Consider the following 106,601-nt stretch of genomic DNA (forward strand, 5'->3'; position numbering starts at 1 on the left):
TGATTAATTGTGGATTTTAAATGGCAAAAAATTACTTATAAATAGATTAAAAAATAGTCATAAAATGATTATTCATATAATAAATGATCTAAAATGAGTCGTCTTTTTTTGAATTTTTAATAAAAAATTCAAAAAATAATTCTATCGCGTATTTTGTTTTAATTAAATTAAAACAGTATCTTATGTATAACATTAGGCTTTTTATTCTAACTTGTAATGTTCATATTTGAATCATTGGTGTATTAAATCTGTGCAACAGTTTATGTAAAGTGAATCTTTAAAAATGGCTACTAATTGGCAAAATGTATCTTGGTGTTTTTAGCGCAATTTTTATAACTAATTAATAAGCATGTATTTTTCCTGCAAAATGTTAAATTAGAATCATAAAAAAATGAGCGTGGCATGATATTCGCTTTATCGCTGTGGTGAATAGATGTCCATGGTTGTTTTTTATTTTTAAAAACTAAAATTTAATTTATAAAACATGGGCTTGTGTTTATTTTTTTTGTTGGTGTGATGTTGGGAGAAAGAACACTGACAAATTGACCATGCTTTGCATGAGATAACATGGCTTAAAAAATATGTGTATAGGTACGGACTTGAATTCAAAAAATTTTAAGGTTGCTGCTTTATCCCTTGTGATAGGTTTCGGTGTTTCCGCTTATGCAAAGTCACCTGCGGATCCAAATAAAATATTAAATATTGCCTATGAAGCCCCCGATGATGGTTTTGATACGGTTAAAACTTATAATTTCTATAGTGGTAGTATTGCCCAAGCCATTTTTGAACCGCTTTTAAAATACGATTATTTGGCGCGTCCTGCTCAATTGGTTCCAAATACCGCAGTGTCGATGCCAAAAATTGAGCAAGAGGGCAAAGTCTATACGTTTAGAATTCAGCCCAAGATTTATTTCAGTGATGACGCGGCATTCAAAGCAAAGCCCCGGGAATTGGTTGCGCAGGATTATATTTATTCCATGATGCGGATTATGGACCCGAAAAATCGCTCGCCGACTTATTCATTTATTGAAGGCAAGATTGTCGGTGGAGATGCTGCTGTTGCCCAAGCCAAGAAAACAGGTCAGTTTAATTATGATGCTACGATTTCTGGCCTAAAGGCGATTGATAAATACACATTGCAGATTACATTAACCCGTCCAGACTATAACTTTCCCTATATCTTGGCTTATGCCACATTTGGCGGAACAGCACGGGAAGTAGTGGAGTTTTATGGGGATCGAATTGCGCAGCATCCAGTGGGGACAGGACCTTATCAGTTGAGTAAATATGTACCGCGGAGTCGTATTGAGCTGGTGGCTAACCCGAAATACCGTGGTTTTATTTGGAACTTTAAACCTACAGGTTCGAGTTGGGACAAGCGTCTGGCCAAAGAGATGCAAGGCAAAAAAATGCCGCAAATTGGTAAAGTCAATGTCAGTATTATTGAAGAAGAGCAGTCACGTTGGCTTGCATTTAAATCGGGACAACTCGACTTTGATAAACTCACGTCCAATGCGGTGCCGCAAGCCTTGAATGGTAAGCAACTCAAACCTGAACTGGTCAAGCAGGGCATTCAGCATTTCCCCAATAAAGACGCTGAAATCACCTACACCATGTTTAATATGCAAGATCCTACAGTTGGTGGTTTTGGGCTTGAAAAAATTGCATTAAGACGCGCGATTAGTTTGGCCTATAACCAAGCAGAAGCCATTAAACAACTGTATAAAGGGCAGGCAGTGAAGTCTGAAATGTTGGTGCCTGAGGGGGTACAAGGTTTTAATCCCAACTATCGCAGCAGCGTGGCTTATAACCCGCTCTTGGCGAATAAATTACTGGATCGTTTCGGTTATAAAAAAGCGGCAGATGGTTATCGCAGCCTACCCAATGGTCAACCTCTAACGCTCAAGTTTATGACCGAAAATAGTTCCAGTTCCGTGATTCAGTCTGAACTGTGGAAGAAAAATTTAGATGCCATTGGTATCCGTGCTGATTTTATCGTGAGTAATTTTGCCGATAACTTAAAAGCTGCGATGCAATGTAAATATATGGTTTGGGGTGGGGCTTGGATTGCGGATTATCCTGAAGGGGAAAACTTTGCCCAACTGCTGTATGGACCCAATTCGGCGCAGGGCAATCTCAGTTGCTACCAATCCAAAGCCTATGATGCACTTTATACACAGGCGATGACCTTGCCACCATCTCAGCGACAACCATTTTATGAAAAACTCAGTCGCCAAATTGAAGCGGATAATCCATGGATTATTCATAACAGTCGCATTCGAAATTGGTTGTTACATCCACAAGTTCAGGGGTTTAAAGCCCATCCGATGATGAATACCAACTGGCAATATCTTGATATTCAGCCCATAAAAAATAATTGAGATATCGAACACAATGAAAAATCTAAATCAGAAATTTAAACGATGGGGGCTGAGCATTCTGGCAGGCAGCATTCTGCTGAGTAGTTCAGTTTCCAGTTTTGCACAAAGTCCTGCCGACCCGAAAAAAGTTTTACGTTATGTTTTTCCTGTAGCTGAAACAGGCTTTGACCCTGCGGGCGTGCATGACTTGTACTCTGCACATGTTAACGGTTCGATTTTTGAAACTTTATTTACTTACGATTATTTGGCCTCACCTGCGAAATTGGTACCACGAACAGCTATGGCTTTACCTGAGGTGAGTGCAGATGGATTGACCTATACCATTCGTTTGCAAAAGGGGATTTATTTTGCTGCTGACCCCGTGTTTAAAGGTAAAAAGCGTGAGCTGACTTCGGCTGATTATGTATATACCTTTAAGCGTTTACTGGATCCGAGCTTGCGTTCACCCAACAGTTGGTTGCTCGATGGGCGAATCTTGGGGATGGAGGCTTTGCTGAAACAAGCACAGAAAACAGGGAAATTCAATTACGACCAACCTATCGCAGGCTTACAAACACCAGACCGTTATAGCTTGGTCATTCGTCTGACCAGCCCTGATCAGAACTTTCCGATGCTGCTTGCGCATCAGCCTGCAGGTGCAGTTGCACGGGAAGTCATCGAAAAATATCGTGACAAAGCGGGTTTTGTGATGGGGCATCCAATAGGCACTGGGCCGTATATGCTCAGCCGTTGGACGCCAGGTTCGCGGATTATTTTAAAGGCGAATCCTGATTTCCGCAGTTTTGTTTGGAACTTTAAAGCCAGTACGCCTGAAGACCAAAAAATCGTCAAAGCTATGCAAGGCAAAAAGATGCCACAAATAGGGGTGATTGATATTCAAGTGATGGAAGAGGGCCAGTCGCGATGGTTGTCATTTATTAAAGATGAAGTAGATTTGTTTGCCCTTGATGGTGAGCTGACAGTTCAGGCCTTACAAGATGGGAAACTAAAACCTGAGTTGGTTAAGAAAGGCGTACAGTTGTCAAGGATCACGGACCCTTCGATTGACTATCATTATTGGAATATGCAAAACCCAGTGGTTGGCGGTTTAAGTAAAGATAAAATTGCCCTGCGCCGTGCTATGGCGATGGCTTTTTCAGCCGATAACTATATCAATATTTTACAAAAAGGTGATGCGCAAAAACTGCAAGCACCGATTCCAAGTGGTGTCATCGGTTACGATCCCAATTATCGAAGTAGCATTCCTTATTCAGTCAAAGCAGCAAATTTATTGTTAGATCGTTATCACTATAAAGTCGCTGTTGATGGTTGGCGTACTCAGCCGAATGGCAAACCTTTGGTGATTGAGATGACACTTTCGGGCAATAATTTACGCAGTCAACAACAGGCCGAGTTTTGGAAAAAAACTTTAGATAGCATCAAAATCAAAATGACCACCAAGTCTCTGCCTTTTGCTGAAGCTTTGAAATTAGAAAAACAGTGTAAAACCATGTTTAAGGCATCAGCATGGATTGCAGACTATCCTGATGCAGATAACTTTATGCAGTTGTTTTATGGCAAGAACATCAAAATCACCAACAATGGCTGCGCCAAAATTCCTGAATATGACCGCCTATATGAACAAGCTCAGAAGATGACACCGAGTCCAGAGCGCGATGCGATCTACGCCAAAATGTCACGCCTGCTGGAAGTGTATATGCCTGTACAGGTGATTGGCGCGCGTTACCGAAATATCTTGGCACAACCGCGTGTGATTGGTTTTAAAAAGCATCCCATACTGCCCGCAGAGTGGATGTATATCGATATTGATTTGAAGAAATAGAAATTAAACAAAACTGGAGTCATGATGAAAAAGCAAAATTTTAAATTCACCGCATTGTGCATGTTGGGCCTAGGGATGAGTCAGATGGCTTTGGCGGAAACAGCACAGCGCCAAACATTACCCAGCTTTCAAGCTAAAGACATCCCTGCACTGTGTAATGCCAAAATTGCGGATGTGAAAAAGCAACTTAAAACGTTTGAAAATAAGCCCCTTAAAAATGAAACGGCAGCAGCGCCTGTATTGGCTGAATGGGATCGTATTTTCGCATCATTTGAAGATTTTTACGGCCCGATTGGTCTGTATAGCAATGTTGACCCTGATGAAGCACTGCGTAAAGCAGCTGAAGATTGTGAAATTAAAATTAGCCAATTCCAAACTGATGTGTATCAGAATCCAAAGCTATATCAACAAATTAAAAAAGTTAAAATTGCTGATCCAATTGAAGCCAAGTTCCGTGAAGATATTTTGGAAGGTTTTGAAAAAACAGGGATACAGCTTTCAGCAGATAAACAAGCACGCTTAAAAGCGATTTTTGATGAACTGGCAAAAATTGAACAAGAGTATGCACGTAATGTACGTGATAATCCTGAAAAACTCGAATTTACCCCTGATGAGCTAAAAGGCCTGCCACAAAGTTATATCGACGGCTTAAAGAAAAATGACAAGGGTAATTATTTACTCGGGTTTGAGTATCCAGATTATCGTCCTTTTATGGAGTTGGCAGATAACGATGACGCACGTAAGCGTTATCAAATTGCATTTACCCGACGTGGCGGTGAGAAAAATCTAGCGCTGCTGAAGCAAGCCATGGACTTACGTTATGAGCTAGCACAACTGTTTGGTAAGTCCAGTTATGCCGAGTGGGTACTACAAAGTCGGATGGCGAAAAACCCTGAAACCGTGAATAAATTCTTGGCAGAGGTACATGCTACCGTGGCGCCCCTAGAGAAAAAGGAAGTTCAGACTTTACGTGAGTTTAAAGCACAAAGTCTAAATATCCCTGTTGAGCAAGCCAGTATTGAGCGTTGGAGCGAAGCATATTGGAGTGAAAAATTACGCAAAGCCAAGTATCAGGTCGACCAAGAGCAGCTACGTCAGTATTTCCCAACTCAAGCTTCTCAAGATTGGCTGTTTGCGATTTCTGAAAACTTGTATGGCATCAAGTTTAAGCCTGCCAAAGTTGAGGTTTGGCAAGATGAAGTGGAATATTACGATGTGACCGATGCCAAGACTGGGCAACTGCTCGGTGGCTTATATATGGATAAATTTCCACGTAAAGGTAAATATGGACATGCTGCTGTGTGGGGTGTTTATGGTGGTAGTAGCTTAACTGGACGCAAACCGATTTCAGCACTGGTCACTAATTTTAACCGCAATGGTTTAAATAGCGATGAGTTAGAAACTTTTGTACATGAGTTTGGTCATGCGTTGCATGGCATTTTATCCAACACACGTTTTTCATCTCAGTCAGGAACTTCGGTTGAGCGAGACTTTGTCGAAGCACCTTCACAAATGTATGAGGAATGGGCACGACGCAAAGAGACTTTGTCCAAGGTGGCAGATTATTGTAAACCTGACTGCCCACGCGTGGATGATGCATTGATTACTAAGCTCAATGCCGTGCATAGCTATGGACGCGGTTTACATTATGCACGTCAGACTTTGTATGCACAGTATGATATGGCATTACATGGTCGTGATGCGCTAGACGTTCAGCCCTTAAAGGTTTGGGAAAAAATGGAAGGCGAAACGGCTTTGGGTTATGTTCCGACCACTGAGTTTCCGGGGCAGTTTGGTCACATCATGGGCGGTTATCAAGTGGGGTACTACGGCTATATGTGGTCAGAGGTGATGGCGTTGGACATGCTTTCAGCCTTTGGTGATAACTTAAATAACCCTGAAGTGGGGCAGCACTATCGTCAAACGATTTTGTCACAAGGTGGTCAAAAACCTGCCAAAGCATTGGTCAAAGACTTTTTGGGTCGTGAGCCTGATAACAAAGCCTTTTTCGATGAAATTACCGGTCAACGGGTGAAATAAGGGGCATTTTTATGCTGGCATATATTATTCGCCGAATTTGGCAAATGATCCCGACCATGCTTGGGGTGGTGTTGCTGATTTTCTTCTTGTTTAACTGGGTCGGTGGTGACCCTGCCTATATTTTGGCAGGGAAAATGTCGAACCCTGAACAGATTGAAAATATCCGACAGCAGCTTGGGGTCGATCAGCCCTATTATGTGCAACTGTGGATTTTCATTAAGCAGATTTTGACTTTTGATTATGGGCTGAGTTGGAGTACAGGGGAGTCAGTATCGCAAATCATTACGACACGACTCGGGCCTTCGCTGACTTTGCTCATTCCACTGACGATTTTACAGACCATCATTTCTATTGTGTTGGCTTTGGCGGTAGCAGCGGTGCGCGGCAGTTTAACAGATCGTATGGTGATGATGCTGTGTACGATTGGCATGTCGATCAGTATCTTGGTGTATATCATTGTTTTCCAGTATGTCTTTGCCTATCAGTTGAGCTGGTTTCCAGTCCAAGGCTGGAGTGATAGCTTTGGCGAAAACCTGTTTAAATATGCTTTATTGCCTATTCTGATCATGTTGGTGGTCAGTATTGCCCCGACTTTAAGACTGTATCGTAGTTTTGTTTTGGATGAGGTTAATCAAGACTATGTTCGTACTGCACGTGCCAAAGGGATTGGTGAACGGCGCATTTTAGGTGTGCATGTGCTACGTAATGCCTCAATTCCAATTATTACAGACGTGATGGCAAGTTTGCCTGCTTTGCTGATTGGTGCATTTTTGATTGAGCGTTTCTTTGGTATTCCGGGCATTGGTCGTGAAGTCATTATTGCGGTAGAGCGTAGTGATTTTCCTGTGATTAAAGCCATTACTGTGTACGTTGCCCTCGCAACGATGTTTTTCAACTTGATTGCCGATTTGATTTATAAATGGGTCGATCCTCGCGTACAGTTGAAGTAGGTGAATTATGCTCAGTGTTCTCACTAAAAGAAAACCAGATACTGCTGAACCTGCAACAGCGTCTACAGGGCTATGGCAACTCGCTATGCGCCGATTAAAACGCGATCGCATCGCCATGTTTTCACTTCTGATCGTGTTGTTTTATTTGGTGCTTTTAATTTTGTCATCGACTGGCTTAATTGCAAAAGACTGGAATAAAGAAGTCGCTGTGAGTTATGCACCGCCTACATTTATCGGGGCGGTTGTAGTGCCACTCCCGCAAAGCGAAGTACAAAAAGTCGAAGCGGCTGTGCCTGAAAACCCTGTTGATCCTTTGAAAGATGTGATTCGTGAGCTCAATGCAGAAATTGCTGCTGAACAGGGTGTAGGTGGTGCTATTGATTACTATGGGGTTGTTGATCCTTTAGCCGAAGACATGAAAGCGATTGACCAAGCCTTAGATGGGCATTTGTTGGATCAGCAAGCGGAACTCAAGCCAAGCTTGGTTTTAGGTGCCGACAAATGGGGACAGAGTGTTTTATTGAAAACCATTAAAGGTGCAGAAACATCAATTATTGTTGGCTTGGTCGCCGCTTTTCTTGCTGTCGTGATTGGTACCGTTCTAGGTGCCATTTCGGGCTATTTTGGTGGCTGGGTCGATGATGTCTTGAACTGGTTTTATAACATTTTTACCTCGATTCCTTATTTGCTCTTGGTGCTAGCGATTGCCGCAGTACTACAACAAAAAGGCATTTTATCCATTGTTTTGATTTTGGGTTTAACGGGGTGGACGGGGGTATATCGTTTAATTCGTGCTGAATATATGAAGCATACTTCGCGGGAATATGTGCTGGCGGCAAAGGCAATTGGGGTGAGTCATAGCCGACGTATCTTTGTGCATATATTTCCCAATGTCAGTCATATTGCACTGGTTCAAATGTCAATTTTAGTGGTGGCCTTTATTAAGTCAGAAGTGATTTTGAGCTTCCTTGGTTTTGGTGTCCCAGTTGGTGTGGTGTCATGGGGCAGTATGTTGAATGAAGCGCAAAGTGAGCTGATTTTAGGCAAGTGGTGGCAGTTAGCGGCTGCTTCTGTAGCAATGGCGGTTCTGGTCACTGCATTTTCAATGTTTACCGATGCATTGCGTGATGCATTAGACCCAAAACTGAAATAGGAGCATGAGAATGTCTGAACTCAATGATATGACAGCGCCAGCCTTACTTCAGGTGGAAAACTTGCGTGTCAGCTTTAAAAATGAAGAAAAGCAGTACATTGAAACGGTCAAAGGCATCAGTTTTAGTATTCCAGTGAATACTACTGTGGCTTTGGTTGGGGAGTCAGGGAGTGGGAAGTCGGTGACATCGCTAGCCACCATGGGGCTGTTACCTACAGAAAGCAGTCAAATTGCTTTGGACAGTAAAATTCTGTTTGAGGGGCAAAACCTACTTGATTTACCACGCCGTGAAATGCGGAAAAAGTGTGGTAAAGATATTGCCATGATTTTTCAGGAACCGATGTCATCCTTAAATCCAGTGTTTACGGTGGGTTCACAAATAGCCGAAATTTTGCAGTTACATTTGGGCATGAGTCGTAAGCAAGCACGTGCACGTGCTTTAGAACTCTTGATAGAAGTTGGAATTCCATCTCCTGAAACCAAGATTGATGCTTATCCGGGACAGTTGTCAGGTGGACAGCAGCAGCGCGTCATGATTGCCATGGCGATTGCCTGTAAACCCAAACTCTTGATTGCCGATGAACCGACGACAGCGTTGGATGTCACTATTCAAAAGCAAATTTTGGAGTTGCTGGAGTCTTTACGGAAGAAGCACCACATGTCAATGCTGTTTATTACCCATGATTTGGCTTTGGTTGGGGAAATTGCAGATCAGGTAATCGTGATGCGGCATGGGCAAATTCGTGAACAAGGCTGGGTGAAAGATGTGCTTGAACACCCTCAAGATATCTATACTAAAGCGTTGTTGCACTGTCGCCCACAGCTATCTAAACGACCAATGCGTTTACCGATGATCAGTGACTTTATGCAGCAAAAGGGTGATGACTATATTGAAACGCATACTTTAGATGTTGATCAGTTACAACAAAGAACACGAGGTTTAACAGGCCAAGAAGAGATCATTTTAGATGTACGTGATCTTAAAAAGTCATTCTTTAGTCGAAAAGGATTGTTCGGTAAGGATGAATTTCAAGCGGTCAAAGGTGTTACTTTTCAGTTAGCAAAAGGCAAGACTTTAGGCTTAGTGGGGGAGTCTGGTTCGGGGAAAACCACGATTGGGCTGTTACTCATGCGGTTACAGGAGGCAACGGGTGGTAAAGCTTTGTTTCAAGGACGCGATTTGCTGTCGATGACAGAAAAAGAGTTTGCTCAGTATCAACGCAAGATTCAAATTATTTTCCAAAATCCCTATGCATCACTCAATCCACGCTTTACTGTTGGGCAGATTTTGATGGAACCAATGCAGGTACATGGGATCGGGGCGGATGATATTGAACGCAAACAGATGGCGTTGGATCTGTTGGAGCGCGTGAGCTTACCTGCACAGGCTTTTTATCGTTATCCGCATGAGTTTTCTGGTGGGCAACGTCAGCGTATTGCAATCGCGCGTTGCCTAACTTTAAAACCTGAAATTCTGATTTGTGATGAGTCAGTTTCTGCGTTGGATGTCTCGGTACAAGCCCAAGTATTGAATTTGCTGCAAGACTTACAGGATGAGTTTGGTCTAAGTTATATCTTTATTTCACATGACTTGTCTGTAGTGAAATATATTTCAGATCAAATCATGGTTTTGAATCATGGTGATTTGGTGGAAATAGCCAATTCGGATGATTTGTACCAGTCACCACAGCATGACTATACCAAGCGCTTGCTTAGTGCTATCCCGCAGGGAGTGTAGTGAAGAGGGAGTGGGATAATGAAACGCTCAATAAATTGGGCGTTTTTATGAGGGCTTACATCTTCTTCGCACATCGGAACACAAAGTGATTTTATTGCACCGTAAACACCTATAAAAAGAGCCACTCGAAAGTGGCTCAAATTTTGACTTTAGAAATTAAAATTTCTTAAAGCTTTTATTTCCAAAAGGTTTACGGGGTGCATTTTCATCACGTGTATCACGCTGACCATAGGTACCTTTGTTGCCAAAGTTGTCTGGGCGACTGTCGCGCTGTGCATAGCCTGAGTTTTGACGTGGTTCACGTTGACCATAAGCCGCTTGCGTATTGTCTTGACGGCGCTGGCTGTGGCCATTTGGATTTTCACGGCGATCACGGTTGAAGGCAGGCTTCGCTTGTTGTTGGCCTTCATCTTCATTGTCACGGCGCTGCTGACGTAAGAAACCACCACGACGTGCAGCCATTGGTTTTTCTTGCATACGTTCAGTACGACGTTTTGCCATGCCGTATAAGCCAGTGCCTTGACGTGGTTTTAACTCAACCGCTTTGGTTAAGTTGTCGATGTCGTTTTTGTCCAACTCCATCCAACGACCCGTACGTAATTCACGCGGTAAAATAACCGTGCCATAACGTGTACGGAGTAGACGGCTGACTTTTAAACCTTGCGATTCAAAAATACGACGTACTTCGCGGTTACGACCTTCTTTTACCACCACTTGATACCAACGGTTAATCCCTTCACCGCCAATTTCAGAAAATGACTCAAACTTCGCTGGACCATCATCTAACACCACGCCTTTGAGCATGTTGTTTTTAATTTGCGGAGTCACTTCACCCATAACACGTACAGCATACTCACGTTCAACTTCGTTTGATGGGTGCATCAAGCGGTTTGCCAGCTCGCCATCATTCGTGAACAATAGTAGACCTGTTGAGTTGATATCCAGACGACCTACCATCACCCAGCGATCATTCGCGATTGCAGGTAATTGATCAAATACTGTTGGACGTGACTCAGGGTCATTGCGTGAACAAATTTCGCCCTCTGGTTTATAGTAAATCAGAACACGACGACGAATCTCGTCTTCAATTTGGAACGATACTTTACGACCATCGATGCGAAGCTCATCACCTGGTTCAATACGTTCGCCTACTTGGGCAACTTGGCCGTTGACACTCACACGACCTGCGGCAATGACTTCTTCCATATAACGGCGAGAACCCAAACCGACTCGTGCGAGTACCTTTTGCAACTTTTCACTCATGACAGCATAACCTTAGAAATTATCATCAACAGTTCACCTATTTACGACTTCGGTGCATTCGCATCGAGCGCCATAAAAGCTTCCTTGGCATCCTGCAGGGGAGGCAACTGGCCTAAAGAACTTAAGCCAAATGCATTTAAAAATTGAGGCGTCGTAACTAACAACGCAGGTCTTCCTGGGAGTTCGCGAAAACCAGATTCTTTAATCCAGTTCCAATCAAATAACGTTCGTAACAGTTGACTGTTATTTGAGACTCCTCGAATTTGTTCTATATCCGCTCGAGTGACGGGTTGATGATAAGCAACCACGGCCAACATTTCGAGTAGCGATGGCGAGAGACGAGTTGGTCGCTCGGGCCACGTCTGTGCAACGATTTGACGGTATTTTGCTCGAACTTGAAAACGAAAACCTTGAGCAGTTTCAATTAGTTCGATTGACCGACCATGTTGTAGCATGGCAAGTTGTTGTAAAAACTGGCGTAAATCTTGTTTACTATATTGATTTTGGAACGATTCTTTTAAACGTGCAAGTGATACAGGTGCATCACTTGCAAAAATAATCGCTTCCAGTTGCATCACTACTTCATGTAAGTTGTCTTCATTGGATACAGGAGTCGTTGTGTCTTGCATTATTTTTTCACTCCTTGTATTGAAAGCGGGGCTTCAACGCCAGAACTTACAATTTGAATCCGCTGTTGACGAGTTAATTCTAAAATGGCCATAAACGTCACAACCATACCCATACGACCTTGAATGGGACGCAGTAAAGACTCAAAAACTAAAACTTCACCTGAAGCGACTTTGCTTTCAATAAACGCCATGCGCTCTTCAAGTAAAACAGGTTCTTGTGCAATTTGATGGGTGATGGGCTCAGGTCGGTTAAACACGCAGAATAAGGCATCACGCAGCTGTTGCACATCATGACCATCATTATGATCCAGAGTTTGGCCTAAGCTGACATTGGTTGAGAAGGTATCTCGTTCTAAAATAGGCATTTGCCCCAAGCGCTCAGCCGCCTGTTTAATCCGTAAATACGTTTCTAAGCGATCAATCAGTTCTTGTTTCGGATCTTTTTCGATTTGAATCGCATTTGGAGCTTTGGGTAAAAGCAGGCGTGACTTTAAATCTGCCAATAGTGCAGCCATCACCATATAGTCAGCAGTCAGCTCAATGTTCAGCGACTTCATGGCATCCATATAAGATAGGTATTGCGCGGCAATGGGGGCAATATCTAACTGTAATAAGTCAAAGCCGTTTTTTTGAATCAGGTAAATTAAAAAGTCGAGTGGTCCTTCAAAATGCTCAAGGAGAATTTCAAATGCAGCAGGAGGAATATATAAATCCTCAGGAATGGAGTCATGCCACTCATCCATCACACGGATTTGCGGAAGATCTTCCATAGCATTATGGACGGATTGATTCATTACAGTTATTGGCCACGCGAATTTTCAAAAGCATGTATAGGCTTATTTAACGATCTCGCATCGAATAAAAAGCATGGAAATTGATTCACATTAGTTTAAATGAAAATGACTATTAAATAAATTGCTCGGACGCCCGAAAACAGAAAAAACCATGAAAAATACTAGGGAATAAGTGTCTAAAGTAAAATAAAACGAATGTATTCAATACAATGTATAGATACTGATGGGTCAATTATTCCAACACATTTTGCATTTTATATCACTGCAACAGGCAAACTAAAGCTTATCTTGCCGGACAGCAGTTATATTTTGATCGAGTTGTTCGTATTGTTGTTGCGCAAATTCAATGGTTTTTTCCATACAGATCCGATGGCACAAGTTCTGATACTGAAACAGCTGCGCCAACCGCAATACGACTTTCATGTCCAGAAAAAGACGATAAGCGCTGTTAAATTGATTGGAGTTCTTGCTAGATAGTTGAATCAGAGCCTCAGACTCGGGTGTCCAAGGCCAAATAGCATAAATGAAAGCATTTGGGGCAATTGAGTGAGGATTTAGCACAACATCTGATAACGTCATTATAACTGCCCTCATTTTATAGCGTTCTACCAAGCTAGAAGATCAGACATTACTCAAAAGCACTCACATCGCCTACACCATGGCGAATCACTTCTGGGTGATCCCCTGATAAGTCGACAATACTGGTCGTGCTGAGTGTACCTAGTCCACTGTCTATGAACACATCAATACGCTTTGATAACTGCATTTCGATGTCATAAGGATCATCCATCGGCTCTTGCTGGTCGGGTAAAATTAAGGTGCTGGTGAGTAGCGGTTCGCCTAGTTCTTTGAGGAGCATTTGGCACACTGGGTTACTTGGAATACGCAAACCAATGGTCTTCTTTTTGGGGTGCATCAAACGTTTAGGGACTTCACTGGTCGCAGGCAAAATAAAAGTAGTCACCGCAGGCGTATTGTTTTTTAGTAAACGATACATGGCATTATCCACTTTGGCATAGGTTGCAATATCTGAAAGATCTGCGCAAATAATGGCATATTGGTGCTTTGACCCGAGCCCGCGAATTTGGGCGATACGCTCCATGGCATGTTTATTGCCGATTTGGCAGCCAATGGCATAAGCTGCATCGGTCGGGTAGACGACTACATCGCCTGCACGAATACGTTCAACCGCTTGGCTAATTAAGCGTGGCTGCGGGTTATCAGGATGGACTCTTAAATGCAGCATGTTTTTATCTCCTGATGGTTTTTCCCACATTATGGCGCTTTATTTAAGCCATGTTCAATGACCTAAATGTGAAACATCCCAAATTTAGTCGAGCATTTCTCTTTCAAATTCATTGCTCTGTAACGTTTTTCCAGCACGTGTACACAAACAAATACAGTCTATGAAGTATTTCGCATCACGCGGTAGTTGCGCATCCCCTGAAAAATAGGCCTGTACTTGCGCAAAAACATGATCTTTAAAATGACATCCATCACCGCCTTCACCTGTGAGGTTATCTAAAGACACTCGAAATCTACGACCAAATGCGACGGCAAATAACCACTCAATCGCTTGTGGTTTAATTTCCACTTGTTCAAACAATGCTTGCTGCTCTTGAGTGCGACCATCGGGCGCATACCAATAACCTAAATCGGATAATAGACGACGTTTGTCACCTGCAATGCTCCAGTGGCTAATTTCATGTAATGCACTATTAAAGAAACCATGGGCAAATTGAATACGAGCAGGGGAGCTTTGCTCTGCTGGAAAGTATTCAGGTTCAAAGTCACCTTTGACCAAGTTGACATTCAGGTGGGAAAACCAATGATTAAAGTGTAAAATGAGCCAATCAACTTGTTGTGCTTCTGTCGAAAAATTCTCCCACGTTGAGAGTTGCACTTGGCGGTCTGAAATGTCAGAATTGGCAGTTGAAATTGTGCTCATAAGTGATGAAATACTCACTTCTGTTTGCGGCTGCAACAGATGCATGACTTAAGTTACCCAAATGGTCTGTCTAAATAAGTACAAAATTGTATCTTAATCTTTGACAGAGTACTGATGAATTTGTAGAATTGCCGCCTTAATTATGTCAGCAAATACCTTTCCGGCACAGATTGAGCCGTTTAAATGGGCTGAACAAGGCTTTACATGGTCAGGTACCCTGCCATTGTCTCGCTTTGTTCGTATTGCTCGTGAAGCTGTTGGATCAATTGATGATCAATTGATTAACATAGACTGTAAGCTATCAATGGATGCGTATCATCGCATTGTATGGCTAGATGGTCACGTTGAAACACAAGTCCCAATGGAATGCCAGCGTTGTTTAGACGTGGTTAACATTGAACTGGTTTCAGATTTTCATCTAGCTCTAGTAGATGATGAGTCACTGATAGAGCGCTTGGATGAGGATGCTGATTTCATCGTCTTAGGTGAAAGTGAAGCGACAACCAAAGGTAGCTATGATGCGCCTGCGACTGCTGATTTACTTTCTCTCATAGAAGATGAATTGTTATTGTTGATGCCACTGTCTCCTAAGCATGATGCTTGTGAACATAAGCACCAACCTGCCATTGAAGAGCTTGTTGAAGAAAAGCGGGATAACCCGTTTGATGTTTTGGCAAGTTTGAAGGGTAAACTTAACTAATTTTTGTGTTATACTCTTCCGTATAAGACAACTGAATTTGTTCTGATCCATATTTTTCGATTTGTAAGGAGCCATCATGGCCGTTCAGCAAAACCGTAAAAGTCGCTCTCGCCGTGACATGCGCCGTTCACATGACGCTTTAACCGAGAATGCATTAACTGTAGACCAAGCTACTGGCGAGACTCACCGTCGTCACCACGTATCTAAAGATGGTATCTACCGTGGTCGTCAATTATTCGCTAAAGCATCTGCTGAATAATTGTCGAAGCATTAAGCTTAAAGCTTAGTCGAAAAAAGGGGAGCGTAAAGCTCCCTTTTTTTGTGGGTGAATGTTTACCAACTCTGTTTTTGTTGTATTTGGCAATTACATCGACCTAAATTAAGTGTTAAATTTTCGCTCCATAAACGAGAGCAAAGACAAGAAAGGACTTTTTTATGTCTGCGAAACAACTTGATCAAGTCGCTCAGGCAACAAAAACAGCTTTTGTATTTCCTGGTCAGGGTTCACAAAAGGTAGGTATGTTGGCTGAATTGGCAGAACAATTTGCCAGTGTTGAAGCAACATTTGCAGAAGCCTCTAAAGCAGTTGGATTCGATTTGTGGCACATTGCACAATCTGGTGAAGGTTTAGATCAAACTGAATTTACTCAGCCTGTGTTGTTAACCGCGAGCATTGCATTATGGCGTGTATGGTTAGAACTTGGCGGTGTTGTACCTAAGTATCTAGCAGGTCACTCATTGGGTGAATATAGCGCTTTGGTTGCTGCAGGCAGTTTAAGCCTAGGTGATGCTGTGAAGCTGGTAAACTTACGCGGTAAGCTCATGCAAAGTGCAGTACCTCAAGGTAAGGGTGCAATGGCGGCTATTTTAGGTTTAGACGACGCACAAGTTGTTGCTTTATGCCAACAGGTTTCAGACCAAGCTGAAGGTTCAGTTGAAGCTGCGAATTATAATGCACAAGGTCAAGTGGTCATTGCGGGTGAAAAAGCCGCAGTTGAAGCAGTCATGGCTTTAGCCAAAGAAAATAGTGGCAAAGCGATTGCATTGCCTGTTTCAGTGCCATCGCATTGTTCATTGATGAAGCCTGCTGCAGAGCAGTTCGCACAAGCTTTGGAACAAACTGCCATTGAGCTGCCTAGCATACCTGTAATACAAAATGTGAGCGCGGAAATTGCGATAGATGTCGCTCAAGTACGCCAAGCACTTACAGCTCAGTTATATGAGTCTGTACAGTGGACCAAAACCATGCAGTTTATTCAGGATCAAGGGATCCAATATGTTGCTGAGTGTGGTCCAGGTAATGTCTTGGCAAACTTGGCGAAACGTTTACCAAATATCGAAAAAGCTTTTCCACTTGATAGCAAATCACGTATGGAAGATGCACTCAATGCCATTTTAGTGGCTGAAGGAAAAATTGCATGACACAGGAACGCAAAGTTGCACTCGTGACAGGTGCAAGTCGAGGGATTGGCGCAGCCATCGCTCAGCAACTGATTCAAGACGGTTATTTTGTTGTGGGCACAGCGACATCTGAGGCTGGCGCAGAAAAATTATCTGCAAGCTTTGGTGAGCAGGGTGCGGGTAAAGTACTTGATGTTCGTGACGGTGCTGCGATAGATGCGCTGGTGACAGACATTGAACAAAATTATGGTCCAGTTCTTGCACTTGTCAATAATGCAGGGATTACCAAAGATAATTTGTTACTTCGTATGTCAGAAGATGACTGGGATGATATTTTAAATATTCATTTAAAAGCCGTTTATCGTTTATCTAAACGTGTGCTAAAAGGCATGACCAAAGCACGTTTTGGACGAATTATTAATATTAGTTCTGTGGTTGCGCATTTTGCCAACCCAGGTCAGGCCAACTATTCAGCAGCGAAAGCTGGTATTGAAGCATTTAGCCGTAGCCTTGCAAAAGAAATGGGTAGCCGTCAAATCACTGTAAACTCGGTGGCGCCTGGCTTTATTGCAACAGAAATGACTGATCAATTAAGTGAAGACATCCGTAAAAAAATGAGCGATCAAGTGGCCCTGAACCGTTTAGGTGATCCACAAGATATTGCCAATGCGGTGAGCTTTTTGGCATCAGACAAAGCAAGTTACATTACTGGTACGGTAATGCATGTAAATGGTGGTCTATACATGAGCTAATTGGCTGATGGATAAACTTTCAAAATTTTAAAGATTCAATTAAACTAACGGCATTAAAAACGCCACAAGCAATGAGGAGAATTCCTGTGAGCGATATCGAACAACGCATCAAGCAAGCAGTTGCAGAACAACTTGGTCTTAAGGCTGAAGAAATCAAAAACGAAGCATCTTTCATGGATGACTTAGGTGCTGACTCTTTAGACCTTGTTGAGCTTGTTATGTCTTTCGAAAACGACTTTGACATCACAATCCCAGATGAAGATTCTAACGAAATCACAACTGTACAATCTGCGATTGACTACGTTTCTAAGAAACTAGGTTAATCCATATTGTTTCAGCTTTGCTGAATGGAAAAGCCACCCTTATCGGGTGGCTTTTTTTATGCTATTTAAAAAGTGAAACATTGCATGCAAATAGTTTTGTTTATTTTGGAACTTACAAAGTTTTACTTTAAATGGACTATTCTCTACCAAAGTTGCTGTCTTTTTTCGGTATAAAAAAGAGTGTCTCATTTTTGAGCATTCAATATAACAACACTGATATAACAAGATGGAGCATACACATGGGTCTTTTTGATTTCGTTAAAGGCATTGGTAAAAAAAACACAGCAGCAGCCGAGCCTCAGGTCGCACCAACTACGCCGACAGAGCCATCCGCTCAAGAAATTGCCAACAAGTTATTGGGTCATATCAAAGCATTAGGCTTACCTGTGACGGGACTTTCAGTCAGCTATAATTCCACGACCGATTTGGCAACCATAAAAGGGCAGGTCCAGACCCAAGCCGATAAAGAAAAGATTGTTTTAGCTGTCGGTAATATTGACCATGTGGCTCAAGTGGATGATCAACTGACTGTGGCTAGCCCTGAACCTGAAAGTAAGTTTTACACAGTTAAATCAGGTGATAATCTATCGAAAATTTCCAAAGCATTTTATGGCGATGCCAACCAGTACAATAAAATTTTTGAAGCAAACCGTCCGTTATTGAAAGATGCTGATGATATTTTTCCTGGACAGGTACTACGTATTCCAGCTTAAATTTATTTTTAGCGAAAGAAGGCGCATTAAGCGCCTTTTTTTGTTTAAGAAGAGATGAGGGATTAAATGATTTAGGTTGCCTTTTTCAGCACAGCATGTTGACTCAGCATACCGAGGGTAATTTTTTTTACTTCGTCACGGCTTTGCTGAATATGCGCACTAATTTTTTCAATTGCCAAATCTGTTTGTTGCTGTGAAATATAATTCAGGATGGCTTGATGCTCTGCATAGGTGGCTTTAATTCGATCACTTTTTGAAAAATCGAGGCGACGAATGATACGGATTTTTTCACTAATTTCTTGGTGGATTTTACTCATTTCCGTATTGCCAATGGCACGAACCAATGCACAATGAAAATCTTCATCAATTTGAGCCATCGCTTTTAAACTCGAAAGATACTGTTCAGGTGCAACCATCCAAGTCTTGTGCAACTGTTTCATTTCTTTGAGTTGCTGAGATTCAATACTACATAATTTACGAATTGCATATTGTTCAATCATAATACGCAGCTCGTATAGTTCGTCATAGTATTGCAGGTTCAATGGACGTACAGTCCAGCCACTACGAAATGCAACTTCCACGTAGCCTTCTTGTTGTAGTCGATACAATGCTTGTCGTGCAGGTGTACGGCTGACCTGATAGTTCATGGCGATTTCGGATTCGGTAAAACGTTCACCTGGCATCAATTTAAAGTCAAAAATATCATTTTTAATTTGCTGGTAAACAAGTTCAGACAAATTGTCTGAACCTGAACCCGCACGTGTCATATTGGACATGTGTTATTCCATATAAACTAAAGGTTCGCCGCTATGAACGGTTTGTCCAGCCCGACAAATAATGGCTTTGACAATACCGTCATCTGCTGCATATACAGGTAATTCCATTTTCATAGCTTCAATAATAGCAATGGTTTCACCTTTTTTCACAATCTGACCTTGTTCCACTAATATTTTCCAAATATTGCCAGTCATAGATGCATTGAGAGCTGAATAGGCACTATAGTCTGTTTCATCAGGTGCTTCTGTGATTAGGTGGTCTTGTTGATCAAAGCTTTCCTTCCATAGGTTGACCTCAGTACTAAAGGCCTGTTGTTGCTGTGCTTTAAACGCCGTAATACTGTCCTTTTCATCTTCCAGTAGTTTTAAATAAGCGGCATAGTCAAATTCAGTGTCTTCAATTTGGATCTGTGCTTGACCATTTTCAAAGTCAGCACGCCATTGATCTAGCTCTAACTCTGAAACAGGGAAGTATTTAATTTGGTCGAAGAAATTTAAGAACCATTCTTTGTCGCCAAACTGTTTGTTCTTTTTAAATTTATTCCAAATGGGTAGAGTGCGTCCCACCAATTGGTAACCTCCGGGTGAATCCATACCGTAGATACACATATACATCCCGCCAATACCCACGGTGCCTTCGGCAGTAAATGTCCGTGCTGGATTGTATTTTGAACTTAAGAGGCGATGACGTGGGTCAATCGGCACAGCACATGGGGCGGTAAGGTACACATCACCGAGGCCTAAAATCAAATAATTGGCATTGAAAATAATCTCTTTGACTTGTTCACGACTATCTAAACCATTAATACGCTGAATAAAATCGACATTGTTCGGTAACCACGGTGCTTTAGCGCAAACACTTTCTTGATAGCGCTCAACAGCACCCAAAGTTGCACTGTCTTCAAATGCCATGGGTAGATGAATAATCCGTGAAGGAATCTTGAGTTGGCTTAAATCGCCCATTTGCTGTTCGAGTTGCAGTAAGAAAGCAATCAACTCATGCTGTGGAAGGGTGAGACCATCATATTTGATTTGTAGTGAGCGCACACCAGGAGACAGCTCCAATATTCCAGTCACATTCGCTGTTCGGATCAGTTGCATCAATTGGTGGACACGTAAACGCAGTGCCAAGTCTAAAACGTTATCACCATATTCTAATAAAATATAACTGTCACCCGCTTGGCGGTACACCGTGCGTGGAGACACATCAGTTGCATCTAGATGGGCGAGAATTGCAGATTGTGGAATATTATTGCTTGTTGGTTCAGTTGCTAGGACAGCATGAGTGAAATTTTGCACACGTTCAATTTGCTGTTGCTCTAGGGCATTGGCCTGCTCAACTGTTAGCGGATAGAAGCTGATTTTATCGTCAGCTTTAAGTTGACCGACTTTCCAAAGTTCAGCTTTAGCAATGGTTACAGGGCAAACGAAACCGCCGAGACTTGGGCCATCTTTGGCCAAAATGACAGGGAAGTCCCCTGTAAAGTTAATCGCACCAATGGCATATTCGCAGTCATGGACATTGGATGGGTGGAGTCCTGCTTCCCCCCCATTTTCACGTGCCCACGTTGGTGTTGGTCCTGATAGACGGACACCCAGTCGATTGGAGTTAAAGTGTACAGTCCATTCGGAAGCAAAAAATTCTTCTATATATTCGGGTTTAAAAAAATCAGGTGCTCCGTGTGGTCCATATAGCACGCCAATTTTCCATTCGGTGCCATAGTTTGGAATCAGTGCAGGAGATAATGCTTGAGGTTCTTGTGTTGCTAATGGGGCATTTTGATTAGGATGGGCTGTATTAATGAGTTTGATCATGTCACCTGCACGAAGCACCCGTCCTGCATGCCCGCCAAAGTTACCTAAAGCAAAAGTAGAGCGACTCCCCAAGTATAGGGGGACATCGAGTCCATGGCGAACTGCTAAATAGCTACGGCAACCAGACTCGACCTGTCCTAAGCTGAGAACCTGACCCGCCTGTACATGAATGGGTTGCCAAAAGGCAACAGTTTCATCATCTAATTGGGCAGGACAAGGTGCACCAGTGAGCGCAATCACACTATCTTGATGGAACTTCAGACTTGGCCCTTGTAAGGTAAATTCGAAACCAGCCGCACTAGCATCATTTCCTACAATTTGATTGGCCAATTGGAATGCATAGTCATCCATTGGACCTGAAGGTGGCACACCGATATCCCAGTAGCCGATACGTCCTGGAAAGTCTTGAATTGAGCTTTGCGTACCAGCCTGTAAAACTTCAATCACATTCGGCACGTAGTCAAAGTCATCCAACAGACGTGTCCAAATTTGCATTTGTGCGAAGCGTTCATCAGAGATCACGCTATGCGCATAGTCCAAGTTGGTGCTGATGCCATTTAAGCGTGTTTGGGTTAACACAGTTTTTAGTTGGTCAATAGCTTGTTCACGCGTATCCGCATGTACGATAATCTTGGCAATCATCGGGTCAAAATATTGCGAAATTTCTGTTCCTGTGGAGACCCAAGTATCGACGCGACAGTGTTCTGGAAATGAAACCTCGGTCAGGACACCAGGGCTGGGTTGGAAGTTCTTAACAGGATCTTCTGCATAAATCCGTACTTCAATTGCCGCACCTTGCGGTTGGATGTTGCTGAGCGCTGTCCAATCCAAGACATCACCTGCCGCCACTTTAAGCATGCATTCAATCAGGTCTAAGCCCGTCACCATTTCAGTAACAGGGTGCTCTACTTGTAGACGGGTATTGACTTCAAGGAAGTAAAACTCATCTCGTGCAGCATCATAAATAAACTCAACTGTACCTGCACTGCGGTAATTGACCGATTTGCCGAGTTCAACTGCCGCTTGGTGAAGTTTTTGGCGTGTAGCTTCAGGAAGGTGAGCCGCAGGGGTTTCCTCCACCACTTTTTGGTTACGACGTTGCAGTGAGCAATCTCGTTCACCCAGTGCAACCACTTGACCTTGACCATCACCAAAGATCTGAACTTCGACATGGCGCGCGCGGTCAACAAAACGCTCTAAAAACACGCCTGAATCTTTGAAAAATTGTGCGCCTAAGCGTTTGACACTTTCATAAGCTTCAACCAATGTCTGCTCATCATCACAGCGTGTGAGGCCAATCCCTCCGCCACCTGCGGTACTTTTTAACATGATGGGATAACCAATTTCTGTAGCTGCAGAAATTGCTTCATCTAAGCTTTCAAGTAAGCCTGTACCCGGTGTCATGGGAACCTGAGCTGCAGCGGCAAGCTCACGTGCACGGTGTTTCAGGCCAAACTCTAAAATTTGTGTCGCTGTGGGGCCCATAAAAGCAATATTATTTTTTTCACAAGCCTCTGCAAATTCAGCACTTTCTGATAAGAAGCCATAACCAGGGAAAATAGCTTCGGCGCCTGTTTTTTGTGCTGCTTGAATCAGCTTTTCAATACTCAAATAAGTATCTGCTGGTTTTAATCCTTCTAAGGCAATGGTGATGTCTGCATCTTTGACATGTTGTGCATAACGGTCACTGTCTGAATATACAGCAACACTGGTCACCCCCAGTTTTTTTAAAGTGCGAATTGCGCGTACGGCAATTTCGCCACGGTTTGCAATCAATACAGTTTTAAACATTTTAAAATTCCTAAATTTGACTAAGCTTGTTCTACTTTTGAATTGTTACGGTGCTGGATATAGGCGCGCCAACCACCAAAATGGCTGATATTTTCAGCATCGTTCAAACCATAAGGCTCACAAATAAAACCTTTAACCCAACGACCATCGACCAGTTCGACATTGCCCATGCCTAGCGGGGTTGGAATCTCAGCGACAAACTCTCCAAAACGCGCTGTTGGCACATCCCAAACCTCTACAATGATTTGTTGCCCGTGTTCTGAAACTCTTGCTAGACCTGGCTTTGGGGGAATTGTTCCGTTCAATGCAAATAGGGCGTAGTGCTCAGCGGTCAGTGTGGTTTCAACAAGTACTGCATCACGTGTAAGCAGTTGGAAATTCAGAGGCATTCCAGTCAGGTGTGCTCCAACGACTGCAACTCGAATGTGATGTGCAGAAGGACTGTGGCGCAACGTTGGAATTGCGGAGAATCGGTCGAGTGCACCTAGTTTTAAGTTCAAATGTGCCTGCCAAATTTGTCCAAACTCAATCAGGGCTTGGTCATACCATGCAGGTGCAATGAAGCTAATTCCGAAGGGTAAGCCGTCGGCGCGGAATCCAGCAGGCAATGCGAGTGCACTTAAGTCAGCGAGGTTGGTAAAGTTAGTGTAAGTTCCAAACTGAGAATTAAAGCCAATCGGAGATTGCGCCATTTCTGCAAGAGTGTGAATGGTTGGAGAAGTTGGAACGATCAATGCATCAAATTGAGCTAAAGTGTCTTGAATTTTTCGGCTTAAGTCTTGTTTTAAATACTCTGCGTTGTAGGCATCGACTGCACTAAAATCATAACCTTTTTGAATAATTTCACGGACTGTGGGGTCGAAAACCTCGGGTTGCTGCGCCAATAACTCAGCAACAGCCGCTGTGCGTTCTGCTACCCATGAGCCTTGATAGAGTTGGGCTGCCAATTGTTCAAATGTTGAAAAATCAATTTCAGTAATTTCAGCACCGAGAACTTTTAACTGTTCTAAAGCCAATTGAAAGGCATATTTAGCTTGATCATCTCCAAAGAACTCAAGTTTATTGGGAATAGCAAAATGTGGTTTTCCAGAAAGTTTAGCTGGTGCTGTTTTTGGATGCTGGCGGGAGTAGCTATCTAGTGCATCGTACTGTTCGAGGGTTTGAGCAATGATGTTTGCATCGGTTACTGTTAATGCGAAAATTGAAATACAGTCCAAGCTTTTACAAGCGGGTAATAAACCACGATTTGAAAAACGGCCTTTGGTGGGTTTTAAACCGACAATGTTATTAAATGCCGCAGGGACACGACCAGAGCCTGCGGTGTCGGTTCCCAGTGCAAAGGGGACTAAGCCTCGAGCAACCACACTTGCTGAACCAGAGCTAGAACCTCCACTGACATAGTCTGCGTTAAAGGTATTGCAAACTGCGCCAAATGGGGAGCGTGTACCGACAAGCCCTGTTGCGAATTGATCTAAATTGGTTTTTCCTATGACGACCGCCCCTGCATTTTTAAGCAGGCGAATTGTTTCAGCATCTTGGCTAGCAATTGCGGTCAAAACCTTACATGCCGCCGTAGTTGCAAAACCAGCAACATCAATGTTGTCTTTGACCGCAAAAGGAATACCATATAACGGCAGTTCTTTACTCAAATCTGAGGCATGTTGTGCTTTTTGTGCTAAGGTTTCGATTTGCTGAATAAGTAGTTCTTTGCTAGCAATAGAGATCCATGCATGATCAGGTTGTGGTAATTGCGCTACATAGTCGATTAAGTCTTCAAGATGAATGTCATGGTTCAGATAAGCTGTTTGCCATTCTTGAAGTGTCCAACCAATGCATTTGTTATGACTCATTTTTTTGCATTCCAACTTGTATACATGATGGAATACAAAAATGCAGAAACTATGCCAATTTGATAAATCTAATTTTTATTTAATTATAATTGTTTAATATCAATATCTTATTGTTTGTTTCTGAATTCTGATACGAATGTTTATTGGTGTTCGATTCTGCACCAAAACAAGATCAAACGGGATGTAATGGTGCTTTTATACCATGTTGCGATCTTAGATACTCACAGAACATGAGCAAAAAAAGCTCACAATTTGAATCAGCCTGATCAGTTAAGCATTTTCATATTTTGCATCTTAGCCTTCTCACTATTTACATTATATCTCAGCGCAAAACCTATTCACTTTTGCCCCTAGAGTAGCTTTTTTAAAAAGCAGCCAATTTTAAAGAAGTCTTTTGTCTTGCACCGTAAAAATGCCATGCTTATATTCTTATTTAGGCTAGGGATGACGTTGTCATGTATTAAATAAAGCCTAGAAGTAAAAAGTAATACCCGTCCATTTCTTAACGGACTGGTATTACTCAATCTGGGTTTTTGACACAAACAAGGGATTAATTTTTAGTTAAAGGTATAATATTTTCCAAGGTACTTTAGTTGGTTTGATTCTTTGAAGGGGATGGAGCTGAACGGCGGTTAACTCCTGAGTTGGGCCCGCAAGATTTTACCAATTGGAGATTTAGGCAATTCTGTACGAAACTCAATATGTTTAGGAATTTTATAGTTGGTCAGACTCTGTTTGCAAAAGCCTATGATTTCCGCAGTTGAAATGTCGTGATTATTGACGACGATGAATGCTTTAACGGCTTCGCCTGTGGTTTCGTCTGCTATGCCAATGACGGCTGCTTCAATAATTTCAGGATGTTGTGTTAACACATCTTCAATTTCGTTTGGATAAACATTAAAACCGGCAACAATAATCAAATCTTTCTTACGATCTACAATTTTTAAAAATCCATCTTCATCCATTGTGGCGATATCTCCCGTTTTAAACCAACCATTTTCTATACTATTTGCTGTTTCTATCGGGTTGTTGAGGTAGTGCTCAATCATATTTGCGCCTTTTACCCAAAGTTCGCCCGCTTGCCCAATGTCTATCGCTTGTCCTTGATCATTCACGATTTTTAGCTCTAAGCTGGGCAGTGGAAGACCGATAGATCCTAATTTTTTGTTGATACTTGGTGGATTGATAGAGACCATGCAACAACTTTCTGTCATACCATAACCTTCTACAATCGGTGAGACAACTTTTTCCCATTCAATGGCTGTAGAGGGGCGCAAACTGGTTCCACCTGAAATGGCGACTTTGAGTGGTGGCGGATTATTACGGAACCATGTTTGTTGTAATAAACCTGCATACAGGGTATCGACACCAGTTAGCCAAGAAATGCGAAATTGTTGGAAGGCTTTTTTAAGATTGTCCAAGGGGCGAGGGTTTGGGATGAGGATATTATGCCCACCTTTATGAAACATAAGTAAAAAATTGAAATTAAAAGCAAAAATATGGTACATCGGTAGTGCAGTGAGTATGTTGTCACCTTGTTGAATTTCCATTTTGCTTGAAAATGCTTGGATAAAATCTTCCGCCATTTTCATCACCACTAATAGGTTACGATGACTAATGACAGCACCTTTACTTCTGCCAGTGGTTCCCCCTGTATATTGATATAGGGCAATTGGGTGATCTTGGTAAATGAGCGGATCGACTGTTTTTTCACCCAGTTTTAAGGCCTGTTTAAAACTCTGGTAGGGGATATCTGGTGTGGTGATGTCTCTGGATATTTTCATTTTAATCATCAGACCAATAGGAAAATTAAAAAAGTCGCTTAAGCTCGCTACGACCAAATCAATTTTCAGTGTATTCAGGACAGGTTGTGCGGTTTTAAGAAATAAATCACAGGCTATCAGCAGTTTGGCGCCACTGTCTTGAAGCTGATGCTTGAGCTCAGTTGCGGTGTAGAGTGGGTTGATATTGGTGAGAATGAGCCCTGCTTTCCAGATGCCAAAGACTGCAATTGGATAGTGCAAGCTATTGGGCATTTGGATGGCAACAACATCACCTGTGTTCAACTTGAGAACATGTTTTAAATAGTTGGCAAAATGGTCTGAATAGTAGTGTATTTCTTTAAAACTTAGACTTTGGCTAAAACCATTGGGTAGAACCACGCTAAATGCTGGTTGGTCTTGATAATGTTGCGCGGCATAAAGGCAGAATTCACTGACCGAGCCTGACAGGAGTGATTCATTGAGCTGATAATTTTTTAATTGTTTTGGATAACTTTTTTCCCATAACTTATTGTTCATGCTTTATTCCTTTGTTTTGCATGTATTGAAAAATAAAAAGCTGAACTTTCTTAAAAAGTTCAGCGGAATGATTTAAAGCATTACTTCAATATCGCTGAGTGGAAATGCAACACAGCTATAAATCCAGCCAAATTGGCGGTCTGAGCGGCGTAAGTGCGCCTCGTCGGGATTAAAGACTTCACCTGAAATCAGTTTGATGCGACACAGACTGCATTCGCCTGAGCGACAGGCATTTTCGACAAAGAAACCATGTCGTTCTAGACTGTTCAGTAAAGGCTCACCAACCGTGGTAGTAAACTGTCCTTTGCCTCTTACTGTGACTGTTACCTCTTGATTTAATGCAATGTCCGACGTCCAAGTTGACTGTGTGTTTGGGGCTTTGGGGGCACCATTGGCTTCAACTCGAATACGTCGAGCAGGAACTTCTAACTCAGCCAAAAGTTGTTGGCAACTTTGGTTAAATGGCGTTGGGCCACAGATGTAGAACATCTTTTGTTTCGGCTCTGTACCTAATAATTCGCTCAAGCGCTCTGCACTTAATCGTCCTGTTTGACCTTGATAGTCTGCTGTCGGACGAGTGATATATTCGGTTAAAGTGAAATGAGCATACTGTTTGGCCAGTGCTCTGAGCTCTTCGGCATAAATCACATCATCTTCAAAGCTATTGACATAAATCAGGTGGAATCGCTGTTGAAGATTTTGTTCAAGTAGATTTAAAAGCATACTGCGCGCTGGCACACTACCAGAGCCACCTGCCAAAAACACCAGATCATCACCATGAAACAGCGGATTGTGGTGAAAGTTCCCCATTGGACCACTACTTTGCAAGGTTTGTCCTACCGATAGTTGATCGACCAAATAGTGTGAAACAAAGCCCGCATCTGCTTTTTTGATGGTGAGATCATAGTAGTCTGCTTGGGTTGGCGAAGATGCAATTGCATAGGGACGAGCTGTGTAAGTACCTGCCACAGTGACAAATAGATTGATGTATTGACCTGCTTGAAATGCTGGCAAGGTTTCACCATGCTGAGAGGCTAGGCGGATGGTTTTAGTCGTTGGCGTTTCTTCAATAATCGCCTGAACAATCAAATCAATACGCTTGGGATGCAGCGAGTGCATTATCCGTTGCACTTGGCCTTTATATTCAGAAAAGTCTGTACCATTTTGTTCTAGTTCAGATTTGGCTTGAATAATTTCCTGATAGCCTGTGACTGCATTTAAAATATGTAGATCAGACATTGCTTAGCTCCTGTTGTGCCATTTTGTCGAGTTGACGCACCACGGCTTTGGCTGTAGATATTCCCGCAGCATAAGTCGGTTGGAATCCGCCCATCGTGGTCCACGCACTGGCAAAATAAAGCCCTTGTAAATGGTTCAATCGGTCTCGGATAAAACTGGTGTCTTCGCGTGTTTGCTTATAGCCGTAAATTGCACCGCCTGGAGTATTCAAATAGCGCATCATGGTGAGTGGTGTCGCGACTTCAACTTCCTGAATGTGTTGACGTAGGTTCGGATAGACCTGTTCAATCAGATCAATTAATTCATCCGCAAAACGATATTTGGTTTTGGCATAGTCTTCGGCTTTCACATTTTTCCAGACATCAGCATATTGCAAGCACACCAACACCACCTGACTTTTGCCTTCTGGAGCCGCTTGTGGATCATCGTAGTTGTAGCAGGTCAACATTCCTGAAATAGGGCTATCAAAACTTTCCATATTGTCATGGGTTTTTTCCCAGTCCATGGTCGAGGAAATAAAGGTTGATGCTGCATTGATCTTTAAGTGTGCTGGGGTGCAATCTAGACCCAAATAAATGACAAAGGCAGATGTTCCCATACGTCGAGATTTGAAGTCTTGCTGAATTTTTGTAGGGAGGGGATCGTCTAATAATTCATTAAATGTGAGTAAAGGACTAGCATTGGAAATCACAGCTTTACAGTTGATCAAGCGCCCATCTTCAAGCCTAACCCCAGTGACGGCATGATCCTGAGTGATGATCTTTTCCACACCACAGTTGAATTGTGCTTCACCGCCTGACTCTAAGAACGATTCCAACAGCGCATTGGACATGGCTTGTGATCCTCCTTTGATATGCCATGGCTTAAACACCGCATAGGCATATAACATATTGGCGAGATCACTAAATAAGAGATTTTTGGGTGGAATACCTGAATAAAACCAATAGGTCGCCAAAATACTGATTAAGGTTTCATCGGTGAAAAACTCATGCAATACATCGTGGGCAGAACGTAGACCATAGCGTTTAAAGTATGGACAGAGTTGATCAACGAGCAGTGGATCATTGCTTTTTTGTGCTTTAGGTAGGGTTGTAAAACCTTCTAAAGTGACTTTTTCACAGGCCAACATAAATTTTTCAAGTTGATCGGCCTCAGCAGGATACTGTGCTTGTAGCAACTTACGAATCCCTGACCAGCTTGCGGGTAAGGTGATATCGACCTGATTGGGAACAGCGAGTCGATAAAGTTCATGCTCTTGTACAAATTCGACTTTATCCATCACACCGAGTTGATCGAATAACTGTCGCATGATAAATGGGCGCTCTTCTGTGCCTAAACCACTTAGTTGATGCAATGCCACTTCAAATTCAAAATCACCACGGACAAAAGAGGTGGCACAGCCACCGGGTATGTTATGACGTTCAACCAGTAAGGTTTTTTTGCCTGCCTTTTGTGCTGTGACGGCTGCAGTTAAGCCTGCGTTGCCAGAGCCAATGACTACGACATCATAGTTTTGCATTTTAAACTCCAATCTTAACACTGGTAAGATTTGATTAAAAAAATTAGAAAGGGTTGATTTTTTCTAGCGCTTTATTGAGTTTCAGCGAATTGAATCGGGTGTAAGTTTTCAAATTGCGGTGATGCTTCAGACATACGGCTTTGCACCATGGTTAAAATATCTTGTCCATTTAAAATAGCTGATTGCAACATCACAGTATGGTCTAGGGCTTGAGCCACATTATGATCTCGACTATAGAGTAGACTGCGTTTAATGCCTTGCATGGCTACAGGTGGCTTTACAGCAATATTTTTTGCAATGCTAAAAGAATGTTCCAATAGTGCTTCTGGTGTTTCTAAAATTTTAACCGCTAGTCCGAGACGGTACGCATCTTCAGCGAGCAATGTGTCTCCCGTGAAAGCAAGATAGCGGGCAAGATTGAAGGGAATTTGATGGGGTATGCGTTGTAATACGCCAATATCCGCCATCATCCCAATATTGGTTTCTTCAATACGAAACTTAGCCTGTGGAGTCACAAAACAAAAATCACATGCTGCAATCAAATCAAAACCTGCTCCGACACAACTACCATGTACTGCTGCAATTACAGGGAATCTAACTTTTTCAAGGCAAGTCAATGCGTCTTGCATCAGAGCTAAGCTTTGCATGATGTTTTCACGTGCTACAGCATTTTGTGCATGAAATTCGGCCTGATTACTAAACATGCTCAGATCAAGACCCCCACAAAATACTTTACCTTGAGCCGAGATAATCAACGCTCGGATCTGTCCAGATTTATGCAATTGTTGAATCACTTGAGGAAATTCACGCCAGAAAGACAACTTTAAGCTATTTGCTTTTTCAGGGCGGGAAAGTTGTATATGCGCAATCTGAGCCTGAATACTCAGTTGAAAGCACTCATAATTTTGATTCATCACTCTGTCCTTAAGATGTTTAAAAAATACTCTAAACCTTAATCTTTACAGTGTAAAGATTAATTTAAATGGTGCATTTAAATTTATGCTAGGATAAATGGCAGAAGAATATTGATTTTTACTCAGCACTTTATGAACAAATCCGTCAAAAGAAAAAATTACCATGTTGGTAATCTTGAACCCCAACTCATTGATCAAGCAAAGAAAATGCTTGAAGAAGTCGGACCAGATAAGTTGTCTATTCGGGCTATTTCTGAACAAGTGGGTGTGAGTGCAACGGCTGTTTATCATCACTTTGCCAATAAGGATGAACTATTGAGTCATCTTGCCGCACAAGGCTTTGCTCAGCTAGAAAGTGTTTTGGGACAATGTCAGCAAGGGATAGACAAGAAAAATAAGATGCAGGTGATTAGTCGGCAGTACATGTTATTTGCTTTTGAACATCCTGCCATGTATCAGTTAATGTTTGGTTCTCAATTGGCACATAGTGAAATGAATCCTACTCTTTCTACGGCACGAAAAAATGCTTATGCTGTGGTGGAGCAGTGTGTAGCGGATGTGCTTGAAAAAGATATTCAGTCCAAAGAAGTTCGTTCTGCCGCACTGGCCGCATGGTCTTTTGCACACGGACTCGCGTCATTGATGATTCATAATGTTTTTGAGTTACCAGAACATATTTCTAAAGATGCTGTAATTGAAAAAGCACTTTTAGGGTTTAATCAATTGGTGAAGGTGCATTTAGATTTTGAGTAAAAGGATGTATGGCATTTCTCTTGTGATTGAATAACGTAAATCTTCATGTTTGTGATTTAATTTTATGGCTAGATCGTGGAAACGCTTTTAGAGGCTTAAAATGCAGCATTCTGCTGAATGCATGAAACATTTTAAGCTCTAATCATTCGTTTATATAACCGTTAAATTTTTGATGCTGCCTCAATAATTACTTTTGCAACTTCAGCTGCTTGTGACAAATGTGGAACATGACTTGCCTTCAATGTGGTGATATTGGCTGACATTCTTTCAGCCATTTTCTTTTGTAGCTCAGGTTGCAACATATAGTCATCTTCACTAATGATATAAGTGGATGGTTTCACTTTCCACGCGGCAGCATTTACTTTTTCTTCAAAGTTTCTTGCCCGAATTGGGGTTTGTGTTGCATACATCAATTGGGTTTGAACAGAGTCATTAAGATCTTGTGCAAGATGTTGTTCAATACCTTCAAGGCTCAAAGTTAAAAAGCCGTCTTGGTCACTGACTAAATGAGCAAAGCCCGATGGTGCAGGAAGGCCTTGTCCTAAGTCGACGATCGACTCACCAACGGCGGGTGCAAAAGCGGCGACATAAACCAAAGATTTTACTGACTCATGTTGTCCTGCTTCAGTTATCACCATGCCTCCCCAAGAATGCCCCACAAGGACGACCGAACCTTCAACTCTATTTAATACACGTTGAGCTGCGATTACATCGTCATCTAAGGAGCTTAAAGGGTTTTGTACCGCGATGGTATTGAAGCCTTCAGCGTGTAAAAGTTTGAGAACTTGATTCCATGTTGAACCGTCTGCAAATGCACCGTGTACAAGTACAATTGTTGGTTTATGGTTAGAGGCTGCTTGAGTATCTGTGTGTTGATGGTTTTGCATGATGTATCTCTTGATTTGAATATTGTTGATGTGCTCACTATACATAGGAAATAATTTGAGATAAATTATCTAAAAATATCAACATTAGGTATAAAAAGATTCAAATGGATAGATTCTCTTGTATGCAAGTGTTTGTTAAGGCTGTGGAGCTAGGCTCTATTTCTGCCGCAGCAATTGAGTTGGATCTGTCTTCACAAGTGGCTGGAAAGCACATAAGATTTCTTGAACAAAGCTTAGAAATTAAGTTGTTGAATCGGACAACTCGCCAGCAAAGTCTGACTGATGCAGGACGGATTTATTATGAAAAAGCCAAGCATATTTTGGCTGAGATGCAAGAAGCAGAGGCTTTTTTAGCGGAGACACGTTCAACGCCTAGAGGCAAGTTACGTATCAGTGCACCCGTCACTTTTGGGAATCATGCCTTGGCACCCGCCATTACCGAATTTTTAAAGACCTACCCTGAAGTCTCTGTTGAATTGAATCTTAGCAATCGTAAAATCGACTTAGTTGAGGAAGGTTACGATATTATTTTTCGTTCGGGTGAATTGCAGGATAGTGGGCTATTGGTGCGGGGGTTGGCTCCTTATCAACTCGTATTATGTGCTTCTCCAGCATATATTCAGTCTAGTGCTCCACTGTCGATACCAGAAGATTTAAAAAACCATGAATGTTTGGTCTTTACACATTCTATTTTGCGCACAGAATGGTCATTTAAAGGGCCTAATGGGATAAGTTCGGTTTTAATTACAGGCAGATTTTGGACAAATAGTGGTGAAGCCTTACGTGCAGCTGCGATTGCGGGACATGGGTTACTTTTACAACCTTATGAGCTGGTGGCGGATGATTTGGAAAGAGGGCAATTAATACGGGTATTACCTGAGTATGAGCCAGTAATTGGTTCATTACATATTTTGTATTCACGTGATCGTAGAATGACGCCTAAATTAAAGAGTTTTATTGATTTTATTTTACTTAAATTTGGAATTTAAAAGGAGCAGTAGCCATAGCATTGAATATATTTTTAGCTCAATTTTACGCTTGCTATGACACTCAACTATTTAGTTTTTCTAAATTATTTTTGGCATTAGATTGATAATTTGAACGAGTCTTCAATGGAAGTATGTTGCGACTGAAGCAAAAATGCTGTTCTTTTTGATGAAACAAAGCCTTGATGTAAAACGACAATGCTGTATATAGTTCTCAGTATAGCGTCATTTATGAGCATAATTCGTTTAGTCCGCTAGTTGCCAAGTTGTGAAAATTAAGTTGTGATTCGAGCAAAAGTCATCAACTACAGGTCAGTCCATTTTAAATAGATTTTATTGAGTAAAATTAAAAAATAGTAAAGTTAGTATGGATTAGCAAAAAATAAAGATGAGAAAACCATGAGTGCAGAAGTTGATTCATTAGGATTGGTGGGTCCTGTCGTACTGTTAAGTGCTGCGGTGATTGCCGTTCCCCTTTTTAAACGTATTGGTCTAGGATCTATTTTAGGTTATTTAATTGCAGGGCTGATTATTGGGCCATTTGGTTTTGCTTTTTTTAATAATCCTACAGCCATTTTACATATCGCTGAGCTGGGCATCGTGATGTACCTCTTTATCATTGGATTGGAGATGCAGCCTTCACATCTGTGGAGTTTGAGGAAAGAAATTTTTGGATTGGGCAGTTTGCAAATCTTGATCGCGGTGGCTGCGTTGACAGGCATGGGCATGCTGTTTGGTTTTAGTTGGAAAATAGCTTTCATTGCTGCTGCGGGTTTTGTTTTGACCTCGACTGCCATCGTGATGCAATTGCTCAATGATCGAGGCGAATTACATCAACGGCGGGGGCAAAAGATCGTTGCAATACTGCTGTTTGAAGATCTATTGATTGTTCCATTATTAGCCTTGGTCGCATTTATGTCCCCCAATCATGCGACTGAAAGTTCATCAATTGATTTACAAGGGATTGGCATAGGGCTACTGGCAATTGCTGGCTTAATTGTTGCTGGGCATTGGCTACTCAATCCTTTATTTAGAGTTTTAGCCGCAGCGAAAGCACGTGAAGTCATGACTGCCGCTGCACTTTTGGTGGTTTTAGGTGCCGCGTTGCTGATGCAACTCAGTGGTTTATCCATGGCGCTAGGAGCATTTTTAGCAGGCGTTTTGCTCTCCGAATCAACTTTCCGCCATCAAATTGAAGCGGATATTGAACCGTTCCGAAGTCTACTTTTGGGGCTATTCTTTTTAGGGGTAGGCATGTCTTTAGACTTGTCTGTGGTCAAAGCAAATTGGCAACTCATCCTCAGTGGTGTGATTGCGCTGATGTTGACTAAAGCACTCATGATCTATGTGGTGGCACGTTTAACCAAGAGTAATCATATTGAAGCCTTGGATAGAGCTTTACTCATGGCGCAGGGCGGTGAGTTTGCATTTGTGCTCTTTAGTGCCGCAACGACCGCTCAAATTATTGATAATACTATTAAGTCAAATTTAACTGCAATTGTCGTGCTATCCATGGTGTTGACTCCAATTATTGGGGTGATATTTAAACGCTTTACTATTGCAACGGATGAGCATTCATTAGATCAGGTGCGAGTTGCTGAAGGCTTAACAGGCAAAGTACTAATGATTGGTTTCGGTCGTTTCGGTCAGGTGGCCAGTCAGTTGTTATTGGCTCGTAGCGTGGATGTGACCATTATTGATAACGATGTCAACATGATCCAAAACGCAGAAAAATTTGGTTTTGATGTCTACTATGGGGATGGATGTCGTTTAGACATTTTACATGCATCTGGTGCAGATACAGCCGAAGCCATTTTGGTTTGTGTTGATCACAAAGAAACCATTAATAAAATTGTAGAACTAGTCAATGCTGAGTTTCCTTTAGCCAAACTGATTGTACGTTGTTATGACCGTGAACATGCGTTGTATCTGTCGAAGAAAAATGTCAGTTTGATGGTACGGGAAACCTTTGAATCCGCATTGGTTCTAGGTCAAACTGCCTTGCAGCAACTGGGTGTTAGTCCAGAAGAAATACAGCAAGTGAGTGATGATATTCGTGCTTTAGATAGTCAGCGTTTTGAAACGGAGGTAGCGGCTGATGATGTTAATGCAGGTATTGGGATACAGTACACTCAGCGTAACCCTCGTCCTACTGCACCGTTGATTAAGCCACAGCATACAGGGCAAGTTTTAAATGATAACGAATTCATAAAGCCTCGTGATACGGATAGTTGAGTTTTCGTTTAACGCTTAAACTTGGAGATAAAAGAGGTCTGTTTCAGGCCTCTTTTTCTATATGAAGTAATTCCATGTGGCTTAAGGGTATGGTTGCTTAATTAAGTATTTAAATGTTCTAAGGTTGAAATAAAATCCGTAAATTTCTCACCTTGAATTACCACATGTGCTTTCAGCAAAGCCTCGGCTTCTTGTTCGTGACCTGCAAAAATAGCCTCTAAAATTGCGCTATGCTCTGAAAATGAATGATTCATTCGATGGTTGACGCGGAGTTGTAGGCGGCGGTATGGGTGCAAACGTTTGTGCAAGGTACAGGCTTGTTCAATTAAAAAGGCATTATGACTGGCTTGGTAAATAGCAAAGTGAAATAAACGGTTGGCCTCATAATAATTTTCTGAGTCGTTCTGATTTAAATAGTCCTGACATAACTGATGCAGGCGTTGTAATTCTTGCTTTTCTTCAGGTTGAATGCGCCGTGCTGCCAGTCGTCCACACATGGCTTCTAATTCAGCCATCACCTCGAACATTTCACAAAGAGTGAGTGAATTAATGGCTGGAATAATTGCGCCACGACGTGGGCGAATTTCAACCAAGCCTTCAGCGGCCAATAGCTTTAATGCCTCACGAATCGGGGTACGTGAAGCACCATAGCGTTCGCACAGTTCTTGTTCATCCAGCTTCGTCCCAGGCAGGAAAAAGCCATAAATAATATCATCCTCTAACTTTTTACTAATTTGAATAGAAAGAGGAAGTTCCGCAATTGAAGTCATACATCACCAAAAATTGTATACAATTTATGTTTATTTGAGTACAAAACATTGTACACTGGATACAGATAAGCTATAACTATAGCAAATTATAAGTCAGATTATTAGAAGCGCTGCATGATCCAGGGAGGATTCAGCAATGATTATTTACGGAACAGCCATATTGGCAGTCTGCCATTTACTTGGTGTTTATCTAGGCAATGCCCTTGGGATTGCACTTGGTGTACAAGCCAATGTAGGTGGTGTGGCCATCGCCATGATTTTATTAATTCTATCGAAGGAGCTATTAGCCAAACGTGGGCACTTACCTCAAGTGACTCAATTTGGTGTGTTGTACTGGTCAGGTATGTATATCCCGATTGTGGTTGCCATGTCGGCAGGTCAAAACGTAGTTGCGGCTATGTCGGGTGGGATGTTGGGTTTGATAGTTTCAGTTGCGTCTTTGATTGGCACTGTCTTGGTGATTCGTTGGTTGAATAAATCCAGTGGCGACTATGACAGCTATGAATGGGCTGTAGAACCAACTGAAAAAGCCGCTTAAGGACAAGGGTGTTGTCATAGCACGAAAGAACAATCAGTTGTACGGTTACAAGGAAGAAACGCAATGGAAGAAATAATTACGGTTTTTACCAAAAATGCCCTCGTCGCGGCGCTCGCAGTGACTGGTTTAATGATGTATGTGTCGCATCTTTTGTCGAAATATCTCACCAAAGGCAAGTTACAAAGCTCAGCCATCGCGATCACTCTGGGGCTGGTCTTGGCTTATTTTGCAGGGATTTATACTCAAGGTGAAAAGGGCATTTCAGATATCGCTATTTTCTCAGGTTTCGCTTTACTCGGTGGTGCCATGATTCGTGACTTGGCCATTGCATCAACGGCGTTTGAAGTCGACGTTAAAGAAGTGAAAAAAGCAGGAAAGGTGGGTCTGATCGCGCTTGCACTTGGTTGCGTGATTCCATTTTTGATCGGTGCAATGGTGGCGTGGTTGATGGGCTATAAAGATCCCGTTTCGATGACCACGATTGGCGCAGGTGCGATGACCTATATCGTTGGCCCAGTAACAGGTTCAGCCATCGGTGCAAGCTCAGAAGTGATTGCATTATCAATTGCAATTGGTCTGATTAAAGCGGTGTTTTTCATGGTGGGTACACCGTTATTCGCAAAATTTATGTATCTCAAAAGTCCACGTTCTGCCATGGTTTTTGGTGGAATGGCGGGGACGACCAGTGGCACAGCAGCAGGTTTAGCAGGAACGGATGTGCGTTTAGTACCCTATGGTGCATTGGTCGCAACCTTCTATACCGGTCTTGGTTGTTTACTTGGACCCTCTGTATTTTTTCTCACAATCAATGCCATCTTCGGCTAAGCACAGCATAAAGGTGACCCCATGAACCAAATGGTTAAGACGCGCTTATGGGATAAGCAGCGTACCCGCAGACTAGAAAAACTGAATCTTGCTAAAGAACAAGGCTTTGCAAAACAAGTTGAGCATGCTCGGGTGATTGAACTTTTGGAAACGGTAATTTCCAGTGGTGATCGCGTTTGTTTAGAAGGTAATAACCAAAAGCAGGCCGACTTTTTGTCAAAGAGTTTAAGTCAGTGTAATCCAGAGGTGGTTCATGACTTACATATCGTACAGTCGGTATTGGCTTTACCCAGTCATATTGATGTCTTTGAAAAAGGTATTGCTTCTAAGGTCGATTTTTCCTTTGCAGGCCCACAAAGTTTACGTCTAGCACAATTGGTTCAGCAGCAAAAAATCAGTATTGGTTCGATCCATACCTACCTAGAGCTGTATGGGCGTTACTTTATTGATTTGACGCCAAATGTCTGCCTGATTACGGCACATGCAGCCGACCGAGAGGGCAACCTTTATACAGGTGCGAATACCGAAGATACGCCTGCAATTATTGAAGCTACCGCATTTAAAAGCGGGATTGTGATTGTGCAGGTTAATGAAATTGTCGATAAGTTACCGCGTGTCGATGTACCTGCGGATTGGGTCGATTTTTATATCGAAAGTCCCAAGCACAACTATATAGAACCATTGTTTACCCGTGATCCTGCACAAATTACCGAAGTACAAATTTTAATGGCGATGATGGTCATTAAAGGCATCTATGCACCATATCAAATTCAACGTTTAAACCATGGTATTGGCTTTGATACTGCGGCAATTGAATTATTGCTGCCTACGTATGGGGCATCCTTAGGACTAAAGGGACAGATTTGTACCAATTGGGCCTTGAATCCGCATCCAACTTTAATTCCTGCGATTGAAAGTGGATTTGTCGATTCGATCCATAGCTTCGGTTCTGAAGTGGGGATGGAAGACTATATTAAAGAGCGTCCAGATGTGTTCTTTACAGGCAGTGACGGCAGCATGCGTTCCAATCGTGCCTTTAGTCAAACTGCGGGTTTATATGCCTGTGATCTCTTTATTGGTTCAACCTTGCAAATTGACTTACAGGGCAACAGTTCAACTGCAACCGTAGACCGGATTTCTGGTTTTGGTGGCGCGCCGAATATGGGCTCTGATCCGCATGGACGCCGTCATGCCAGTTATGCCTATACCAAAGCAGGCCGTGAGGCGGTCGACGGTAAACTGATTAAAGGGCGTAAGTTGGTGGTGCAATTGGTCGAAACATACCGTGAACATATGCATCCTGTCTTTGTTGAAGAGTTAGATGCGTGGCAGTTGCAGGACAAAATGGAGAGTGAACTCCCGCCCATCATGATTTATGGTGAAGACGTAACCCATATTGTGACGGAAGAAGGTATTGCCAACTTGCTGTTATGTCGTACTCCAGAAGAACGTGAACAAGCCATCCGTGGCGTGGCAGGTTATACCCCAGTGGGGATGCAGCGTGATGAGGCTAAAGTAGATGAGTTACGCCAGCGCGGTATTATTCAACGCCCAGAAGATTTAGGGATTGATCCAACACAGGTCAGTCGTGATTTGTTGGCGGCAAAATCGGTGAAAGATTTAGTTAAATGGTCGGGTGGTTTATATAGTCCCCCAAGTCGCTTTAGAAACTGGTGATCGACATGGAAAAGTTAAAATTTGAATTGCAATCAGCGCCACTGAGCGCCGAACAAGCGGCGGTCATTTGTGGTGTGGTCGGTTCTGGAAATTTAGAAGTCTTGGTTTCACAGCATGATCAGGCGGATATTTGTCAGATTGAAGTCACGACATCAGCCGTCGGTTTTCAACATGTTTGGAAGTCTGTGCTGAATGAGTTTGCACAACGTCATGCAGTAGCAGGGCTTAAATTTCAGTTAAATGATATGGGCGCAACCCCAGCAGTGGTGAACCTACGCTTAAGCCAAGCAATATCTATGTTTAAGGGAGTATAGAACATGGATCAAGTGATGCTCAAAAACAGTTTTTATGAAAAAACCGCACGTGCGCGGATTCAAGCGCTCGTCGATGCTCAGAGTTTTAATGAAATACTTAAACCGACTGAAGTTGAAGTCAGCCCACACCTGTCTGCTTTGGATATTCCGGGTAGTTTTGATGATGGTGTGATTATTGGTACAGCGCGTTTGAATGGAACACCAGTGCATATCATGGCTCAAGAAGGGCAATTCATGGGTGGAGCTGTGGGTGAAATCCACGGGGCGAAAATTGTCGGTCTTTTGCATAAAGCCATTCAAGATCAAGCGCAAGCGGTACTGTTTTTTGTCGACTCAGGTGGTGTGCGTCTGCATGAAGCCAATGCAGGTCTCATTGCTATTTCCGAAATTATGCGTGCGATGTTGCAGGTACGAAATGCAGGCATTCCCATTATTACGGTGATTGGTGGAGCCTGTGGCGCTTTTGGTGGTATGGGCATCAGTGCGTGTTTAAGCAGTGCCATCGTCATGACGGAAGAAGGGCGTTTGGCACTGTCTGGTCCAGAAGTGATTGAAACAGTGAAAGGCGTAGAAGAGTTTGATTCGAAAGATCGTGCTTTGGTTTGGCGCGTTACAGGCGGTAAACATCGTTACTTACTGAACCATGTACAGGCTTTGGTTGAGGATGATATTACCGATATTCGTGATGCGATTTTAATGCAGCTAGACGCTAAGGTCGCTTCTTTAGACTTAGAACAATTATTGCAACAGCAGCAACAGCTTGAGCAACAGTACCAACGCTGGTTTGGTAAAAATGATGGTTTACAGATTTGGCATGACATGGGCATTACACAGCCAGAAAAAATTCCGATGTTGTCTGCCCATGAAGTTGTGTTGTTAAAGCAAGGATGAGCTCATGAATACAGAATTACTTTTACAACAGTTGTTTCCGCATCAACTGGATTATCAGATCGAAGGTTATGTGATTAAGGGCAATGCGCAAACGGATGCAGGCCCAGTGCGGATTCTTGGCACAGTCAATGCCGCCCCGATTAATCAACAGATTGCCATGGAATTGGCCGGTGAAATCTTAGAGCTAGTACAGCAGAAACAACAGACGCCTGTGGTGTTTATTGTGGATACGCAAGGTCAAGCGCTTTCCCGTGCTGATGAGTTACTGTGCTTAAACCGTACCTTCGCGCATTTGGCATCTTGTGTTGACCTACTGCGCAGAAGTGGACATGCCAACCTCGCGATTATTTTTGGTCAAGCCGTCAGTGGTGGGTTTTTGTCCTACGGGCTTATGGCAAACGAAGTTTATGCACTCAGTGATTCGCAAGTGAAAGTCATGGACTTAAACGCGATGGCACGGGTCACTAAAATTCCAGTCGAAAAGTTAAAAGAGTTGTCGCAAAGCTCAGCTATTTTTGCCCCAGGGGCAGAAAACTTTTACAAAATGGGCGCAATCAATGCCATTTGGCCAGATTTGGAGACAGACTGGGTCAGCCAAGCATTGTTAAATCAACAACAACATCTTGAGGTTTATCTGACAGATCAACGCCGTGTGGTGGGGCAGCAGCGTCAAGGGCGTGTGTTGTGTAATGCCATTATTGAGAAAGTTGTACACAGTTAAGGAAGCAGATATGGATCGTCATGACTTAGCTTATCTTCGTGATTCAGTAACCTTACATTTTTTAGATGTTTCTTTACCAGAAACGGTGAAACAAAAGGTGTATCAGTTGTTGAGCCAACATATTCCAATGACTGTTTGTCGGCAGGAAGATATGGATGTGGGACAAGTGAAGCTGGCGATCAACTGCTTGGTTGAGGGCTATAAATATCGTGTGGCGTGCTTAGTCGAGAAACACGATATCGAGCAGATCACTCGACCGCTTTCTCTACAGGCTTTGTTAGAAGCTGACTCGCAGCTCCTACAGCGTAAACAATTGAGTGATTTTGCAGATCATTTAGAACAATTGGGTTGCAAAGTGTATGTTTATGGCTCCTATGCCTATCAGTCCCTCACGCAGGAGGCTTATGTCAGGCCGACTTCAGACTTAGATCTGTTGTTGTATCCACAGCATCAACATGATGTACCAGAAATTTTACAGTTCATTCAACAAGTCCAAACCCAGAGTTCTATCCGGTTAGATGGCGAGATTCAAATCCATCCAGACTGGCATGTGTCATTTAATGAGTTAATTGCGGTTTTTCCTGAAATGAACCAGCAAGTGATCGTAAAAGGAATTCAGCGTGTCGAGATGCTGAGATTAGAACAATTATTCGAAGGGAAGCTTGAATATGCAAATGCTAAAACCGCATGAAGTTTTATGTCCGAACATTGTCAATACTGCTGAAAGATTAGACCGTTTGGCATGTATAGCGTTATTGGATGAAGCCAGTTTAGAACATAAGCCCGGTTTGGTTTGTCCAAGTTCGCAGGGCAGTCATCAGGATATGGACTTTAGCTTGTTCCAATGTAGTGTGGATGCCTTACAGGGCTATTTTCAGGCGCAATGTTTGAATGGCTATCACAATGTCAATTTTGAAGAGATTCGACAGTGTGGCATTTTAGCTGAACAAAAAATGATGGCTGCAACTCAGCAGATCAATACCCATAAAGGGGCAATTTTTAATTTGGGTTTTGCCAGTGCAGCAGTCGGGCAATGTCTAGCAACTGATAGTTCGTTGAATGCAGGCTCAATCAGTCAAAAAATTCAAAGCATTTGGCAGGATGAACTGTTACATCATTTAGAGCGAAATCCCAACAGTCATGGGCAACGCATGCGGAGTCAATATGGCATCACTGGGGCGATTGAAGAAGTGGCTTCAGGTTTTAAAACGGTGATGGATGTTGCCTTGCCAACGTATATCGAGATTTATAGCAAAACGGCCAATGCACAGCAGGCTGCAATTCAGACTTTATTCAGTCTGATGGCCTATGTACAAGATACCAATATTGTTTGGCGTGGTGGTTTATCAGCCTTATATATTGTGCAGGATCTAGCCAAGCAGTTTTTGGCTCGTGGCGGTGTGCTACAGCACAATTGGGTGCAAGACGTAGCTAAAGTGGAAGATTATTTCGTTCAGCATCGTTTAAGTCCGGGGGGCAGTGCGGACTTGTTGGGGGTGACTTTATTCATGCTGAAGGTGGAACATGAATTTCGCAATCATATTTAGTGGGCAAGGACTCCAAAGCTTAGCCCATGTGCAAGAGCTACTCAGTTTGGCGGATGAGCTTCATGTATCAGAGAGTTTAAAGCAACATTTGCCGCGACTATTTTGTTCCGATTTAACCGAAGCAGATTTGTATGCAAATGAATTTGCGCAGCCTTTTATTTTTGCTTTGCAATGGTGTCGTTGGCAAAAGTTAAAACCTGAGATTGAAGACCTTATGAGTTTCTCAGGTTATTCACTCGGAGAGTTAAGTGCACTCATTTGTGCAACGCAGATAGGTTTGGAGCAAGGACTATATTTAGCCCAGCAGCGTGCTTCGTTAATGTCTTCAGCCTCTCAGCATGCATGTGGCTTAATGGCTGTTCAGGGCATCAATCTCAATACACTTGAAGCGTTGTTGACTGAAACGTCAACCGCACTTTCCATTAAGCTCAGTGATAGTAGTTTTGTCGTGGGTGGGGCTGATGCCAATTTACAGCAGTTGACCCAGCAACTCGAATTGCGAGGAACACGTTTTGTTAAACGCTTGAATGTCACCATTGCATCGCATACTGCATGGATGGATGCTGCGGTTCAGCCCTATCAGCAGGTTTTGCAGCAACAAGACTTTGCTCGTTTATGCACGGCCATGATTAGCGGTTCGGGTGGGCATAAGTTTTTTAAGACCACAGATGCCGTGAGTGCGCTAATTCAGCAAATGAATCATGCGATTGATTGGGATGCTTGTTTAAGTGCAATAGAAGAAAATCAGCCTGATGTTGTCTTAGAAATTGGGCCAGGCAGCGCCTTAAGTAAAATGCTCTTGGAACGTAATCCAAATTGTATTGTACGTGCAGTGGATGATTTTAAAAGTTGGTCTGGATTGCAGGTATGGTTAGAAAAGCAAAGTATTGGATCATCTTGAAACGAAGATGATATGAAATGTATTCGGTGCTTTTTCGTTTTAAATCACATTCAGTCGTCCTGAAGATCGTTCAATGTCTACATCACTTCTTCAGTATGTAGATGAACTGAATAACACATGAAGAGCCGTGTTCCTTTATCCGCTTTTTGTCCTGATTAAATTAGCTTGAATCTACGACGAATGGTTGGTTTAGAAGGGCAATGGATTATTGATAGCAATCATGTTTATCGAGTTTTAAAACGCAGTATGAAGCTGAATTTTCTATTCTACATATCATCATTTATTTTTAATTTTTAAGCGATTACCTCACTCGTTTATGGGATTTTAGAACAAAATTGTGCTCCAAAATCTATAATCTTCTACTATGCGTATGGCATCACTATTAGATAAATAAAAATGATGAAACTAACAAAAAATGCCAAAAAATAAAAAAAATTATTGAAAATTTTAAAAAATGTGATAGATTTCACGATTACTTTTTATATGTGTGAACCTCTATATAAAAAAGTATCTATAAAAAGCAATGTTATTCATGGCGATTGCTTTTTGATTATCTAATTTAATAGTTTTAGGTCGTTATATGAAAAATTTTCTTACTACTGCATTATTGGCTTCTGCTGGTTTAGTTTTAGCTGGACAGGCAAATGCGGCTACCACTTCAAAAACGGCAACTGCTGACTTTAAAGTGAAAATTGAAGTGCTTTCTACTTGTGCAATCAATGCCACTGATATTGATTTTGGTAGTGTAAACAGTGCTGTGGCTGCAAATGATAAAACAGGAACATTAAATGTTACTTGTACAAGCCAAACACCATATAAAGTGGGTTTAGCAGGCAGTGGGAAAATGACACATGAGACAGATACTTCATCTAGCATCGCATATCAGTTATTCCAAAATACAAGTGACAAAAGCCAGTGGGATAATAATAGTAATCTATACTCAGGTGTAGGTTCAGGTAGCGTACAGGCTATTCCTGTTGTTGCAAAAGTATCTGGTTCAACAAATGTTCGAGCAGGTAAATATATCGACACGGTTACCGCTACAGTAACGTATTAATTTTTGCTATCGTAAGGATATTCTTCACGAAAAGGGTATCGGCATGAAAAATACGTCGCGTTGGTCAAATGTACTGCGTAAGTGTAGCTTAGGTATATTGGCAACGAGTATTTTTATGATACAGGCGCATGCTGCAAGTTTGCAGGTTGCGCCTATTTTATTGGAATTTTCGCCTCAAGAAAAAGTCAAAGAACTTTGGTTAACCAATACTGGGGATGAAGCCATCCAAGGTCAAGTTCGAGTAAATGCTTGGACGCAAACCAATAATCAAGATATTTTAACCCCGTCTAAAGATCTGATCGCAAGCCCAATGGTATTGACGATTCCCGCAGGCCAAAGACAGTTGGTTCGTCTTATTCGTAGTACTGCAAGCAATAACCCATCTGAGCAAGCTTATCGTTTGATTGTTGATGAGCTACCGAACCCTCAAGCAGAAAAGCAAAGTGGTCTTCAGTTGTTGCTGAAATATTCAATTCCTGTATTTTTTAAGGCCTCAAGCACTGATGTCATTCAACAAGGTGTAACCTCGCTCAATGGCATGACATTTAAATACAATGCGAACAAATTAACGGTTACTAACCTGTCTCCGCACTATAAACGTTTTAGCCAGTTTGCCTATGTTGATGCGCAGGGGCAAAAAACACCCATCCAAAAAGGACTCATGGGGTATGTGCTGAGTGGTCAAAGTATGCAATGGTCTATTCCTGCTACGATAAATGTCAAACCTAATGGAAAATTTGTAGCAGTTGTAAATATGGATGTTCGGGAACAAGAACTTCCTATATCTCCTTGATATCTTATGTCTTTGGGAGTTTCTTCATTGAACGTTCGAGTCGGTCGTTTACTCTGTGCAGGGCTAATTATTGTTATTGCTCCTCACGTTTTTGCAGAGTCGGACTCCCCAGAGCAAGCAAGTGAAATCCAGCAAGACTTATACTTGGATGTCGAACTTAATCAGTCTGTTCAGCCACAAATTGGTCATTTCCTGCAACGAGGTCAACAGCTTTATATAGACCGTGCATCTTTAGATAGTTTTGCCATTCATGCGGATGCTCCGCAAATGCTCATAGATCAAGCTACTTATATTGCGCTTGATCAAATTAATGGATTGAGCTATCAGTATGATAATTTGAATCAGAAAATATCAATACAAGTGCCCGTTGAGTTGTTAAGCGGACAAAACCAATATGGTTATCAAGCTTTACCTGCCGCCAGTATCAACCCATTACAAGAAAAAAAGGGGCTGTTACTTAACTACACGGCATTTGCCCAACAAAATGATGATGTTTTTTCATTTAATGGTTGGAATGAGCTACGCTATTTTGGCTTATTTAATGGCGTTTTAAGTCTGTCAGGAAATTATCAGTATCGAGATCATGTCGCGACTGATGGTCAAATACTTGATACGTATTGGGAAAAAGATTTTCCAAATCAATTGCTGCGATTGCGTTTAGGTGATGCTCAAAGTGATGCGCTTACATGGACACGTTCAACGCGTTTGAGCGGTTTGAGCATATCTAAAAACTTTGCATTACAGCCTTATACGGTAACCACGCCCTTAATGAGTTTTAAGGGTCAGGTGACTTTGCCCTCTCAAATTGATCTAATTATTAATGGGATCAAGCAATCTTCACAAAATGTGGTACCAGGGCAATTTGATATCCAAACCATCCCGAGTATTACGGGGGCTGGAAATGCCCAGATGGTCATTACCGACATCAATGGTCAGCAGCAAGTTCAAAGTTTTTCTTTGTATCGTGCCAATCATTTATTGGCACAGGGACTAAATGATTGGTCTTTGAACTTGGGTTATCCTAAGCTTAATTATGGTCTATCTTCTTTTGATTATGCGAATGATCCCGCTTTTAGTGGAAATTATCGTTATGGGCTAAGTAATACTTTCACAGTAGAAACGCATGCCGAGCTTACGGAACAATTGCAACAAGCAGGTTTAGGAACAGTTTATCAATTAGGCAAGCGCGCAGGGCAAATCAATGTTTCCTATGCTTATAGCCATACATCCGAGCAACAAGGTCAATTGTTGGGTTTTGGCTATAGCTGGAACTCCGCATTGCTCAGTCTAAACTATAATGGCCTACGTCAGTTCGGACAGTTTAATGATATTGCAAGCTTAAACGATGCAACATTTGCAAGCCAGTCCGATCAATTTTATATGGGACTAAATACTAAATTTGGACAATTTGGCGGTAGCTATATTCAGCAGGAATACATAGATCAAGCGAGTAATCGTTTTGTTTTGCTCAACTGGTCTTATATTTTACCGCGACGAATGAACTTGAGTTTGAGTTATAGCCGTGACTTGTTAAATAAAGAGAATAGTTATTATCTATCTTTAAATTTACCATGGGCAAAGCGTAATTCTGCGACACTTACCGCTCAGCGTAGCAATGACCAAAACCAAATGAGTCTGAATGTTTTACATTCTGTGGATCAAGACCAAGGTGGTTTAGGTTGGCAAGCTTTAGCCAACCATACTGAGCAATATTCACAATTTCAGGGGCAGTTGGATTATTTAGGACGTTATGGTTTGGCACAATTTAATGTGCAACATACCGAATCTGATCAACAAAATAATACCAGTGCTTATGCTTCTGTGAGTGGTGGGTTGGTGATTTTAAAAGATACAGTATTAGCTAAACGTCTGGGCAATGGTTCATTTGCAGTTGTTTCAACAGATCAAGTTGCAGATGTACCTGTACGTTTAGAAAATCGTTTAATTGGCAAAACAAATCGGAAAGGTTATTTACTGCTTGATTATTTAAATCCATATCAACATAACAGTGTGGCTGTAGATACTTTGGATTTACCGATCAATTTAAAAATTGAAACGACCCAGCAGGATGCAGTTCCTCGGCAGTCGAGCGGGGTATTTATTCGATTCCCGATGTATCAGGTCAAATCAGTACAACTTCAAGTGGTCGATTTGCAAGGAAATAACCTTTCGGTAGGAACTTCTGTCTGGCAAGAAAAACCAAATGAGCAACTTCAACCGACGACTATTGTGGCGCATGATGGTATGGTGTATTTGGATAATGTAAAAAATAATACCCTATATATAGGTGATCAGCTCAAGCAGTGCAGAGTAAAGTTGCCAGATCTTGAAACTTTAAATGGTTATAGTGATTTGGGGCAAATCGTATGTCAGTAAACTACAGTCACTGGTTTAAAATGAACTATTCTAGCCAGTATTTGGCTTGTATTGGCTTGTTGCTCCTTAGTTGTGGGCTGATCTATTCGCCTGCGTATGCAGAAAGCTGCTGGATTGGGGGGGCGACTCTCAGTTTAGGTACTGCAAATGCTCAAGGTTCTTCTACTGCCTCAACGGACGTCACGGTTAGCTGTAACTCTAATTGGAGTCAGCCAGTCACATATAAAATGTGTTTAGCAATTGATAGTACATCTCCTTCGGGGAATGATCCTCGTAGTATGATTAGCTATAATCCTGAAACACTGCTCAATTATCATTTGTACTATGATGCTGCGCGAACGTACAAAATTCCAGGTTCAGACCGTAAAAGTCAGGCGCAGTGCCAGACTTTTCAAGTCGAGGCTGGCCAGGCGAATGCAAGTACTCAAATTAAAATATATGGACAAGTGCTCGCTGGGCAAGTGGTTCCTGCGAGAAGTTACACCACAAATAGTGTAAATCTGAAACTTTATTCTGCTTTTCGTTATGGTTCTGCAATACCCAGCAATGAAGAGGTTTTTGCAAATTCAAATACAGGAAATAATAATCTCATCGTTAACTCCAATTATGAAAATAGTTGTTTAATCCAATCGGCTACGGATATTGACTTTGGAGCTGTTGAGCAATTAAACACCCCATTATTTGGTTCAGGACTTATTCGTTTGGCTTGTCCAACAGGAACCAGTATGCAAGTTAGTTTGGATAATGGCGTAAATGCGCAAGGAAGCCAAAGACGAATGAGAAATGCAGTGGGAAGTTATATTCAGTACAATTTATATAAAGATGTTAGTCGTTCACAAATATGGCAGGCGAATGTTTTTTATCCTGTAGATAACCAGAGTGTTCCTGTGTATGCAGCTGTTCCAGCTCAAACGATCACAAGTGTTGGACAATACTCCGATACAATCACAGTCACTTTAACTTACTAAGTTGCTCATTATTCATTGTAAGCTTAATAGGTAATGGTTGCGGTCACTTTGTCACTATATTGTCCTGCAGGAACATTAGCATTGGGAACTTTTCCCCAAATGGTAATATTTTGCGTTTGCCCAGTACCTTGTTGAGACAAACGATTGTCTGCAATATTGCCCCATTCTTTACTCATGGCAGCATCTTGGTATAGCTGATAAGGAATTTGTATAGAAATATCATTACTATGTTTTAAACTGCCATTGCTGTTTAACGCAATGTTATAGGGTGTTCCATTGGTACAATAAACATTTAAACTTCCTGTCGCTTGCACATTCTGTGCATTACGAGTCACTGTTCCAAAATCAATATCCGAAGTACTGCCTGTTCCAATATCGCAAATTTCTGTAACTTGCATTTTAACTTTAAATTGTGAGGATTGACGATCACTCATGGTATACGCCGAAACAGAAATGACGGCAAGAATTGCGAAAGAATATTTGAAAAGTTTCATGGTGTACTGTCTCCACGAGACTACAATGATTATCAATAGTTATGTGACTAATATAGGGAAATATAGCGTTGATTACTATAATTTATATTACATAATAATGCAGAAACTGAATTATATTTAATCGTTTGGTAAAACCATGTTGGTATAAGTTATAGAAAAACTGTTTAAATATCAAAGTAATGTAAATAATATTAAGAATATTTCACCAGTGTCACGAATTTTAAACGGTGCCCTTGCATGATGGTTGTTTAATAAATAAGCATTGGGGACAACCGTGATTCTTCGAAATAGAGCCATTAAGCTGTTAAGTTTGAGTGGTGGTTTTTTATTGTGTAGCAGCGTACTTGTTGGATGTAATGACGACGATAATAAAAACAATACTGCACCTGACGTGCAGAATAAAGCACTCGAAGTCAATCTTCTCCACATTAATGATAGCCACTCACACTTAGATGAGGAGACGGTAAAATTAATGTTAGAAACTTCGGCAGGAAAGCGAGAGGAAATCCAAGTCTCGAATGGTGGTTTTGCACGAGTCACAGCATTGATGAATGATTTGGCGAGTCGTGAGAAAAATGCAATCAAAATTCACGCAGGAGATGCCATAACGGGGGATCTCTATTTTACCTTGAAAGAAGGTGAGGCCGAGGCAGACCTTATGAATACGGTATGTTTCGATACGATGACCTTGGGCAACCATGAATTTGATAATACAGATGCTGGTCTACAAAAGTTTATGGGTTTTTTAAACGATAAAGGCAGTTGTAAGACTAAAACTCAGATACTCAGTGCCAATGTCGAGTTTGGGCCAAGTTCACCGTTGTATCGAACAGATTTGGTGAAGCCGTATACCATTATAGAAAAAGAAGGGCAAAAAATTGCATTGATTGGCCTCACCATTGCCAATAAGACCAAAAATGCATCACGCCCAAATACAGATACAGTATTTAAAGATGAAGTGACTACTGCACAGAAATATATTGATGAACTAAAACAGCAAGGCATCAATAAAATTATTGTACAGTCGCATTTGGGTTATGGGGCGGAAAAAGAACTGGCTACACAGTTATCTGGAGTTGATGTGATTGTGGGCGGAGATTCGCATACTTTATTGGCCGATGCAAAATTGAAGAACTATGGCATCACCCCTGAGGGTGATTATCCAACTTTATTGAAAAATAAAGAGGGTGATCAAGTTTGCGTAGTACAAGCATGGCAATATGCGTATGTGGTGGGGCAGTTAAAAGTCAACTTTGACGCCAATGGTAAAGTTGATGCTTGTACAGGTAAGGCCAATGTATTGATTGGTGATGACTTTAAACGTACCGCAAAAGATGCAGTCCTACTGAATACAACTGAAATCGCGCATATTAGGCAAGATGTTGAAAATAGCAATGCTTTACAAATTGTACAGCCTGATGCGACGGCTTTAAGTATTTTAGAACCGTATAAAGTGGCTAAAAATTTATTAGGCAAAGAAATTGTAGCAAGAGCTGAGAGCAATCTTTGCTTACGTCGTGTTCCAGGCACCACTAGAGATGCCTCACGTTCAAGTCTAGGAGATATTTGCAATAAAGCTGATTTCACCAATCAACATGGTGGAGATGTGCAACAATTGGTGGCAGAAGCCTTTTTACAACAAGGCAAAAAGTATTTTAATGCGGATATTTCGATTCAAAACGGTGGCGGGGTCAGAGTCGATGTACCACAAGGCGATATCACGGTTGAGAAAATTTATACGGTCTTGCCTTTTAAAAATACATTGGTGCAATTACAAGCCACAGGGCAGGAAATTAAATCAACTTTAGAAGATGCGATTGATGCCGTGGTTTTGAACAACACTGGCAGTTATCCCTATACAGGGGGCTTAACGTGGGATGTCGATTTAACCCAAACCAAAGGCCAACGGGTATCGAATTTACAAGTGCGAAATGCTGATGGACAGTATTTGCCTTTAAATGTAAACCAAACCTATCAAGTGATTACCATTAATTTCCTTGCCGATGGTCAAGACTTTTATACCAGTTTAAAAGGTATTACGGGTGATCGTCGGATTGATGTGGGTTTAGATTATGCTGAAGCTTTCTTACAGTATGTCGAAAGCATGCCAGGTGCGAAAGGACAAAAGGTGTTAACACGCTTACCTGTTGAGCACTACAGTACACAACATTATAAAGAGTAAAGCTGGTTTAATGTCTCAAAGTCAGTCGGTATGTAACTGACTTTGAGGCCATTCAAACATCAGCTTAAATGAGCAATCATCCGTATTCGATTTCATTTAATTTTTGAGACTTCGCTACATAAAAATACGACTTATACGTGCTGATTTAGTGCATAGACATAGGCCTGTTGTATTTGTCCATTCTCTAAAATGACCTCAGTTAAAACACGCTGATATTCACTGCCTTCGAACTCATCCAAGCTGTTCCACAGGCTATCTAATTGTTCTGAACTAAAAATATATCCATCAATAGTTTGCCCATCTGGACTCAGTGTCAGGCCAGGAAAGCCAAGTTCTGCACCCCAACCAGCTTCTTTAAGCCATCCTTTCACAGAGCCTTTGCGCCATGTACCGCCAATCGCTTCTAAAATATGGGCATTGGGTTTATTGGGAGCTAAGGTACCGTAGACAAATAAGTGTTGTTGCATGAGGTCGAAATTCCTAAGGTGTTGGGGTGGATGAATGGAGTGGTTTTATTGAAAAAATAACGATGAGTGCAATTAGGATCAGAAAAATATTTAAGATAACGATGCCATTCCAGCCATAGCTTTGCCAAATATTTCCGCCATAGGCGCCTATAATGCTTGAACCTAAATAATAAAAAAGCAGATACAAGGAGGTGGCGTGGCCTTTATTGGATGTTGCGAGTTCGCCTACGCGACTGCTGGCAATGGCATGGGCAATGAAAAAGCCAGTGGTCACACAGCCAATACCAAGAATAATCAGAAATAAAGATGCGGAAAGGGTGAGTAGCACGCCTAAAAGCATGCATGAAAAGCCCAAAATCATCACCTGCTTTTTGCCTACTCGGTCTGCGATATTGCCTGCGATAGAAGAGGAAATAATACCCAAACTATAAGATAAAAAGATGAGGCTGATCTGAGTTTGGCTTAAATGATAGGGTGCTGCAAACAGTCTAAAGGTCACATAATTAAACAAAGTGACAAAGATACTGGTGAGCAAAAAACCGATGACATAAATTTTTAACAGCCGTGTATGACTTAAGTGTGCATACCATGCATGTAGATGGAACTTAAAAGAGAGACCTTGCTGGGCAGTGAAATTTCGCGAATTAGGTAAGAGTTTCAAAAAACCTAATGCACAGAACAGACAGATGCCGCCGAGAATCGCCATGGAAATACGCCATGAGAAAAATTCGGTCAAAATACCCATGCCAACACGTCCCATCATGCCGCCAAATGCTGTGCCTGCAATATATAGCCCCATGGTTTTAGCTAAATCTTTCGGGCTAATTTCTTCTGCAATCCAAGCCATAGCAACAGCAGGAACTCCACCCAAAACAAAACCTTCTAAGCTTCTTGAAAGCATGAGTACATGCCAACTCGGTGAAACTGCGCACACGACATTAAGTATTGAAGCCAAAAGCATCGAGAAAAACATCAGCCCTTTTCTGCCCAATGTTTGCGAAAAAGCACTGGATAGCACGATCGACATGGCCAAAAAGCCCGTGGTTAAAGACAGTGCTAGTGCACTTGCACTAGGTGCAATATGGAAACTTTGACTTAAATTGGGTAGCAAGGGCTGTACGCAATAGATTAGCGAAAAACTGGCAAAGCCTAATAGGAACAACGCCATACCCGCTTTTTTATATTCCCGTGTACCTTTGTTGATCGTTTGTGGAATGGGTTGCTGAAAGGTAGACCAGTCTGCTTCTATCGAAGAGCTCAGTTTCATGACTTAACTGACTTAATATGGAGAAGAGCTTTTATTTTAAGAAGTGCAGATGTATATGTATAATATATATAACTCAATAATGGTATAGCTTTTATATATGGAACTACGCAATATTCAGTACTTCATTGCTATCGCAGAAGAGCAAAGTTTCTCTAAAGCAGCCTTGCGTCTTGGCATAAGTCAGCCACCGTTGAGTATGCAAATTAAAAAGTTGGAAAATGAAATCGGCGTTGAACTTTTTTATCGTTATTCTCATGGTGTTGCACTGACACCAGCAGGGGAAACTTTTCTTAAAATGGTCTTGCCCGTTCAGAACCAACTGAAAAATGCAGTGAAATTGACCCAAAGTACGGCAAATGGTGAATGGGGAGAACTAAGGCTAGGCTTTACAGGCACCTCAATTTTAAATTCTTTAATTCCGACCGCCATCCAAGCATTCCAGCAGCGATATCCGCAGGTGAATTTGGTGTTAAAAGAAGACAATTCTTTGATTTTAATTGAAAGTTTACTGAATAATGAATTAGACATTGCGATTGTTCGGCCACCTGCACAGTACCCGAAAGCTATTACGATTCGTAACTTGATTGATGAAAAGTTGATTGCTGCTTTGCCTTTACATTATCCCGCAGATGAAGAGATGGTGGATTTTGCAGAATTTGCACATGAAAGTTTTATTGTTTCTCCACCTGAGGTGAGTGCTGGGCTGTATGCTGCGATTCTAAATACTTGCCAACAGCATGGTTTTACCCCAAAAGTTGGACAGCAAGCGCCTCAGATTGTTTCAATTTTATCGTTGGTTGCGGCGAACTTAGGGATTTCTTTGGTGCCTGAGTCCACCCAACAGCTCAAAATTGAAGGGATTAAATATAAATATCTAAAAAATAAAACCGCAACCATTGGACTCGGTATTGCGTTTAAAGCAGATCTGCATAGCCAACCTGCAATCAACTTTTCCAGCTTATTGAATAGTATTGTGAGACAACATCACCTTTTAAATGCTTCACTTTGATTCCATGTATTTCGCTTGAGTCTGAGTTGTCAGTACATAATCCATCGAGTTAAAAGTATGTTATATCAGGGTGATCAGTTCAATTTAGTTGTAGTCCCATTGTCCTCTAAACAGCTAAATTAAAGCTGTTTAGAGGACAATGGAATAAATGATTTAGGCCATTAACTTACGGTTTCGTTTTAACTGCTGTAACCCTTCTAACATAAGCACACATACTGCGAGCCAAATGGCGATATAGGTTGGCCATTCTGCCAAAGTAATACTTTCACCTAAGGCGATTGAAACGGCCACTAACAATACGGGTTCGACATAAACCAACAGTCCAAACAGACTTAAGTTTAAATGCGGGGCAGACAAGGACTGAAATGCCAAAGCCAGTGCACTGATTAATCCAAGTCCTGAAATGAGCCACAGTGTATGTGAACTTGCAGATAGGCTTTCTGTGACGATAGAACCGTGCATAATAAAGTATAGACAGACAGGAACACTTAGCATCATGTCAAACCAAAGTCCGCCTATATTATTCGTCTCCGTTTTTTGTCTGAGCCAAAAATAGATCGGATAACCCAAGCAAATCAGCAGAGTGGGCCAAGTCAGGGTTTGAGAAATGGCTAAGAGATTCAATATCCCCAGTACTGCAAAAACACAGGACAGTTGTTGAAAACGAGACATTCGCTCTTTAAACGCAATCCGACCCACAATCACCATGCTAATTGGCATCATAAAATAACCGAGTGAAACATCCAGTCCATAGCCATGACTGGGTGCCCACATAAACAGCCACAACTGAATCCCAATTAAAAACGAAGATAACACGCGTGTTAAAACGAAAAAGCGCTCTTGGTAGAAACGGCGATAAATCACAATCACCTGAGACCAATTGCCTTTTAGCCATATAAAAAGTGTCAAACAGGGAATGCTCAATACAATGCGCCAGCCGTAAATTTCTGTGCCTGACAAAGAGCCCAATAGTGAAGTATAGGCAAACATTAATGCAAATAGCACTGATGCCGTGACATTTAAACTAATGCCAAGTGTTGTATTGGGATGCTGAGGCATAAAACGGGTCTTAAAACGCATGAATAAGTGATATTTTATTGCAGTCTTATTGATAAATTGGCTTATATTGTTTAGCTTAAATGAGAAATTTTCTCGTGGAATGCGCTTGATGCAATTAGATAAATTTGATTTCGCTTTATTGCAGCATTTGCAAAAAGATTGCCTCACGCCACTACGAGAATTGGCAGACTTGGTGCATTTATCAACCGCCTCAGTACAGCGTCGCATTCAAAAATTAAGAGACAGTGGTTATATTATTGGTAATAACGCAGTACTGGATCCAGACAAACTGGGGCAGGTGGTTACGATTTTTGTCGAGGTTCGTGTTAACCAAACTCATGTGACAGATCTTGATGTGTTAAAAGCGAGTTTTTCAATACCAGAAGTACAGCAGTGTTATTACGTAACAGGTGAGGCGGACTTTATGTTGGTACTTTTGGTACCGAGTATGAGTCGCTTTCAAGCCTTATGTGATCAGCTTTTTCATCAGAATGCGAATGTACAGTGGTTTAAAACCACTGTTGTGTTAGAGCGTATCAAAACAACTTTAACTGTGCCTTTTCAGTCTTAAATGAAGGACAACGCTGTATCACACAAAAGCATCAGTTTTATCTGATTTAAATATATTGCTTGATCTAGCATTCACCTAATAAAAGCTGATTGCAATTAATAACAAGCCGATTCCTACCCATAGACCTTCTGCTGAACGTTGGTAGGAAACGCAGATCAGACATAGAGTCAATACAATGGCCCCCCACAAATATGATTTGACGTTTGGTGTAAAAATGACAACAAAAACCAGCACGCTAATCAAGATGTTGGCAAGACGAATGAACCGAACTGGGTTCATGTCAAGCAAGCTCTAACTTCATCTCATACCATTGCATTCCTCCATGAGTCGAATCTGATTTTTGCAGGAGTTGAAAACCAAATTTCTCATACAGTTTGAGATACTGTTCTTTACACATCAAATAGATTGCAGCTTTGTTCAGGCTTTTTGCTTTCTCAATAAAAGCGGTCATGAGTTTTGCCGAATAACCTCGTCCTTGAAATACAGGGTCAACAACGACAGACATGATGACAAGGTTCGCGCCAGAGGGGGTATGGCCTTTTAATTCTTTAAAGTGTTCATCAGACATTACGACTTTATCGGCGCAGCCACTATTAATGAAACCGATAACATGACGTTCCACTTCTAAAACAATGAAACCTTCGGGATATTGTTCGGCTCGAATTTGAATTTTTGCTTGGCTTGCCGCCTCATCTGCTGAATATGCTGCAGACTCAATTTCGAAACAACGTGCAACATCAGTGAGTTGAACAGAACGGATAATTTCTTGCATAAGAGAAACTCGGATAATTTTAAAAATATTCTAAAGCATAAATTAAGTGTATATACTGCATTTTATTACATTGAAAAATGAATAATATGCACTCTATACCTCATGCTTTTGATCTCAATTTACTCTTGGTTTTTCGCGCTTTGTATCAGCATAAAAGTGTAGCTAAGGCCGCTGAGTCTATTTATATCAGTGCTTCTGCCTTTAGCCATGCACTGAATAGATTGCGAGATGTGATGGAGGATCCTTTGTTTGTACGCATGAAAGGGGAAATGTTGCCAACCAAAAAAGCAGAGGAAATAGCGCCCTCCATTTTTGAAAGCTTAGCGCTCATCTCTCAGCAATTATTTCAAGTCGAACCATTTGATCCCCTTTCAAGTACGATGGAATTTGTGATTGGCACAACAGACTATACGGCTTTTTGTGTTCTGCCTTCTCTCATGAAAAGACTGAGTGTGATTGCTCCCAATATCAAAATAAGAATTATGTTTGAACAGCAAGAGGCGCTGTTTCAAAGTTTAGTCTTAGGGCATGTGGATGCAGTTATTGGATATTCCGAGCAGGGTGAAATGAATCATTCGGCAATAGTAGAGCAGCTCTGTTTTTCAGATCGTTATGTTGTTGTTGCACCTAAGCAATTGTACAGCACGATGCGACTTGAGGACTATGTGGAGGCAAAGCATATTCGAGTGAGTGCATGGGGGGAACATCATGGAATTGTCGATCGGGTCTTAAAAACCATGGGTATTACACGACAAATTGCGCTGGAACTACCAAATATGATGGTTGCACCTTATATTTTGGAGTCTAGCACTCTCATCATGACCTTACCTAGTAAAGCTGTTGAACAATTCAGAACGATACATGAGATTGATGTTTTTGACTTGCCGATTAAGGTCCCCGATTATACTGTCAATCTTTATACTTTGGCCTCGCATCAAACGACTTCACCCCAAAGTTGGCTGAGTCAGATTTTATTGAATGTTTTTGAGCCTGCAAATATTTGATGCTGTCTCTAAAAAATAGACCACTGATCAAGACATTAATCAGATCAGTGTTTTATACATCCCGCATTTTAGTCAATAAAGAATCGGCGAGCCGATATAAAGCCATGATACTGACCCCATAAGCCGACATAATTAAAGGAATATTGGGCCTGACACCCGCAATGAAGCTATAACGAATGCAATCAACCAGATACGTTATTGGATTGAACGCATGGATCATCTGCCAATGGGGAGACAGCGCATCAATATCATAAAAAATCCCCGATGAGAAAAGTAAAGGCAAGAGGATAAAGTTGGGAATGACTGCCAGTTGGTCAAAGTCATCAATCAGAAAGGTACTGATTAAGCCACACAGTGAAAAGAATACCGCACTAATGAAAAGGATCATAAATAGGACTATGGGGTGCATTAGGCTTAGATCTGTAAGCGCCCATGCCATGAGACTACTTATCATTGCAACCATAAAAGCCCGCATTAAACTGCCCATCAAATAACCATGCACAATCAGATGATTAGACATGGGGCTAGTCAGTAGTTCTTCTAAGGTTTTCCTAAATTTAGCACTAAAGAAGCTAAGGCTAACATTGTCATAACTACTGGTGATGACCCCCATCAGGATTAACCCCGGCACAATAAAGTGCAGAGAGTTAGCTTGATCTGTGCTATTGGCGAGTGGTATGGCCAAATTATGAAAAATGAATAAATATAAAGTCAGCGTCAGTGCAGGAGCGAATAAGCTTTGCGGCCATATTCGCAGAAATCGACGAATTTCTTGAGTTGCCAAGGCATGCACGGCTACTAGGCGTTGATATCCATTCATTGTTTAACTCGAAATTGAGTGAAATCGTTTATTTCAAGACTTATCACATAAGCATTTACTCAAGCAGTCAGCAGGGTTGCCAACGACTTGGGTATAGAGCCGTCAGTGCTTATTCAAAATCTTTGTCTGTATAGAGCTTGGTTTTTTTCACCGCTTCAATGTCTTTGGCACCACCGAGCATCATGTTAATGCGGAGTTCTTTATTGAACTGTTCCATCACTGAGTTGACGCCTTCAGCACCTCCCAGTTGTAGACCGTAGAGAATTGGGCGACCAATGGCAACCACATCAGCACCGCTGGCTAAGGCTTTAAATACGTGTGAACCACGACGGACACCACTGTCAAAAACAATCGGTACACGCTTATTGACGACTTTGGCAATGCCCGGCAACACATCAAAAGAGGATGGACCACTATCTAACTGACGACCGCCGTGGTTAGATACCCAAATGGCATCGGCACCCGCACGAATGGCCATGTCAGCATCCTCAGGCGATTGAATCCCTTTGACAATCACAGGCAGACCAGTCAATTTTTTTACATATTGAATGTCCGACGGGGTGAAGGCTTGTTTGGCTTGGGCATAAATTTCGCTAATACCAGCCCCTTTACCTGTCTTCGAGCCATCTTTATTTTGTTGAGCAAACAGTTCTAAATTTGCAAAGCCCAAGGGAAACTGGAAGTTGTTTTTAATGTCATCCTCACGGTAGCCACCGACAGGTGAGTCCACTGTTAAAATGATGGCTTTAGCGCCATGCTCTTTGGCACGCTTCAAGGTAAACTCATTGAACTTGTCATTTTTACTCATGTAAAGCTGAAAGAAGAAAGGGTTTTTTCCTGAAACTTGAGCCACTTCTTCAATGGTTTTATTGCCATAGGTGCTGAGTGAAAAAATAGAACCTGCTTTTGCCATACCTTTGGCAGTTGAAAGCTCACCATCGACATTGGCTAAACCCTGAGCAGCCATAGGAGCTTGAATAATCGGGGTTTTTAAGTCAATGCCCAAGAACTTGGTATTGAGGTTAATATCTTTTAGTTCAATGCCTTGCATAATACGTGGCATGATATATTTTTTGTCAAAAGCAGAAGTGTTACTTCGTAAGTTATTTTCATCTTCTGCGCCGCCACGAATATAACCAAAAGCACCCGATTGCATTTGCGCTTTGGCTTGCGCTTCTAAAGATGCAATATTCACGATTTTAATCGGCTGATTCACGCTGCTGGCTTTATAGCTGGTCTCTGCTGCATTGCTGAAGCTGGTGGCAATGGCGATTGCCAATGTACTGATGGATAAGACAATTTTATGGTGCTTTGACTTCATTTCGATGTTCCTTCCTGATTCAAACATATAGATGATTGGACTAGAATGTGTTGGGAGATGACGTTATTTTTTATTTTTTAGGCGTTCAAAACAATAAGTAGGATAGGAAGAAGTGTCTCATCTATATGACGAATACAGCTTAAATGTACTTTACATATGGGTATAGTAATCGGGTCGTGTCAGCTCATTTACCCCATAGCAGCTTAATTTCAAAAATATATGCTATCTTCTAAATCGTATTGCGACGTGATCTAACATGAAATCAATTGTCTGCTATCAACGTTGTAGGGCTATTTAATTTGATGTGTCTTTCTAGATCATTCTTTTCTATTTTTTAGGTTCTAAAATGCAAAAAGTACGTTTCATGTGTGCATCAGTTATTGGTGCAGTATGTTTGCTGATATCCCTGTGTACGCAAGCAAAGCCCAATGCACCGCATATCACACTCATTTCTCAAGTGAATGGGCCTTCTTATAAAACCGATTTAGCAATTCAGTCGCACTTACAAGCAGAGGGTTATCAAGTACAGATTCTTGATCAGAGCCAAGATCCTAAACAAATTAAAAATACAGATTTAGTGATTTTATCCTCAACTGTAGGTTCAAAAAATTTAAAATCTGGCTGGCGGTATCTGTCTATACCCTTGATGACATGGGAAAGTGATTATGTTGATGACCTTGCAATGACTGGGAAGAGAACAGGAACGGATTTTGGTGAGGTAGAAAAAACACGCTATTTATGGTTGGTCAATGCACCGCATGAGTTATCTGCTCAACTCCCCGCAGGTACAGCAAATGTATATAGCAAACAAGAAAGCATGAATTGGGGGAAACCTGGTTTAGGTGCAACGATTATTGCAACCGTTTATGGTGAACCTGAAAAAGTTGCTATTTGGGGCTATGAAAAAGGCGCAACCATGGATTATGAATCTTTAGCGCCAGCCAAAAGACTCATGTTTTTCCTGCATAATAATACATTTACTCTGTTGTCTAATGATGGTTTAAAGCTATTTGATCGTTCTGTTGAATGGCTACTCAAGCCTTAATCATCTGCAAGAGCAAGACACTGTAACAGTGTATAACTGCTAAATTTTGGATTCATACGACCAAGCGCCTTGATTTGGATGTGTACACACTGTAGTAGACTATATTTAGATAAAAGAGTCGTTAAAATTAAACCGCATCATCAGAGGGATTCTAAACTGAATTGTTTTTATGGTGCGTTTGGAAACTGAAGAATAAAACTAGAAAAAGACATCAATAAAATTCTGTTATAGTTTTTTACCGCCTTACTGTAGCTACTTACTTCCATCAAATCGGATGAAAATTTGTTTCAAGAAAGAATCACAATCTTGATGGTGGCCTAATGTTTGTAACACAGCAACTGAATACAATGTCTGAACTGATTGAAGGACAGGGATTTTCAGAAAAACTACAGCATGTGCTGGCTCAGCAATATCTAAACTTAGAAGCAACATTGCTACGTGCCAAAGTTTTACGTGATTTTGCAAGTTCAAAAGTTCAGTATATTGTGCAGTCCGCTATTCAAGCAGAACAAGCTAGCGCAGCGTTTTTATTTGCACCTTTTATCTTGGCGAATCTAAATCACCCTGTGATTTATAACAGCCCAGCCACACCATCTGTTCTTAATATCCTCAACCGTTACTATCAAGCTGAGCAAAGACAAAACTTAAAAATAGATGATGTGCTTGAGGCACTGAATCTTTATTTAGATTTAAGTGATACCAGTTTAGACGATGTCGATTTTTTCTATAGTTCATTGATCAAAGCACTCTGTCGAACCGATGTTTCACAGATTTTCTTGGTGACTGCACTGGCACTCAATACGCAAAAAATAGCGGAACTTGAGCAGTTTTTTAAAGTAAAAATTTACTATATTCGCATCCATCCGCAAGATAGTATTATCGACAGTCGTGACTGGAATATGCGTAAATTATTCTTTAAAAACAAAGATGAACAGTATGTTGCTTTATGTGAAAAATTTGCCACGCTGAATGCAGAATTATTGTTGAGCTACGGCAGTTATAGCCTACAGCAAGCGACTCAATTGATCGAAGATATGTTTTATGCCGAGCATATCTATGAAAAATTATCGGTCTATGCCGAGTATATGCAGACCTGTTTACAACATGGTGTGTCACGCAATCAGGCAACTTTTTTAGCCTAATTGATAGTTTTGATACGTCCTCGAACACTGCTCCTTTTCATCTTTATGCATAGACATAGGTCACTCAGATGTTTTTATATACAGACTTTGATCAAAATTTATTAAATGAACGTGTCGCGCAATTTCGCGACCAAACCCAGCGTTATTTAGCGGGGAAACTGACCGAAGAAGAATACCGCCCATTACGTTTACAAAATGGTTTATATGTTCAGCGTTATGCCCCCATGCTACGTTTGGCAGTGCCTTATGGCTTAATGAACTCCGCACAACTGCGGAAGGTGGCCGAGGTTGCACAGAAGTATGATCGTGGCTATGCACATATTTCAACGCGTCAAAATATTCAACTGAATTGGCCGCAGCTTGAAGATGTGCCTGATATTTTGCAGGAACTTGCTACGGTACACATGCATTCTATTCAGACCAGTGGCAACTGTATTCGAAACACCACCACAGACCAATATGCAGGTGTCGTTGAAGGAGAGCTCACAGATCCGCGCCCGACCTGCGAATTGATTCGCCAGTGGAGTACTTTCCATCCTGAGTTTTCATTCCTTCCGCGCAAATTTAAAATTGCGGTTTGTGCACACCCTGAGCAAGACCGTGCTGCTACGACCTTTCATGATGTGGGCGTCTATGTGGTGGAAAATGAAGCAGGGGAGTTGGGCTATCAAATTAAAGTCGGTGGTGGGCTTGGACGCACACCTTTAGCGGGACATGTGATTAAGCCATTTTTAGCCCGTGAAGATTTAATTGCTTATTTAGATGCCATCATGCGTGTCTATAACCTGCATGGCCGTCGTGATAATAAATACAAAGCACGTATTAAAATTTTAGTGAAAGCCCTGACCCCAGCAGGTTTTGCTGAAAAAGTTGAAGCTGAGTTTGCACATACTCAAACACTACTCAAGGTTCAGCCCAGTGTCTTGGCGAAAATGGATGCGGTGTTTCAGCCATTTACCTATGAAGCTTTAGAACAATACGATTTTGAGGCTTTGTTCCAGCAGTATCCGAAGTTTAAACACTGGTTCAATATCAATACCCATGCACATAAAGTCGCGGGCTACCGCATTGTTACGATCAGCTTGAAACGGGCAGGTGTGGCGCCGGGGGATATGACTTCCGATGAAATGCGCTTAATTGCAGATTTGGCTGACCAATATACTTTTGGTGAGCTGCGAACCACGCATGAGCAAAATATTGCCTTAACTGACGTACGCCAAAAGGATCTGTTTGAACTGTGGCAAGTCTTGGATCGTGGCAATTTGGCCCGTGCACATATTGGCTTCCTGACCGACATGATTTGCTGTCCGGGTGGCGACTTTTGCTCTTTGGCAAATGCCAAATCTATTCCAGTGTATGAAGCGATTGCTCGCCGTTTTGATGATTTGGATGCTTTATATCATTTAGGTAAAGTTGATTTAAATATTTCAGGCTGTATGAATGCATGTGGGCATCACCATGTTGGCAATATTGGTATTTTGGGTGTCGATAAAAAAGGCGCTGAATATTACCAAATTAGCTTAGGGGGTAACTCAGATCATGATGCATCCATTGGTGATATTTTAGGCCCTTCATTTCCCGCAGAAGATATTCCAGATGTGCTCGAAGAAATTTTAAATACTTATTTGGATTTGCGTTTGGAGCAAGAATCCTTTTTGGAAACTTATAAACGTGTCTCCATTCAGCCATTTAAACAACGGGCTTATGCGGACATCGGATGATGTTGGACGTCCAAACTCCGTTGAAAACGCTAAAAACCGCGAGCTACCAAATCATGACTATTTTGGCCGTTTGGAGCGGTGCTTATGTCTTGCAAAAGCTGTTGAATCTGCCTGTTGCGTCGGGTGTGTTGGGCTTCTTTCTACTGTTGTTCTTACTCGAAATGAAGTGGTTGAAATTAGCCCAGATTGAACGCGGTGCAGATTTATTACTGGCTGAACTGTTGCTATTTTTCATTCCGCCTGTGGTCGGTGTGATTCAGTATCAGGATTTATTGATCGCCAGTGGTTGGAAAATTCTACTGGTGATTTTGATCAGTACCGCTTTGGTCATGTTGGTTTCGGTATATACCGTCGCTATGTGCTTAAAGCAAGGCGACTCAAAACCAGAACAGACGATGCAGGAAAATCAAGATGACTGAGTTTTGGGGTGTTTTTTACTTGGCTTGGACCGTGCTGTGCTATGTCATGGCAAAGAGGCTCTTTGTTCGAACCCAAAAAATCTATTTGTCCCCGATTATTGTTGTGCCCATCTTGAGCATCGTACTGATTCTAATATTTCAGCACCAGTTCCAAGACTATTACCACTATACCCAGTACTTGGTGGCGATGCTTGGTCCAATTACGGTGGCTTTTGCTATTCCTGTTTTTCGTTATCGCCGTATGGTTCAGCAACATTTTAAAGTGTTGCTGTTCAGCTCCAGCCTTGCCATGTTGGTGGGTATTTTCAGCAGTTGGTTTTTGGCGAGTCTATTGGACTTTGATGACATCGTTAAAAATAGTTTGTTGGCGCGTTCCATTTCGATTCCTTTTGCTTTGGTGCTCACCGAAAAAGTGGGGGGATCCATCAGCCTGATTCCACTCTTTACTGTGATTACAGGTTTGGTTGGTATGTTGTTGGGAGATGTGCTGTTGTTATGGATGCGGTGCAAGAACAGAATTGCTTCGGGTACTGCACTGGGTAATGCTGCACATGCTATGGGTATTGCTCGGGCCAGACAGCGTCATGAATTAGAAGGCGTCATTGCCAGCCTTTCCATGATTATTTCAGGAATCATTATGGTGCTATTTGCGCCATCGCTGATTGCACTGACGAAGTATCTGCTTGGCTTTATATCGTTTTAAATCAATAAGGAACCGTAGATGAATCCGATGTCACAGGCAAAGACAACGTTAAGCTCCCAAAGCTATGTTATGGCTTTTCTCTTTATTTTGCTCATGGTGGTAGCGGCTTATGGACTGAATGATCGTGAAATCATTCTGCCTGAAATGGCAGCGATGGCCGTTGGATTGTGGATTTATCGAGATAAACAGTGGCTGAATCAGCCAGATAAAATTTTTATTTTACCGAGTCTGACTGCTGTAATCGGGTTCTGTATTAATTTGATGCCAATTTCATATCTATTCAAACTGGTTTTGGTTCTCTGTGCCATGTTGCTGGTGATGCGGATGTTTAACTATATATTACCGCCCGCACTAGCCACGGGTTTCTTGCCGATTGTGACCCAAGCTTATGAACTATCGTTTTTGATTTCGATTTTTGTCACCAGTTTTATCCTGATGTTGGGTGTTGTGCTCTTTAAACTGAATCAGGGCATAGAGCGGAAAGGCAATTTTGATCGACGAAAAATAGGTGTGTATGCCAGTATTACTTTAATCGGTTTTGCACTCGCCGCTATTTTTAAGGTTGAAGCGATGGCACTGATTCCTCCAATTACAGTGGTGGTGTACGAATCATTAAATATGATGATGTATTCGTTGAAAATGTGCCTTAAGCAGATTGCTGTGTTGACACTGTCGATTTCAATTGCTGTGCTTATGCAGTTGTGGATTCAAGATGGGATAATACTCACCCTTATATATATGCCTTTAATGTTTCTTTTGCTCAAGCTCTTTGATATGCGCATTCCTGCGGTATATGCCTTTCCATTTTTGGTTTTTGTCTTTCCTCAAGACAGTGTGATGCCTTTACCTGTTGCCTCCTGCCTGATGGCGAGTTTTTCATTCGGCTGTGTTTATGTTTATCGTAGCTATTTTCAAAATATGGGTATTGAGAAATCCTATACATAGCTTTATGGTGATGGAGTAGCTGAAGTTTTTTTCATCACTTCTGGTGCAGGTAAATTGGTTTAGTGTTGATTGAAAGTGATTAAAACTATAGCGCGGTATTCGTGTTTAAATTGAATGTATTTTACGGTACGGAATAGACTTGTTTCTCAAACATCAAAATGAGTAGTAGATGTACATAAAAATACGTTCAAATCAGCACATGTAGGATTTAAAGAAACGGTTTAATTTGGGATATGCTCATGGATGGTTTATCTGAATTTTCTTGGCAAAATATTAAATACAATTTTTACACGACTGGTGTGCTTCCAGAGATTGTGGAGCGAGATTCACCGATTTTACAAGCGTGGGAAAGGTCGAAAAAAGCGGGTTTAAGTCCTTTTTCTAAACTGACTTCATTACATGATTTTCCTGTCGATCATCTGTCTTGTGAGGATGTCAGATTTGCTGCGCTAGCTGAAGTGGTTTTAAACGATATTTGGCAGTTATTTGGACAGCAGGATGTTAGTGTTTTTTTAATTAATCAACAGCTTAAAATTATTGCTGAACGCCATAATCCAGACTTAGACGAGCAGTATCACTTTTTACGGACAGGTCGGGTGATTGATCCCTCTATATTTGGAGCAATTGCACCGACATGCAGTGTTTTGTCAAAACAACCCATGATCATGACGGGACATCAGCATTATTTGGATGAATTTGCCAATTATTCTTGTGCGTCTGTGCCTGTTTTTAATGGGGCAGGAGCAGTTTTAGGCGCTTTAGATATCACTTCACCACAAGGGCTTTTGGCGAGCAATTGGCTTCGACATTTGCTGTATCAAAGTTATATTTTAGAAAATAAACTGATTCTTGCAGAACTCAAACCAAACCAACGTGTACTTTATTTCCAACATTCAAAAGACTTAATTGAAAATGCTTATACAGGCATGATCGTGCTGGATAATTATGGGCAAGTTGTGAAAGCCAATCAAATGGCGTTGAAATTACTCAACTGTTCGATTGAACTGTTATTAGGTCGCTGTATTTACGATTTCTTTTTAACAAAGACATTGAGTCAGCTTGAGACAACTGATTCATTTTTTATCCAAAGTCACGATCATGCATTTTTCTATGCAAAGTGGTATGTCTTGCATAGAGCCGAAAAAAGACAGACCAAACAAATCGCTATGCAGCAGGTGCTTGATCAGGCCCTAAGGGCTTTAAAAGCAGATATTCCAGTGCTGATTACAGGAGAAACGGGTACGGGTAAAGACCACTTCGCACAGCAGTTACATCAAAAGCTGGATGCTGACCTACCTTTTATTTCCATTAACTGTGGCGCGATTCCTGACCATTTATTAGAAGCGGAGCTGTTTGGTTATGAAGGCGGGGCATTTACGGGAGCAAAAAAGCAAGGTGAAAAAGGACTGATTGAACTGGCGGATCAAGGTATTTTGTTTCTTGATGAAATTGGTGATTTGCCCTTACATTTGCAAGTCAAAATTTTACGCGTCTTGCAAGACCAACGGTTTTATCGGGTTGGGGGACGAAAGCCGATTAAATCAGCATTTAAGTTATTATGTGCAACCCATCAAGACTTGAAAATGAAAATTGAACAGCAGACATTCCGTAGCGATTTATATTATCGGATCTGTGGTTTTCAAGTGCATCTGGAACCTTTACGTTTACGACAAGATAAGCAAGCGATTTTCCATCGTATTTTACATCAGTTTGGCATCTCGCAATGGTCAGCTCAAGTCGAGCAGCAGTTTCAGACCTATACATGGGCGGGGAATATCCGTGAGCTTATTCACATTGTAAGGTTATCGGCTGCGTTTAATGAGGGCGATGTTTTGACACAGCTTTATTTGCCTGAGTCCTCGGATGGTGTTCAAACGGCGAATCAGTCTATGCTAGCAGTGGAAAATCCAAACTTAAATGCGATGACCAAACAGATGGTCATGCAGGTATTAGATGAAGAAAATGGCAATATTGCACGCACGGCCAAGCGCTTAAATATTTCAAGAACAACGGTGTATAAATACATCAGCAGTTAGGTGTTATTACATAACTTAGCTTTGAGCTATCTAGCCCATATCTTTAGCTTTTACTGTTATTTAAACGCAATACTGTTTCGGACTTTGGGTCTAAGTTCCGTATACAGAGTACCAATTTACCTCAAGAGATTTTTTAAAATCTTAATTTACAGCAGGACTGTCCAGTAACTGGACAGTCCTTTTTTAGTATGTCTATTTTATGGACATGAGTAATTTTTACAAAAACTCAAGTTATTGATATTTATTGATTAAATTTATGGCATGCATTCTGCAATAACTCTACAACTCATACTCGGTCAAGCAGGACGCTTGATGATTTTTGACAAATGATCAATGCATTTAAAGGTCATTAAAACAAGCTCAAGAAAAGAGATGAGCCATTAAGGATAATTTGGATAAAAGGGAACATGTTATGCATTTTGGGAATAAAAATGCGGGATTACTCATACTTGGTGTTTTGTGCGCATCACAGAGTCATGCCATTGATGTGAATGTTGGGGATTATACAACCCTCCCGAGCGGAACCAATCTTGGGGTTTTTTATTATCAACATAGTGAAATGGATGGTTACTACCAAAAGGGTGATAAAACCCATGCTGATTCTCGCTCAGATATTGGTATTGCACGTTTCATTCATTACACCGACATCGCAGGTTTACGTGCAACGCCGCAAGTGGTTATTCCTTTTGGATCGGTGCGAAATACTCAAATTGGTGATGCAGATTTGAATAATGCATCGGGTTTTGCAGATCCGATTATAGCCTCTGCTTTTTGGTTGATTAATCAACCTGAACAAGGGGCTTCGGGTCGCTATCTCGCGGTAACTCCATTTATTTATTTACCGCTTGGACAATACGATAAAAATGATGCCGTGAATCTGGGTGAAAACCGTTTTAAATATGATGTGCAGTTGGCTTGGGTACAACCGCTTTATGGCAAATGGGGCTTTGAGTTTTATCAAGATGCAATTTGGTATGGAGACAATGATAAAGCAGGCAGTGGCAATCAGACCCTGTCTCAAGACACCAGTTATCAAACACAGGTCAATTTACGTTATGACTTAAATGCTAAGCAGCGATTTGCCTTGGGATATGCAGCCAGCTATGGCGGTGAACAATCTTTGGATGGCATTCAGCTCAATCAAAACATGGAAAAGCAACAGGCTCGATTTGAGTTCCAGCACATGATGAATGCCAAAATGCAATTGAGTGCACAGTTGGTTTCAGACACGCAGGTCGAAAGTGGGTTGAAGAAAGAGTTTGGACTAAACTTTCGACTTTTTTACATTTTTTAATTCAAAGCATGTGCGATGACAACACATCCATTGCTTCAGTTCTGCAACGATGAAAATGGATGGATGTGTGGATTGTTTAGGTCAATTTTCAAGAGGTGATTATGTCGATATTAGCAAAAGAGATTTGGGATAAAAAACTATTCAACGGTTCATGGCAACCAGCCCAACAGACGTATAGCGTGGTTGAAGTGGCGACAGGTCAAGAATTAGGCGAAATTGGCTATGCTTCCTCTCAAGATGTAGTAGAGGCAGCACAACAGGCAAAAACTGCACAGCAGGCATGGTGGGCACTGAGTTATCAAGAACGCCAAGCGGTATTTGAGCGGGCAGCCATTTTACTCACGGAACACCAAGCAGATGTAATTGAATTGTTGGTGAAAGAAAGTGGTTCTTTACCGCTTAAAGCAGGTTTTGAAGTCAGTATTTCTATTCAAGTGCTCAAGCATTGTATCGGTTTACCTGCTGCGGATCAGGGCACAGTCCTGCCAACCCAAAATGGGAAACTCAGCATTGCAAAACGCTTACCGCTTGGTGTGGTTGGGGTGATTTCACCTTTTAATTTTCCACTCTATTTAGCATTACGTGCGGTTGCACCTGCATTAGCACTGGGTAATGCAGTGGTACTTAAACCAGATGAACGCACAGCCGTGTGTAGCGGCTACGCAATAGCCCGCATATTTGAACTTGCTGGACTCCCGAAAGGTCTGTTGCATGTCTTACCGGGTGGAGCTGAAGTCGGAGAAGCACTGACACTGGATAAAAATATTGCCAGTATTCAGTTTACGGGTTCAACAAATGTTGGGCGTATAGTCGGCGCCAATGCTGCAAAAACCTTGAAAAAAGTCTCATTAGAGTTAGGCGGTAAAAACTCGCTGATTATTCTAGATGATGCCGATATTGAGTTGGCTGCTGAAAATATCGCATGGGGTGCATTTTTGCACTCAGGTCAAATCTGTATGACTTCAGGCAAAATTTTGATTCATCAGAAAATTTATGCACAAGTCAAACAGCGTGTAATTGAAAAAGTGAAGAACTTTGTGGTGGGTAACCCGAGTGAAAGTCATGTCACTATTGGCCCTCTGATTAATGCCAAACAAGCACAACGTGTCGAACAATTGGTCAATGCTGCGGTTGTAGAAGGTGCAACACTGGAAATAGGCGGATGTGCCGATGGCGTATTCTTTGAACCGACTGTGCTTTCGGACGTGACAGCCAATAATTCAATTTTTAGTGAAGAAATTTTTGGGCCTGTGGCAGTGCTGATTCCTTTTACTACAGATGAACAAGCGATTGAACTTGCTAACGATGGAGACTATGGGCTTTCAGCAGGGGTGATTAGTTCAAATGTGGGACGTGCGATGCAGCTGGGTGCACAGCTCAAAGTCGGTTTACTGCACATCAACGATCAAACCGTGAATGATGAAACAGTCAATCCATTTGGTGGTTTTGGCTCATCAGGAAATGGAACGCGTATCGGTGGCCCTGCCAATGCAGATGAATTTACCCAATGGCAGTGGATGACTGTACAGACGCAAGCACCGCATTATCCATTCTAATCAGTTGAATCATTTATTACAGGAAGTAATCGTATGAACGAAATGAAAGAAATTATTGCCGCAGTGACGGCATGTAAAGGTGCAGACTTTGAATTGCAACCGCTTAAAATCCGTCAGCCTCAAGACGATGAAGTATTGGTGAAAGTTGTCGCCACAGGCATGTGTCATACCGACTTAATTGTCCGCGATCAATATTATCCTGTGCCATTGCCTGCTGTTCTTGGTCATGAGGGCGCAGGGATTATTGAGGCGATTGGCCCGAATGTCACTGACCTGCAAGTGGGTGATCATGTGGTGTTGAGTTATGGCTATTGTGGTAAATGTACTCAGTGTAATACGGGCAACCCTGCTTATTGCGCAGAGTTCTTTGGTCGCAACTTCAGTGGTGCTGACCTAGACGGACACAGTGCAATTTGTACGCATGATCATGCCGTCGTACATGATCATTTTTTTGCTCAGTCTTCCTTTGCGACTTATGCGTTAAGCCGTGAAAATAATGCAGTGAAGGTCACTAAAGAGGTTCCACTTGAACTACTTGGGCCTTTAGGCTGTGGTATCCAAACAGGTGCGGGCGCATGTATCAATGCCCTCAAAGTAACACCTGCGAGTAGCTTTGTGACATGGGGCGCCGGTGCAGTAGGTCTAAGTGCTTTGCTTGCAGCAAAAGTCTGTGGTGCTGCAACGATTATTGCTGTCGACATTGTCGAATCACGTTTGGAGCTGGCTAAACAATTGGGTGCAACCCATGTGATTAATAGCAAAACGCAAGATCCTGTGGCGGTGATCAAAGAGATTACAGGCGGTGGAATCAACTTCGCGCTTGAGTCTACTGGGCGACCTGAAATCTTAAAACAGGGCATAGATGCACTCGGGATTTTAGGCAAAATTGCAGTGGTTGGTGCGCCACCTTTAGGCACTACTGCTCAGTTTGATGTGAATGATTTATTGTTGGGTGGAAAAACCATTTTGGGTGTGGTTGAAGGCAGTGGCGCACCGAAGAAATTTATTCCTGAGTTAGTCACGCTGTATCAACAAGGTAAATTTCCGTTTGATCAACTAGTAAAGTTCTATGCCTTTGATGACATCAATCAAGCCGCGATAGACAGTCATAAAGGAGTTACACTGAAGCCGATTATTAAAATCGGCTGATGTTTAATGACCTGATCATATTGATGTGATCAGGTCATTCCTTTTAAAAAGTTATCAAAAATAAATTCAGGGAACAGAACAATGGTGGATCAACCTTTTGTGCTAAACACCAATACCATGCCATGGGAATTTATTCCCATTCCTTTTTTAAACAGTGAATTACCTGTTAAGACCTGCTTGCAAGATCCAGATACTGGCATGATGATTTGGAAGTTACGTTATCCAGCTGGATTTAGGACAGTGGAGCATTGGCATCATTGTGCGCATGGCATGTATGTATTAGAGGGACATTTGGTTACCAGTCAGGGTGAGTTTGGGCCAGGAAATTTTGTGTGGTTTCCTGAGGGTTCTGTGATGTTTCATGGTGCGCGAAGCGATAATGATGCCTTAATGCTCTTTATCACCAATAAACCCTTTGATATTCACTTCACCGCAGAAGAAGGACTGCCTAACCTTTCGGTTGAAAGTTAATATTTACCAAAGATGAGAAGATTAAGCGGTTTTAAATTCAAACGCTTTGCATTCAACACTCAATATATTTCAGTTTAAAAATAAGTCTGTACTAACGTTGGATGACATGTTCAGAAGTGATCATGTCATATTACTTTTTACAGGGGCTTATGATTCTAATGAATAAAAAATGCTCCCAATGAGTAGCCACTTAAACAATATTATTTGAATTGAAAGCATTTGGATAAATACATTTGATCAACTTATCTAAGGCATTTTGGATACTGTCATTGATTTCAAAGGAACAATTGATGCGAATATGATGCGGCACATGATCAGTTTGATAAAATAAAGAACCCGGTGCAATACTGATATTTTTCTCTAAGAGTTGTTCATAAATTACATTACCATTCACTTGCTCGGGCAGGGTAATCCAAAGAAAATAGCCCGATGGATAATAATGAATTTGATAATCTTCAGACAAATGTTCAGATAAATAAGTGTAATACTGATTTTTTAGACGTTTTAAGGTGTTACGCAAAGTTTTTAAGTGTTTTTCATAATGTCGATGCGATAAATAATCGACCAAGGCATTTTGAATAAATGAGTTGACGGAAAGTGTGCTCATGAGTTGTAAATGCTGAATATGCTCTGAAAACTTACCCGCATAGACCCAACCAATTCGAAAACCCGCACCCAAAGTTTTTGAAAAAGAAGAGCAGTGTAGAACCAAATTTTTCTGATCAAAGTATTTCATCGAGAGCGGTTTTTTATGATCAAAATAAAGCTCTTCATAAACATCGTCTTCAATCAGATAAATATCACGTTCATGCAACAGTTTTGCCAGTTGATATTTGATTTCATCACTTACAGTAAAACCAATCGGATTATGGCTATTGAGCATGAGCAGGCAGACTTTAATTGGATAGCGCTCAATTGCATCTTTAAAAGCTTCGAGGTCAATACCATGCTCGTCATGTTCAGGAATACTAATAACTTTAAGACCCAAATGTTCCGCAGCTTGCCAAGCACCATAAAATATTGTTTTTTGAAGCAAAATATAATCACCCGGTTGGGTCATAGCCTGCAAAGAAAGATTTAAAGCATCCAACCCGCCTGAGGTAATCACAATATCGGATGGATCCGTCGGAATCCCTTGCATGCAGTAGCGTTGGGCAATCAGTTTCCGTAACTCAAAGTTACCTGGGGGTAAACTCGGCATTTGTTCATAACTAAGACGGTGCTTGGCACGTTGTCCTAAGGTTTGCATTAGCTTGGCTGAGTACAAGAGTTGGCTGTTGGGAAAAGCGATGCCAAAGGGAATCATCTTTTCAGATTGAATGGATTTTAAATATCTGAAAATTTTAGAGTTTATTTCAATTTTTTCATTGAGGACAACACTATTGGCATTATGCTCTGACTGAGCATCGCCAGTGACAAAGTAACCGAGTTTTTCTTGTGAATAAATCAGCCCCTGCGCTTCGAGTTCCTGATAGGCATTCATCACGGTCATGAGGCTGAAGCCTGATGTTTCCGCTTGCTGGCGCAGAGAAGGTAACTTGTCGTTCGGTTTCCAAAAACCACTCTCAATCAAATGTTTTAGGCTGAGCGCAAGTTTTTCTGATTTATACATATGGCGGTCGCTACAATTAAAAAGCACAGGACCGATATCTAAGGTCCCATGCTCGATTCATAAAAATGATTAATTTAGTATGCAAAACTCAGCATGAGCTTGAAGAAACCCGCAATAAGTGCGAGAGAGATCACGCCAAAGCACCATAATAAAATAAACCATAATTGTGGGCTGAGTCGATCCACAAATTTTTTCATGTTTATCTCCTCTATTAATGATAGCCCTGATCTCCAATACGGACTTTGTCACGGAATACCCAATAAGACAAGAACGTATAGGCTAGGATGATGGGGATTAAAATGGCAGCACCGACCAAAGTGAATTTTAAACTCGACTCAGGCGCAGCCGCTTGCCAAATATTGACCGATGGCGGAATAATATTCGGCCATAAACTAATCACGAAGCCTGTAAAGGCTAAAAACACCAAAGCTAAAGTATAAATAAAGGGCTTGAGGTCATGTTGCTTTTTACATGCAGATAAAATTAATCCAACGAATAACAAGACTAAAATGGGCACGGGGCTAAAATAAAATAAGTTCGGTAAAGAGAACCAGCGCTGTGCAATTTCAGGATGAGTCAGGGGCGTATATAAACTGACCGCACCAAAAATAATGAGCAAAGCTATGATCAAGCGTGGCATTAGATGATACATACGCTGTTGTAAGTCTTTCTCTGTTTTCCAAATAAGCCAGCCGCAGCCTAAAGTGGCGTACATCACCACGACCCCAATGCCTGTAAATACGCTAAATGGAGTCAACCAGTCCAATACGCCGCCACTATAAATACCGTTGCTAGTCTGTATACCTTGGATATAGGCGCCTAAGATCACACCTTGGAAAAAGCTCGATAAGATAGAACCCCAAATAAATGCGAGATCCCAAAGGTATTTGGTTCGAGTGGCTTTGAAGCGAAATTCAAAGGCGACACCTCGGAAAATCAAGGCCACTACCATAAAGATAATGGGTAAATACAGTGCCGATAAAACGGTTGAATAGACCAAAGGAAATGCAGCGAATAACCCAGCACCACCCAGTACCATCCATGTTTCATTGCCATCCCAAACAGGCGCGACCGTGTTCATCATCACATCACGCTCTTGACTACCGTGAATGAACGGGAACAGGATGCCAATCCCTAAGTCAAAGCCATCCATAACCACATAGATGAGTACACCGAGTCCGATAATTCCGACCCACACCATAACGAGATCAATCATGCGGTTTCTCCTTGCTATCTGGAGTAGAGCGATTTGTTGAATCAAGTGATTCATCTACAGCGCTTAGCGGACGTAAAGGGGTTTTAAAATGACCTGGACCTACTTCTTGAACAGCATCTAAGGGAGTGGAAAATGAAGGCCCGAGCTTGATTAAGCGCAACATATAGTAAATACCCGCACCAAATACCACGGTATAAACCAAGACAAAGATGATGAGACTTAATCCAACCTGATCTGCTGTAACTGTATGTGACAAGCCCTCTTTGGTACGAATTACCCCATACACTACCCAAGGTTGGCGGCCGACCTCGGTGGTGACCCAACCTGCTAGGAGCGCGATATAACCTGTAGGTCCCATAATAATGGCAAACTTATGAAACCAACTGCTTTCATATAAGGCGCCTTTTTTACGTAGCCACAGTGCTGTGAGCGAGAGTAGAACCATCAACATGCCCAAGCCAACCATGACACGAAAGCTCCAAAATACAATTAAGGCATTTGGACGGTCTTCGGGTGCAAAATCTTTTAAGCCTGTGACTTGACCTTCTAGTGAATGGGTAAGAATCAAACTACCTACATAAGGAATTCCAATTTCAAGATCATTCGACTCTGTTTCCATATTTGGTAAAGCGAAGAGTAGTAAAGGCATAGCATGGTCACGGTTGGTTTCCCAATGCCCTTCAATGGCTGCCAACTTTGCAGGTTGGTGCTTTAAAGTATTTAAACCGTGATGATCACCAATCACAACTTGCAGACAAGATGTGATCAGTACCATCCATAAGCCCATGGAAAAGGACTTTTTCACCAACTCATCGCGACGACCTTTGAACAAATGCCATGCTGCGGTGCCCACAACCAGCAAGCCAGACACAAGGAATGCTGCCGTTGCCATATGTGCAAAGCGATAGGGGAAGGAGGGGTTAAATACAATCGCCCACCAGTCTGTCGGGACAATAATACCGTTTTCGATGGCAAAGCCCTGAGGGGTTTGCATCCAACTGTTGGAAGACAAAATCCAGAACATGGAGATACAGGTGCCGATAGCAACCATTAAGGTGGCAAAGAAGTGGGCTTTGGGACCGACACGCCCCCAACCAAAGAGCATAATCCCCAAGAAACCTGCTTCCAAAAAGAATGCACTTAAAACCTCATAGGTAAGGAGAGGGCCTGTGACACTTCCAGCGATGCGAGAGAATTCACTCCAATTGGTACCGAACTGATAGGCCATGACGACCCCAGAAACGACGCCCATGGCGAATGCAACAGCAAAAATCTTAATCCAATATTTAAATAAATCTTTGTAAATTGGATTTTGAGTGCGTAGCCATTTCCATTCCAGCATGGCGAGAAAGCACGCCAAACCAATGGATGTAGCAGGAAAAATAATATGAAAAGAAACAGTAAAGGCAAATTGAATTCTTGCCAACTCAAGTGCAGTTAATCCAAGACTCATAGCATTCTCCATGCTTGGCGAGAGTATCTGCATGGAGATACTTCATCGCTGTCTAGATAAGAGTGATCAAAAAGCATAGATCGTTTCATGAAAAACTACCTACTTAGAATATTCATCCAAATCTTGCATGAGAATGTAATGTAGAAGTAGGTACAAGAATCGTAGATAAAAATATAACAAAATGGATTCATCGCAAGTTCTTGTTATATTTTTCGAACTCTTTTTTGATCAGTTTATTTTTATTCCTTGTTTAAAAATATACAGAAAGTTCTGGCAGGCAGTCAGTTAAAAAATGTTATTCAAAGTTTGTATCGCGTGTCTTAGCATTATTTGGCTTGGCGTGAAACGAGCATATTAAGATCCCTATAGAAAGTCATTTTGTTACGCGACTTTAGCATTGGTTTGAAGTTGTTTTTATCTAATATAAGAATGGTGAGCAGAATAAGGTACGATCTGAAAAGAGGGAGTCGAAACTCCCTCACACTTGAGGTGCTTAATGTGCCAGAAAGTTTGCTGCTTCATCAATTAGATCAGATACTTCTTTGGGTTGAGAGGCAAGCGAAGCATGACTTGCATTTAACGAAATAACTTTTTGCGCATTAAGACGTGAAGACATCATCGCTTGGTTTTCAGGGTGGATCATGCGGTCTTCGGTTGAGATTTGATACCACGATGGTTTGATTTTCCATGCTGGATTTGAAATTGTATCGCCAAAAGTACTGGCAACAGGGGCTTTCTGAGTGATTCCCATCACTAAGCCTTCATCATTTGTTAAGTCTTGACAAAAGCTTTCATGATATTTATCTGCTTTTACCCAAAGATAGCCGTCACTATCAGGTTCTAAATTGGGTGCTCCTACGGGCAAATGCAGTTGGGTAATCCCACCTGGACTTTCTCCTGTATCTGGAGCAAATGCTGCAATATACACTAAGCCGACGACATTCGGCTGATTGCCTACTTCAGTTATGACAGCTCCGCCGTAGGAGTGACCGACCAGAAGAACATCACCTTGCACTTGTGCAATCATTTTACGAGTTCGTTCGACATCGTCTGCTAAAGAAGTAAGCGGAAGTTCAACGGCTTTCAATGCGGTATAACCGCGGTGAGATAAATCGGTAATAACTTTAGACCAATGGGCTGCACCACCCCAAAATCCATGTACAAATATAATTGTAGGCTTATTATTCATATTCTATTCCCTAGACTAAATTATCATCTTATCGTGAAAAATTTAAGGAGACTAGTTTGGTTTTATGCTGCTCTGTATTGTTAAATTTAACTGATTGTAAGTTAAAGAGATGAGTGGGCTAAATTTTCGCAGTCATTTTTGAAAACATATTTATTATTTAAATACTTAATTTTTATATTGAATCTAAGGTTTAGTAAAACGTAGGGCATAACCTTTTATCGGTTTATTTTAAGGGATTCTAGTATCTTTTATTAGATTTGAAGGTTGTAGGTTGAGCTGAGCAGCTTATGCCGAGGGGCTGACATTTATCAGACAGAGTATCCATTTCAGCTTTCGGTGCTGTCTAGAAATAAAGGGAAAGTTGTTTCAGGCGAGGACATCACTTTTGCAAAGATGAATGAGAGGTGCCCCTGCCTGAATATTTGCTTTTCTAGAATTGAATGTTTAGAAATCAAATGAGGTTTGTAGATAATACGTTTGTGGCGCGCCTACATACATTCCACCGACTTGATCCGCTGAACGTGTGTAGTATTCACGGTCAAATAGGTTCTTCACACCGAAGCCCACTTTGAGACCATTGAGTTGTGTGTTGGAAAAATCATAGGATGCCCGAACACCCACTAAACCATAACCAGGAATGTTGCCATAGCGTCCAGTAGCATCATGGGTGCCCGATGCGTTTTGACCAGATTGACCGTAGAAATTAGTGTTTAGTGTCCATTGATCAACTTTATAGTCTATTCCAGCATTACCTACCCATTGTGAATAAAAGTCGAGATCTTGTCCTTTGTTTTCCCCAGCAGATGCGGTTGCTTTGGTGTAAGTGGTATTGGCATACAGCGAAATACCGCTGAGTTCGTCACTGATTGCACCGAGATTATATTTAAATCCGAACTCGGCTCCTTTGTGTTCAGTGGCACCTAAATTTGAGTAAGTTTGAGTTGCATCATCTCGTTTTAATTCATCAGAAAAATCAATATAAAACAGGGTGAATTCTAGGGATAGATATGGGTCTAAATAGTGTGTACCAATTTCATAATTATTGGCTTTTTCAGGTTGCAAGCCTTGCATGGTCAGATAGGCACCTGACGCATTGGTATTGGCCATTTGGCTATATTGTAGTGGTGCAAAAGATTTACCGTAGTTTGCAAAAATATTCCACAAATCATTGGCTTTATACATGACTGAAAAGCTTGGTAATACTGCATCATAGGATTTTTCAGCATGTACTCCGTTGAGTACCGATGCATCTTTATTTAATTTGTACATATTTTCGGTGGTTTTGATTTTCTCAAAACGAACACCAGGAATCAGAGACCATGCACCCATATCTGTGCGGTTGTCGATGAACAATGCATGTGCATCTGTTTTCCCGTCTGCTTTGGTCCAAGCATATTCATTTGTAGGGCCTGTGACCGTGTTATAGCTTGCACGATTAACCGCTTCTTCACTGGTTTCATGTAGATAGCGATAGCCCACAGAGACTTCATTTTCAGTAGTCCCAAGTTGGTATGCATGCGAATACCGCGGCTCGATTGCCGTCACTTTATAATTACGTGGCGCCGTTTGGTACAGTTTTGATCCACTACGTTCCATTCCTGCATCACGGAAGGTGTCAGTGTGATAGGCCAAAAGCTCAAAGGCATTGTCATCTTTTTTATAGCTGTATTTAACTGAACCGTCAGTACGATGCCCTTTCATATAATCATGATTGCGCAATGACTGATATGGATTTTCAGCAAATTGAGCAGGGGTTAAACCTCCAGGCATATCTACATCTGTATCGTAGCGGTGTAGATTGGCTTCAATTTTTGCATATTCATCTATTGCATAAGCTGCTTTTAAGCGAATATCGTTGATGTCAGAGTCATCATTTTTATCGCGAAAACCCTCTCCATTAACGCCAGAATATAACAGCGCTAACCCTAAACCGTTGTCTAAGGTTCCACCCACAAATAAGTTGGGGTTAAATTTTACATGACCGTTTTCTGCAATTTCTGTAGTGAGGTCTACCGTTCCAGCAAAGGTTTCAGGAATTGTACGCGAGTTAAAGTTAATAATCCCGCCTACATTTTGTGGCCCAAAGCGAACAGAGCCCGCGCCACGCACCACGTCGATACTTTCAATATTGCCTAAACTAGTGGGTGCTAAGGAGAGTTGTGATTGACCATAAGGGGCAAACGAAAGTGGAACACCGTCCACGAGTACCTGTGAGCGTGGTGAAAACCGTGACGTTAAACCACGGACACCGATGCTTAACGATGCATCACTCCCTGCTGTTCCTGCATTTTCAGGAGCTTGAATACCAGGCACAGTGCGTAAAGCCTCTTTGACAGAAGTTACGCCTCGGTTAATCAACTCATCACGCTGAATGACTGTACGCGCTCCAGCATGATTTAGTACTTTCTGTGCATTGGCTTCATCTAACCAGTTGCCTTCGGCTTGCACAGTTATCGGGTTAAGCGTCACAGTAGGGTCTGTATCGGCTGCATAAAGTATGGAGGGAAATAAGCAGAGTGTGAGGACTGATTTTTTGAAATGAGGGAGTAACACAAGAGATCCTTAAAATGATGTATAGGTGAAATATGAAGAAAATATGGAGAATTTGTAAGTTTGTGAAATGATAAGCTGACTAGCGAAATCTGTAAATGATAATCGTTTGCTTTTTATTCAAGTGTTATATAAAAATTATTAGAATAAAGGGAATAGTGAAAGCACTTAAAAGTGAGGCGGCAATCTATACAAAATTCTTTTCTGAAAGGGTTCTGTAATATCAAACAGGCTGACAGTTTTCTAGAATATGAATACAAAAAGATAGATAAAAACGGTGGCTAACATTTGAGTAAAAATTGAACTTATTGCTGAGTTTAGCCTAAAAAACCAATGGCTTTCACTAGGAGGCCATTGGTTTTAGTGTATGTTGAATTTTGCTCAATCTGACATTAGTTTAACATTACAGATTGTTGGTTAAGTCCGCCTGAGTGTTGTCAGATTTATCTTGAGCATGCTTTCCCCAGTTAAACTTCTGTGCACAGATGCCTAATCCAACAATAAACAATGCAAGTAAACTGGTATAGGTTACTTCTTTGAAATAAGTGCCTTCAACCAACATGGTAATAAGTGCGCCAATAATAAAGAAGATTGCAAGATACGTGAGCCAAGGGAATAACCACATTTTGAAGTCAATTACTTTTCCTTCAGCTTCTAATTTCTTACGCATACGTAGCTGAGAGAAAGCAATAGTGAGATACACGTATAGTGCTGCTGTACCTGTTGCTAGCATGAAAATATCATAGACATTCATGCTTTCAGTTGCAGTGAGGTAAGTGGCTACTAAAGCGAATATTGATGAGATCAAAACGCCCATCCACGGACTACCATTACGGTTGATTGAACCAAAGCTTTTCGGTGCATCACCACGTTTAGACAGTGAAAACAGCATACGTGAACAGGTATAAAGTGCAGAGTTAAAACAGCTACATACTGAAGTGAGTACCACGAAATTTACAATGTGTTTCGCTTCAGGAATACCAAGTGCTGACAACGTTACGCTATATGTTCCCCAAGTTGGATCTTTTAACAGCGGGTTGTTATGTGGAATCAGGCAAACGGTAATGAACATTGAACCCACATAGAACAGCATAATACGCCATACAACCGAGTTAGATGCTTTACGGATTTCTTGAGCAGGATTTTGTGACTCTGCCGCAGCGACAGTGACAATTTCAGCACCAATATAGGCAAACATTACCCCAAGCAAGGCAGTAATAACCGCAGAAAAGCCATTTGGCATGAAACCTTCTGCTGTTAAATGCGTCATACCTGCTGCGCCACTTTGACTCCAAGGCCATAAATGCATGATTGCTAAGCTACCAATGACCAAGAAAATAACAATCGCGATAACTTTAATCAGTGCAAACCAGAACTCAAATTCACCGTAGTTTTTAACGTTTTGTAAGTTCACTAAGACCAAAGACACAATCACTAAGAGCATGTAGCCCCAGATTGGCATAAAGGGGAACCAACTGTTGAGAATTTTACCTGCGACATAAGCTTCCCAACCCATGAGTAGTGCCCAAGAGCACCAATATAGCCAGCCAATGGTAAAACCAGCCCAACGACCAATCGCACGATCAGCGTAGGTTGAAAATGAGCCACTATCTGGATTGAGAACAGCCATTTCACCCAGCATGCGCATGATTAATAGGATGAGTAATCCGCCAAAAGCATAAGCCAGAACTGCAGCAGGACCTGCTGAGTAAATGACATTACCCGAGCCAATGAAGAGTGAACCACCAATTACACCAGCAATCGAGATCATTGTGAGATGGCGTGACTTAAGTCCATTTTTTAAGCCCTGAGATGCATCCGGCACAGAGGTATGTTGAGGTGCTTCCATATAATTTTCCTTAATTTTAAGGATGTAGTTTCAAAATGGGGCGAAGCCTTTTTCGCACTACTCATCCTGTAAAACTGTAACCGAATTCTCAAAGGCTTTATCAATATTAAGGTAAAAATTGATAAACCTGATGTTTCTAGCAATGCGCGAAAAATCACACTTTGGTTACAAAACGGTTACATGTTGTTTATGTATGCACTTAATTTCTCTTTTTTGTTCTAAGGAAACGAGAGCCATTTTTTAGCATTTGAAAGGAGCCAATTACATAGAATATGTGAAAAGTCGCAGAACCAATCTTTACTCTAGAGGGAAGAATTTATAGAATGAAGCAGCAGAGTTGGGTCTTGTCACTGCTGCTTTAGTCGTAGATGGATTAAGCGACTTGTTAGTTTAACTTTATAATTTATAATAAAAATATTAGTTAAGTGTACGAATGCCTGCATTGCGTAGACACTTGAGTAATACGCCAAAAGCCACCAATATTTCTTGCTCACTGACACAAGCAAAGCCCAATAACAGCCCTTTTTGTCGCGTTGAATAATGCTTGGTATAGTATTGCGATAGTGCGCGAACTTTCACCCCTTGATCAAGCGCATTGCTAGCAATCACCACATCATCTATAGCACTTGGCAGTTTTAAAATCAGATGTAAACCTGCTGCGGTATTATATTCATGTAGGAAATCTGCACCGAGATGGCGTGTAATTAGATCAATGAGAAAAGCATGGCGCTTACTATACAGCAAGCGCATACGGCGAATATGTGCTTCATAATGCCCTTCACGAATAAACTCAGCTAGCACTTTCTGATCAAGCAAATGTCCACCGCGATACAGCTCCGATGCCACAATGCGCAAGGGAGAAAACAGCTTTTTAGGTACGACCAAATAACCAATCCGCAAAGCAGGGTATATGGTTTTGCTGAAGGTTCCCATATAAATCACTGGTGCATCTGGCTCCAAACCTTGCAATGAGGGAAAGGGTTGTCCTGAAAAACGAAATTCACTGTCATAGTCATCTTCCACAATCCAACTTTTATGTTGGCGTGCAATTGAAATCAGTTGTTTACGACGTTCTAAACTTAAGTGTGAACCTAAAGGATACTGATGTGATGGGGTCACAAAAATCAGTTTGGGCGGGCGTTTGGGCTCTAGATCAGGAATAATCCCTTCTTGATCAACAGGTAGTGAGCGCAAATTTACCCCATTAATACGCAATATATTTCGTGCCCCCCAATAGGCAGGATCCTCAATCCAGACCTCATCTCCAGGGTCGCTTAACGTGCGTGAAACCAGATCAATGGCTTGATGTGTTCCTTCGGTAATAATGATTTGGTCTGCATCACATTGCACTGAGCGAGCAATTTTGAGGTATTCAGCCAGTTCCTGACGCAGTTCTAAACATCCTCCCGCATTGCTATAAATCAGTCGATTAATTTCAGGTTCACGGCTAAGGCGCATTTGAATTCGACTAAAAATATGATGTGGAAATTCGGTAACGTCAGGTGCCCCGGGTACGAAAGCTCCCCATTGGTAAGGCGATGCAGCTGAATAACCAATCAGATAGGAACCCCGTTGTGACAAGCTGTAATTTTGCTGGATCTTTTTTTCTTGGGCCTGATTTTGGGTGTTTTCAGCTTTGACTAAAAAAGACTCAGGCAGTTTTTCTGCGACCCATGTGCCTTGACCAGTCCGTGCCTCAACATAACCTTGAGCCTGTAATTGCTCATAGGCACTTAGGACCGTATTGCGCGACACTTTAATTTCTTTGGCCAAATCACGCGATGCAGGTAGGCGGGTTTTAGGTGCGAGTACGCTATCAATAATGGCGTTGCGTAAACAGCGAAATAATCGCAATTGTAGGGTTCCGTCGGTATCTTGCTGTAATCGTTGCAGCAAATAATCTCCAAGCAAGCTACGCAATTGGCTCTCTCCTACAAAATCAAAATGGCTCTCGTGAGAGCAATAACCGCAAGTGCAAAATTATCTCGTCAGGCAGCAGTTGTAAAGCATCTTGCTTGTATACATTTGGCGCAAAAGCCCGCGACTTAGGGGGCTGGAAATATACACAACTCGCGTCCAAAGCAAAAGTTTTTTTAGACGATTTCAAAATACAAGCAGGGTTGTTTAAACGTACACATTGAGCAATGCCTACAGGTTTATAGACATTGATTTTGAGCAAGCATGTCGGCGCTTGCATTATAGATAGGATTTAAAAATGAATACCATGGTCAAAGGTCTCACATATTCGGGACAGGGTGAAACCGCTTGGAACAATTATTTAAAACAACTGGACAAAGTAGCGCCTTATTTGGGTGAATTGAGTGAGCGTTTAGATATGCTTCGTCGTCCGAAGCGTAGTCTTATTGTTGATATCCCAGTGATTATGGATGATGGCTCAGTTAAGCACTTTGAGGGGTATCGTGTTCAACATAACCTGACTCGTGGGCCAGGGAAAGGTGGCGTGCGCTTCCATCCAGATGTGAACTTAGATGAGGTGATGGCACTATCTGCATGGATGACCATCAAGTGTGCGGCATTGAATTTGCCTTTTGGGGGCGCTAAAGGCGGTGTTCGTGTTGATCCAACTGAACTCTCTCCACGTGAGCTTGAACGCTTAACGCGCCGTTATACCACCGAAATTAATTTAATTATTGGCCCTCAAAAAGATATTCCTGCCCCTGATGTCGGGACTAACCCGCAAACAATGGCATGGATGATGGACACATTTTCCATGAATGCAGGTTCAACAGTGACAGGTGTCGTGACTGGAAAACCTGTGCATTTAGGTGGTTCTTTGGGTCGTGTCAAAGCGACAGGCCGTGGTGTGTATATTTCAGGGCGTGAAGTCGCACAACAAATTGGTCTGGATTTGGCTGGTGCTCGAATCTGTGTTCAAGGCTTTGGTAATGTTGGTAGTGAAGCTGCCCTGCTATTCCAAGAAAATGGTAGCAAAGTGATTTGTGTACAGGACCACTCAGCGACCCTCTATCAAGAGCAGGGGATTGATGTTCAAAAGTTGATGCAATACTCAAAAGCACACGGGAAAATTAAAGGTTTTGCAGAGCAAGATGAAATTCATACCGCGAACTTTTGGCAAATTCAGGCTGAAATTTTTATTCCTGCTGCGCTTGAAGGGGTAATTGATGCTGCTGTGGCACAAAGCATTCAAACCAAAATGATTTTAGAAGGTGCCAATGGCCCGACATTAACGGAAGCGGATGAAATCTTAGCTGAACGTCAAATTACTGTTGTTCCTGACGTGATTTGTAATGCTGGTGGGGTAACCGTGAGCTATTTTGAATGGGTGCAGGATCTTGCAAGTTATTTCTGGACAGAAGAAGAGATTAATCAGCGTATGGATGCGATTATGAAAAATGCTGTATCGGATGTTTGGTTAAAAGCGAGTGTTGCTCAGTGTTCTTTACGTACAGCAGCTTATATTTTGGCGTGTGAGCGAATTTTAATGGCACGTAAAGAGCGCGGCATTTACCCTGGCTAAAATGTGAGAAGGTCAGAGCAATGTTCATCATGTCAATACGAAGTGTTTCTATCGGTTGCTATGTTGAGTTGCAATGGCTCTACACGTAGGTTGATGTTGTAATGGCACCTTTTTAAAAGGTGCCTGTTTTTTATTTTGTAAGCTGTTTATTTTTAATAAATAAAAAAATATTTGGAAAATAATGATGCAGCATACTGGTAAATTGGCTCTCTTCATCTGATAGAAAGTGGCTCTCGTTTAGTACCAATAAAAGCGCAGAATGAAATCAACAACAGGTCCTTTGTATATCAGCAAAAGCATGATATGGACACTGAAATTTTATAAATGTATGAATCAAGAATGAGGATGCAAAATGGACAGTAAACACTCTGCACTGAACGCACGTAAACTACAAGCGACACCTCGTGGCGTTGGTGTCATGTGTCAATGGTATGCGGAGAAAGCAGAAAATTCCACGATTTGGGATGCTGAAGGTAATCAATACATCGACTTCGCTGGTGGTATTGCTGTACTAAATACAGGTCACCGCCATCCTAAAATTATTGCTGCTGTTACTGAACAATTAACTAAATTTACCCATACGGCGTATCAAGTTGTGCCGTATGAAATTTATGTGTCATTGGCTGAGCGTATCAATGCACGTGCGCCGATTGCAGGTGATGCAAAAACAACATTCTTCTCTACAGGTGCTGAAGCTGTAGAAAATGCAGTAAAAATTGCGCGTTCACATACGGGTCGTCACGGTATTGTGACTTTTGGTAATGGCTTCCACGGTCGCTCATTTATGACCATGGCAATGACAGGTAAAACTGCACCGTACAAGCGTGATTTTGGTGTTATGCCAGCAGGTGTTTTCCATGCACGCTATCCAGTAGAGTCAAAAGGCATTACTGTAGATGATGCAATTCAAAGCATTGAAGACATTTTTGCAGAAGATATTGCAGCACATGATGTTGCTGCGATTGTGCTTGAGCCAGTTCAAGGTGAAGGCGGTTTCAATGTTGTTCCAGCAGAATTCTTAAAGCGTTTACGTGCTTTGTGTGACCAACATGGTATTTTGATTATTGCAGATGAAGTACAGTCAGGTTTTGCGCGTACTGGTAAATTGTTTGCGATGGACTACTATGAAACTAAAGCAGATTTAATCACAATGGCGAAAAGCCTTGGTGGTGGCTTCCCAATCTCTGGCGTAGTAGGCCGTGCTGAAGTGATGGACGCACCAAACCCAGGTGGTCTAGGTGGTACTTATGCAGGTAACCCTGTCGCAGTTGCTTCTGCACATGCGGTACTTGACGTAATTGAAGAAGAAGGTCTTTGCGAACGTGCAAATGTATTGGGTGCAGAGTTGGTTGAAGTTCTAAACGAACTCAAACAATCTTCTTCTATTGTTCAAGATATTCGTGCTTTAGGCTCAATGGTTGCTGTTGAATTGGAAACTGCTGATCAAGCTAAAGCGATTCAAAACTATGCAATGCAAAATGGCTTGCTTATTTTGACCTGTGGTCGTTATGGTAATGTGATTCGTTTCTTATATCCTTTAACGATTCCTGCAGAGCAATTCCGTGCTGGCTTAAACATTTTAAAACAAGGTTTTGCACTTTCTGCTGCAGCATAATTGAAGAGTAATGACTATGCTTCAAGCGCAATATAAAGATTTATTACAGCATCCAGATATTCGTTTTGATATGCCTGAAAATGGCGGTTACATCGAAGTGAAAGATGCAGCAACACATGACACGTTGGCATGGGTGAAATCCCATGACCGCGCGTCAGTTGAACAAGCGATTGCGCGTTCGCAAGTGGCGCAAACCGCGTGGAAAGCACAAACTGCGCTACAACGTGCTGATGTGCTTTGGGCTTGGTTTGACTTGATGCAGGAAAATAAAGAGTCATTGGCTCAGATTTTGACTGCTGAACAAGGTAAACCTTTGGCTGAAGCACGTGGTGAAATTGGCTATGCGGCTTCATTTATTCGCTGGTTTGCAGAGCAAGCTCGTCGTATAGATGGTGATGTTTTAGCACCAACACTACCAAATCAGCGTTTGTTGGTCATCAAACAAGCCATTGGCGTTACTGCTGCAATTACACCGTGGAACTTCCCTGCGGCAATGATCACACGTAAGGCAGCGCCTGCAATTGCAGCGGGTTGTTCAATGCTTGTGAAACCAGCAGAGCAAACACCTTTGACAGCTTATGCTTTAGAGGTATTGGCACTGCGCGCGGGTTTACCACAAGATGTGTTATTGCATATCAGTGGTGACGCGATTGAAGTCGGTAAAACATTGTGTGAAAGCGATACGGTGAAGAAGTTAAGCTTCACGGGTTCAACGCAAGTTGGTCGTATCTTAATGCAGCAATGTGCACCAACCATCAAAAAACTGTCTTTAGAGTTAGGCGGTAATGCACCTGTGCTGGTGTTTGACGATGCTAATCTTGAGCAAGCAGTACAAGGTATTATGGCCAGCAAGTTCCGTAATAGCGGACAGACCTGTGTTTGTGCCAATCGTATCTATGTGCAAGACGGTATTTATGATGCATTGGTTGAAAAGTTGACAGTTGCTGTTGCGAATTTAAAAGTTGGTGATGGTCGTATCGAGACTTCAACCCAAGGTCCTTTGATTGATGAAGCAGCGATTGAAAAAGTTCAGTCACATATTGCAGATGCCATCAGTAAAGGGGCACAGGTTAAAACCGGTGGTCAACGTTCAAGCTTAGGTGGTACTTTCTTTGAACCGACACTTTTAACAGAAGTGACACAAGAGATGAAAGTCTCGAAAGAAGAAACCTTTGGCCCATTGGCACCGCTGTTCCGTTTTAAAACGGAAGAAGAAGCGATTCAAATGGCCAATGACACCGAATTTGGTCTGGCAACCTACCTATTTACCCAAAACACAGCACGTCAGTGGCGTGTTGGTGAGGCGCTTGAGTACGGTATGGTGGGCATCAACACGGGTGCGATTTCAAATGAAGTGGCTCCATTTGGTGGTGTGAAGCAGTCTGGCTTAGGGCGTGAAGGCTCTAAATTCGGTATCGACGAATATCTCGAAATGAAATATTTGTGCGTGGATATCTCTGTTTAAGTACGTCTAGCAATCATCAGTTAAAAAATCAGCCTTGCCCATTCAAGGCTGATTTTTTTTTATGGGCATATAAGGGGAGAGTCGATTTATTTTAAAATAGTACCTAGTGAAGCAACTTAAAAAGCCAAATCAATAAAGTTCACTACACCTTTATATAACGTGTCTTCTTTTCTTTAATCTGTCCAAACATATAAGTGACTTTAAACTTTATAGGTAGACAGTAAAATACTGGTTTCAGTGTTATAAATTCCTGAAATATTTCGGATTCGTTCTAAAATTCGATCAAAATTTTCTAAGCTATCAGACTTCAATTCGACCAACAGATCCCACTTGCCATTGGTACTATGCAAGGTATGCACAGCAGGGTCGATTCTAAGCTCTTTGACCACTGCACTGGTCTTGGTGCCTTCCACCATAATATTCATCCAAGCACGGATACTATTTTTCTCAGCACCCGGTTTAATCCGTACGGTATAGCCTGTAATCACACCACTGGTTTCCAAATATTCAATACGCTTTTGTACGGTATTTCGAGAGATATGGAGCTTGTTCGCAATCTCGGTAATCGAGATACGGGCATTGTCTTGTAGTAAGCCGAGGATCTGACTGTCCGTATCGTTCATTTTGATTTTTCCTGTTATCAATTTGATGAAATTTATTTCATTTTAATCAAATTTACAACTTTTTGGGCGCAATTTGATTTTTCATACTATGCGTATTGAGAAGCACTCTAGTGAGCGTTACATCGAGCTGAGGCGATGTGTTCTATAGGAGGTGTCTCATATCTATTTAATGGATTTGATTCAGCAAATTTTAAAGGGAAATATCATGTCTTTGTCATATGAAATGGACAATAGTGGCGCTTGGCAGACCTATCTTGCACAGATTAACCGTGTTGCGCCATATCTGGAAGACGACTTAATTCCATTCATCAACACTTTAAAGCGTCCAAAGCGCGCTTTGATTGTTGATGTGCCAATTGTGATGGACGATGGTTCAATTCAGCACTTTGAAGGCTATCGTGTACAGCACAATTTGTCACGTGGACCTGGTAAAGGCGGTATTCGTTACCATCCAGATGTTGAACTCAACGAAGTCATGGCACTCTCAGCGTGGATGACAATTAAAACTGCGGTTTTAAACTTACCGTATGGCGGTGCTAAAGGTGGTATCCGTGTAGACCCTCGCAAGTTGTCTCCACGAGAACTTGAACGTCTGACTCGTCGTTTTACCAGCGAAATTAGCCCAATCATCGGCCCACAAACCGATATACCTGCTCCAGATGTAGGCACCAATGCAGACATTATGGGTTGGATGATGGACACCTATTCAAGCATTAAAGGTCATACCGTAACAGGTGTAGTAACAGGTAAGCCTGTGCACTTAGGTGGCTCTTTAGGTCGTGTCCGTGCGACGGGCCGTGGTGTGTTTGTGACAGGTTTAGAAGTGGCTAAGAAAATCAATCTTGCACTTGAAGGTAGCCGTGTAGCGATCCAAGGTTTCGGTAACGTGGGTAGTGAAGCTGCATACTTATTCTACAAAGCCAATGCGAAAGTGGTGTGTGTACAAGACCACACAGGTACGATCTTTAACGCAGAAGGCATGAATGTTAAGCAGTTACAGGACTATGTTGCGATTCATAAAGGTGTAGCAGGTTTCCCTGATGCCACTTTAATTGAAGACGAAGCATTCTGGACAGTGGACATGGATATTTTAATTCCTGCTGCTTTAGAAGGTCAGATTACCGCTGAACGTGCGCAACACTTAACTGCAAAATTGGTCTTGGAAGGTGCGAACGGTCCAACCTATCCAGATGCAGAAGACATTCTGTTAGAGCGTCAAATCACGATAGTCCCAGATGTACTGTGTAACGCAGGCGGTGTAACTGTGAGTTACTTCGAGTGGGTTCAAGACATGGCGAGCTATTTCTGGACAGAAGAAGAGATCAATCAGCGTTTAGACAAACTTATGGTGTCAGCAGTTGAAGATGTTTGGTTCACTTCGAGCGAAAAGCAGTGCAGCCTTCGTACAGCGGCATACATCTTGGCATGTCAACGTATCTTAAAAGCACGTAAAGAACGAGGAATTTTCCCAGGTTAAGGGGGAGTTTCGTGCCCTTCGGGGCACATTCAAGACAGAACAACATCAGATTTATTAAGGAAGAACAAACCATGAACCAGAATAGTCAACCTACTCGCCAAGATTTTAATCAGTATATGGTGCCAGTTTTTGCACCCGCTCAGTTTATTCCTGTGCGTGGCGAAGGTTCTCGTTTGTGGGATCAGCAAGGTAAAGAATATATTGATTTTGCAGGTGGTATTGCGGTCAATGCACTTGGGCATGCTCACCCTGTGGCGGTTAATGCTTTGGTTGAGCAAGGTCAAAAGCTCTGGCACATTGGCAATGGTTATACCAACGAACCCGTACTGGCACTTGCAAAACAATTGGTCGATAACACCTTTGCAGACAAAGTGTTCTTCTGTAACTCTGGTGCAGAAGCCAATGAAGCGGCTTTGAAACTTGCGCGCAAAGTGGGCCTACTTTCAGGCTCGGCGCGCAAAAATAAAATTATTGCATTCAAAAATGCTTTCCACGGTCGTACTCTATTTACGGTTACGGCTGGTGGTCAACCGAAATATTCACAAGACTTTGCACCGCTTCCAGAAGGTATCCAGCACTTACCATTCAATGACTTAGATGCAGTACGTGAAGCAATTGATGTAGATACGTGTGCAGTGATTGTTGAGCCGATTCAAGGCGAAGGTGGTGTAATTACCGCAAATCCTGAATTCTTAAAAGGCTTACGTGAACTGTGTGACCAGCATGGTGCTGTACTGATTTTTGATGAAGTGCAAACAGGTGTGGGTCGTACAGGTGCTCTATATGCCTATATGAACACTGATGTGACCCCAGACATTTTAACTACAGCCAAAGCACTCGGCGGTGGTTTCCCAATTGGTGCGATGATCACGACTGACAAATATGCCAACATGTTTGTGGTGGGTGACCATGGTACGACTTATGGCGGTAACCCATTGGCATCTGCCGTAGCAAATGCGGTATTTGGTTTGATCAATACCCCAGAAGTGTTGAATGGTGTACGTACACGTGCGCAAATTTTTGCTGACGGTTTAAACCAGTTAAATGCACGCTATGGCTTATTTGAAGAAGTTCGTGGTCAAGGTTTATTAATCGGCTGTGTACTGAAAGCTGAATATGCAGGCAAAGCTAAAGACATCGTGACTTTGGCGGGCGAAGAAGGCTTATTGGCGCTGGTTGCAGGTCCAAATGTTGTTCGTTTTACACCATCATTAATTATTCCAGAAGCAGATATCGAAGCCGGTTTACAACGCTTTGAACGTGCGCTCGCGCGCTTTGTTGGCGCGTGATAGGCCACTGGTTATGATGATTGTTAGACATGCAGAGCATCGAGATTTAGATGATATCTACATTCTGGCGGGGAAGTCTGGCATTGGCCTGACTTCTTTACCCCAAAATAAAGAGATCTTATCGGCTCGTATTGCACGCACGCAAAAGACCTTAGCGGGTCAGGCAACACCGAGTGAACAGGGCTATTTATTTGTTTTAGAAGATACCTTGTTACAGCGTGTGGTTGGCGTTAGTGCAATTGAAGTTTCAGTGGGTTTAACTGAGCCTTTCTATAACTACCATGTGGGCAAGCAAGTCCATGCCTCACAAACTCTGAATGTTTATAAAACTTTAAATACGCTGTTTTTAAGCAATGACCATACCGGTTGTAGCGAACTCTGCACGCTGTTTTTAGACCCAGAGTACCGCAAAGACCAAAATGGAAAACTGCTGTCGAAGATTCGTTTTCTGTTTATCGCTGCTTTTAAACAGGCTTTTCAAAATAAGCTGATTGCGGAAATGCGTGGTTATTCCGATGAAAATGGTCGTTCGCCATTTTGGGATGCTTTAGGCCATCACTTTTTCAATATGGATTTCTCGACTGCGGATTACCTCAGTGGTATAGGGCAAAAAGTCTTTATTGCGGAGTTGATGCCACGTTTTCCTGTGTATATCGACTTGCTGCCGATGGCTGCGCAACAAGTAATTGCACAGGTGCATCCGCAGACGGTTCCAGCCTCTCGTGTGTTGGAGTCAGAAGGGCTGTGTTACCAAGGTTATGTCGATATTTTTGATGCAGGCCCGACACTTGAAGCCGAAGTCAGTAGCCTGCGTGCTGTCAAAGACAGTCACACTTGTGCAGTGAAAATCGTCGATAGCGTTCCAGATGATGCAGGGCGTTATTTGGTGGCAAATGATCGCTATCAAGACTATCGCGCGATTTTGATTCAGCACGCGGCTGAGTCAGACAGTTTAAGTTTAACGGTAGAACAAGCGCATGCCCTTGGTGTGCAAGCAGGGCAAAGCATTCGTATGTTGCCTTTAGATAAGATGGAGCAAAAATAATGTCACAAGGGAATCTATATATAAACGGGACATGGTCTCCAGCGCAAGGTGCGGCATGGGACAAACTCGATCCTGTTACGCAAGAAACAATTTGGCACGGTGCAGAAGCGACAGCTGAGCAAGTTGAACAAGCTTGTCAGTCTGCACGTGCTGCCTTTGCTGCTTGGGCACGTCGCCCTTTAGCTGAGCGTCTTGAAATTATTCAACGATTTGCCAGCTTGTTAGAACAAAACAAACAACAGCTTGCAACGATTATTAGTCGTGAAACCAGTAAGCCGATTTGGGAAACGTTGACTGAGGTTCAGTCGATGATTGGTAAGGTAGCGATTTCAGTGCGTGCTTATCACGAACGTACAGGTGAAAGTCTGACGGAAATGCCAGATGGTGCAGCGTCTTTACGTCACCGTCCGCATGGTGTGTTGGCTGTATTTGGCCCGTATAACTTCCCAGGTCACTTACCCAATGGTCACATCGTCCCTGCGCTGATTGCAGGCAACACTTTGGTCTTTAAACCAAGTGAATTGACGCCGTGGACTGCGGAAGAAACGGTCAAATTATGGCAAGAAGCGGGTTTACCTGCGGGTGTGTTGAACTTGGTGCAAGGTGGTCGTAGCACAGGCGAGGCACTTGCACAGTCACATGAAATTGATGGTTTGTTATTCACAGGCAGTGCCAATACAGGTTATCACCTGCATAAACAATTGGCTGGTGCTCCAGAAAAAATTCTCGCTTTAGAAATGGGCGGTAATAACGCATTAATTATCGACGAGATTACCGATATTGATGCGGTGGTGAATTTAACCGTCCAATCTGCCTTTATTTCAGCGGGTCAGCGTTGTACCTGTGCACGCCGTTTAATTATTAAAAATGGTGCTGTAGGCGATGCCTTCATTCAACGTTTGGCTGAAGTCAGCCGTAACTTGGTGGTGGGTCAGTGGGATGCTCAGCCACAACCGTTTATGGGTGGTGTGATTTCATTGCATGCTGCACAGCAAATTTTACAAGCACAACAACGCCTGATTGATTTAGGAGCGCAAGTTCTGCTCCCTGTGACTCAAGCGGATGCCAACAGTAGCTTGTTAAGTCCAGGTCTTTTAGATGTGACCCATGTGAGTGATGTACCTGACGAAGAATATTTTGGTCCATTGAGCTGTATCTATCGTTATGACCACTTTGATGAGGCTTTGGCACTAGCAAATGGTACTCGTTTTGGATTGTCGGTGGGTCTAGTTTCACCTGACCGTGCGCTGTTTGATCGTTTATTGATTGAAGCACGTGCAGGCATTGTGAACTGGAACAAACCATTAACAGGCGCGTCAAGTGCTGCACCCTTTGGTGGTGTAGGTGCATCAGGAAACCATCGTGCCAGTGCTTTCTATGCCGCAGATTACTGCGCATGGCCAATGGCATCACTGGAAAGTCAGCAGGTAAGCCTACCTGAAAAATTATCGCCAGGCATTGTGCTGTAAGTCGACAGAAAAGGGAGTTTAGAAATGTCAGGCTATGAAATTAATTTTGATGGTTTAGTCGGTCCAACACACCACTATGCAGGATTGTCATTCGGAAACGAGGCATCTACCAAAAACCAAAATAATCTTTCCAACCCGAAGTTGGCTGCCAAGCAAGGTCTGTTAAAGATGAAAGCTTTGGCCGACATGGGGTTAAAGCAGGGTGTATTTGCACCGCAAGAACGCCCTCATGTCCCGACTTTGCGCAAATTGGGCTTCCGTGGAGATGATCACAGCGTGATTGAACAAGCGATGCGTACCTCGCCTGCATTGTTATCCGCGTTGAGTTCAGCATCCTGTATGTGGACTGCCAATGCGGCAACCGTTTCACCGTCGGCGGACAGTGCAGATGGTCGTGTGCATTTTACTGCGGCGAATTTAAACAACAAATTCCACCGTTCGATTGAGCATGACACCACATCGCGTGTTATGGCAGCGATGTTTAAGGATGAACGTCACTTTGCCCATCACGAAGCACTGCCACCTGTGGCATTGTTTGGTGATGAAGGCGCGGCGAATCATAACCGTTTAGGCGGTGCTTATGATCAGGCCAGCGTGCAAGTGTTCGTTTATGGTCAGCAGTTCCTCGGCGGTGGTATTGGCCCGAAACGCTATCCTGCGCGTCAATCCTTAGAGGCGAGTGAAGCCGTAGCACGTTTACACCAGCTCAAAGCGGAACAAACGGTATTTATACAGCAGCATCCCGATGTGATTGACCAAGGTGTCTTCCACAACGACGTGATTGCGGTGAGTAACCAAAACGTCTTGTTCCACCATCAGCATGCATTTTTGAATCAGTCTGAAGCATTGTCAGAAATTCGCGAAAAAATGGCGCGCTTGGGTCAAGAATTCGTCTCCATTGAAGTGCCTGATCAGCGTGTTTCTGTGAAAGATGCGGTCAATACGTATTTGTTCAATAGCCAATTACTCACCCGTGCCGATGGCGGGATGAGCATTGTGGTGCCTGAAGAATCACGTCAAAACCCAGCAGTGTGGGGTTATTTAAACGACATGATCCAAATGGGTACGCCGATTGACGACATCAAGGTGTTTGACCTACGTGAAAGTATGCGCAATGGCGGTGGCCCTGCATGTTTACGTTTACGTGTGGCGGTGAATGAAGCAGAGCTGAATGCAATCAACCCAAACCTGTTCATGAATGATGCCTTGTTTACCCGTTTAAACACGTGGGTCGACCAGTACTACCGTGACCAGTTGGCGCAACAAGATTTGGCTGACCCGCAATTACTGATTGAAAGCCGTACTGCGTTAGATGAACTGACGCAAATTTTGAACTTAGGTTCGGTGTATCACTTCCAACGTTAAGCAATCGTGCAGGGAAAGCAGATGATAGATTTTCTAGGTGATGTTTTAAAACAACGTGTCCCGACTGTAGCACATGGCGTACAGCATGATTTTCGTTGGGAATGGTTGGCTGAAGGTGTTTTATCTTTTACGCCGAAACAGGCTTATGAAAAAGCAGTCGTGCTTTCCGCGGGTGTGCATGGCAATGAAACTGCGCCAATCGAGTTGTTGGCGCAGCTGAGTCACGATTTGTTTGCAGGGGCATTAGAGCTCAAGGTTAAGTTATTGCTGATTTTAGGGAATCCTATCGCGATTCGCTCGGGGCAACGCTATGTTGAAAATGATATGAACCGCATGTTCTGCGGGGCCTATCAACAATTTACCGACACAGTTGAAGCGCAGCGGGTGGCGGTCTTAGAACAGATCGTCACCGCTTTTTTTAATGATAGTCCAGCTCAAGTACGACGCTATCATTACGATTTGCATACCGCGATTCGCCCATCTTTGTTGCCGACTTTTGCCTTATTTCCTTATCAAACCCATGACTATGATGCTGCGATGTTAGACAGCCTAAACGCTGCGGAATTGGATGCCTTAGTGTATCACAATGCTGTAGGTCGTACTTTTACACACTTTAGCAGCTCTCAGTTTCAAGCGGCCAGTTCGACGCTAGAACTTGGTCATGCTAAACCCTTTGGACAAAATGATTTGACAGCATTCGCTGCGATTAATTATGTGCTTCGCGCCGTGGTGAGTGAGCAGTCCTTACCTGTACGCCAAAAACAAGCAATTCAAACTTTTCGAGTCGTTGATTCGATCATCAAAACTGAAGAAGACTTCCAACTGAATTTGGCAGATGCTGCGCCTAATTTTTTTGTGTTTGAAACTGGTGCTGTCATTGCCTTACAACAGGGCAAACCGTATGTGACTGCACCAGAGCAGGTTCGGATTTTGTTTCCGAATACTCAAGTGAAAAAGGGATTAAGAGCAGGGCTGATCTTAACTGAGGTTTATTCAGGATGATTTTAGTCAATTTATTAAATGTGCTGATGGTGGTTTATCGAACTTAAGTCGTTAAATTAATTTTCAATGGAATTGAATATATGGATATTGTTAAAAATATTAATTCAATATTTTTATCTACTGATTATAAGGTAACTTATGGTTGGTGGATTTTTTTGCGTTTATTATTTATTAAGTTATTGTTTTTTAATAAAAAATATTTGAATTTGGCATAGGTTTTGCAAGTCGTGTAAACATTATTTAGTGGCTGATAAAGGATTAACTCTACTGGCTCTGAATAGTAAAAATTAATGTTATTGAAAGATAATATGTAGCTTAATTTGGACTGAAATGAAATAAGAAATTATTTTAACAAAGTCCCATATTTACACCCGTTGGGCTGTAAATTGGAGTAAAAATATGATGAATGGAAAACAAGCCCATCAACAAAAAGAACCTTTAGAAGGTGATTTATTGGGTGGACATCATTACGAGTCAGTTGAGGAAGAACAACTGCAACGCTCACTAACCAATCGTCACATTCAGATGATTGCGATTGGTGGTGCGATTGGTACAGGTCTCTTTATGGGATCGGGTAAGACGTTGGCTGTGTCAGGTACATCCATTATTCTGACCTATTTAATTATTGGTTTCTTCTTCTTCTTCGTCATGCGTGCGATGGGGGAGTTACTGCTTTCCAATACCAACTATAAATCTTTTGCTGATTTTGCAACGGCATATTTGGGTCCATGGGCAGGCTTCTTTTTAGGGTGGTCGTACTGGCTTAGCTGGATTGTCACTGCAATTGCCGATGTGATTGTTATTGGGGGCTATGCACAGTTTTGGTATCCTGATCTCCCCGCATGGATACCCGCTTTCACCTCAATTGCCATTTTGACTTTGTTGAATTTCGTTGCTGTAAAGTTATTTGGTGAAGTCGAGTTCTGGTTTGCTTTAATCAAGATTATCGCAATTATTTTATTCCTATGTGTTGGTATATATCTCATTACCATTGGATTTGTCTCTCCAGATGGTGTCAAAGCGTCGTTAGCTCATGTGGTTGAGAAAGAGTCTTTGTTCCCATACGGTTTAACTGGCTTTTTAGCAGGGTTCCAAATTGCAGTATTTGCCTTTGTCGGCATTGAATTGGTGGGTACTACTGCGGCAGAAACCAAAGATCCGCATTATGCTTTACCACGTGCGATTAACTCGATTCCATTACGTATTTTATTGTTCTATATCGGTGCTTTGGTTTGTATTATTGCAGTCACTTCTTGGTCACAAATTTCTCCAGATAAAAGTCCATTTGTTGAAATGTTTACCTTAATTGGTTTGCCTGCGGCAGCCAGTATTGTCAACTTTGTGGTGGCAACCTCTGCCATGTCTTCTGCGAATAGTGGTGTGTTTGCGACCAGCCGTATGTTGTTTGGTTTGGCTGTAGAAAAAGATGCACCGAAAAGTTTTGCCAAACTGTCGAAAAGTAAAGTGCCTGTGCTGAGCCTTATATTTTCAATGTTCTGTGTAGTGGTAGGAACGTCGATTCTGTTTATTGTGCCGAATGTCATGACAGCATTCATTATCATTTCAGCCTTTACTTCTATTCTATGTATTTTTACTTTTGCCATGATTATTTTGTCGTATCTGGCTTATCGTAAAAAAGACCCTGAATTACATGAGCAGTCGGCGTATAAAATGCCAGGTGGTCGATTTATGGCATGGTTTACCTTGTTATTCTTGATCTTTGTGGTGGCGATTTTAGCACTAGATCATGACACCATGATTTCATTGGCATTCTCCCCACTTTGGTTTATTGGCTTAGGTATTGCTTATTACTATAAAACGAAAAAATATGCAGAGCGCAGTTGGATTTTGACCCATGGTCGCCGCATTGAGCATGATGATATGCAAGAAAATAATTAGTGAAAAGTGAGAGAGGGTATTTACCCTCTCTTTTGTTATAACGATGAAGAGGGTTTTATTTTGAAAAAGTCGACATTATTTGCTTGTATGTTAGGTGCAGGGCTGTTGAACATCAATAGCAGTTTTGCAGCGCCTTTATTAACCACGCATATTTCAGCCAGCCAATCAGCCGCGCCTCAGGCCAATGCTTGGGTTGAAATTAATGTGCAGGCCTTTGAGCAAAATATTCAGACTTTGCAGCAGCAATTACAAGACAAAAGTCAAATTTGTGCGGTCATGAAAGCTGATGCGTATGGTCACGGGATTGAACTGTTGATGCCGAGTATTATGAAGCTGAATGTACCTTGTGTGGGGATTACTAGTAATGCCGAAGCGGCAATGGTACGTCAGTCTGGTTATCAGGGACGCCTATTAAGACTACGTGCAGCCACAGACCAAGAGATTCAAAATGCGGCTTCTTTAAATATGGAAGAGTTGTTGGGCAATTATGAGCAAGCACAACGTATGTCGCAGTGGGCAAAACAACAGGGTCTAACCATTAAATACCATTTAGGTTTAAATGCAGGTGGTATGGACCGAAATGGTTTAGAGCTGAATAGTGAAATGGGCAAACAGCAAGCGCTACGTATGACTAAATTAGCCAATCTAAAACTGGTGGGGATTATGACCCACTACGCAGTAGAGGATGAGCAATATGTGCGTGACCATCTGGCGGTGTTTAACCAGCAAACGGACTGGTTGATTAAAAAAGCCAAATTAAAACGTGAAGCGCTGACTTTACATACCGCAAATTCTTTTGCGACCTTAACTGTTCCAGAGTCACATTTAGATATGGTTCGTGCGGGTGGCGTGATTTATGGTGACAGCCTTCCAGATCGGGTCGAATATAAAAAGCTGATGGCCTTTAAAACCCAAGTGGCAACAGTTAATGCCTATTTGAAAGGCACAACAGTCGGCTATGACCAAACCTATACCTTGAAGCGTGATTCGCTGTTGGCGAACTTACCACTTGGCTACTCAGATGGTTATCGACGTGCCTTTAGTAATAAAGCCTATGTGCTGATTCGAGGCCATAAAGTGCCTGTAGTTGGACGAACTTCTATGAATACCACCATGGTAGATGTCACGGACTTTCCTGATATTCGTGCCAATGATGAAGTGGTGCTCTTTGGTCAGCAAGGTGCTGAAAGTGTCAAGCAAAGCGATTTAGAAGAATACAATGGTGCTTTACTAGCAGATGTTTATACCATGTGGGGTAATTCTAACCCTAAGGTTCTGGTACGGCACGATTAATAAACGACCAGTATTCGGTATGCTTGGAGATAACTTAAACCTACCGATAGTTTGAGTTGAGCAACTATTCATCGCCTTTTTAAAGGAGTGTCTGGTTGTTTATACAGAGTGAATGAGTCAATTGAAGGCAGTACATATTGAATGATGTGCTGTCTTTTTTCATGGCTGTATTTGATGATTTTGGGTTAGAGAAGCTGAAGCCTTGAGGGATGTTGGCCTGCTCTCAATCAATTTTAAAATAGTGTAATTCTTCTGATTTTAAATGTTTTAGATCGTCTGAACGTTGTTGATTTTACATTTACAACACGAATGTAGTGATGAAATCTGCACTGAACGACAAAAAGCAAAAACCGATTTTTTGAACAACCTTCTCCATTCCAAAAATAAAAGCAAATACTATTTGTAAATAATAATCTAATTGATTATTATTCGCATCCACATAGTCTTCCTATCTCAATTATCTTTATAGGTCTCAGGCATTGAGGCTCTGGAAAAATAAATTGAATTAAGAGTAATGATTATCAATATCATTTAATAAGTGGGTTTAACCGCATGAGTATGAATCAATACCAGTCGCAATTTTCGGGCGACGAAGCTAAAATTTTGAACTTACGACCTTGCTATTTATCACTATGTTTAGCTGTTTTAATGACTACAGGTTTCAGCTCAAACAGCTTTGCACAAGAGAATGTCTCTGTTTCAACCTCTCTCCCTAAGATCACAGTATATGCTGAACATGAAGATCAGGCGCCTGTTTCAAAAACCTCAATCAATAGAGATAACCTCGACAAGACGGGGGTAACCGATATGGCAAGTATCGTGAAATACTTGCCTCTCGTTCATGCTCCATTTTCGGTTGCAGGCAGTGGAACTTTTTTTGATGGGTCTGGTACAAGTAGTTATAACATTCGTGGTATTGATGCCAATCGTATTGGTTTAGATATTGATGGTGTAGATATAGCTGAAGCAACGGTTAGCTCTTATATTCCACCTAATAGTATGAGTCAACGTGGCGCTGGTCGTGACTATATTGAACCTGAAATGTTTACATCAGTAGATATCGTTTCAGGAACAACAGATGCATCAACCGACGGTATTGGTGGGCGAGTCTCATTTAAAAATAAGTCTCCAGAAGATTATTTGGTGGATGGTAAAACTATCGCGGGGACTGCCAAAGTAGGGTATAGCTCTGCGGATGAAGCGTGGTTAAGCTCTGTGACGGGCGCGGTAGGTAATGACGAGCTTAAAGCCTTAGTGGCTTATGCACATCGTGATGGGCATGAAACAAAACCTAACTCTAAAACCAAAGCATTTCCGACCGATTGGAAGTCTGATGCTGTATTGGGACGAGTACTGTGGACGTTATCCGATCAGCATCAATTTAATTTGACTGGGGACTTTTACCGCAAAACTGCCGATACTACAGGTATTAGTGCAAGTTTATTTAGCAACTATAAAAGTGATGCCACCCAACAGCAAGATATTGACCGTACCCAATTTAGCTTAGAACACATTTACAAACCTGCAAACTTTGCTTTGTTTGATCAGTTGAAAAGTAAAATGTGGTATCAAGAGTCAAATAATGAAACTGATACATCATTCATGAACAGTGCGACAGTCGCACGTGACTTTTCAACGACATATAAAGAAAAAAATACAGGGATTAAGTTTGATGCACTGAAGCGTTTGAGCAATCAAACTCTAAAATATGGATTGGCGGCAGACCAGAAAGATTATTCGAGTACTAAAGTGGACTTACGTAATGGCTCGAAATTGTCAACACTCTATCAAAACGGTTATTTACTTGATTCTGAGCTCAAACGTTATTCTGCTTACCTCTCTGATGAGATCCGTTTAGACCTCTTAGGGCGTGATTTAACTTTAACACCATCAGTTCGCCTTGAACGACAAGAGTATCGCCCGGACTCTTCTGCATATAGTGATGTGCAAGATCGTGATTTTAGTTATGTTTCACCTGGTTTTTCAGCAGGTTATCAGTTTAATCCAGAAAACTATAGCTATTTTAAATACACCCGCGGTACACGTATTCCTTCGCCAACAGAGATGGGCGGGATTTATCAAACCACGGCAGCTAATCCAAGCTATATCGTGATTGGTAATTCAAACTTAGATAAAGAAACCAGTGATGCGTTTGAAATTGGACTGAGAAATACTTCAATTGACGGTATAAAGTTTGATATCACAGGCTTTTATACGAAGTATAGCGACTTTATTGATTATTATAATTATGGCTATACAGCACAGTATACTAATGGTTATTACCGTGCAGAAAACTTAGCCAATGCCACAATTTGGGGTGGTGAGCTGTCTACGCGCATAGATCTAGGCCAATTTATTTCAAACTCAGATGGATTTAGTTTGGCATTAGTAGCCGGAAAAACGAAGGGAACTGCGAAAAATAAAGATGGTTTGAAAACTGGTGTGAACTCGGTTCAACCTGAAAAGGGAAGTTTAACTTTTGCTTATGATAACCCCAATAAAGTCTTTGGTTTAGGTCTAACTGCAACAGCAGTCGGGGACAAAATTGCGTCCAAAGATGTCACGACTTATCAAGATGATGTTGCGTACCAACGTGTTGCTGGCTACACCATTTTTGACTTATCTGCTTACTGGAATATCAATAAGTTCACCAAAGTGAATGTAGCTTTTAACAACATCTTTGATAAGACCTATTGGGATTACTCCGCAGTTGGCACCATCACAGGAACGAATCAAGCCAGTTTAATAGATCGCGCAGCCGAATCAGGTCGAAATATTGTCGCAAGTGTTGAATTTAAATACTAAATTTCAAAGCTAGATAGAACAGGTATTCCATCCAGCAAACTTAACTTTCAGGAAATGAAATCATCATGAAAATCATGTCTACATGGGTAATGGGTATCACGATGCTCAGCGCTTCAGTGAGTATTTTAGCAGCAGATAAAACAGCGCAAACAGATGTATATCAACAAGCTTATGCTATTCATGCGCTCTATCATCCAGAAAATAAGCAACCCAATGCTTCCGTAGTGACACAACAATATATACAAGATTATGCTGCACTTTTTAGCAATAATAAAAAGGTGACAGCTGAACAGTTTGCCCAATTTGAACAGACACGTTTAGACCCCGTACTCAAGCAACGCCGTGAAATGTCTTTAAAACAGGCACATGTTCGTTACGGTATTTTAGATAAAAGCAAAGATCAAAAGTTAACGTTAAAAGAGTTCCAAGCCTCTGGTGAAAAGACTTTTGATGGCTTTGATCTGAATCAAGACGGTTTGATTAATGCAGAAGATGCTCAGTTGGCAGGAGGAAGTATAGGAACACATGATGGTTTTCGTGCCAAGTTACCTATTTCGATGCCGATGCCAAGCAATGTGGCTGAGTTTATCGCGCAATATGGACAGGGTAAAAATTATGTAACTTTAGGCGACTATCTAACCGCACGCGATAAACAATTTTTTGAGACGGACAGCAATCAAGATTTGATCGTGACTGAACAAGAATATGTCGATGAGTTTATGCAGCGTTTTGACCGTAATTTAGCGACGGGTACGACTCAAATGCAGGAGATTGCTGGACAGCAATTCAAAACGATTGCAAAAGGTAAAACCACCATTCAAGCAAACGATATTAAACAGTATGCGAAAAAAGTAGGGCAAGCCTCAGCCCAATAAACCAGCCATACCTTTAAGTCATTTATGGGTGGCTTAAAGGTAAAACTAATTAGGTTGACGATGGACAACGATACATCAATGGAATATTCAACAATGAAAAAAATAGGTTTGATTTGCTTACTGAGTATCTTGGTCGTAAATAGTTGGGCACATGCACCTTTTGTTGCGCCAAGCAGTTATGTGGTAGAAGGTGGCAACACTGCAGTTTTGGCAGGATTTGCAGAGCAAGCTTTTGACTCGGAAGTAGCCATTAAAGGCTTTAATTTTAAAGTGCTTACACCAAAGGGTGAAACTCAAGAATTAACATTGAGTCATAGTCAAGTTTTAAGTTTGGCAGATGTGAAAACGGATCAAGCAGGAACTTATACAGTTACAGGGCTCCGAACAGGTGAGCTTAAATATGCAAAAGTTGGCCAACGTTGGTTGCGGGTATTAGATGCAAAAACTGAAGGTTTATCACCACTGACTGAACGTCATTTTGTTACCCCAAGTGAAGTACAAGCGAAAAGCCCGCAGTTTACTGTGCAACGTTTTGATCAGTTGCTGAGTTATTTTTCTAAGCAACAGCAGAGTGAGCTGAAGCAAGAGTATACCCAACAAGGTTTAAGTTTGGTATTTTCAAGTCATCCAAATCAAATTTCATTAAAAAAACCATTCACAATAAAATTAAACTTGGGAAATAAACCTGCGTCAGGTTTTCAGGTAACACTAGAAAAGCAAATCACCACATTGGGAGAGGCTGAAAAAGTGACTCAGTTGCAGACCAATGGTTCAGGTGAGGTTACTTTGCCTTTTCCAGCGGTCGGGCAATACCTTGTGACTATGACCTCACCTGAACAGTCTGAAAAGTTTCGACCGAATGCTCAGACCTATAGAACGATTTTGAGTTTATACGTAAATCCTTAAATTTAAGCTAAGGCTAAAGAGGTCATTTACTGAAATCTGTTCGAGTTCATCTCAACTGAATCACAGGTCTGTGAGTGACAAGTGCCGCTATTTTTTTGAGCATCAAAGAATATTACGTAGTTCGCGCGCAGTTTCTTGTAGCAAAGGCAGTATGTGTTGAATCAAATATTCTTTGGTTGTTCGCATGGTAGGGGAAACAATATTTAAGGCTGCAACGACTTTTAACTGTTGCCCATAAATCGGAACGGCAAGTGCATGTACGCCCAATTCATGTTCTTCACATGAATAACACCAACCTTGCTCTCGAATTTCATGCAATAAGGCCAGAAACGTTTCATTATTGGTATGGGTGTATTTGGTGAGGCGTTGTAGCGGATACTGATTCAGCCATTCACACTGTTCCTGATCGTCGAGATAGGCCAATAAAATTTTACCTGCTGATGTGGCATGTGCAGGTAGACGATTGCCCAAATGTAGGCCATAAGGATTGACACGATCTGTTTGTTGATGTGCGGCGCTACGTGCAATAGTAATGGCTTCATAGCCGTCTAAAACCATCACGGAAAAAATGAGTGAGGTTTGATTGGTCAGCAGGTTCAGTAGAGGTTGAGAAATTTTGGGAAGTTGTGCTCCACCTAAATAAGCGCCTGAAAATTTGAGAATTTTAGGGGTTAAATAAAAATAATGACCATCAGACTCTAAGTAGCCTAAATATTCAAGAGTGAGTAAATGGCGTCGTGCTGCGGCACGGGTCATGCCTGTACGTTCCGCTGCCATAGTGATATTTAAACGATGTCGGTCAGTACCAAAGCTATCGAGAATAGCCATACCTTTACTGATCCCTGCAACAAAGTCTTCATGTCGAATGGTTTTCTTATTATTGTGATTATGTATTCCCTTTTCTATTCGTTCTTTTTCTTCATGCATTTCGGTATCCCTATCCATTTTTATCCTTTGTCTATTTTTACTATAGCGTGAAATCAGAGTGAAATAATCAGGTTTTGTTCGATATATATATAAATTGTTCGATGATCGAACAAAACCTGTGCTCACTATCTAGTCGAAAATCACTAAATTATAAAAAATGAGCAGATAAGGAAATCTAACTAAAAGACTAGGGAATCTTGTCGAAAATAAAGTAACCCATGAGTATAGGTTAGTTTTCCGCGCCTTTTCAAATTTGCATGATGCACAATGGAGTTATCTAATGATAGATAAAAGTGCGGCATCCCTCGCGGAAGTGCTCTCCCAAATCACCGACGGCTCAACCATCATGATTGGTGGTTTTGGCACAGCAGGACAACCTGCTGAACTGATTGATGGCTTGATTCAACTCGGCATTAAAGACCTCACCATCGTCAGTAACAATGCTGGCAATGGCGACTATGGTTTAGCCAAGCTACTCAAAGCGGGTGCTGTGAAAAAAGTCATTTGTTCGTTCCCGCGTCAGTCCGACTCTTGGGTCTTTGATGAACTCTATTGTGCAGGCAAAATCGAATTGGAACTGGTGCCTCAAGGTAACTTGGCCTGTCGTATTCAAGCCGCAGGTATGGGACTGGGTGCAGTCTTTACGCCTACAGGCTACGGTACTTTATTGGCTGAAGGCAA

At 41.9% G+C, this 106,601-nt stretch carries 90 protein-coding genes; 58 read left to right on the plus strand and 32 right to left on the minus strand.

Going from position 1 to position 106,601, the window contains the following annotated elements:
• Nucleotides 1-581 precede the first annotated feature (581 nt).
• Genes GBI16_RS02555 through GBI16_RS02580 form a run of 6 tightly spaced genes read left to right on the plus strand, consistent with a single transcriptional unit; the run spans nucleotide 582 to nucleotide 10,084 of the window.
• The gene (locus GBI16_RS02555) at nucleotides 582-2,381 is read left to right on the plus strand and encodes an ABC transporter substrate-binding protein (protein ID WP_151706461.1); all 1,800 of its coding nucleotides are present in this window, start codon (nucleotides 582-584) and stop codon (nucleotides 2,379-2,381) included.
• 13 nt (nucleotides 2,382-2,394) lie between these two features.
• Nucleotides 2,395-4,203, plus strand: coding sequence for an ABC transporter substrate-binding protein (locus GBI16_RS02560; protein WP_151706462.1), 1,809 nt, complete (start codon nucleotides 2,395-2,397; stop codon nucleotides 4,201-4,203).
• Nucleotides 4,204-4,227: 24 nt separating this feature from the next.
• A complete protein-coding gene (locus GBI16_RS02565) occupies nucleotides 4,228-6,243 on the plus strand; it encodes a M3 family metallopeptidase (RefSeq protein WP_151706463.1) in 2,016 nt (671 codons plus the stop codon).
• Between the two features lie 11 nt (nucleotides 6,244-6,254).
• Nucleotides 6,255-7,193 carry an ABC transporter permease gene (locus tag GBI16_RS02570; protein ID WP_086208726.1) on the plus strand — a complete coding sequence of 313 codons (939 nt, stop codon included), beginning with the start codon at nucleotides 6,255-6,257 and terminating at the stop codon, nucleotides 7,191-7,193.
• A 7-nt stretch (nucleotides 7,194-7,200) separates the two neighbouring features.
• Nucleotides 7,201-8,346: an ABC transporter permease gene (locus tag GBI16_RS02575; protein ID WP_151706464.1), complete on the plus strand. Its 1,146-nt coding sequence runs from the start codon at nucleotides 7,201-7,203 to the stop codon at nucleotides 8,344-8,346.
• 10 nt (nucleotides 8,347-8,356) lie between these two features.
• The gene (locus GBI16_RS02580; RefSeq protein ID WP_119063743.1) at nucleotides 8,357-10,084 is read left to right on the plus strand and encodes an ABC transporter ATP-binding protein; all 1,728 of its coding nucleotides are present in this window, start codon (nucleotides 8,357-8,359) and stop codon (nucleotides 10,082-10,084) included.
• Nucleotides 10,085-10,240: 156 nt separating this feature from the next.
• Here GBI16_RS02580 and rluB read toward each other — a convergent pair whose 3' ends face one another.
• The 6 genes from rluB to GBI16_RS02610 form a co-directional block, all read right to left on the minus strand.
• The gene (gene rluB, locus GBI16_RS02585) at nucleotides 10,241-11,347 is read right to left on the minus strand and encodes a 23S rRNA pseudouridine(2605) synthase RluB (RefSeq protein ID WP_086208723.1); all 1,107 of its coding nucleotides are present in this window, start codon (nucleotides 11,345-11,347) and stop codon (nucleotides 10,241-10,243) included.
• 41 nt (nucleotides 11,348-11,388) lie between these two features.
• On the minus strand, nucleotides 11,389-11,976 hold the full coding sequence (gene scpB / locus GBI16_RS02590) for an SMC-Scp complex subunit ScpB (protein ID WP_086208722.1): 588 nt from the start codon (nucleotides 11,974-11,976) through the stop codon (nucleotides 11,389-11,391).
• Complete coding sequence (locus GBI16_RS02595; protein WP_086208721.1) at nucleotides 11,976-12,770, minus strand: ScpA family protein; 795 nt, start codon at nucleotides 12,768-12,770, stop codon at nucleotides 11,976-11,978. Before GBI16_RS02595 ends, scpB begins: the two co-directional genes overlap by 1 nt.
• A 276-nt stretch (nucleotides 12,771-13,046) precedes the next feature.
• Entirely contained in the window at nucleotides 13,047-13,349 is a 303-nt protein-coding gene (locus GBI16_RS02600) for a hypothetical protein (protein WP_086208720.1), read from the minus strand.
• 49 nt (nucleotides 13,350-13,398) lie between these two features.
• Nucleotides 13,399-14,016 (minus strand): L-threonylcarbamoyladenylate synthase, encoded by a 618-nt coding sequence (locus tag GBI16_RS02605; protein WP_086208719.1) that lies wholly within the window; start codon nucleotides 14,014-14,016, stop codon nucleotides 13,399-13,401.
• 84 nt (nucleotides 14,017-14,100) lie between these two features.
• Nucleotides 14,101-14,763 (minus strand): elongation factor P hydroxylase, encoded by a 663-nt coding sequence (locus tag GBI16_RS02610; RefSeq protein WP_151706465.1) that lies wholly within the window; start codon nucleotides 14,761-14,763, stop codon nucleotides 14,101-14,103.
• A 97-nt stretch (nucleotides 14,764-14,860) separates the two neighbouring features.
• Between GBI16_RS02610 and GBI16_RS02615 the strand changes: the two genes are divergently transcribed.
• From GBI16_RS02615 to lysM, 6 genes are all read left to right on the plus strand, one after another.
• Nucleotides 14,861-15,418, plus strand: a complete 558-nt coding sequence (locus tag GBI16_RS02615; protein ID WP_086208717.1) for a DUF177 domain-containing protein — start codon at nucleotides 14,861-14,863, stop codon at nucleotides 15,416-15,418.
• Nucleotides 15,419-15,494: 76 nt separating this feature from the next.
• The gene (gene rpmF, locus GBI16_RS02620) at nucleotides 15,495-15,677 is read left to right on the plus strand and encodes a 50S ribosomal protein L32 (protein ID WP_004279227.1); all 183 of its coding nucleotides are present in this window, start codon (nucleotides 15,495-15,497) and stop codon (nucleotides 15,675-15,677) included.
• 176 nt (nucleotides 15,678-15,853) lie between these two features.
• Nucleotides 15,854-16,840, plus strand: coding sequence for an ACP S-malonyltransferase (fabD, locus tag GBI16_RS02625; protein ID WP_086208716.1), 987 nt, complete (start codon nucleotides 15,854-15,856; stop codon nucleotides 16,838-16,840).
• Nucleotides 16,837-17,571, plus strand: a complete 735-nt coding sequence (fabG, locus tag GBI16_RS02630) for a 3-oxoacyl-ACP reductase FabG (protein ID WP_151706466.1) — start codon at nucleotides 16,837-16,839, stop codon at nucleotides 17,569-17,571. Before fabD ends, fabG begins: the two co-directional genes overlap by 4 nt.
• 86 nt (nucleotides 17,572-17,657) lie before the next feature.
• Nucleotides 17,658-17,894, plus strand: a complete 237-nt coding sequence (gene acpP / locus GBI16_RS02635) for an acyl carrier protein (RefSeq protein ID WP_004695351.1) — start codon at nucleotides 17,658-17,660, stop codon at nucleotides 17,892-17,894.
• Nucleotides 17,895-18,133: 239 nt separating this feature from the next.
• Nucleotides 18,134-18,607, plus strand: coding sequence for a peptidoglycan-binding protein LysM (gene lysM, locus GBI16_RS02640; RefSeq protein ID WP_151706467.1), 474 nt, complete (start codon nucleotides 18,134-18,136; stop codon nucleotides 18,605-18,607).
• A gap of 71 nt (nucleotides 18,608-18,678) precedes the next feature.
• Here the strand turns inward: lysM and GBI16_RS02645 are convergent, their stop codons facing one another.
• From GBI16_RS02645 to GBI16_RS02675, 7 genes are all read right to left on the minus strand, one after another.
• The gene (locus tag GBI16_RS02645) at nucleotides 18,679-19,383 is read right to left on the minus strand and encodes a GntR family transcriptional regulator (protein ID WP_086208713.1); all 705 of its coding nucleotides are present in this window, start codon (nucleotides 19,381-19,383) and stop codon (nucleotides 18,679-18,681) included.
• A 3-nt stretch (nucleotides 19,384-19,386) separates the two neighbouring features.
• Nucleotides 19,387-22,989: an urea carboxylase gene (gene uca, locus GBI16_RS02650; RefSeq protein ID WP_151706468.1), complete on the minus strand. Its 3,603-nt coding sequence runs from the start codon at nucleotides 22,987-22,989 to the stop codon at nucleotides 19,387-19,389.
• Between the two features lie 20 nt (nucleotides 22,990-23,009).
• A complete protein-coding gene (atzF, locus tag GBI16_RS02655) occupies nucleotides 23,010-24,839 on the minus strand; it encodes an allophanate hydrolase (RefSeq protein ID WP_151706469.1) in 1,830 nt (609 codons plus the stop codon).
• Between the two features lie 632 nt (nucleotides 24,840-25,471).
• Nucleotides 25,472-27,139: a long-chain fatty acid--CoA ligase gene (locus GBI16_RS02660; RefSeq protein WP_151706470.1), complete on the minus strand. Its 1,668-nt coding sequence runs from the start codon at nucleotides 27,137-27,139 to the stop codon at nucleotides 25,472-25,474.
• 72 nt (nucleotides 27,140-27,211) lie between these two features.
• Complete coding sequence (locus GBI16_RS02665) at nucleotides 27,212-28,378, minus strand: FAD-binding oxidoreductase (RefSeq protein ID WP_110973822.1); 1,167 nt, start codon at nucleotides 28,376-28,378, stop codon at nucleotides 27,212-27,214.
• Entirely contained in the window at nucleotides 28,371-29,897 is a 1,527-nt protein-coding gene (locus GBI16_RS02670; protein ID WP_151706471.1) for an NAD(P)/FAD-dependent oxidoreductase, read from the minus strand. Before GBI16_RS02670 ends, GBI16_RS02665 begins: the two co-directional genes overlap by 8 nt.
• A 71-nt stretch (nucleotides 29,898-29,968) precedes the next feature.
• Nucleotides 29,969-30,811: an enoyl-CoA hydratase-related protein gene (locus tag GBI16_RS02675; protein WP_151706472.1), complete on the minus strand. Its 843-nt coding sequence runs from the start codon at nucleotides 30,809-30,811 to the stop codon at nucleotides 29,969-29,971.
• A 132-nt stretch (nucleotides 30,812-30,943) separates the two neighbouring features.
• On the opposite strand from GBI16_RS02675, the gene GBI16_RS02680 reads away from it, so the two are divergent.
• Nucleotides 30,944-31,564: a TetR/AcrR family transcriptional regulator gene (locus tag GBI16_RS02680; RefSeq protein WP_119063755.1), complete on the plus strand. Its 621-nt coding sequence runs from the start codon at nucleotides 30,944-30,946 to the stop codon at nucleotides 31,562-31,564.
• 161 nt (nucleotides 31,565-31,725) lie between these two features.
• Here GBI16_RS02680 and GBI16_RS02685 read toward each other — a convergent pair whose 3' ends face one another.
• Nucleotides 31,726-32,451 carry an alpha/beta fold hydrolase gene (locus tag GBI16_RS02685; protein WP_215900675.1) on the minus strand — a complete coding sequence of 242 codons (726 nt, stop codon included), beginning with the start codon at nucleotides 32,449-32,451 and terminating at the stop codon, nucleotides 31,726-31,728.
• Between the two features lie 122 nt (nucleotides 32,452-32,573).
• Between GBI16_RS02685 and GBI16_RS02690 the strand changes: the two genes are divergently transcribed.
• Together GBI16_RS02690 and GBI16_RS02695 are read left to right on the plus strand one after the other, a co-directional pair.
• Nucleotides 32,574-33,440 carry a LysR family transcriptional regulator gene (locus tag GBI16_RS02690; protein WP_228267802.1) on the plus strand — a complete coding sequence of 289 codons (867 nt, stop codon included), beginning with the start codon at nucleotides 32,574-32,576 and terminating at the stop codon, nucleotides 33,438-33,440.
• A gap of 396 nt (nucleotides 33,441-33,836) precedes the next feature.
• Entirely contained in the window at nucleotides 33,837-35,672 is a 1,836-nt protein-coding gene (locus GBI16_RS02695; RefSeq protein WP_151706475.1) for a monovalent cation:proton antiporter-2 (CPA2) family protein, read from the plus strand.
• Nucleotides 35,673-35,773: 101 nt separating this feature from the next.
• Here GBI16_RS02695 and GBI16_RS02700 read toward each other — a convergent pair whose 3' ends face one another.
• Nucleotides 35,774-36,442, minus strand: a complete 669-nt coding sequence (locus GBI16_RS02700; protein ID WP_086208703.1) for a GntR family transcriptional regulator — start codon at nucleotides 36,440-36,442, stop codon at nucleotides 35,774-35,776.
• 136 nt (nucleotides 36,443-36,578) lie between these two features.
• Here GBI16_RS02700 and madL point away from each other — a divergent pair, with 136 nt between their 5' ends.
• The 13 genes from madL (at nucleotide 36,579) to GBI16_RS02765 (ending at nucleotide 49,050) form a co-directional block, all read left to right on the plus strand.
• Entirely contained in the window at nucleotides 36,579-36,980 is a 402-nt protein-coding gene (gene madL, locus GBI16_RS02705; protein ID WP_110973816.1) for a malonate transporter subunit MadL, read from the plus strand.
• A gap of 63 nt (nucleotides 36,981-37,043) precedes the next feature.
• On the plus strand, nucleotides 37,044-37,805 hold the full coding sequence (madM, locus tag GBI16_RS02710; RefSeq protein WP_086208701.1) for a malonate transporter subunit MadM: 762 nt from the start codon (nucleotides 37,044-37,046) through the stop codon (nucleotides 37,803-37,805).
• A gap of 21 nt (nucleotides 37,806-37,826) precedes the next feature.
• Complete coding sequence (gene mdcA, locus GBI16_RS02715; protein ID WP_151706476.1) at nucleotides 37,827-39,482, plus strand: malonate decarboxylase subunit alpha; 1,656 nt, start codon at nucleotides 37,827-37,829, stop codon at nucleotides 39,480-39,482.
• Between the two features lie 5 nt (nucleotides 39,483-39,487).
• Nucleotides 39,488-39,796, plus strand: a complete 309-nt coding sequence (gene mdcC / locus GBI16_RS02720; protein WP_110973813.1) for a malonate decarboxylase acyl carrier protein — start codon at nucleotides 39,488-39,490, stop codon at nucleotides 39,794-39,796.
• A gap of 3 nt (nucleotides 39,797-39,799) precedes the next feature.
• Nucleotides 39,800-40,687 carry a biotin-independent malonate decarboxylase subunit beta gene (locus GBI16_RS02725; RefSeq protein WP_151706477.1) on the plus strand — a complete coding sequence of 296 codons (888 nt, stop codon included), beginning with the start codon at nucleotides 39,800-39,802 and terminating at the stop codon, nucleotides 40,685-40,687.
• Nucleotides 40,688-40,691: 4 nt separating this feature from the next.
• Nucleotides 40,692-41,408: a biotin-independent malonate decarboxylase subunit gamma gene (gene mdcE / locus GBI16_RS02730; protein WP_151706478.1), complete on the plus strand. Its 717-nt coding sequence runs from the start codon at nucleotides 40,692-40,694 to the stop codon at nucleotides 41,406-41,408.
• A 10-nt stretch (nucleotides 41,409-41,418) separates the two neighbouring features.
• Nucleotides 41,419-42,099, plus strand: coding sequence for a malonate decarboxylase holo-[acyl-carrier-protein] synthase (gene mdcG / locus GBI16_RS02735; protein ID WP_151706479.1), 681 nt, complete (start codon nucleotides 41,419-41,421; stop codon nucleotides 42,097-42,099).
• Nucleotides 42,077-42,955 (plus strand): triphosphoribosyl-dephospho-CoA synthase MdcB, encoded by an 879-nt coding sequence (mdcB, locus tag GBI16_RS02740; RefSeq protein WP_151706480.1) that lies wholly within the window; start codon nucleotides 42,077-42,079, stop codon nucleotides 42,953-42,955. The genes mdcG and mdcB overlap by 23 nt, the downstream gene beginning before the upstream one ends.
• Complete coding sequence (locus GBI16_RS02745; protein WP_151706481.1) at nucleotides 42,933-43,856, plus strand: acyltransferase domain-containing protein; 924 nt, start codon at nucleotides 42,933-42,935, stop codon at nucleotides 43,854-43,856. Before mdcB ends, GBI16_RS02745 begins: the two co-directional genes overlap by 23 nt.
• A 580-nt stretch (nucleotides 43,857-44,436) precedes the next feature.
• Complete coding sequence (locus GBI16_RS02750; protein ID WP_086208693.1) at nucleotides 44,437-44,913, plus strand: spore coat U domain-containing protein; 477 nt, start codon at nucleotides 44,437-44,439, stop codon at nucleotides 44,911-44,913.
• A 43-nt stretch (nucleotides 44,914-44,956) separates the two neighbouring features.
• Nucleotides 44,957-45,706, plus strand: coding sequence for a molecular chaperone (locus GBI16_RS02755; RefSeq protein WP_086208692.1), 750 nt, complete (start codon nucleotides 44,957-44,959; stop codon nucleotides 45,704-45,706).
• 6 nt (nucleotides 45,707-45,712) lie between these two features.
• Nucleotides 45,713-48,082 (plus strand): fimbria/pilus outer membrane usher protein, encoded by a 2,370-nt coding sequence (locus GBI16_RS02760; RefSeq protein ID WP_151706482.1) that lies wholly within the window; start codon nucleotides 45,713-45,715, stop codon nucleotides 48,080-48,082.
• On the plus strand, nucleotides 48,073-49,050 hold the full coding sequence (locus GBI16_RS02765; protein ID WP_086208690.1) for a spore coat U domain-containing protein: 978 nt from the start codon (nucleotides 48,073-48,075) through the stop codon (nucleotides 49,048-49,050). Before GBI16_RS02760 ends, GBI16_RS02765 begins: the two co-directional genes overlap by 10 nt.
• Before the next feature lie 23 nt (nucleotides 49,051-49,073).
• On the opposite strand, the gene GBI16_RS02770 is transcribed toward GBI16_RS02765, so the two are convergent.
• Nucleotides 49,074-49,544: a spore coat U domain-containing protein gene (locus GBI16_RS02770; protein WP_086208689.1), complete on the minus strand. Its 471-nt coding sequence runs from the start codon at nucleotides 49,542-49,544 to the stop codon at nucleotides 49,074-49,076.
• Nucleotides 49,545-49,839: 295 nt separating this feature from the next.
• Here GBI16_RS02770 and GBI16_RS02775 point away from each other — a divergent pair, with 295 nt between their 5' ends.
• Nucleotides 49,840-51,726: a bifunctional metallophosphatase/5'-nucleotidase gene (locus GBI16_RS02775; RefSeq protein ID WP_404814567.1), complete on the plus strand. Its 1,887-nt coding sequence runs from the start codon at nucleotides 49,840-49,842 to the stop codon at nucleotides 51,724-51,726.
• 131 nt (nucleotides 51,727-51,857) lie between these two features.
• Here the strand turns inward: GBI16_RS02775 and GBI16_RS02780 are convergent, their stop codons facing one another.
• Nucleotides 51,858-52,193: a gamma-glutamylcyclotransferase family protein gene (locus GBI16_RS02780; protein ID WP_151706484.1), complete on the minus strand. Its 336-nt coding sequence runs from the start codon at nucleotides 52,191-52,193 to the stop codon at nucleotides 51,858-51,860.
• 13 nt (nucleotides 52,194-52,206) lie between these two features.
• Nucleotides 52,207-53,460 (minus strand): MFS transporter, encoded by a 1,254-nt coding sequence (locus tag GBI16_RS02785; protein WP_151706485.1) that lies wholly within the window; start codon nucleotides 53,458-53,460, stop codon nucleotides 52,207-52,209.
• A gap of 97 nt (nucleotides 53,461-53,557) precedes the next feature.
• Between GBI16_RS02785 and GBI16_RS02790 the strand changes: the two genes are divergently transcribed.
• The gene (locus GBI16_RS02790) at nucleotides 53,558-54,469 is read left to right on the plus strand and encodes a LysR family transcriptional regulator (protein WP_151706486.1); all 912 of its coding nucleotides are present in this window, start codon (nucleotides 53,558-53,560) and stop codon (nucleotides 54,467-54,469) included.
• A 153-nt stretch (nucleotides 54,470-54,622) separates the two neighbouring features.
• Here the strand turns inward: GBI16_RS02790 and rarD are convergent, their stop codons facing one another.
• On the minus strand, nucleotides 54,623-55,528 hold the full coding sequence (gene rarD, locus GBI16_RS02795; RefSeq protein WP_151706507.1) for an EamA family transporter RarD: 906 nt from the start codon (nucleotides 55,526-55,528) through the stop codon (nucleotides 54,623-54,625).
• Between the two features lie 109 nt (nucleotides 55,529-55,637).
• Between rarD and GBI16_RS02800 the strand changes: the two genes are divergently transcribed.
• Nucleotides 55,638-56,099 (plus strand): Lrp/AsnC family transcriptional regulator, encoded by a 462-nt coding sequence (locus tag GBI16_RS02800; RefSeq protein WP_151706487.1) that lies wholly within the window; start codon nucleotides 55,638-55,640, stop codon nucleotides 56,097-56,099.
• A 280-nt stretch (nucleotides 56,100-56,379) separates the two neighbouring features.
• Here GBI16_RS02800 and GBI16_RS02805 read toward each other — a convergent pair whose 3' ends face one another.
• Nucleotides 56,380-56,871, minus strand: a complete 492-nt coding sequence (locus GBI16_RS02805; protein WP_086208683.1) for a GNAT family N-acetyltransferase — start codon at nucleotides 56,869-56,871, stop codon at nucleotides 56,380-56,382.
• Nucleotides 56,872-56,948: 77 nt separating this feature from the next.
• On the opposite strand from GBI16_RS02805, the gene GBI16_RS02810 reads away from it, so the two are divergent.
• The gene (locus tag GBI16_RS02810; protein ID WP_171494522.1) at nucleotides 56,949-57,875 is read left to right on the plus strand and encodes a LysR family transcriptional regulator; all 927 of its coding nucleotides are present in this window, start codon (nucleotides 56,949-56,951) and stop codon (nucleotides 57,873-57,875) included.
• 52 nt (nucleotides 57,876-57,927) lie between these two features.
• On the opposite strand, the gene GBI16_RS02815 is transcribed toward GBI16_RS02810, so the two are convergent.
• Nucleotides 57,928-58,695: an ABC transporter permease gene (locus tag GBI16_RS02815; protein WP_151706489.1), complete on the minus strand. Its 768-nt coding sequence runs from the start codon at nucleotides 58,693-58,695 to the stop codon at nucleotides 57,928-57,930.
• Between the two features lie 109 nt (nucleotides 58,696-58,804).
• The gene (locus GBI16_RS02820; protein ID WP_151706490.1) at nucleotides 58,805-60,016 is read right to left on the minus strand and encodes a lactate oxidase; all 1,212 of its coding nucleotides are present in this window, start codon (nucleotides 60,014-60,016) and stop codon (nucleotides 58,805-58,807) included.
• 346 nt (nucleotides 60,017-60,362) lie between these two features.
• Between GBI16_RS02820 and GBI16_RS02825 the strand changes: the two genes are divergently transcribed.
• The 11 genes from GBI16_RS02825 to GBI16_RS02875 all read left to right on the plus strand — a co-directional run bounded on the left by GBI16_RS02825 (nucleotide 60,363) and on the right by GBI16_RS02875 (nucleotide 72,497).
• On the plus strand, nucleotides 60,363-61,061 hold the full coding sequence (locus GBI16_RS02825; RefSeq protein WP_151706491.1) for a hypothetical protein: 699 nt from the start codon (nucleotides 60,363-60,365) through the stop codon (nucleotides 61,059-61,061).
• A gap of 320 nt (nucleotides 61,062-61,381) precedes the next feature.
• Nucleotides 61,382-62,203, plus strand: coding sequence for a hypothetical protein (locus GBI16_RS02830; protein ID WP_110973792.1), 822 nt, complete (start codon nucleotides 61,382-61,384; stop codon nucleotides 62,201-62,203).
• Between the two features lie 68 nt (nucleotides 62,204-62,271).
• Complete coding sequence (locus GBI16_RS02835) at nucleotides 62,272-63,924, plus strand: nitrite/sulfite reductase (protein ID WP_119063776.1); 1,653 nt, start codon at nucleotides 62,272-62,274, stop codon at nucleotides 63,922-63,924.
• On the plus strand, nucleotides 63,924-64,343 hold the full coding sequence (locus GBI16_RS02840; protein WP_086208896.1) for a CidA/LrgA family protein: 420 nt from the start codon (nucleotides 63,924-63,926) through the stop codon (nucleotides 64,341-64,343). The genes GBI16_RS02835 and GBI16_RS02840 overlap by 1 nt, the downstream gene beginning before the upstream one ends.
• Entirely contained in the window at nucleotides 64,336-65,046 is a 711-nt protein-coding gene (locus GBI16_RS02845; protein WP_151706492.1) for an LrgB family protein, read from the plus strand. The genes GBI16_RS02840 and GBI16_RS02845 overlap by 8 nt, the downstream gene beginning before the upstream one ends.
• Nucleotides 65,047-65,064: 18 nt before the next feature.
• The gene (locus GBI16_RS02850) at nucleotides 65,065-65,991 is read left to right on the plus strand and encodes an HPP family protein (protein WP_151706493.1); all 927 of its coding nucleotides are present in this window, start codon (nucleotides 65,065-65,067) and stop codon (nucleotides 65,989-65,991) included.
• 239 nt (nucleotides 65,992-66,230) lie between these two features.
• On the plus strand, nucleotides 66,231-68,027 hold the full coding sequence (locus tag GBI16_RS02855; RefSeq protein WP_151706494.1) for a sigma-54-dependent Fis family transcriptional regulator: 1,797 nt from the start codon (nucleotides 66,231-66,233) through the stop codon (nucleotides 68,025-68,027).
• Between the two features lie 412 nt (nucleotides 68,028-68,439).
• Nucleotides 68,440-69,321, plus strand: coding sequence for a transporter (locus tag GBI16_RS02860; RefSeq protein ID WP_086208675.1), 882 nt, complete (start codon nucleotides 68,440-68,442; stop codon nucleotides 69,319-69,321).
• A gap of 101 nt (nucleotides 69,322-69,422) precedes the next feature.
• Nucleotides 69,423-70,877: a benzaldehyde dehydrogenase gene (locus GBI16_RS02865; RefSeq protein WP_151706495.1), complete on the plus strand. Its 1,455-nt coding sequence runs from the start codon at nucleotides 69,423-69,425 to the stop codon at nucleotides 70,875-70,877.
• A gap of 33 nt (nucleotides 70,878-70,910) precedes the next feature.
• Nucleotides 70,911-72,026, plus strand: coding sequence for an NAD(P)-dependent alcohol dehydrogenase (locus GBI16_RS02870; protein ID WP_151706496.1), 1,116 nt, complete (start codon nucleotides 70,911-70,913; stop codon nucleotides 72,024-72,026).
• 81 nt (nucleotides 72,027-72,107) lie between these two features.
• Nucleotides 72,108-72,497, plus strand: coding sequence for a cupin domain-containing protein (locus GBI16_RS02875; RefSeq protein ID WP_151706497.1), 390 nt, complete (start codon nucleotides 72,108-72,110; stop codon nucleotides 72,495-72,497).
• A 190-nt stretch (nucleotides 72,498-72,687) separates the two neighbouring features.
• Here the strand turns inward: GBI16_RS02875 and GBI16_RS02880 are convergent, their stop codons facing one another.
• From GBI16_RS02880 to GBI16_RS02915, 8 genes are all read right to left on the minus strand, one after another.
• Nucleotides 72,688-74,109 (minus strand): PLP-dependent aminotransferase family protein, encoded by a 1,422-nt coding sequence (locus GBI16_RS02880; protein ID WP_151706498.1) that lies wholly within the window; start codon nucleotides 74,107-74,109, stop codon nucleotides 72,688-72,690.
• Nucleotides 74,110-74,183: 74 nt separating this feature from the next.
• On the minus strand, nucleotides 74,184-74,306 hold the full coding sequence (locus GBI16_RS02885) for a DUF2474 family protein (RefSeq protein WP_086208670.1): 123 nt from the start codon (nucleotides 74,304-74,306) through the stop codon (nucleotides 74,184-74,186).
• A 14-nt stretch (nucleotides 74,307-74,320) separates the two neighbouring features.
• Nucleotides 74,321-75,325 carry a cytochrome d ubiquinol oxidase subunit II gene (gene cydB / locus GBI16_RS02890; RefSeq protein ID WP_086208669.1) on the minus strand — a complete coding sequence of 335 codons (1,005 nt, stop codon included), beginning with the start codon at nucleotides 75,323-75,325 and terminating at the stop codon, nucleotides 74,321-74,323.
• Nucleotides 75,318-76,778 carry a cytochrome ubiquinol oxidase subunit I gene (locus tag GBI16_RS02895; protein WP_119063785.1) on the minus strand — a complete coding sequence of 487 codons (1,461 nt, stop codon included), beginning with the start codon at nucleotides 76,776-76,778 and terminating at the stop codon, nucleotides 75,318-75,320. Before GBI16_RS02895 ends, cydB begins: the two co-directional genes overlap by 8 nt.
• A gap of 493 nt (nucleotides 76,779-77,271) precedes the next feature.
• Nucleotides 77,272-77,967, minus strand: a complete 696-nt coding sequence (locus GBI16_RS02900) for an alpha/beta hydrolase (RefSeq protein WP_119063786.1) — start codon at nucleotides 77,965-77,967, stop codon at nucleotides 77,272-77,274.
• A gap of 444 nt (nucleotides 77,968-78,411) precedes the next feature.
• Nucleotides 78,412-80,520, minus strand: a complete 2,109-nt coding sequence (locus tag GBI16_RS02905; RefSeq protein WP_151706499.1) for a TonB-dependent siderophore receptor — start codon at nucleotides 80,518-80,520, stop codon at nucleotides 78,412-78,414.
• A 400-nt stretch (nucleotides 80,521-80,920) separates the two neighbouring features.
• On the minus strand, nucleotides 80,921-82,366 hold the full coding sequence (locus GBI16_RS02910) for an amino acid permease (RefSeq protein ID WP_086208665.1): 1,446 nt from the start codon (nucleotides 82,364-82,366) through the stop codon (nucleotides 80,921-80,923).
• Between the two features lie 417 nt (nucleotides 82,367-82,783).
• A complete protein-coding gene (locus GBI16_RS02915; RefSeq protein WP_086208664.1) occupies nucleotides 82,784-84,286 on the minus strand; it encodes a PLP-dependent aminotransferase family protein in 1,503 nt (500 codons plus the stop codon).
• 295 nt (nucleotides 84,287-84,581) lie between these two features.
• Between GBI16_RS02915 and GBI16_RS02920 the strand changes: the two genes are divergently transcribed.
• The 3 genes from GBI16_RS02920 (at nucleotide 84,582) to GBI16_RS02930 (ending at nucleotide 88,945) form a co-directional block, all read left to right on the plus strand.
• Nucleotides 84,582-85,865 (plus strand): Glu/Leu/Phe/Val dehydrogenase, encoded by a 1,284-nt coding sequence (locus tag GBI16_RS02920; RefSeq protein ID WP_086208663.1) that lies wholly within the window; start codon nucleotides 84,582-84,584, stop codon nucleotides 85,863-85,865.
• Between the two features lie 352 nt (nucleotides 85,866-86,217).
• Entirely contained in the window at nucleotides 86,218-87,480 is a 1,263-nt protein-coding gene (gene gabT, locus GBI16_RS02925; RefSeq protein ID WP_086208662.1) for a 4-aminobutyrate--2-oxoglutarate transaminase, read from the plus strand.
• 16 nt (nucleotides 87,481-87,496) lie between these two features.
• Nucleotides 87,497-88,945, plus strand: a complete 1,449-nt coding sequence (locus GBI16_RS02930) for an NAD-dependent succinate-semialdehyde dehydrogenase (protein ID WP_119063800.1) — start codon at nucleotides 87,497-87,499, stop codon at nucleotides 88,943-88,945.
• A gap of 200 nt (nucleotides 88,946-89,145) precedes the next feature.
• Here the strand turns inward: GBI16_RS02930 and GBI16_RS02935 are convergent, their stop codons facing one another.
• A complete protein-coding gene (locus GBI16_RS02935) occupies nucleotides 89,146-89,568 on the minus strand; it encodes an Lrp/AsnC family transcriptional regulator (protein WP_086208661.1) in 423 nt (140 codons plus the stop codon).
• 202 nt (nucleotides 89,569-89,770) lie between these two features.
• Here GBI16_RS02935 and GBI16_RS02940 point away from each other — a divergent pair, with 202 nt between their 5' ends.
• From GBI16_RS02940 to GBI16_RS02990, 11 genes are all read left to right on the plus strand, one after another.
• A complete protein-coding gene (locus GBI16_RS02940; protein WP_171248480.1) occupies nucleotides 89,771-91,045 on the plus strand; it encodes a Glu/Leu/Phe/Val dehydrogenase in 1,275 nt (424 codons plus the stop codon).
• Nucleotides 91,046-91,116: 71 nt separating this feature from the next.
• On the plus strand, nucleotides 91,117-92,334 hold the full coding sequence (locus GBI16_RS02945; RefSeq protein ID WP_151706500.1) for an aspartate aminotransferase family protein: 1,218 nt from the start codon (nucleotides 91,117-91,119) through the stop codon (nucleotides 92,332-92,334).
• A 13-nt stretch (nucleotides 92,335-92,347) separates the two neighbouring features.
• Nucleotides 92,348-93,379: an arginine N-succinyltransferase gene (gene astA, locus GBI16_RS02950; protein WP_034171394.1), complete on the plus strand. Its 1,032-nt coding sequence runs from the start codon at nucleotides 92,348-92,350 to the stop codon at nucleotides 93,377-93,379.
• On the plus strand, nucleotides 93,379-94,848 hold the full coding sequence (gene astD, locus GBI16_RS02955; protein ID WP_086208659.1) for a succinylglutamate-semialdehyde dehydrogenase: 1,470 nt from the start codon (nucleotides 93,379-93,381) through the stop codon (nucleotides 94,846-94,848). Before astA ends, astD begins: the two co-directional genes overlap by 1 nt.
• A gap of 24 nt (nucleotides 94,849-94,872) precedes the next feature.
• Complete coding sequence (gene astB / locus GBI16_RS02960; protein WP_151706501.1) at nucleotides 94,873-96,213, plus strand: N-succinylarginine dihydrolase; 1,341 nt, start codon at nucleotides 94,873-94,875, stop codon at nucleotides 96,211-96,213.
• Nucleotides 96,214-96,234: 21 nt separating this feature from the next.
• The gene (gene astE / locus GBI16_RS02965) at nucleotides 96,235-97,215 is read left to right on the plus strand and encodes a succinylglutamate desuccinylase (protein ID WP_151706502.1); all 981 of its coding nucleotides are present in this window, start codon (nucleotides 96,235-96,237) and stop codon (nucleotides 97,213-97,215) included.
• Between the two features lie 399 nt (nucleotides 97,216-97,614).
• Nucleotides 97,615-99,114: an amino acid permease gene (locus GBI16_RS02970; RefSeq protein WP_086208656.1), complete on the plus strand. Its 1,500-nt coding sequence runs from the start codon at nucleotides 97,615-97,617 to the stop codon at nucleotides 99,112-99,114.
• Nucleotides 99,115-99,174: 60 nt separating this feature from the next.
• Complete coding sequence (gene alr / locus GBI16_RS02975) at nucleotides 99,175-100,407, plus strand: alanine racemase (protein ID WP_086208894.1); 1,233 nt, start codon at nucleotides 99,175-99,177, stop codon at nucleotides 100,405-100,407.
• 558 nt (nucleotides 100,408-100,965) lie between these two features.
• Nucleotides 100,966-103,212 (plus strand): TonB-dependent hemoglobin/transferrin/lactoferrin family receptor, encoded by a 2,247-nt coding sequence (locus tag GBI16_RS02980; protein WP_395579125.1) that lies wholly within the window; start codon nucleotides 100,966-100,968, stop codon nucleotides 103,210-103,212.
• Between the two features lie 65 nt (nucleotides 103,213-103,277).
• On the plus strand, nucleotides 103,278-104,087 hold the full coding sequence (locus GBI16_RS02985) for a hypothetical protein (RefSeq protein WP_151706504.1): 810 nt from the start codon (nucleotides 103,278-103,280) through the stop codon (nucleotides 104,085-104,087).
• Between the two features lie 93 nt (nucleotides 104,088-104,180).
• On the plus strand, nucleotides 104,181-104,993 hold the full coding sequence (locus tag GBI16_RS02990) for a DUF4198 domain-containing protein (RefSeq protein ID WP_171494523.1): 813 nt from the start codon (nucleotides 104,181-104,183) through the stop codon (nucleotides 104,991-104,993).
• 102 nt (nucleotides 104,994-105,095) lie between these two features.
• Here GBI16_RS02990 and pcaU read toward each other — a convergent pair whose 3' ends face one another.
• Nucleotides 105,096-105,920, minus strand: coding sequence for an IclR family transcriptional regulator PcaU (pcaU, locus tag GBI16_RS02995; RefSeq protein ID WP_151706508.1), 825 nt, complete (start codon nucleotides 105,918-105,920; stop codon nucleotides 105,096-105,098).
• Nucleotides 105,921-106,200: 280 nt separating this feature from the next.
• On the opposite strand from pcaU, the gene GBI16_RS03000 reads away from it, so the two are divergent.
• A partial coding sequence (locus tag GBI16_RS03000) for a 3-oxoacid CoA-transferase subunit A (RefSeq protein WP_151706506.1) occupies nucleotides 106,201-106,601 on the plus strand: 401 nt, incomplete at its 3' end.

This window comes from Acinetobacter sp. TUM15064, assembly GCF_008980265.1.
Taxonomy (GTDB): Bacteria; Pseudomonadota; Gammaproteobacteria; order Pseudomonadales; family Moraxellaceae; genus Acinetobacter.

Bases quoted from the DNA above. Each gene is read 5' to 3' on its own strand.
- astB (WP_151706501.1), top strand. From the start codon at position 94,873: ATGTCAGGCTATGAAATTAATTTTGATGGTTTAGTCGGTCCAACACAC.
- GBI16_RS02755 (WP_086208692.1), top strand. From the start codon at position 44,957: ATGAAAAATACGTCGCGTTGGTCAAATGTACTGCGTAAGTGTAGCTTA.
- GBI16_RS02875 (WP_151706497.1), top strand. From the start codon at position 72,108: ATGGTGGATCAACCTTTTGTGCTAAACACCAATACCATGCCATGGGAA.
- rluB (WP_086208723.1), bottom strand. From the start codon at position 11,347: ATGAGTGAAAAGTTGCAAAAGGTACTCGCACGAGTCGGTTTGGGTTCT.
- GBI16_RS02920 (WP_086208663.1), top strand. From the start codon at position 84,582: ATGAATACCATGGTCAAAGGTCTCACATATTCGGGACAGGGTGAAACC.
- GBI16_RS02605 (WP_086208719.1), bottom strand. From the start codon at position 14,016: ATGCTGCATTTAAGAGTCCATCCTGATAACCCGCAGCCACGCTTAATT.
- pcaU (WP_151706508.1), bottom strand. From the start codon at position 105,920: ATGCATGAAGAAAAAGAACGAATAGAAAAGGGAATACATAATCACAAT.
- rarD (WP_151706507.1), bottom strand. From the start codon at position 55,528: ATGCCTCAGCATCCCAATACAACACTTGGCATTAGTTTAAATGTCACG.
- GBI16_RS02570 (WP_086208726.1), top strand. From the start codon at position 6,255: ATGCTGGCATATATTATTCGCCGAATTTGGCAAATGATCCCGACCATG.
- fabG (WP_151706466.1), top strand. From the start codon at position 16,837: ATGACACAGGAACGCAAAGTTGCACTCGTGACAGGTGCAAGTCGAGGG.
- GBI16_RS02970 (WP_086208656.1), top strand. From the start codon at position 97,615: ATGATGAATGGAAAACAAGCCCATCAACAAAAAGAACCTTTAGAAGGT.
- GBI16_RS02800 (WP_151706487.1), top strand. From the start codon at position 55,638: ATGCAATTAGATAAATTTGATTTCGCTTTATTGCAGCATTTGCAAAAA.
- GBI16_RS02680 (WP_119063755.1), top strand. From the start codon at position 30,944: ATGAACAAATCCGTCAAAAGAAAAAATTACCATGTTGGTAATCTTGAA.
- GBI16_RS02575 (WP_151706464.1), top strand. From the start codon at position 7,201: ATGCTCAGTGTTCTCACTAAAAGAAAACCAGATACTGCTGAACCTGCA.
- gabT (WP_086208662.1), top strand. From the start codon at position 86,218: ATGGACAGTAAACACTCTGCACTGAACGCACGTAAACTACAAGCGACA.
- GBI16_RS02810 (WP_171494522.1), top strand. From the start codon at position 56,949: ATGAATAATATGCACTCTATACCTCATGCTTTTGATCTCAATTTACTC.
- atzF (WP_151706469.1), bottom strand. From the start codon at position 24,839: ATGAGTCATAACAAATGCATTGGTTGGACACTTCAAGAATGGCAAACA.
- GBI16_RS02785 (WP_151706485.1), bottom strand. From the start codon at position 53,460: ATGAAACTGAGCTCTTCGATAGAAGCAGACTGGTCTACCTTTCAGCAA.
- GBI16_RS02770 (WP_086208689.1), bottom strand. From the start codon at position 49,544: ATGAAACTTTTCAAATATTCTTTCGCAATTCTTGCCGTCATTTCTGTT.
- GBI16_RS02610 (WP_151706465.1), bottom strand. From the start codon at position 14,763: ATGCATCTGTTGCAGCCGCAAACAGAAGTGAGTATTTCATCACTTATG.
- cydB (WP_086208669.1), bottom strand. From the start codon at position 75,325: ATGATTGATCTCGTTATGGTGTGGGTCGGAATTATCGGACTCGGTGTA.
- GBI16_RS02935 (WP_086208661.1), bottom strand. From the start codon at position 89,568: ATGAACGATACGGACAGTCAGATCCTCGGCTTACTACAAGACAATGCC.
- GBI16_RS02725 (WP_151706477.1), top strand. From the start codon at position 39,800: ATGGATCAAGTGATGCTCAAAAACAGTTTTTATGAAAAAACCGCACGT.
- GBI16_RS02885 (WP_086208670.1), bottom strand. From the start codon at position 74,306: ATGAAAAAATTTGTGGATCGACTCAGCCCACAATTATGGTTTATTTTA.
- scpB (WP_086208722.1), bottom strand. From the start codon at position 11,976: ATGCAAGACACAACGACTCCTGTATCCAATGAAGACAACTTACATGAA.
- GBI16_RS02555 (WP_151706461.1), top strand. From the start codon at position 582: ATGTGTATAGGTACGGACTTGAATTCAAAAAATTTTAAGGTTGCTGCT.
- mdcA (WP_151706476.1), top strand. From the start codon at position 37,827: ATGAACCAAATGGTTAAGACGCGCTTATGGGATAAGCAGCGTACCCGC.
- GBI16_RS02865 (WP_151706495.1), top strand. From the start codon at position 69,423: ATGTCGATATTAGCAAAAGAGATTTGGGATAAAAAACTATTCAACGGT.
- GBI16_RS02930 (WP_119063800.1), top strand. From the start codon at position 87,497: ATGCTTCAAGCGCAATATAAAGATTTATTACAGCATCCAGATATTCGT.
- GBI16_RS02670 (WP_151706471.1), bottom strand. From the start codon at position 29,897: ATGCAAAACTATGATGTCGTAGTCATTGGCTCTGGCAACGCAGGCTTA.
- GBI16_RS02760 (WP_151706482.1), top strand. From the start codon at position 45,713: ATGTCTTTGGGAGTTTCTTCATTGAACGTTCGAGTCGGTCGTTTACTC.
- GBI16_RS02560 (WP_151706462.1), top strand. From the start codon at position 2,395: ATGAAAAATCTAAATCAGAAATTTAAACGATGGGGGCTGAGCATTCTG.
- GBI16_RS02615 (WP_086208717.1), top strand. From the start codon at position 14,861: ATGTCAGCAAATACCTTTCCGGCACAGATTGAGCCGTTTAAATGGGCT.
- rpmF (WP_004279227.1), top strand. From the start codon at position 15,495: ATGGCCGTTCAGCAAAACCGTAAAAGTCGCTCTCGCCGTGACATGCGC.
- astA (WP_034171394.1), top strand. From the start codon at position 92,348: ATGATGATTGTTAGACATGCAGAGCATCGAGATTTAGATGATATCTAC.
- uca (WP_151706468.1), bottom strand. From the start codon at position 22,989: ATGTTTAAAACTGTATTGATTGCAAACCGTGGCGAAATTGCCGTACGC.
- astD (WP_086208659.1), top strand. From the start codon at position 93,379: ATGTCACAAGGGAATCTATATATAAACGGGACATGGTCTCCAGCGCAA.
- mdcB (WP_151706480.1), top strand. From the start codon at position 42,077: ATGCAAATGCTAAAACCGCATGAAGTTTTATGTCCGAACATTGTCAAT.
- madL (WP_110973816.1), top strand. From the start codon at position 36,579: ATGATTATTTACGGAACAGCCATATTGGCAGTCTGCCATTTACTTGGT.
- GBI16_RS02595 (WP_086208721.1), bottom strand. From the start codon at position 12,770: ATGAATCAATCCGTCCATAATGCTATGGAAGATCTTCCGCAAATCCGT.
- GBI16_RS02665 (WP_110973822.1), bottom strand. From the start codon at position 28,378: ATGTCTGATCTACATATTTTAAATGCAGTCACAGGCTATCAGGAAATT.
- GBI16_RS02860 (WP_086208675.1), top strand. From the start codon at position 68,440: ATGCATTTTGGGAATAAAAATGCGGGATTACTCATACTTGGTGTTTTG.
- GBI16_RS02790 (WP_151706486.1), top strand. From the start codon at position 53,558: ATGGAACTACGCAATATTCAGTACTTCATTGCTATCGCAGAAGAGCAA.
- mdcC (WP_110973813.1), top strand. From the start codon at position 39,488: ATGGAAAAGTTAAAATTTGAATTGCAATCAGCGCCACTGAGCGCCGAA.
- GBI16_RS02750 (WP_086208693.1), top strand. From the start codon at position 44,437: ATGAAAAATTTTCTTACTACTGCATTATTGGCTTCTGCTGGTTTAGTT.
- GBI16_RS02990 (WP_171494523.1), top strand. From the start codon at position 104,181: ATGAAAAAAATAGGTTTGATTTGCTTACTGAGTATCTTGGTCGTAAAT.
- GBI16_RS02580 (WP_119063743.1), top strand. From the start codon at position 8,357: ATGTCTGAACTCAATGATATGACAGCGCCAGCCTTACTTCAGGTGGAA.
- GBI16_RS02600 (WP_086208720.1), bottom strand. From the start codon at position 13,349: ATGACGTTATCAGATGTTGTGCTAAATCCTCACTCAATTGCCCCAAAT.
- GBI16_RS02745 (WP_151706481.1), top strand. From the start codon at position 42,933: ATGAATTTCGCAATCATATTTAGTGGGCAAGGACTCCAAAGCTTAGCC.
- GBI16_RS02945 (WP_151706500.1), top strand. From the start codon at position 91,117: ATGAACCAGAATAGTCAACCTACTCGCCAAGATTTTAATCAGTATATG.
- GBI16_RS02980 (WP_395579125.1), top strand. From the start codon at position 100,966: ATGAATCAATACCAGTCGCAATTTTCGGGCGACGAAGCTAAAATTTTG.
- GBI16_RS02850 (WP_151706493.1), top strand. From the start codon at position 65,065: ATGAATCCGATGTCACAGGCAAAGACAACGTTAAGCTCCCAAAGCTAT.
- GBI16_RS02895 (WP_119063785.1), bottom strand. From the start codon at position 76,778: ATGAGTCTTGGATTAACTGCACTTGAGTTGGCAAGAATTCAATTTGCC.
- mdcG (WP_151706479.1), top strand. From the start codon at position 41,419: ATGGATCGTCATGACTTAGCTTATCTTCGTGATTCAGTAACCTTACAT.
- GBI16_RS02900 (WP_119063786.1), bottom strand. From the start codon at position 77,967: ATGAATAATAAGCCTACAATTATATTTGTACATGGATTTTGGGGTGGT.
- GBI16_RS02565 (WP_151706463.1), top strand. From the start codon at position 4,228: ATGAAAAAGCAAAATTTTAAATTCACCGCATTGTGCATGTTGGGCCTA.
- GBI16_RS02825 (WP_151706491.1), top strand. From the start codon at position 60,363: ATGCAAAAAGTACGTTTCATGTGTGCATCAGTTATTGGTGCAGTATGT.
- GBI16_RS02830 (WP_110973792.1), top strand. From the start codon at position 61,382: ATGTTTGTAACACAGCAACTGAATACAATGTCTGAACTGATTGAAGGA.
- GBI16_RS02805 (WP_086208683.1), bottom strand. From the start codon at position 56,871: ATGCAAGAAATTATCCGTTCTGTTCAACTCACTGATGTTGCACGTTGT.
- mdcE (WP_151706478.1), top strand. From the start codon at position 40,692: ATGAATACAGAATTACTTTTACAACAGTTGTTTCCGCATCAACTGGAT.
- astE (WP_151706502.1), top strand. From the start codon at position 96,235: ATGATAGATTTTCTAGGTGATGTTTTAAAACAACGTGTCCCGACTGTA.
- GBI16_RS02835 (WP_119063776.1), top strand. From the start codon at position 62,272: ATGTTTTTATATACAGACTTTGATCAAAATTTATTAAATGAACGTGTC.
- GBI16_RS02675 (WP_151706472.1), bottom strand. From the start codon at position 30,811: ATGAATCAAAATTATGAGTGCTTTCAACTGAGTATTCAGGCTCAGATT.
- GBI16_RS02695 (WP_151706475.1), top strand. From the start codon at position 33,837: ATGAGTGCAGAAGTTGATTCATTAGGATTGGTGGGTCCTGTCGTACTG.
- fabD (WP_086208716.1), top strand. From the start codon at position 15,854: ATGTCTGCGAAACAACTTGATCAAGTCGCTCAGGCAACAAAAACAGCT.
- GBI16_RS02985 (WP_151706504.1), top strand. From the start codon at position 103,278: ATGAAAATCATGTCTACATGGGTAATGGGTATCACGATGCTCAGCGCT.
- GBI16_RS02910 (WP_086208665.1), bottom strand. From the start codon at position 82,366: ATGGAAGCACCTCAACATACCTCTGTGCCGGATGCATCTCAGGGCTTA.
- lysM (WP_151706467.1), top strand. From the start codon at position 18,134: ATGGGTCTTTTTGATTTCGTTAAAGGCATTGGTAAAAAAAACACAGCA.
- GBI16_RS02880 (WP_151706498.1), bottom strand. From the start codon at position 74,109: ATGTATAAATCAGAAAAACTTGCGCTCAGCCTAAAACATTTGATTGAG.
- madM (WP_086208701.1), top strand. From the start codon at position 37,044: ATGGAAGAAATAATTACGGTTTTTACCAAAAATGCCCTCGTCGCGGCG.
- GBI16_RS02645 (WP_086208713.1), bottom strand. From the start codon at position 19,383: ATGTCCAATATGACACGTGCGGGTTCAGGTTCAGACAATTTGTCTGAA.
- GBI16_RS02820 (WP_151706490.1), bottom strand. From the start codon at position 60,016: ATGAAGTCAAAGCACCATAAAATTGTCTTATCCATCAGTACATTGGCA.
- GBI16_RS02815 (WP_151706489.1), bottom strand. From the start codon at position 58,695: ATGAATGGATATCAACGCCTAGTAGCCGTGCATGCCTTGGCAACTCAA.
- GBI16_RS02870 (WP_151706496.1), top strand. From the start codon at position 70,911: ATGAACGAAATGAAAGAAATTATTGCCGCAGTGACGGCATGTAAAGGT.
- GBI16_RS02780 (WP_151706484.1), bottom strand. From the start codon at position 52,193: ATGCAACAACACTTATTTGTCTACGGTACCTTAGCTCCCAATAAACCC.
- GBI16_RS02855 (WP_151706494.1), top strand. From the start codon at position 66,231: ATGGATGGTTTATCTGAATTTTCTTGGCAAAATATTAAATACAATTTT.
- GBI16_RS02840 (WP_086208896.1), top strand. From the start codon at position 63,924: ATGTTGGACGTCCAAACTCCGTTGAAAACGCTAAAAACCGCGAGCTAC.
- GBI16_RS02845 (WP_151706492.1), top strand. From the start codon at position 64,336: ATGACTGAGTTTTGGGGTGTTTTTTACTTGGCTTGGACCGTGCTGTGC.
- GBI16_RS02660 (WP_151706470.1), bottom strand. From the start codon at position 27,139: ATGAACAATAAGTTATGGGAAAAAAGTTATCCAAAACAATTAAAAAAT.
- GBI16_RS02685 (WP_215900675.1), bottom strand. From the start codon at position 32,451: ATGCAAAACCATCAACACACAGATACTCAAGCAGCCTCTAACCATAAA.
- GBI16_RS02765 (WP_086208690.1), top strand. From the start codon at position 48,073: ATGTCAGTAAACTACAGTCACTGGTTTAAAATGAACTATTCTAGCCAG.
- GBI16_RS02690 (WP_228267802.1), top strand. From the start codon at position 32,574: ATGCAAGTGTTTGTTAAGGCTGTGGAGCTAGGCTCTATTTCTGCCGCA.
- GBI16_RS02700 (WP_086208703.1), bottom strand. From the start codon at position 36,442: ATGACTTCAATTGCGGAACTTCCTCTTTCTATTCAAATTAGTAAAAAG.